Origin of the sequence: Pseudomonas sp. JDS08PS003 (assembly GCF_045013505.1) — a bacterium.
GTDB lineage: Bacteria > Pseudomonadota > Gammaproteobacteria > Pseudomonadales > Pseudomonadaceae > Aquipseudomonas > Aquipseudomonas protegens_B.
In genome coordinates, this window is the sequence record NZ_CP120724.1 from 4,274,561 (window position 1) to 4,389,903 (window position 115,343).

At 64.2% G+C, this 115,343-nt stretch carries 86 protein-coding genes and 2 pseudogenes (2 of these 88 running past the window's edge); 30 read left to right on the top strand and 58 right to left on the bottom strand.

From position 1 onward, the window contains the following. Positions 1-706 carry the 3' portion of a LysR family transcriptional regulator gene (locus P7C00_RS19095; RefSeq protein WP_404937099.1) on the top strand. It extends 191 nt beyond the left edge of the window, so 706 of the gene's 897 nt are visible here — the last part of the coding sequence; its start codon lies beyond the left edge, outside the window; it ends in the stop codon at positions 704-706. Positions 707-739: 33 nt separating this feature from the next. On the opposite strand, the gene P7C00_RS19100 is transcribed toward P7C00_RS19095, so the two are convergent. From P7C00_RS19100 to P7C00_RS19125, 6 genes are all read right to left on the bottom strand, one after another. Continuing rightward, positions 740-2,065 carry an MFS transporter gene (locus tag P7C00_RS19100; RefSeq protein ID WP_404937100.1) on the bottom strand — a complete coding sequence of 442 codons (1,326 nt, stop codon included), beginning with the start codon at positions 2,063-2,065 and terminating at the stop codon, positions 740-742. Between the two features lie 540 nt (positions 2,066-2,605). Then, positions 2,606-4,360 carry an acyl-CoA dehydrogenase family protein gene (locus tag P7C00_RS19105; RefSeq protein ID WP_404937101.1) on the bottom strand — a complete coding sequence of 585 codons (1,755 nt, stop codon included), beginning with the start codon at positions 4,358-4,360 and terminating at the stop codon, positions 2,606-2,608. A 59-nt stretch (positions 4,361-4,419) separates the two neighbouring features. Then, on the bottom strand, positions 4,420-5,661 hold the full coding sequence (locus P7C00_RS19110) for a thiolase family protein (RefSeq protein WP_404937102.1): 1,242 nt from the start codon (positions 5,659-5,661) through the stop codon (positions 4,420-4,422). Further along, entirely contained in the window at positions 5,658-7,541 is a 1,884-nt protein-coding gene (locus tag P7C00_RS19115) for a feruloyl-CoA synthase (RefSeq protein ID WP_404937103.1), read from the bottom strand. The genes P7C00_RS19110 and P7C00_RS19115 overlap by 4 nt, the downstream gene beginning before the upstream one ends. Positions 7,542-7,688: 147 nt before the next feature. Further along, positions 7,689-9,137 carry an aldehyde dehydrogenase gene (locus tag P7C00_RS19120; protein WP_404937104.1) on the bottom strand — a complete coding sequence of 483 codons (1,449 nt, stop codon included), beginning with the start codon at positions 9,135-9,137 and terminating at the stop codon, positions 7,689-7,691. 105 nt (positions 9,138-9,242) lie between these two features. Continuing rightward, positions 9,243-10,073: a p-hydroxycinnamoyl CoA hydratase/lyase gene (locus P7C00_RS19125; protein ID WP_346635536.1), complete on the bottom strand. Its 831-nt coding sequence runs from the start codon at positions 10,071-10,073 to the stop codon at positions 9,243-9,245. Between the two features lie 207 nt (positions 10,074-10,280). Between P7C00_RS19125 and P7C00_RS19130 the strand changes: the two genes are divergently transcribed. Beyond that, positions 10,281-10,769: a MarR family winged helix-turn-helix transcriptional regulator gene (locus tag P7C00_RS19130; protein ID WP_015635949.1), complete on the top strand. Its 489-nt coding sequence runs from the start codon at positions 10,281-10,283 to the stop codon at positions 10,767-10,769. Positions 10,770-10,823: 54 nt separating this feature from the next. Here the strand turns inward: P7C00_RS19130 and P7C00_RS19135 are convergent, their stop codons facing one another. Next, positions 10,824-12,146: an OprD family porin gene (locus tag P7C00_RS19135; protein WP_404937105.1), complete on the bottom strand. Its 1,323-nt coding sequence runs from the start codon at positions 12,144-12,146 to the stop codon at positions 10,824-10,826. Positions 12,147-12,478: 332 nt separating this feature from the next. On the opposite strand from P7C00_RS19135, the gene mhpT reads away from it, so the two are divergent. Continuing rightward, complete coding sequence (mhpT, locus tag P7C00_RS19140) at positions 12,479-13,690, top strand: 3-(3-hydroxy-phenyl)propionate transporter MhpT (protein WP_404937106.1); 1,212 nt, start codon at positions 12,479-12,481, stop codon at positions 13,688-13,690. An 82-nt stretch (positions 13,691-13,772) separates the two neighbouring features. Here mhpT and P7C00_RS19145 read toward each other — a convergent pair whose 3' ends face one another. The 6 genes and pseudogenes from P7C00_RS19145 to P7C00_RS19170 all read right to left on the bottom strand — a co-directional run bounded on the left by P7C00_RS19145 (position 13,773) and on the right by P7C00_RS19170 (position 20,114). Beyond that, positions 13,773-16,172: a TonB-dependent siderophore receptor gene (locus tag P7C00_RS19145; protein WP_404937107.1), complete on the bottom strand. Its 2,400-nt coding sequence runs from the start codon at positions 16,170-16,172 to the stop codon at positions 13,773-13,775. Positions 16,173-16,238: 66 nt separating this feature from the next. Beyond that, on the bottom strand, positions 16,239-17,186 hold the full coding sequence (locus P7C00_RS19150; RefSeq protein ID WP_404937108.1) for a FecR family protein: 948 nt from the start codon (positions 17,184-17,186) through the stop codon (positions 16,239-16,241). Then, entirely contained in the window at positions 17,183-17,692 is a 510-nt protein-coding gene (locus P7C00_RS19155) for a sigma-70 family RNA polymerase sigma factor (RefSeq protein WP_346635540.1), read from the bottom strand. Before P7C00_RS19155 ends, P7C00_RS19150 begins: the two co-directional genes overlap by 4 nt. A gap of 184 nt (positions 17,693-17,876) precedes the next feature. Further along, positions 17,877-17,984 (bottom strand): annotated as a pseudogene (locus P7C00_RS19160) (hypothetical protein); the annotation flags it as partial. A 16-nt stretch (positions 17,985-18,000) separates the two neighbouring features. Continuing rightward, positions 18,001-19,008 (bottom strand): NAD(P)-dependent alcohol dehydrogenase, encoded by a 1,008-nt coding sequence (locus P7C00_RS19165; protein WP_404937109.1) that lies wholly within the window; start codon positions 19,006-19,008, stop codon positions 18,001-18,003. Between the two features lie 152 nt (positions 19,009-19,160). Further along, positions 19,161-20,114 (bottom strand): bifunctional helix-turn-helix transcriptional regulator/GNAT family N-acetyltransferase, encoded by a 954-nt coding sequence (locus P7C00_RS19170; RefSeq protein WP_346635542.1) that lies wholly within the window; start codon positions 20,112-20,114, stop codon positions 19,161-19,163. Between the two features lie 168 nt (positions 20,115-20,282). Here P7C00_RS19170 and P7C00_RS19175 point away from each other — a divergent pair, with 168 nt between their 5' ends. The 4 genes from P7C00_RS19175 (at position 20,283) to P7C00_RS19190 (ending at position 25,403) form a co-directional block, all read left to right on the top strand. Next, positions 20,283-20,792, top strand: coding sequence for a sigma-70 family RNA polymerase sigma factor (locus tag P7C00_RS19175; RefSeq protein WP_337152850.1), 510 nt, complete (start codon positions 20,283-20,285; stop codon positions 20,790-20,792). After that, entirely contained in the window at positions 20,789-21,769 is a 981-nt protein-coding gene (locus tag P7C00_RS19180; protein ID WP_404937110.1) for a DUF4880 domain-containing protein, read from the top strand. Before P7C00_RS19175 ends, P7C00_RS19180 begins: the two co-directional genes overlap by 4 nt. Positions 21,770-21,874: 105 nt before the next feature. Continuing rightward, a complete protein-coding gene (locus tag P7C00_RS19185; RefSeq protein WP_404937111.1) occupies positions 21,875-24,295 on the top strand; it encodes a TonB-dependent siderophore receptor in 2,421 nt (806 codons plus the stop codon). A gap of 166 nt (positions 24,296-24,461) precedes the next feature. Next, positions 24,462-25,403 carry an alpha/beta hydrolase gene (locus tag P7C00_RS19190; protein ID WP_404937112.1) on the top strand — a complete coding sequence of 314 codons (942 nt, stop codon included), beginning with the start codon at positions 24,462-24,464 and terminating at the stop codon, positions 25,401-25,403. A gap of 367 nt (positions 25,404-25,770) precedes the next feature. Here the strand turns inward: P7C00_RS19190 and P7C00_RS19195 are convergent, their stop codons facing one another. The 9 genes from P7C00_RS19195 to P7C00_RS19235 are packed head-to-tail and all read right to left on the bottom strand — an operon-like array spanning position 25,771 to position 43,471. Next, positions 25,771-27,195, bottom strand: a complete 1,425-nt coding sequence (locus tag P7C00_RS19195) for an isochorismate synthase (protein WP_346635545.1) — start codon at positions 27,193-27,195, stop codon at positions 25,771-25,773. After that, positions 27,188-27,511, bottom strand: coding sequence for an isochorismate lyase (locus P7C00_RS19200; protein ID WP_185073334.1), 324 nt, complete (start codon positions 27,509-27,511; stop codon positions 27,188-27,190). Before P7C00_RS19200 ends, P7C00_RS19195 begins: the two co-directional genes overlap by 8 nt. A gap of 23 nt (positions 27,512-27,534) precedes the next feature. Next, complete coding sequence (locus P7C00_RS19205; RefSeq protein WP_404937113.1) at positions 27,535-28,314, bottom strand: thioesterase II family protein; 780 nt, start codon at positions 28,312-28,314, stop codon at positions 27,535-27,537. Further along, positions 28,311-29,426, bottom strand: a complete 1,116-nt coding sequence (locus tag P7C00_RS19210; RefSeq protein ID WP_404937114.1) for a saccharopine dehydrogenase NADP-binding domain-containing protein — start codon at positions 29,424-29,426, stop codon at positions 28,311-28,313. The genes P7C00_RS19205 and P7C00_RS19210 overlap by 4 nt, the downstream gene beginning before the upstream one ends. Then, positions 29,423-34,846 (bottom strand): amino acid adenylation domain-containing protein, encoded by a 5,424-nt coding sequence (locus tag P7C00_RS19215; protein ID WP_404937115.1) that lies wholly within the window; start codon positions 34,844-34,846, stop codon positions 29,423-29,425. Before P7C00_RS19215 ends, P7C00_RS19210 begins: the two co-directional genes overlap by 4 nt. Continuing rightward, positions 34,843-38,313, bottom strand: coding sequence for an amino acid adenylation domain-containing protein (locus P7C00_RS19220; RefSeq protein ID WP_404937116.1), 3,471 nt, complete (start codon positions 38,311-38,313; stop codon positions 34,843-34,845). The genes P7C00_RS19215 and P7C00_RS19220 overlap by 4 nt, the downstream gene beginning before the upstream one ends. After that, positions 38,306-40,069 carry an ABC transporter ATP-binding protein gene (locus P7C00_RS19225; protein ID WP_404937117.1) on the bottom strand — a complete coding sequence of 588 codons (1,764 nt, stop codon included), beginning with the start codon at positions 40,067-40,069 and terminating at the stop codon, positions 38,306-38,308. Before P7C00_RS19225 ends, P7C00_RS19220 begins: the two co-directional genes overlap by 8 nt. Continuing rightward, on the bottom strand, positions 40,066-41,817 hold the full coding sequence (locus tag P7C00_RS19230; RefSeq protein WP_404937118.1) for an ABC transporter ATP-binding protein: 1,752 nt from the start codon (positions 41,815-41,817) through the stop codon (positions 40,066-40,068). Before P7C00_RS19230 ends, P7C00_RS19225 begins: the two co-directional genes overlap by 4 nt. Further along, the gene (locus P7C00_RS19235; RefSeq protein WP_404937119.1) at positions 41,804-43,471 is read right to left on the bottom strand and encodes a (2,3-dihydroxybenzoyl)adenylate synthase; all 1,668 of its coding nucleotides are present in this window, start codon (positions 43,469-43,471) and stop codon (positions 41,804-41,806) included. The genes P7C00_RS19230 and P7C00_RS19235 overlap by 14 nt, the downstream gene beginning before the upstream one ends. Positions 43,472-43,846: 375 nt before the next feature. On the opposite strand from P7C00_RS19235, the gene P7C00_RS19240 reads away from it, so the two are divergent. The 7 genes from P7C00_RS19240 to P7C00_RS19270 all read left to right on the top strand — a co-directional run bounded on the left by P7C00_RS19240 (position 43,847) and on the right by P7C00_RS19270 (position 52,251). After that, positions 43,847-44,749: an AraC family transcriptional regulator gene (locus P7C00_RS19240; RefSeq protein WP_346635553.1), complete on the top strand. Its 903-nt coding sequence runs from the start codon at positions 43,847-43,849 to the stop codon at positions 44,747-44,749. 143 nt (positions 44,750-44,892) lie between these two features. Continuing rightward, on the top strand, positions 44,893-47,124 hold the full coding sequence (locus P7C00_RS19245) for a TonB-dependent siderophore receptor (protein ID WP_404937120.1): 2,232 nt from the start codon (positions 44,893-44,895) through the stop codon (positions 47,122-47,124). A 16-nt stretch (positions 47,125-47,140) separates the two neighbouring features. Then, positions 47,141-48,013, top strand: a complete 873-nt coding sequence (locus P7C00_RS19250) for a PepSY domain-containing protein (protein WP_404937121.1) — start codon at positions 47,141-47,143, stop codon at positions 48,011-48,013. Beyond that, positions 48,000-49,133: an ABC transporter substrate-binding protein gene (locus tag P7C00_RS19255; protein ID WP_404937122.1), complete on the top strand. Its 1,134-nt coding sequence runs from the start codon at positions 48,000-48,002 to the stop codon at positions 49,131-49,133. The genes P7C00_RS19250 and P7C00_RS19255 overlap by 14 nt, the downstream gene beginning before the upstream one ends. Then, complete coding sequence (locus tag P7C00_RS19260) at positions 49,130-50,197, top strand: iron ABC transporter permease (RefSeq protein WP_346635557.1); 1,068 nt, start codon at positions 49,130-49,132, stop codon at positions 50,195-50,197. The genes P7C00_RS19255 and P7C00_RS19260 overlap by 4 nt, the downstream gene beginning before the upstream one ends. Continuing rightward, entirely contained in the window at positions 50,194-51,024 is an 831-nt protein-coding gene (locus P7C00_RS19265) for an ABC transporter ATP-binding protein (RefSeq protein WP_404937123.1), read from the top strand. The genes P7C00_RS19260 and P7C00_RS19265 overlap by 4 nt, the downstream gene beginning before the upstream one ends. Before the next feature lie 3 nt (positions 51,025-51,027). Further along, complete coding sequence (locus P7C00_RS19270) at positions 51,028-52,251, top strand: MFS transporter (protein WP_346635558.1); 1,224 nt, start codon at positions 51,028-51,030, stop codon at positions 52,249-52,251. A 55-nt stretch (positions 52,252-52,306) separates the two neighbouring features. Here the strand turns inward: P7C00_RS19270 and P7C00_RS19275 are convergent, their stop codons facing one another. From P7C00_RS19275 to P7C00_RS19295, 5 genes and pseudogenes are all read right to left on the bottom strand, one after another. Continuing rightward, positions 52,307-53,491 (bottom strand): sugar transporter, encoded by a 1,185-nt coding sequence (locus P7C00_RS19275; RefSeq protein ID WP_346635559.1) that lies wholly within the window; start codon positions 53,489-53,491, stop codon positions 52,307-52,309. Between the two features lie 141 nt (positions 53,492-53,632). After that, complete coding sequence (locus P7C00_RS19280) at positions 53,633-54,229, bottom strand: TetR/AcrR family transcriptional regulator (RefSeq protein ID WP_404937124.1); 597 nt, start codon at positions 54,227-54,229, stop codon at positions 53,633-53,635. A gap of 142 nt (positions 54,230-54,371) precedes the next feature. Continuing rightward, positions 54,372-55,259 (bottom strand): alpha/beta hydrolase, encoded by an 888-nt coding sequence (locus P7C00_RS19285; RefSeq protein ID WP_346635561.1) that lies wholly within the window; start codon positions 55,257-55,259, stop codon positions 54,372-54,374. Positions 55,260-55,281: 22 nt separating this feature from the next. Then, positions 55,282-56,337 (bottom strand): sugar phosphate isomerase/epimerase family protein, encoded by a 1,056-nt coding sequence (locus P7C00_RS19290; RefSeq protein ID WP_346635562.1) that lies wholly within the window; start codon positions 56,335-56,337, stop codon positions 55,282-55,284. Between the two features lie 185 nt (positions 56,338-56,522). Then, positions 56,523-58,263, bottom strand: a pseudogene (locus tag P7C00_RS19295) (amidohydrolase). A gap of 106 nt (positions 58,264-58,369) precedes the next feature. Here P7C00_RS19295 and P7C00_RS19300 point away from each other — a divergent pair. From P7C00_RS19300 to P7C00_RS19315, 4 genes are all read left to right on the top strand, one after another. Beyond that, on the top strand, positions 58,370-59,284 hold the full coding sequence (locus P7C00_RS19300; RefSeq protein ID WP_346635564.1) for a LysR family transcriptional regulator: 915 nt from the start codon (positions 58,370-58,372) through the stop codon (positions 59,282-59,284). Between the two features lie 445 nt (positions 59,285-59,729). Beyond that, entirely contained in the window at positions 59,730-60,713 is a 984-nt protein-coding gene (locus P7C00_RS19305; RefSeq protein WP_346635565.1) for a DUF1852 domain-containing protein, read from the top strand. Positions 60,714-60,740: 27 nt separating this feature from the next. Continuing rightward, a complete protein-coding gene (locus P7C00_RS19310) occupies positions 60,741-61,775 on the top strand; it encodes a methionine synthase (RefSeq protein ID WP_346635566.1) in 1,035 nt (344 codons plus the stop codon). 113 nt (positions 61,776-61,888) lie between these two features. Beyond that, the gene (locus tag P7C00_RS19315) at positions 61,889-62,398 is read left to right on the top strand and encodes a flavin reductase family protein (protein ID WP_346635567.1); all 510 of its coding nucleotides are present in this window, start codon (positions 61,889-61,891) and stop codon (positions 62,396-62,398) included. A gap of 145 nt (positions 62,399-62,543) precedes the next feature. Here P7C00_RS19315 and P7C00_RS19320 read toward each other — a convergent pair whose 3' ends face one another. Beyond that, positions 62,544-63,014 carry an Lrp/AsnC family transcriptional regulator gene (locus tag P7C00_RS19320; protein ID WP_346635568.1) on the bottom strand — a complete coding sequence of 157 codons (471 nt, stop codon included), beginning with the start codon at positions 63,012-63,014 and terminating at the stop codon, positions 62,544-62,546. Between the two features lie 318 nt (positions 63,015-63,332). On the opposite strand from P7C00_RS19320, the gene P7C00_RS19325 reads away from it, so the two are divergent. From P7C00_RS19325 to P7C00_RS19355, 7 genes are all read left to right on the top strand, one after another. Then, positions 63,333-64,592 carry a methionine gamma-lyase gene (locus tag P7C00_RS19325; protein ID WP_346635569.1) on the top strand — a complete coding sequence of 420 codons (1,260 nt, stop codon included), beginning with the start codon at positions 63,333-63,335 and terminating at the stop codon, positions 64,590-64,592. 135 nt (positions 64,593-64,727) lie between these two features. Next, a complete protein-coding gene (locus P7C00_RS19330) occupies positions 64,728-65,861 on the top strand; it encodes a branched-chain amino acid ABC transporter substrate-binding protein (RefSeq protein WP_346635570.1) in 1,134 nt (377 codons plus the stop codon). 600 nt (positions 65,862-66,461) lie between these two features. After that, entirely contained in the window at positions 66,462-67,007 is a 546-nt protein-coding gene (locus P7C00_RS19335; RefSeq protein ID WP_346635571.1) for a tail fiber protein, read from the top strand. 35 nt (positions 67,008-67,042) lie between these two features. After that, positions 67,043-67,618, top strand: coding sequence for a tail fiber protein (locus tag P7C00_RS19340; protein WP_346635572.1), 576 nt, complete (start codon positions 67,043-67,045; stop codon positions 67,616-67,618). Positions 67,619-67,647: 29 nt separating this feature from the next. Further along, positions 67,648-68,187, top strand: coding sequence for a phage tail protein (locus P7C00_RS19345; RefSeq protein ID WP_404937125.1), 540 nt, complete (start codon positions 67,648-67,650; stop codon positions 68,185-68,187). Continuing rightward, positions 68,184-68,720: a GNAT family N-acetyltransferase gene (locus P7C00_RS19350; RefSeq protein ID WP_404937126.1), complete on the top strand. Its 537-nt coding sequence runs from the start codon at positions 68,184-68,186 to the stop codon at positions 68,718-68,720. The genes P7C00_RS19345 and P7C00_RS19350 overlap by 4 nt, the downstream gene beginning before the upstream one ends. A gap of 116 nt (positions 68,721-68,836) precedes the next feature. Further along, complete coding sequence (locus P7C00_RS19355; RefSeq protein ID WP_404937127.1) at positions 68,837-73,018, top strand: putative Ig domain-containing protein; 4,182 nt, start codon at positions 68,837-68,839, stop codon at positions 73,016-73,018. 155 nt (positions 73,019-73,173) lie between these two features. Here P7C00_RS19355 and P7C00_RS19360 read toward each other — a convergent pair whose 3' ends face one another. The 7 genes from P7C00_RS19360 to P7C00_RS19390 form a co-directional block, all read right to left on the bottom strand. Then, positions 73,174-74,586 (bottom strand): aspartate aminotransferase family protein, encoded by a 1,413-nt coding sequence (locus P7C00_RS19360; protein WP_346636433.1) that lies wholly within the window; start codon positions 74,584-74,586, stop codon positions 73,174-73,176. Between the two features lie 2 nt (positions 74,587-74,588). Next, positions 74,589-76,037 (bottom strand): APC family permease, encoded by a 1,449-nt coding sequence (locus P7C00_RS19365; RefSeq protein WP_404937128.1) that lies wholly within the window; start codon positions 76,035-76,037, stop codon positions 74,589-74,591. A 108-nt stretch (positions 76,038-76,145) separates the two neighbouring features. Further along, positions 76,146-77,636, bottom strand: a complete 1,491-nt coding sequence (locus P7C00_RS19370) for an aldehyde dehydrogenase (RefSeq protein WP_346636435.1) — start codon at positions 77,634-77,636, stop codon at positions 76,146-76,148. 221 nt (positions 77,637-77,857) lie between these two features. Further along, positions 77,858-79,021: an acetylornithine deacetylase gene (gene argE / locus P7C00_RS19375; RefSeq protein ID WP_404937129.1), complete on the bottom strand. Its 1,164-nt coding sequence runs from the start codon at positions 79,019-79,021 to the stop codon at positions 77,858-77,860. After that, the gene (locus tag P7C00_RS19380; protein WP_404937130.1) at positions 79,014-79,691 is read right to left on the bottom strand and encodes a DUF1028 domain-containing protein; all 678 of its coding nucleotides are present in this window, start codon (positions 79,689-79,691) and stop codon (positions 79,014-79,016) included. Before P7C00_RS19380 ends, argE begins: the two co-directional genes overlap by 8 nt. A gap of 70 nt (positions 79,692-79,761) precedes the next feature. Continuing rightward, positions 79,762-80,172, bottom strand: coding sequence for a RidA family protein (locus P7C00_RS19385; protein WP_011061806.1), 411 nt, complete (start codon positions 80,170-80,172; stop codon positions 79,762-79,764). After that, a complete protein-coding gene (locus tag P7C00_RS19390) occupies positions 80,172-81,497 on the bottom strand; it encodes an NAD(P)/FAD-dependent oxidoreductase (RefSeq protein WP_346636438.1) in 1,326 nt (441 codons plus the stop codon). Before P7C00_RS19390 ends, P7C00_RS19385 begins: the two co-directional genes overlap by 1 nt. A 353-nt stretch (positions 81,498-81,850) precedes the next feature. Here P7C00_RS19390 and P7C00_RS19395 point away from each other — a divergent pair, with 353 nt between their 5' ends. The 3 genes from P7C00_RS19395 to P7C00_RS19405 all read left to right on the top strand — a co-directional run bounded on the left by P7C00_RS19395 (position 81,851) and on the right by P7C00_RS19405 (position 86,173). Continuing rightward, positions 81,851-82,948: a carboxynorspermidine decarboxylase gene (locus tag P7C00_RS19395; protein ID WP_346636439.1), complete on the top strand. Its 1,098-nt coding sequence runs from the start codon at positions 81,851-81,853 to the stop codon at positions 82,946-82,948. A gap of 29 nt (positions 82,949-82,977) precedes the next feature. Next, a complete protein-coding gene (locus P7C00_RS19400) occupies positions 82,978-84,222 on the top strand; it encodes a saccharopine dehydrogenase family protein (protein ID WP_346636440.1) in 1,245 nt (414 codons plus the stop codon). Positions 84,223-84,433: 211 nt separating this feature from the next. After that, a complete protein-coding gene (locus P7C00_RS19405) occupies positions 84,434-86,173 on the top strand; it encodes a dipeptidase (protein WP_404937131.1) in 1,740 nt (579 codons plus the stop codon). A gap of 132 nt (positions 86,174-86,305) precedes the next feature. Here the strand turns inward: P7C00_RS19405 and P7C00_RS19410 are convergent, their stop codons facing one another. Genes P7C00_RS19410 through P7C00_RS19435 form a run of 6 tightly spaced genes read right to left on the bottom strand, consistent with a single transcriptional unit; the run spans position 86,306 to position 91,904 of the window. Further along, positions 86,306-87,271 carry a fatty acid desaturase family protein gene (locus tag P7C00_RS19410; RefSeq protein ID WP_346636442.1) on the bottom strand — a complete coding sequence of 322 codons (966 nt, stop codon included), beginning with the start codon at positions 87,269-87,271 and terminating at the stop codon, positions 86,306-86,308. Then, on the bottom strand, positions 87,258-87,881 hold the full coding sequence (locus tag P7C00_RS19415; protein ID WP_404937132.1) for a phosphatase PAP2 family protein: 624 nt from the start codon (positions 87,879-87,881) through the stop codon (positions 87,258-87,260). The genes P7C00_RS19410 and P7C00_RS19415 overlap by 14 nt, the downstream gene beginning before the upstream one ends. Before the next feature lie 51 nt (positions 87,882-87,932). Next, positions 87,933-89,027, bottom strand: a complete 1,095-nt coding sequence (locus P7C00_RS19420; RefSeq protein WP_346636444.1) for a hypothetical protein — start codon at positions 89,025-89,027, stop codon at positions 87,933-87,935. Beyond that, positions 89,024-89,758 carry a hypothetical protein gene (locus tag P7C00_RS19425; RefSeq protein WP_404937133.1) on the bottom strand — a complete coding sequence of 245 codons (735 nt, stop codon included), beginning with the start codon at positions 89,756-89,758 and terminating at the stop codon, positions 89,024-89,026. The genes P7C00_RS19420 and P7C00_RS19425 overlap by 4 nt, the downstream gene beginning before the upstream one ends. Beyond that, complete coding sequence (locus P7C00_RS19430; RefSeq protein ID WP_346636446.1) at positions 89,755-90,777, bottom strand: hypothetical protein; 1,023 nt, start codon at positions 90,775-90,777, stop codon at positions 89,755-89,757. The genes P7C00_RS19425 and P7C00_RS19430 overlap by 4 nt, the downstream gene beginning before the upstream one ends. Before the next feature lie 53 nt (positions 90,778-90,830). Continuing rightward, positions 90,831-91,904 carry a glycosyltransferase gene (locus P7C00_RS19435; RefSeq protein ID WP_404937134.1) on the bottom strand — a complete coding sequence of 358 codons (1,074 nt, stop codon included), beginning with the start codon at positions 91,902-91,904 and terminating at the stop codon, positions 90,831-90,833. Positions 91,905-92,198: 294 nt separating this feature from the next. On the opposite strand from P7C00_RS19435, the gene P7C00_RS19440 reads away from it, so the two are divergent. Together P7C00_RS19440 and P7C00_RS19445 are read left to right on the top strand one after the other, a co-directional pair. Continuing rightward, complete coding sequence (locus P7C00_RS19440; protein ID WP_404937135.1) at positions 92,199-92,723, top strand: DUF4265 domain-containing protein; 525 nt, start codon at positions 92,199-92,201, stop codon at positions 92,721-92,723. Positions 92,724-92,864: 141 nt separating this feature from the next. Next, positions 92,865-93,614, top strand: coding sequence for a hypothetical protein (locus P7C00_RS19445; RefSeq protein ID WP_404937136.1), 750 nt, complete (start codon positions 92,865-92,867; stop codon positions 93,612-93,614). A gap of 73 nt (positions 93,615-93,687) precedes the next feature. On the opposite strand, the gene P7C00_RS19450 is transcribed toward P7C00_RS19445, so the two are convergent. From P7C00_RS19450 to tssH, 17 genes are all read right to left on the bottom strand, one after another. Continuing rightward, on the bottom strand, positions 93,688-93,948 hold the full coding sequence (locus P7C00_RS19450) for a PAAR domain-containing protein (protein ID WP_346636450.1): 261 nt from the start codon (positions 93,946-93,948) through the stop codon (positions 93,688-93,690). An 18-nt stretch (positions 93,949-93,966) separates the two neighbouring features. After that, complete coding sequence (locus tag P7C00_RS19455; protein ID WP_404937137.1) at positions 93,967-95,547, bottom strand: DUF2875 family protein; 1,581 nt, start codon at positions 95,545-95,547, stop codon at positions 93,967-93,969. Positions 95,548-95,602: 55 nt separating this feature from the next. Further along, positions 95,603-97,198 (bottom strand): DUF2875 family protein, encoded by a 1,596-nt coding sequence (locus P7C00_RS19460; RefSeq protein ID WP_404937138.1) that lies wholly within the window; start codon positions 97,196-97,198, stop codon positions 95,603-95,605. Beyond that, on the bottom strand, positions 97,198-99,363 hold the full coding sequence (locus tag P7C00_RS19465) for a DUF3274 domain-containing protein (RefSeq protein ID WP_404937139.1): 2,166 nt from the start codon (positions 99,361-99,363) through the stop codon (positions 97,198-97,200). The genes P7C00_RS19460 and P7C00_RS19465 overlap by 1 nt, the downstream gene beginning before the upstream one ends. Continuing rightward, the gene (locus P7C00_RS19470; protein ID WP_404937140.1) at positions 99,360-99,860 is read right to left on the bottom strand and encodes a hypothetical protein; all 501 of its coding nucleotides are present in this window, start codon (positions 99,858-99,860) and stop codon (positions 99,360-99,362) included. The genes P7C00_RS19465 and P7C00_RS19470 overlap by 4 nt, the downstream gene beginning before the upstream one ends. 171 nt (positions 99,861-100,031) lie before the next feature. Next, the gene (locus P7C00_RS19475) at positions 100,032-100,526 is read right to left on the bottom strand and encodes a hypothetical protein (RefSeq protein WP_404937141.1); all 495 of its coding nucleotides are present in this window, start codon (positions 100,524-100,526) and stop codon (positions 100,032-100,034) included. Positions 100,527-100,529: 3 nt separating this feature from the next. Beyond that, positions 100,530-103,577 (bottom strand): type VI secretion system Vgr family protein, encoded by a 3,048-nt coding sequence (locus P7C00_RS19480; RefSeq protein ID WP_404937142.1) that lies wholly within the window; start codon positions 103,575-103,577, stop codon positions 100,530-100,532. Positions 103,578-103,653: 76 nt separating this feature from the next. Beyond that, positions 103,654-104,715 (bottom strand): serine/threonine-protein kinase, encoded by a 1,062-nt coding sequence (locus tag P7C00_RS19485; protein WP_404937143.1) that lies wholly within the window; start codon positions 104,713-104,715, stop codon positions 103,654-103,656. Then, positions 104,712-105,440: a PP2C family serine/threonine-protein phosphatase gene (locus P7C00_RS19490; protein ID WP_210671710.1), complete on the bottom strand. Its 729-nt coding sequence runs from the start codon at positions 105,438-105,440 to the stop codon at positions 104,712-104,714. Before P7C00_RS19490 ends, P7C00_RS19485 begins: the two co-directional genes overlap by 4 nt. Next, complete coding sequence (gene tssM, locus P7C00_RS19495; protein ID WP_404937144.1) at positions 105,440-108,976, bottom strand: type VI secretion system membrane subunit TssM; 3,537 nt, start codon at positions 108,974-108,976, stop codon at positions 105,440-105,442. The genes P7C00_RS19490 and tssM overlap by 1 nt, the downstream gene beginning before the upstream one ends. Positions 108,977-108,990: 14 nt before the next feature. Beyond that, positions 108,991-109,860 carry a type IVB secretion system protein IcmH/DotU gene (gene icmH, locus P7C00_RS19500; protein ID WP_265577188.1) on the bottom strand — a complete coding sequence of 290 codons (870 nt, stop codon included), beginning with the start codon at positions 109,858-109,860 and terminating at the stop codon, positions 108,991-108,993. Positions 109,861-109,865: 5 nt separating this feature from the next. Then, positions 109,866-111,197 (bottom strand): type VI secretion system baseplate subunit TssK, encoded by a 1,332-nt coding sequence (gene tssK, locus P7C00_RS19505; protein WP_404937145.1) that lies wholly within the window; start codon positions 111,195-111,197, stop codon positions 109,866-109,868. Then, entirely contained in the window at positions 111,194-111,700 is a 507-nt protein-coding gene (gene tssJ / locus P7C00_RS19510; RefSeq protein WP_346636249.1) for a type VI secretion system lipoprotein TssJ, read from the bottom strand. The genes tssK and tssJ overlap by 4 nt, the downstream gene beginning before the upstream one ends. A gap of 5 nt (positions 111,701-111,705) precedes the next feature. Continuing rightward, the gene (gene tagH / locus P7C00_RS19515) at positions 111,706-112,902 is read right to left on the bottom strand and encodes a type VI secretion system-associated FHA domain protein TagH (RefSeq protein WP_404937146.1); all 1,197 of its coding nucleotides are present in this window, start codon (positions 112,900-112,902) and stop codon (positions 111,706-111,708) included. A 17-nt stretch (positions 112,903-112,919) separates the two neighbouring features. Continuing rightward, positions 112,920-113,060 (bottom strand): hypothetical protein, encoded by a 141-nt coding sequence (locus P7C00_RS19520; RefSeq protein WP_053152375.1) that lies wholly within the window; start codon positions 113,058-113,060, stop codon positions 112,920-112,922. A gap of 92 nt (positions 113,061-113,152) precedes the next feature. Then, positions 113,153-114,670: a sigma 54-interacting transcriptional regulator gene (locus P7C00_RS19525; RefSeq protein ID WP_404940045.1), complete on the bottom strand. Its 1,518-nt coding sequence runs from the start codon at positions 114,668-114,670 to the stop codon at positions 113,153-113,155. 10 nt (positions 114,671-114,680) lie between these two features. Beyond that, a protein-coding gene (tssH, locus tag P7C00_RS19530) for a type VI secretion system ATPase TssH (RefSeq protein WP_404937147.1) crosses the window boundary here: on the bottom strand, positions 114,681-115,343 show its final stretch. It continues 1,980 nt past the right edge of the window; the window shows 663 of its 2,643 coding nt (coding positions 1,981-2,643); its start codon lies beyond the right edge, outside the window — the gene reads right to left on this strand; it ends in the stop codon at positions 114,681-114,683.

Sequence of the window (115,343 nt, forward strand, 5' to 3'; positions counted from 1 at the left end):
CGATGAGCTGTACCCGCCCCTACGCCAATCTCTGACGCGGATCGAAAACACCGTGCACAGCACCCGGCGCTTCGACCCGGCGACCACCGAGCGACGCTTTCGCATCGCTCTCTCCGACCTCGGCGAAATGGGCTTTCTGCCGCTGATCCTGGCGCGTCTTAACCAGCAGGCCCCGGAAGCCGAAGTCGAGGTCCTGCCGCTGCAGGTGGACCAGGCCGGCGAATGGCTCAGCAGCGCCAAGGTCGACGCGCTGATCTGCCGCAAGCCCCTGACCGGCACCCGCAGCCAGGTACTGATCCGCGAGCGCTACGTGTGCCTGCTCAGCGACCGCCACCCACGCATCGGCCAGCACCTGAGCCTGGAGCAGTTCCTCGCCGAGCGGCACATCGCCGTGACCCGCACCACCGGCCACGGCAGCATCGAGGACGTGCTCAAGCAGATGAACGCCAAGCGCCGCATCAGCCTGCAGGTGCCGCACTTCTCGGTGCTGCCCAAGATCCTGCCCGGCACCGACCTGCTGGCGGTGCTGCCGGCGCAGATCGCCCGCCTGTTCATTCTCGAAGGCGGCCTGCAGCAACTGGAGCTGCCGTTCCCGGTGGGGGAATTCGACGTGTCCCTGCACTGGCACCCCAACAGCGACAGCTCCGCCGCACTGACCTGGTTCCGCCAGACCGTGACTGCGGCGATCATCGACGGCCAGTCTTGAAGCGGCGCCCGCTGCCGCATCCAGTTGCGCGAGCTAGGCCAGGGCCGCTTGCGCCTGCGGCGCTGCCGGGCGCAGCAGTAACAGGCAACCCGCCGCCAGCACGAAGACCACGGCAAACACCCCATACAGGTGCAGCGGCTGCCAGCCGGCATCCAGCAGCATCCCGGCCACCGTCGGCGAGACAATCGCGCCAATGCGCCCGATGCCGATCCCCCAGCCCACCCCGGTAGCCCGCACCGAAGCGTCGTAGACCACCGGCGACAAGGCATACAGACCGGCCACGCAGCCGTTGGCGAACAGCCCGATCAGCAGCCCCAGGCCCAGGGCCGCGGCAATCGACGAGGCACTGCCGACAAACAACACCAAGAGCCCGGCGGTCACCAGCATGAACAGCGACAGCACCCGGGTCAGCGGCCAGCGCGAAGACAAGCCGCCGATCAGTGCCGCGCCGAAGATCCCGCCAACACTCAGCAGCACCCCGCCGGTGATCCCCTGCTGCGCCGAAAGCCCAGCGGCCACCAGCAGTTTCGGGGTCCAGCTCATGACGAAGTAGAAACCGAACATCACCAGGAAAAACAGCAGCCAGATCAGCAGCGTGGTGCGCCGCATCGGCCCGGCGAACAACTGGCCGAAGCCGCTGACGGCGCCCTCCTCGCGCAGCGCCGCAACGGGCAGCCGCGCCAGCGTCGGGTGCCCCAGGCGATGGGCCAGGCGATTGACCCGCAGCAGAGCATCGGCCGGGCGCCGGGCCAGGAGAAAGTCCAGGGATTCAGGGAGCCAGAGCAGCACCAGAGGGATCACCAGCAAGGTGGCGATGCCGCCAAACACAAACACCGAACGCCAGCCCCAATGGCTCAGCAGCCACACCGCCAGCAAGCCGCCCAGGGTCGCCCCCAGGGCATAGCCGGTGGATTGCAGGCTCACCGCCAGACCACGCCAGCGGCGGCTGGCGTACTCGGCGGCGATCACATTGCTGCTGGCCAGGATGCCGCCAATGCCCAACCCGGTCAGGCCGCGCAACAACGCCAGTTGCAACGGGCTCTGGCTGGTGGCCGAAAGCAACATGCCGACACCGGACAGCAACAGGCACCCCAGAATCAGCGGCCGGCGGCCGAAGCGATCGGCCCAGGGCGCGATAAACAGCGAACCGCCGGCCATGCCGAACAACCCGGCACTGAGCAGCAGGCCGATCTGCGCACCGTTGAGTTGCCACTCGGCGGACACCGAGGCGGCGGTGAAGGCCATCACCAGCACATCGAAGCCGTCGATCATGTTGAGGACGATGCAGATACCGATCGCCAGACACTGGAACGCACCCATCGGCCCCTGATCGAGCCGTTGCTTGAGATCGCGGTTCATGGGTGCACCTGCCATTCGGCCATGAGCCGAAGCGCAACACCCAGCGAACCTGTGCACACAGACAGCCAGCGCGCGCCAGCCAGGTGGCCGCACGCCGTCGAAAAGACATTCATGACGAAACCCTTTTTGTTGTTTTTATTGCGGACGGTCAGGAGGGCTCCTGCCATCGCCAGGTCGCCAATAAAGCGCCTAATGGATCCACTAGCAAGAGAGAAACGGACTGAAAAAGTCGGTAAAAACACTCGAAATCGACCTGAAACGAGCGAAATGACCATAAGGATCAAAGACTTATGTACCGGACAAGCCCCCCGGATTAGCGGGCGATTATCGCCCACCCGCGTTCACCCAAGGGACTAAAACCGCTAAAGACAGTGCACTTAAGGGCGCTTGAGCTTCACAACGGCCTGACACCGGCCCTTTCAGGACGCCGAGCGCCCCGCAAGGGCCAGCGCCCTCCCGGCACCCACCTTCACCGCTGATCCATCAGCGCCTGATCGTCGCCGCTGACACCCACCAATGGATCCAATAAAACGAGCCGCATCAAATAAACGCCAACTCCGCCCGGGCGTTGCGTACTGCCGTCATCCGCTGTTCGACCTGGGGCAACAGGTAGCTGAAAAAGAACCCCGCCGTCTCAAGCTTGGCCCCACGCAGCGGATCGCCCTCGGGCAGCCTGCGCGACACCCGTGCCGCCCGCGCCCAGGCCAGTGCCAGTAGGCTCAGGCCACACAACGCCAGAAAATCCCCGGCCGCGCGATACGGGTACTCGGCATCCTCCAGCGCCCACTGTTGCACCTCGCCCACCCGTTCCTGCAACGCCTCGGCCAGATCCCCTAACGACCGGGCAAACCCTGCGCACTCGGGCACCTTTGCGCCGCGCCCAGCCTCGGCGCACAGTTGCTCAAGCAACAGCGCGAAGCCCTGTCCCCCATCCCCCAGCACCTTGCGCAACAACAGGTCGTTGGCCTGAATCTCGTTGCTGCCTTCGTAGATCATGGCGATGCGGCTGTCGCGCAGGGTCTGCTCGATGGCGAACTCGGCGACGTAGCCGTAGCCGCCGAAGACCTGCAAGGCGTTGCTGGCCTGACGAAAGCCCTGCTCGGTAAAGAAGGCCTTGATGATCGGCGTCAGCAGTTGCGCCAGTTGATCGGCCTGGCGCCGGACCTGGGGCTCAGGGTGATGTTCGGCCTCATCCAGCAGGTGCGCAGCCCAATAACCGATGGCCCGCAAGCCCTCGCTGGTGGCGCGCAATTCCAACAGCACGCGGCGCATGGCCGGGTGGTAGCGAATCGGGTCGGCGGCCTGGGCGGCGACACCGGCGGGGCGCAATGGCGCACGCATCTGTTGGCGTTCGCCAGCGTAGTCGCGGGCGTTCTGCCACGCCGCTTCGACATGCCCCAGGCCCTGCAGGCCCACGTGCAGGCGCGCCGAATTCATCATCACGAACATCGCCGCCAGGCCGCGATGGGCCTCGCCCACCAACCAGCCCTGGGCCGCCTCGAACACCAGGGAACAGGTGGCGCTGCCCTTGATCCCCATCTTGTGTTCGATGCCGTCGCAGCGCACGCCGTTGCCCTGGCCCCGCTCCAGGCGCTTGGGCACCAGGAACAGCGAGATTCCCCGGCTGCCCTCCGGCGCGCCCGGCAGCCGGGCCAGCACCAGATGCAGAATGTTGTCGGTGAGGTCATGCTCGCCGCCGGAAATGAACAGCTTGCTGCCGCTGAGGCGATAGCTGCCGTCGGCCTGGGGCTCGGCACGACAGCGCAACAGGCCGACATCACTGCCGGCCTGGGGCTCGGTCAGGCACATGGTGGGCAGGCTCGCGCCACTGATGATCTCGGGCAGGTAGCGCTCCTGGAGCCAGGGCGCGCCGTGGGTCTTGAGGCACAGGTAAGCGCCATGGGCGATGCCGGTGTACATGGCCCAGGCGTGGTTGCTGGCGTAGAGCATCTCTTGCAGCACCGCGTCCAGCAGCTGCGGCAGGCCCTGGCCACCCAAAGCTTCGGCGCAGACCAGGGCCGGCCAGCCGCCCTCGACATAGGCCCGATAGGCCTCGGCAAAACCCTCCGGGGTGCTGACCTGCCCGTCCGCCCACTGGCAGCCCTGGCGATCGCCTCTGGCGTTCAGCGGGGCCAGTACGTCCTGGCTGAAACGCGCGGCCTGCTCCAGCACCTGCAGCGCCAGGGGCAGGTCCAGCACTTCGAACGCCGGGCTCCGACGCCACGCTTCGGGGGCCTCCAGCCAGTGCTCAAGGACAAATTGCATATCGCGCAGCGGCGCCTGGTAGCTCCACATGGGGACACCTCATCGAGTAGAAATAGAGTGGCCCGCCAGGGGCGGCGGGCCGGTCGGACTCAGCCGCGCCAGGCCGGGTTTTCGATCAACAGCGCCATGCCCTGGCCACCTCCCACGCAGGCGGCGGCGATCCCGTAGCGCAGGTTGTGCTCGCGCAGTTGCCGGGCCAGGGTCAGCACCAGGCGCAGGCCGCTGGCGGCCAGGGGATGACCCAGGGCCAGGGAGCCGCCCTGGGCATTCAGGCGATCACTGTCCAGCTCCAGCTCCCGGGCCACGGCCAGCACCTGGGCGGCCTGAGCCTCGTTGATTTCAAGGCGACCGATCTGCTTGAGGCTCAGGCCACTGCGCTGCAGGAGCAGGCGGATCGCCGGGGCCGGGCCGATGCCCATGCACTCCGGCGCCACCCCGACCACCGCACTGGCCAGCAACAGCGCCAGGGGTGGCGTGCTGCAGGCCGACGCCCGCCCGACCAGGGCCGCCGCCGCGCCATCGACCACCGCGCAACTGTTGCCGGCTGTCTGCACCCCGCCCTCGTGGATCGTCCGCAGTCGCGCCAGGGCAGAAAGCTCACTGGGGCGCGGATGACTGTCCTGGCTGACTGCCTCGACACCCCGTGGCAGGCGAATGCCGCGCGCTTGATAGCCGTCGAGCTCGAAGGCCTGCTGGCTCACGGCGACGATTTCCGGCGCGAACCAGCCCGCCTGCTGGGCCGCCAGGGCCCGCTGATGGCTGGCGCAGGCATAGCCGTCCACGGCTTCGCGGGTCAGCCCATAACGCCGCGCCAGGTTGTCGGCGGTGGCGATCATGTCCAGCCCCGGCGCCGGGTCGTACAGTGCCTCCCATAAAAAGTCCTTGAACTGCACCGCCGCCCCCAGGCGGAAGCCGCCGCGATGGGTGTAGGCGGCAATCGGGTTGCGCGACATCGATTCACTGGCCACGCACAACGCCAGTTGCACCTCGCCCCGCACCTGCTCGGCTGCCTGGCGCAGCAGCTCGAAACCGGTGGCGCAGATGCGCTGCACCCCCAGGGCCGGCACCGCTTGCCCGACACCGCTGTACAGGCCGATGTGCCGAGGCAGCAGGTAGGCGTCGAAACTGGCCTGGGCCATGGAACCGGCCAGCACGCTGTCCACCGCCCGGGCATCGATGCCGGCGCGCAACAGTACCTCGCGCCCGACCTTGATCCCCAGATCGATCGGCGAGATCTCCGCCAGGTCCCCGCCAAGGTCGACCCAGGGCGTGCGCAACGCCTCAAGGATCGCCACATCGGCAAACCCGCTGTACTGCCCGGCGCCGTTCATGGCTTGGGCTCGGCGCGCAGGATCGACGGCTCGCGGCCGCGATACAGATCCTCGACCTGTTCGGCACGCCACTGCAACACCGCGCGCTGGTTGATCGAGCCCTTGTCGGTGATTTCCCCGCGGTCGATGGACGCCGGCTCTACCTGCAGGGCGATCCACTCCAGGCGGCTGGCATTGCCGCTGGCCTCGCGATTCAGGCGCTGCAACCAGTCGCTGAACCACTGGCGCACCGGCGCGCTGGCCAGCACCTGGGCATCGCTGGCCTCGGCGCCCAGCGCCGCCAGCCGCCGGCATTCATACAGGCGCGGGAACACCAGGGCCCCCAGGCACTCGCGATCGGGTGCCGCCACCACCAGGTCCTGGACATAGGGCGAGCCTTCGAGCACCGCGCGATTGCGCAGCGGGCCGACGCTGACAAAGACCCCGGACGACAACTTGAAATCCTCGGCGATGCGCCCGTCGAACATCAGCCCCAACTGCGGGTCGTGGGGGTCGGCGAGCTTGAGCGCATCCCCCGAGCAGTAGAAGCCCTGGGCGTCGAACACCTCGGCGGTCTGCTGCGCCGCGCGCCAGTAGCCGGGCATGATGTGCGGCCCGCGAAAACGCCCTTCGAGCTTGCCGTCCACCGGCACCAGGCGCACTTCGCAACCCGGCGCCGGCAGGCCGATGTAACCGGCCATCGACAGCGGCCCGGTGGTGAAGGTGCAAGACGGCGCGGCCTCGGTCATGCCGAGCCCGGCCATCATGCGGATACGTTCGCCGCAATGCTGCTCGGCAACCCGGTCGAGACGGTCCCAGACACTTTGCGAAAGCCCGGCGGCGGCGAAGAAGAACAGGCTCATGCGCTTGAAAAAACACTCGCGCAGCTCGGCATCCTGCTCCAGGGCATTGACCAGCTCCTCCCAGCCCTTGGGCACGGTCAGGTAGGCGGTGGGCGAAATCTCCTTGAGGTTGCGCAAGGTTTCGGCAAAGCCCTGGGCCGTGGGCTTGCCATCGTCCAGATAAAAACTGCCGCCGTTGTAGAGCACGATGCCGACGTTATGGCTGCCACCGAAGGTGTGGTTCCAGGGCAGCCAGTCCACCAGCACCGGCGGCTCTTCACCGAACACCGGAAAAGTCTGCAACAGCATCTGCTGGTTGGCGCAGAGCATGCGCTGGGTGGTGATCACCGCCTTGGGCAGCTTGGTCGAGCCCGAAGTGAAGAGAAACTTGGCGATGCTGTCGGGGCCGGTGGCGGCAAAGGCCGCATCGGCCTCGGCACCACCGGGCTCGGCCAGCAGGCTGGCGAAGCTCGCCAGGCGCCGCCCCGGCACCTGGCCACGCACGCAGATCAGCGGCGTCTCGGGCGGCAGCACCGCGTCGATGGCCCGCTGGTAAGCGCCAGCATCGCTGACAAACACCAGCCCCGGCTGCAACAGGTCGCAGACATGGCGCAGCTTGGCAAAGTCCTGGGACAGCAGCGAATAGGCCGGCGACACCGGACAATAGGGAATCCCGGCGTACATCGCGCCCAGGGCCAGTTGCAGGTGTTCGATGTCATTGCCCGAGAGCAGCGCCAGCGGCTTGTCGGCCGACAACCCGTAGCCGAGCAGGCCCTGGGCGATGGCGCGCACGCTGTCGAGCATCTGCCCATAGCTGACCCGGCGCCAGTCGCCGCCGGCCTCGCGGGCGGCAATGAAGGTCTGCTCGGGACGCACCCGGGCCCAGTGCAACAGACGATCGAGCAAGCGCTGCGGCAAGGGCGCCAGGGGTTCCAGGGAACGCATATGCAACACGCCCTGCTCTTCACTGACGGCAACCGCCGGCCGGCCAATGGACACCTGACGGTAACGCGGCGGCTCGGCCACGGGTGGGGATGGCGCTCTGAATTGGCAACTCACGTACATGTCCTCCATCAAGGCACGCCTGCGCCGCGCACGCAGGGCGACAGCTGGCAAGCATGGCAGCCGGTGGCTGCGGCCTTGTTATTGTTATGCCTGGCCGGCACACGGGCCGCGTGCTCAAGGCACCGCGCCCGTGGCGACGGATCAGATCGGGTAGTGCCGCGGGCCGTTCTGCAAGGTGACCCAGCGCAATTGGGTGAAGTGCTCGATCGAGGCCTTGCCGCCAAAACTGCCGTAGCCGCTGGACTTGACGCCGCCAAACGGCATCTGCGCCTCGTCATGCACGGTGGGCCCGTTGATATGGCAGATGCCCGACTCGACCCGTTGCGCCAGGGCCAGGGCACGCCCGGTGTCGCGGCTGAAAATCGCCGCCGACAGGCCGAACTCGGAATCGTTGGCCAGGCGCAACAGTTCTTCATCACCGCTGCCGCGCAGTACTACCGCCACCGGGCCGAAGGACTCTTCGCGGTACAGGCGCATGGCGTCGGTGACGCCGTCGAGCAGGGTCGGCTGCAGAATGCTGCCGTCCAGTTGCCCGCCGACCACCCGCCGCGCGCCCTGCTCCAGGGCGTCGTCGATCAGCGCCTTGATGCGTGTCCCGGCGCTGGCATCCACCAGCGAGCCGAGCACCGAATCTGCGGCCGCCGGATCGCCGGCGCGCAGGCTCTCGACCTTGGCCGCCAGCTTGGCGACGAAGGCATCGGCCACCTTGGCATCGACGATCAGGCGCTCGGTGGACATGCAGATCTGCCCCTGGTTGAAGTAGGCGCCAAACGCCGCGGCCGCGACAGCCGCATCCAGGTCGGCATCGTCCAGCACCAGCAGCGGCGCCTTGCCCCCCAGCTCCAGCAGGGCCGGCTTGAGGTGGCGCGCCGCAAGCTCGCCGACAATCCGCCCAACATGGGTCGAACCGGTGAAGTTGACCCGGCGCACCGCCGGGTTGGCGATCAGCCGCTCGACAATCGCCGCGGCATCGGCCGGGGCATTGCTGATGACGTTGACCACGCCATCGCCCAGGCCGGCGTCCTGCAGCACCTGGCCGATCAGGCGATGAGCCGCCGGGCTCAGTTCGGAAGCCTTGAGCACCACGCTGTTGCCACAGGCCAGGGGCATGGCAATGGCCCGGGTGGCGAGAATCACCGGGGCGTTCCACGGGGCAATGCTCAGCACCACGCCGCAGGGTTGGCGCAGGGCCATGGCGAAGCTGCCGGGGACATCCGAGGGAATGACTTCGCCGTTGATCTGGGTGGTCATCGACGCTGCTTCACGCAGCATGTTGGCCGCCAGGCGGACGTTGAAGCCGTACCAGTTGGCCATGGCCCCGGTCTCGCCAGCGGCGGCAATGAATTCGCCGCTGCGGGCCTGCAATTGCTCGGCGGCCCTGAGCAGACGGCTGCGGCGTTCGTTGGGGGCCAGAGCCGCCCAGGCGGGGAATGCGGCCTGGGCCGCGGCCACGGCGGCGTCGGCATCGTCCAGGGTCGCGGCGGCCACGCGCGATACCACAGCGCCGGTCACCGGGTTGCGGCGTTCGAAGGTTCGACCGTCGCCGGCGGGGCGCGACTGGCCACCGATCAGCAGGGGCACGTCCAGCATGGTGATTCCTCTTGTTGTCTTTGTCGGGAATGCAGCGCAGCGGTGTAACAGTAATGCCAGGGGCATGGCGAACAGCGGGATGCGCCCGCCGTTCGCCGGCCGGGCTCAGCGTTTATACGCCTGCAGGCCGGGCTTGATGCTCTTGTCGTCGAGGAACTGCTTCATGCCCTGCTCACGTCCGCCTTCGGTATCCAGCAGGCGCGACTGATCGAGCTTGGCGTACAGGTAGTCTTCGTTCTGCTCCCAGGTCAGCTCGCGGCAACGCTTGAAGCCATGCTTGGCGGCACGCAGCACCACCGGGTTTTTCTCCAACAGATTGCGCGCCAGCTCGATCGTGACTTCACGCAGTTGCGCCAGGGGCACGCTGTCGTTGACCAGGCCCATTTCTGCGGCTTTCTGCCCGCCAAAGGTCTTGCCGGTCATGATGTAGTACAGCGACTGGCGATGACCGACGGTGTCGGCCATGGCCTTGCTCACCAGGTTGCCCGGCGGGATGCCCCAGTTGATTTCCGAGAGGCCGAAGGTCGCCTCATCGGCGCAGATCGCCAGGTCGCAGGCAACCAGCGGGCTGAAGCCGCCACCAAAGCACCAGCCGTTGACCATGGCAATGGTCGGCTTGGCGTACATGCGCAGCAGTTTCCACTGCCACTGGGAGGCTTCGCGGCGGATTTTTTCCTGAAGGATCTCCGGGCCGGCATCCACCTCGCGAAAGTACTCCTTGAGGTCCATGCCGGCAGTCCAGGCTTCACCGGCGCCAGTCAGCACCAACACGCCGGCGGCCGGGTCCTGCTCCAGGGTTTCCAGCACGTCGATCATTTCCCGGTTCAGGGTCGGGCTCATGGCGTTGCGTTTTTCCGGGCGATTGAGGATGACCCAGGCAATGCCGTCTTCGATTTCGACCTTGACCGTTGTCCAGCGACCTTCGTAGTTGCTCATGGCGATGCTCTCTTGTTCTGGCTTGAAGATGGATCGAAATTAAACCGCAAATATAGTTATGTCAATTAACTATTAATCAGATTAACCATTTTCCTTAGCCCTGGAAAAATCCTTCTGCAACGCCTGCCAACATAGGCAAACGTAGCTATCAGCGGCCGACCCCGGCAAACTGGATAGCCTTGTTAACCGACCCAGGATGTTTTTGTCATGGCCAAGCCTGCTCCCCTCGCCGACCCGCGCGAGGCCCCACCCGCCAACGCCGAGGTCCAGGCGCCGCTGGATTCGGCATTGGACGAACTGATTGGCTACGCCATGCGGCGCGCCCAGCTCAAGCTGTTCCAGAACCTGATCGGCCGGCTCTCGGCCCACGACCTGCGGCCCGCACAGTTCTCGGCCCTGGCGATCATCGACAGCAACCCGGGGCTGATGCAGGCCGACCTGGCTCGCGCCCTCGCCATCGAGCCGCCGCAAGTGGTGCCCCTGCTCAACAAACTGGAAAGCCGCGCTCTGGCGGTGCGGGTGCGCTGCAAGCCGGACAAGCGCTCTTACGGGATTTTTCTGAGCAAGACCGGCGAAACCCTGCTCAAGGAGCTCAAGCAGATCGCCGCGCAAAGCGACGTCGACGCCACCTCGGCCTTGAGCGCCGGGGAGCGCGAAGAGCTGCTGCGCCTGCTGAAGAAGGTTTACCAGGACTGAACCCAAGGTGCCGGCACAGGGCCGGCACGCTGACGCAGCAAGGCGCTTGCGGGCCTACCAGATCGGCAAGGTGTAGAGCACCAGGAAGCGGGTCTGGTTTTCATCGCGGAACGCCGCGCCCGCCGGGAAATCATTGCGATAGATCGACTTGCGCGCCACCAGCCCGAGGTTCTTCAACGGGCCGCTCTGCAGCACGTACCCCAACTCCATTTGAAACTCGCGCTCCTTGCGCTCACTGGCATTGAAGGCCGCCAGCTCGATATTGTCGCCGCGCACGTAACGCAGCCGACTCTTGAGCCCGGGCAGGCCGGAGGCGGCAAAGTCATAGTCATAGATGGCTTGCCAGGTGCGCTCCTTGGCATTGAGAAAGTCCGAACTCATGGTCAGCTCGCTCATGCCCATCAACTCGGTGCCGGAGATGTAGGGCGTGGCCGTGTCGCCGCTGGAATACATGTAGCCCAGGCTCACCCGGTGCCCGCCGAACTTGTAGCCAAACAGCGCCGAGAGGTTGCGGTTGTCGATCCGGCCGGCCTTGGCACTGCCGTCTTCCCGGCTGAAAAAACTGCGCAGGTCGCTGCTCAGCACGCCATCGCCCAGGGGCAGGTTGTGCAGCAGGGCCAGAGTGTCCTGCTGGTAGAGGTCGGTCACCTGCGCGTGATAGGCGCGCAGGCTGAGGTCCTTGTTGACCTGGTAGTCGCCCCCCAGGTACGCCAGGTGCGAGGTGCTGGCCGTGGCATTGAAACGCCGGTTGGGCGAGGCAATGGTCATGGCCTGGTAGTCGGTGGAGTCGCGCTTGTTGATGCGGTCGATGTAGCCGGTGTTGAGGGTCAGGCCGTCGATGTCCCTGGAACTCAGGGTGGTGCCGCGAAAGGTCTGCGGCAGCAGGCGCGACGGGCTGGCAAAGGCGAACGGCAGGAAGATCGAGACATCGCCGGTCTTCACCGTGGTCTGGGCAAAGCGCAGTTTGGCGGTGGGCGCCAGCCGCGAGTATTCATCGGCGGCACGCTTGTCGCTGGCCGACACCGGCAGCAGTTCGGTGCCGCTGCGGTCCGGCGAGGAATCGAGCTTGACCCCCAGCAGCCCGCGCACATCCAGGCCGAAACCGACGCTGCCCTCGGTGAACCCCGACTCCATGTTCATGATGAAACCCTGCGCCCATTCCCGCGCGGCGGTCTTCGCCCCATCGTCCTTGTAGTCGCGATCCAGGTAGTAATTGCGCAGGGTCAGGGTGCCGTGGCTGTCATCGATAAAACCCGCCGCCCAGAGTGGGCCAGGCAACAGGCTCAAGCCCAGCAAGGCCAGAGCCAGCCGCGTGGGGCGACTGGGCACACAGGAAGCTGACGCCGCAGCAACGGCGTTGGTGGGGATATTTGGCATGTCCGATGTCCATTTTTTGTTGTTGTTTTAGGTGTCGAGCGAGGGCCTGGCAGCCGACGTCGCGGACAGAGAATGGAAACAGCCCAAGCCTTACGTCAACCACAAATGACCGATAATCGAACATTAATAATATTATCTATTTTTTAAACAAATCATTATTGTCAGTTTATATATCTGATTTAAATCACTTTATTTGCATTTATTGGCTGAAATTAAGGCGCTATTCATTTTTTAGTTATCTTTGTTATCTTAATCACCAGCCACCAGCACCGGCGCATTCAGGCCCGGCGTCCGGTTGGCCACCACAACAAAAACAACAATGAGGTTTGCCCATGGACAGTCCATCGCGTCGTTCGACGCTGACCATCGCTTTGTGCTTTATCGTTGCGCTGATCGAGGGGTTCGATCTGCAAGCGGCCGGCACCGCCGCTGCCGGATTGCGCCAGAGCTTCGCCCTGGACCCGAAGATGATGGGCTGGGTGTTCAGCGCCGGGATCATCGGCCTGCTGCCCGGGGCGTTCTTCGGCGGCTGGGTCGCCGACCGTATCGGGCGCAAGAAGATCCTGGTCGGCGCGGTGCTGCTGTTCGGCCTGTTCTCGCTGTGCACGGCCTACGTCGAGAGTTATTCGAGCCTGCTGCTGGTGCGTTTCATGACCGGCCTCGGCCTCGGCGCGGCGCTGCCCAACCTGATCGCCCTGTGCGCCGAAGCGGTGAGTGAACGCCGCCGGGGCACGGCCATCAGCATCATGTACTGCGGCGTGCCCCTGGGTGGCGCGCTGGCGGCAGTGGTGGCGATGTTCTCCAGCGAACATTGGCAGACCACCTTCATCATCGGCGGCCTGGCGCCGCTGCTGGTGGTGCCGCTGATGGCCGGGTTGCTGCCCGAATCCAGTGCCTTTCGCCAACACACCGCCAGCGCCGGCACCCAGCGTTCCTCCACCGCCCAGGCGCTGTTCGGCGAAGGTCGCGCGCGCACCACGCTGGCCCTGTGGCTCAGCTACTTCTTCACCCTGACCGTGATGTACATGCTGCTCAACTGGCTGCCCTCGCTGCTGCTCGAACAGGGCTTCAGCAAACCCCAGGCGGGCCTGGTGCAGATGCTGTTCAACATCGGCGGCGCCCTCGGTTCGTTGCTCGGCGGCCTGCTGCTGGACCGTTGCAACGGGCTCAAAGTGGTGCTGTTCGTGTACGCCGGGTTGCTGGCGGCGCTGGCCGGGGTCGGGCTGTCGCAGGGCATTGTGCCAATGGCCATGGCCGGGTTTGCCGCAGGGCTGTTCGTGATGGCCGCACAATTGGTGCTCTACGCGCTGGCACCGCCCTCCTACCCGACCGCAGTGCGTGCCACCGGCGTGGGCGCTGCCGTGGCCATCGGCCGCCTGGGCTCGGTGGCCGGGCCCCTGGCCGCCGGGCAGATCCTCGCCGCCGGCGCCGGCACCGCCGGGGTCCTGCTGGCCACCTCGCCAGGGCTGGTCATCGCTGCGCTGTCGATCCTCACTGTCATCGCCCGGGCCAACGCCACGCCCGAGCTCAAGCCAGCGCATTGAACCTTGCATAGGGCGGTTACCGGGTTCCCGGTAGCCGCTGCAAGAAGGTTCGACAGCGGCTGCGCAATGTTCGAGGACGGCCCTAGAACCCCACCGTGGCCGACACCAGCCAGGTGCGCGGCGTCGACAAGGTCAACCCCGCCGCGCTGTCGGACGAGGTAGCGGCCGAGGCCCAGTAGGTGGTGTTGAGCACGTTCTCGACACTGGCGCGCAGGGTGATCGGTTTTTCGCCCAGCTCGAAGGCGTAGCGCGCCCCCAGGTCATAGCGTTCCCAACCAGGGATTTTCTGCTGGTTGGCTGGGTCCAGGTATTGCGAGCTGGAGTGAATCGCCCGAGCAGTCAGGGTCAGGCCGCGCAAGCTGTCGATGTCCCATTCAGCGCCAAGGTTGGCGTTGACCACCGGCGAACCGGTGCCGCGATTGCCGTCATACAGGCCCTTACCGGTTTCGGTCTGCACACTGTCGAGCAGCATCAGCCCGCCCAGCAGGCGCACACCGTCATGGGGTTCGCCGAAGACATTCAGCTCCAGGCCCTGGTTGCGCAACTGGCCATCGGGCTTGAAGTTGTTGTTCTCGTCGTAGACATACGACGGCTGCTGGATGCGAAACAGGCTGGCGCTCATACCGAAGCTGCCCAGGTCGTACTTGGCGCCGACTTCCACCTGTTTGCTGCGGTACGGCGCGAACACTTGATTGGCATTGGTCGCCGTGGTCGGCGCGGTTTCGCCCTGGCTCAGGCCTTCCATGTAATTGCTGTACAGCGACAGGCGATCGCTGACCTTGACCACCAGGCCCAGCGCCGGGGACAGGGCCTTTTCATCATTCACCGGCTCGTCACGCACGCCGTTGCTCCAGGTGCTGACCTGGACCCGCTGCAAGCGTGCGCCCAGGGTCAGCAGCACCTGGTCCTCGGCAAAGCTCAGGGTGTCGGCCAGGGCCAGGCTGGTGAAACGGTTTTCCGTGTGGGTGCTGGTGTCGATGCGGTTGGGGCGCCCGGGCAACGGCAGCTCCACCGGCCGGTAGAGGTTGCTGACACGGCGCAGGTAGCGCTCGCCGGCGTTGTCGAAATCCATGTTGAAGCGGTTCAGACTCAGGTTCACCGTGTGCCCGATCGGCCCGGTCTGAAACCCGCTGCGCAGGCCGATGACGGCGGTCTTGACGTCTTCATCGCGACGGAAGGTACGCGGGGTCACGGTGAAGTCGCCCGCGCTGTTGGTCACCTGCACCGCATGACGCAGAAAGTCGTAGTTGCCTTTGCGCGCCCCCAGAGCGGCATACACCATCAGTGAATCGCTGAGGTCGTACTCGCCGCGCAGCGCGCCGAAGCTGTCCTTGGAATGGGCGTAGGTCCAGGACTGGGCGATGTTGTGTCGGATGTCTTCGGCCTTGGGCATTTTCGCCGTGGCCGCCACTTCGACCCGCTCGATCGGCGCGTCAGCGTGGCGCTCCTGGTGCCCCAGGTCCAGGGACAGGCGCAGCCGCTCATCACGCAGATCGAGGCCGATGACTCCGGTTTCACGCTGGAGCTGCTGGTGGTCCCACTCGGTGTCGCCGGACTGGCGCACACCATTGAAGCGCAGGCCAAAGCGGTTGCCCTCGCCAAAACGCCGGCCGATGTCCACCGCGCCACCGGTCTGCCCGGCGGACGCGTAGTTGGCGGTGAACTCAGTCAAGGGCGTGTCCTGGGCGCGCTTGGGCTCGATGTTGATGCCGCCCCCCACACTGCCCCGGGGCGCAATGCCGCCCAGCAGCATGCCCGGCCCCTTGAGCACATCCAGGCGGCCGACCATTTCCATGTCGATGGCGTAGGTCGGCAGGATCCCGTACAGGCCGCCGTAGGACACGTCACTGTTGAACAGGCTGAAGCCGCGCACCGAGAACTGCTCGAAACGCCCGCTGGCCGGGTTGGTGGTACGGACCGAGGGGTCGCTGGCCACGGCGTCGCCGAGGGTTCGCGCCTGTTGGTTCTTCAGCGCCTCGGCGGTGTAGGACGTGAGGTTGAACGGGGTGTCCATGAAATCGCGGTCGCCGAGCAGGCCCTGGCCGCCCTTGCGATCCACCTGGCCACCGGCATAGGGCTCGCCGCTGCCTGGGAGATCGCTGCCGAGAATCGAGGTGGCGGGCAGCGCCAGGCCGCCTGCCTCGGGGACCGGCGCCAAGGTGTAGGCCTGTTCGCCCACGGCGTGCAACTGCAGACCCGAACCCTGCAGCAGTCGGGCAAAGCCCTCCTGCACCGCGAACTCACCGGAAAGCCCGGGGCTGCTGCGCCCTTCGACCAGCCCCGGGTCCACCGCCAGATCGACGCCGGACAGCCCGGCAAACCGGGTCAGGGCAGCGCCCAGGCTGCCGGCCGGCACCTGGTAGCTGCGGCGGCCACCCTCCTCGGCCCAGCTCAAGGGAACCAGCAACGGGCTGGCGCTCAGGCTCAGCAGCAGACTCAGACGCAACAAGGGACGCACAGCAGCAGGCATGACGCGGGGCATTGAAGAGGCTCTCTTTTTCGTTCACTTACCTGCAATGACAGGCACCTGGAAAAAAGGGGACAGCCCTCAAGCCAGTTTTTTACGCGAGCGCAGCGTGACCCAGAACCGCGTCCGCGCCTGCACCTCCAGCGGCAGGCTGGCGGCCAGCAAGGCCAGCACCCGGTCGGTGTCATCGACGCGGAAACTGCCGGTGACCCGCAGCGCCTCCAACTCCGGATCCCAACGCAACACACCGCTGCGGTAACGACTCAACTCGCGCAAAAAATCCCCCAGCGGCTGGTCCTGGGCCATCAATACCCCTTCGCGCCAACCGGGTATCGCACTGTCGAAGACTTGCAGCAACCCGGCGCCGGAAGCCTGCAGACTGACCTGCTGCCCGCCGTGCAAGGTCAGGGCAGGCCCCTGCAAAGGCTGCACCTGCACTACGCCACTGAGCACCGACACCCGACAGCCGATGCGCTCCTGACGCACGCAGACTTCGCTCTGGCTGACCCGCACCCGGCCGAAGTCGGTGTACAGGGTCAGGGCCGAGCGGCCCGGCACTTTGAGCGCCATCTCGCCCTGCACCAGGGTCAGGCGGCGCGCCGCCAGGTCCAGGTCCACCGCCGTGGCGGTATTGAGTTGCAGGAAACTGCCGTCGGCCAGGGGCACCTGTTTGCGCTCGCCAGTGGCGGTGTGCAGGTCGGCGCGCCACACCTCCAGGGGCAATTGCCGGCTCAGCCACCAGGCACTCGGCACCAGCAGTGCCACCCCCAGGCCGCGCTTGAGCAGCGCCCGACGTCCCGGTTGCGGGCGATCGAGGCTGGCCAGGGCCAGGGCCGTGGGCAGCGCGGCGAAGCGTTGGCGCAGCAGTTGGGCTTTCTGCCAGGCCTGTTCGTGGCTGGCGCAGCGCTCGCGCCATTGTTGCAGGCCCTGCTGGTCGCTCTCGCTGGCGCTGCCCGACTCCAGCAAGGCCAGCCAGCGCGCGGCGGCGCGGGCGACCTGACGCGGATCGCTGCCGGTGGACGTGGTCACAGCTCCACCAGCAGGCAGTGTTCGTAGGCTTGGGCCATGTAGCGCTTGACCGTGCGCTCACTCACCCGCAGGCGCTCGGCAATCTCGCGGTAACCCAGGCCTTCCAGCTGGCTCCAGAGAAACGCCCGGCGCACCCGATGCGGCAGGCCATCGAGCAGCTCGTCCAGCGCCTGCAGGGCTTGCAGAACGATCCAGCGCTGTTCAGGCGAGGGCACGCAGGCCTCGGGCAGGGTCGCCAAGGCGTTGAGGTAAGCCTGTTCGAGACTGCGCCGCTGATGGAAGTTGATCAGCAAGCGCTTGCCCACGGTCAGCAGATAGGCCCGTGGCTCCTGCAACTGGGCCAGGGGCTGGGTGCTGCCGAGCACACGCAGGAAGGTGTCCTGGCTCAGGTCGGCGGCATCCCAGGCGTTGCCCAGGCGTCGCCGCAGCCAGCTTTCGAGCCAACTGCGGTGATCACGGTACAGGTTGTCGAAGGTGTGCTCCGTTGGCAGTACGGCGTCATTCATGGCAAGGGCACCCGGCGTGGCACGTTAAATCAAATGAGACTCATTCTATTTAATATCGCTCGCCGACACATCTTCTTTCATTGCCTTTGCCGTAGCTGCCCCGCCCCGCTCATGCCTCATCTGCGGACTTGCCATGTTCAGACGAACGCCGCGCTGCCCCTGACAGCACGAACGCCACAACCGGCTACCACAGCGCAATATGGGAATCTGCCTGGGGTTCAGTGCCGCCACAGATCACGCCGCTGACCGGGTCGCGCAGGATGATCTGGCCGCGTCCGTAGTGGGCCCGGTCGTGGGCGATCAACGCCTCAGAATGTCAGGCAGATTTTCCCCAGGTGCGCGCCCGAGGCTTCATGGGCGAAGGCCTTGGCGATCTCGGCCAGGGGGAAGGTGCTGTCGATCACTGGCCTGATGCCGGTGGCTTCCAGGCCACGGACCATCTCGATCTGCTGCTGGCGACTGCCGACGATCAAGCCCTGCAGGCGCTGCTGCTTGGCCATCAGCGCCGCCGTCGGCACCGGCCCGGCCCAACCGGTGAGCACGCCGATCAGGGCGATATGACCGCCGATACGGCAAGCGGTGATGGACTGCGGCAAGGTGCCCGGCCCGCCCACTTCCACCACATGGTCGACGCCCCGGCCGCCAGTCAGTTTGAGTACTTCGTCACCCCATTCAGGCTGGGTGCGGTAGTTGATGGTGTGGTCGGCGCCCAGCTCACGAACCTTGGCCAGCTTGGCGTCCGACGAAGAGGTGGCAATCACCGTAGCACCCATGGCCTTGGCCAGTTGCAGGGCGAAGATCGACACTCCGCCGGTGCCCAGTACCAGCACGGTTTCCCCAGCCTTGAGCCCGCCGTCCACCACCAGTGCACGCCAGGCAGTGAGACCGGCAGTGGTCAGGGTCGCCGCTTCGGCGTGGCTGTAGCCCTTGGGCGCATGGGTGAACCAATGGCTGGGCTGGATCACCACTTCACGGGCATAACCGTCGACGCCGTCGCCCGGCGTGGTGCTGAAGTCGGCGATGGCCGGGCCACCGTCATGCCAGTGGGGGAAGAAACAGGAGACTACCGAATCCCCAACCTGGAACTCGCTGACACCTGCGCCCACCGCTTCCACCACCCCGGCACCGTCGGCCATGGGAATCCGTCCGTCGGCGGTGGGCAGTGCGCCAGTCACCACCGCGTAGTCGTGAAAGTTCAGGGAACAGGCATGAATGCGCACACGGATCTCACCGGCACCGGGCTGGCCGGGATCCGGCTGCGCCACGGTTTTCAGGTTGTCCAGGGATGCCGGCAGGCTGAGCTTGATGGCTTGCATGGGGTGCTTCTCCACAGATCGGTAATGTCTTCAAGACCGACGCTCAAGGCGTCGGCACAACCAGGGGGCTCACCCTAACACCGATGCCGACTCTCTGTTGCCACCGGGGCGCCAACCAGCGAGCTCAAGCCAGCACCCGGCAGCCGCCTCGATCAAGCTGCGCCGGCCCGCACGAAACACTGTTCAGTCACCGCTGCACCCCACTGCTCGCCCAATTGCTCCTGCACCAGTTCAAAGCCGTGTTGCTCATAGAGCGTGCGCGCCGCATCCAGGCCCTTGAAGGTCCACAAGCGGGTGGCTGTAAAACCCCACTGGTCACAGAACCCCAGGGCCTCGACCAGTAGCCGTCGGCCCAAGCCCTGGCCACGCACCGAATCATCGAGGATGAAGCAACGCAGGATCGCCTCGCCGTCCGCGCCCTCCCCGTCAATGGCGATGGAACCGACAATCCGCTCACCCTGCAGCGCCACCCAGACCTGATTGCGCGGGTTGTGCAAACGTCCCATCAGCTCAGCCATGTCCGCTGCCACCAGGCTTTCAAAGGCCTGGCCGAAACCGGCGCGGGCGGCGTAGTAGCAGGCATGCATTTCGGTAATGCGGCCAATCACCCCCGGCCTATAGCCACGAGCGATGGACCAGCACGCGGGCGGCTCGGGCGCCTCGCCCAGGCGCACCGCACGCAGTGCCCGGGCGTAGTCGGCGATGCCCGTCGAGGCGCAAAGCTGCTGGTCCGCGCTCAGGTGCACCAGGGCTGCGGCCACCTGGGCCTGGGCAAAACGGTCGATACCGTTCAGGGTCTGGCGTCCCTGGGCGGTGAGGTGCAGGCGCTTCGAGCGGGCATCCTGTGCATCGGCCTGTTCGCTGATCTCGCCGGCCTCCACCAGCTTGCGCACCAGACGACTGACGCTGGATTTTTCCAGCCCCAGCAGCGTCACCAGATCGCCAGCGGTCAAGGCATTGCCCTGGCCGATCTCCAGCAACGCATGCACTGCCGAGGGCGAGTAGTCGGTGGCGGCCAGGGTGCTGTGCATGAAGCCCAGCTCACGGACCATCTGCCGGGAAGCCTGGCGCAATTGCGGGATGAAACCTGCGGATGGGCTCGACATAAAGGTGACCTCGCTCGTGGAATATTTAGTTGTAACCTACAACTATATGAGCGACAAGCCCGGCGTACTCAGACCCTGGCCGGCAGCGATAAAAACTTGAGCGCTCACTAATGAGAAGCATTACCATAAACACCCTTTTCGCCCGCCTCGGTCCCGGAACCCCTATCGATGGTGCCCAACTCTTCGCTACAGCACGCCGTGGGCGAGCTCTACGTCCAGCATCACAACTGGGTGGTGCAACTGCTGCGACGCAAGCTCGGTAACCAGGACCAGGCCATGGACCTGGCACAGGACACCTTCCTGCGGATTCTGCGCAGCGAACAGCTGCCGGTACTGCGTGAACCCCGGGCCTATCTGAACACCGTGGCCAGCCGGCTGTGCGGCCAGTATTTCCGCCGCCAGGCCCTGGAGCGGGCCTACCTGGAATCCCTGGCGCAGTTGGAGCCGCAACACCAGCCTTCACCAGAAACCCGCCTGCTGGTGCTCGAAGCCCTGGACGCCGTGGGTCAGGTGCTGGACGGACTGGGCCATCGGGTGCGGGAAGTGTTTCTGCTGTCCCAGCTCGAAGGCCTGACCTACCCGCAGATTGCCGAGCGCCTGCAGCTCTCGGTCAACGTGGTACAGAAAGCCATGCTCAAGGCCTACCGCCACTGCTACGCGGCGGTGTACCCGGCATGAGCGCCTTTGAGCCCATGGACGATCAGGGCGCGCTGGATCACCGGGTACTGGATCAGGCCCTGGAATGGCTGGTGCTCCTGCAGTCGGGCACCAGCAGCGTCGAGCAACAGGCCGGGTGCCTGGCCTGGCGCCGGGCCGACCCGCAACATGAACTGGCCTGGCAACGCCTGGCCGGGCTCGGCCAGGACCTGCGCGACAGCACCCGCAGCCTGCCCGCCGCTCGCACCCGGCAGTTGCTCCAGGCCCGCAGCCACCCTTCGCGACGGACCTTGCTCAAGGGCGTCGTCGGCCTTGGAGTGGTGGCCGCCAGCAGTTGGAGCGTGCGTGAGCGGCTGCTGTTGCCGCAGCTGTTCAGCGACTACCACACCGCCACCGGCGAACGCCGTCAACTGCAACTGGCCCTCGGCACGGCGCTGCAGTTGGACACCCGCACCACGGTGGATCTTCAGGACCGCGTGCAAGGACCGCAACTACGGCTCAACAGCGGGCGCCTGCTGCTGACCCTGGGCAACGCCGCGCCGGTGCGGATCGTCACCGCCGACGCCAGGATCAACCTGGCACCGCTGTCGCAGTTGATGGTCAGCGTCGGCTTGCCGGGACACCACGGCACCCGGGTGCAACTGCTGAGCGGCAGCGCCTCGGTCAGTCTGGCTCAGGGGCCCGGACAGGTCCTGGGCCCGCGCCAGCAGGTGGACATCGAGCAACGCATGAGCCCCATAACGCCAGTGGCCCCCGCGGCCAGCGCCTGGACCCAGGGCCTGCTGATCGCCGAACGCATGCCGTTGGGCGAGGTGATCGCCGAACTCGACCGCTATCGTCCGGGCCTGCTGCGCTGCGCCGCCGAGGTCGCCGGGCTGCGGGTATCCGGTTCGTTCTCCCTCGACCAGCCGGACGCCAGCCTCGACTTGCTGGCCCGAACCCTGCCCATTCGCATTCAGCGGGTCATGGGCTATTGGGCCTCCGTGACGGCAGCCTGATTTTTTTCCAGGACGGCGGCAGTTTTTCCAATCTCACGCATCAAGACCAGGGAAGAAGCTGGAAAACAGCTCGGCGCCAACCCTTCCCAACCCATGGACTTTCTTATGCACATCCGCCTCACGCCCCTTGCCGCGGCCCTGCGCCCGTTCCTCATCGGCCTGTCGATCGCCAGCACCAGCCTGCCGCTGCTGGCCGCCGAGGCCAACGCCGAAGTGGCCGACAGCCAGCGCCACGACTACGCAATCGCCCCAGGCAACCTGGATCAGGTACTGGGGGCTTTCGGCCAGCAATCCGGGGCCATGATCGCCGTCGATGCCAGCCTCAGCGCCGGCAAGCACAGCCCAGGCCTGAGCGGCCGCTTCGCCATCGGCGAAGGCCTGCAACGCCTGCTGGCGCCCCAGGGCCTGCAAGCGGTGGCCGAAGGTGCGGGTTATCGAGTGCTCAGGGCCGGCGGCGGCGAACGCGTGGAACTCGGAGCCACCACCGTCAGCACCAACCAGCTGGGGACCATCACCGAAGGCTCCGGCTCCTACACCCCCGGCACCATCGCCACCGCCACCCGGCTGGTGCTGACACCCCGGGAAACCCCGCAGTCGATCTCGGTGGTAACCCGCCAGGCCATGGACGATTTCGGCCTCAACTCCATCGACGACGTGATGCGCCATACCCCGGGCATCACCGTGGCCACCTACGACAGTGACCGCACCAGCTACTTCTCTCGCGGCTTTGCCATTCAGAACTTCCAGTACGACGGGATTCCGATCCTGCAGGACGCGCAGTACTCCTCGGGCCATACCCTCACCGACACGGTGATCTATGACCGCGTGGAAATCCTCAAGGGCGCCACCGGCCTGCTCACCGGTGCCGGGGGCCCCGGCGGCACCATCAACATGGTGCGCAAGAAACCCACCGCCGAATTCGCCGGACACATCGACCTGGGGGCCGGCTCCTGGGACAACTACCGCTCGCAGGTCGATGTCAGTGGCCCCCTGACCGACAGCGGCAATGTCCGCGGCCGGATGGTCGCCGCCTATCAGGACAAGAAATCCTTCCTTGACCACTACCAGCGCCAGACCAGCGTCTACTACGGCATCCTCGAGTTCGACCTGTCGCCGGACACCCTGCTGACCGTCGGCGCCGACTATCAGGACAACGACCCCAAGGGTTCCAGCTGGTCGGGCAGCAGCTCGCTGTACGACTCCAAGGGCAACGCCATCAGCACCTCGCGCTCCTACAACAACGGCGCGAGCTGGAGCCGCTGGTCGCAATACACCCGCACCGTGTTCAGCACCCTGGAGCACAGCTTCGCCAACGGCTGGGTGGCCAAGGCCCAGTACAACCACCAGATCAATGGCTACAACGCCCCCCTGGGTTCGTTGATGTCGCCCAATGCCGAGACCGGCATCGCCTCGCTGCTGACCCGCAAGTACACCGGCGAAACCGTCAGCGACAGCGGCGACCTCTACGCCACGGGCCCCTTCGACCTGCTGGGGCGCGAGCATCAGTTGGTGGTCGGGGCATCGATTTCCAACTCGCACTGGAAAGGCCGGGACTTCACCAACGCCACCAATCACAACAATTTCTACGACTACTTCAACTGGGACGGGCACAGCCCCAAGCCCGACTGGGGCAGCATGACCAAGAAGAACGACGAGACCACCCGCCAGAGTGCCGGCTACATGACCGCGCGCTTTAGCCTCAACGATGATCTTTCGTTGCTGCTGGGCAGCCGGGTCAACAACTACGAGGTCAGCGGCACCAGCCAGACCAAGGACACCGGCAAGGTCATTCCCTACGCCGGGGTGGTCTACGACCTCGATCAGAACTTCTCCGTCTATGCCAGCTACACCGAGATCTACCTGCCCCAGGACGACTACCGCGACCGCAACGACAAGGTGCTCAAGCCCGACGAAGGCACCAACTACGAGGTCGGCCTCAAGGGCGAGTTCTTCGACGGTCGCCTGAACTCCAGCCTGGCCTACTTCGAGGTGCATGAAGAAAACCGCCCGGTGGATGACCTGGCCTATAACGCCAACCCCACTACCCCCGGGCTGGACTATGCCTCCAAGGGCATCAAGTCCAAGGCCAAGGGTTATGAAGCGGAAATCTCCGGAGAGCTCGCCCCCGGCTGGCAGCTGCAGGCCGGTTACACCCACAAGATCATTCGCGACCAGAGCGGGGCCAAGGTCTCCACCTGGGAACCGGAAGATCAGGTCAACCTCTACACCAGCTACAAATTGACCGGCAGCCTCGACAAACTGACCCTGGGCAGCGGCGTCCGCTGGCAGGGCACCGGCTGGAAGATACTCAGCAACTACGGCAAGGGCACCGAGGAAAAATTCGCCCAGGACCCTTACTGGCTGGTGGACCTGATGGCCCGCTACCAGATCACCGAGAACGTCTCGGCCACCCTCAACGTCAACAACCTGTTCGACAAGAAGTACTTCACCAACATCGGCTTCTACAACTCGTCGTACTACGGCGACCCGCGTAATGTGATGCTCAGCACTCGCTGGAACTTCTAAAACCTCAGCCGCGTCGTGGCCCACTGCGTTAGCGGCTGGCCACGGCGCTGCCCCCCTCCCGTAGCATTTGCTAACCCTTGCCACTGACCACTGCGCCGAAATCCCTGCAGCCATCCCGGCACATCTGTTAAAACGCGTTTTCGACTGTTCTGTGGTGAAGCCTTCCATGTCCCCAACCCTGTCCCAGCGCCTGCGCCGTCGCTGGTTTCCCCTGCTGTGCATGGCCGCGCTGCTGGTCGGCCTGCCGGTGAGCTGCGCGGTGCTCGAACACAAGGAACGCCAACTGGTGTTTCGCATCGAGCCTGGCACGGCCGGCTGGTACCGCGGCCTGCCGAGCACGGTGCAGGAGCTCGAGCTCAAGCCGAAAAACTTCAAGCCCGGGCAGAACATCCACGCCTGGTGGTGGCCGGCGCAACGCGCCGATGCCCCGGCGATCCTCTACCTGCACGGAGTGCGCTGGAACCTTACCGGCCAGTTGTTTCGCATCGAGCAACTGCACGCCCTGGGCTACTCGGTGCTGGCCATCGACTACCGGGGTTTTGGCCAGAGCCACGGCGACCTGCCCTCGGAAACCAGCGTCTATGAAGATGCCAGAGTGGCCTGGGAGCGGCTCAAGGCGCTGCAGCCCGATGCCAGCAAACGCCTGATCTACGGTCACTCCCTGGGAGGCGCGGTGGCCATCGACCTGGCTGCCGAACTGGGGCGCAATGCCACCGCCGACAAGTCCCCGATTGCCGCTCGCGGGCTGATTGTCGAATCCACCTTCACCACCCTGGCCGATGCCGCAGCAGCGGCGACCAAGACCTCCCTGCCGGTGCGCTGGCTGATGTCGCAGAAGTTCGACTCCATCGACAAGATCCGCGAGATCGGCATGCCCTTGCTGGTGGTCCACGGCCTCAAAGACGACTACGTGCCGCCGCGCCTGAGCCAGCAACTGTTCAAGGCCGCCCTGGAGCCGAAGAAACTGCTGCTGGTGCCCGGCGGCACCCACAACAACAGCATGAGCCTGGCGGGCAAGGACTATGGCCAGGCCATCAACGCCCTGCTGCGGGCCAAGCCCAACCACAAAGTCGCCGGCCCGCCCCCCAGCGCCGTCCCCACCAGCTGAAGCTGGCTTGTGTAGGAGCTGGCTTGCCAGCGAAGGGGCCCGCAAGAGCGCCACATTCCCTCGCCACAAACCGCGCCAACCGGCCGCTGCGCGGTTCGCCGGCAAGCCGGGTCCTACAAGGGTGCGCAGCTGCTCATCCGTAGGAGCTGGCTTGCCAGCGAAGAGGCCTGCAAGAGCGCCACATTCCCTCGCCACAAACCGCGCCAACTGGCCGCTGCGCGGTTCGCCGGCAAGCCGGCTCCTACAGGTGCACACCTGCTCATCCGTAGGAGCTGGCTTGCCAGCGAAGAGGCCCGCAAGAGCGCCACATTCCCTCGCCACAAACCGCGCCCACTGGCCGCTGCGCGGTTCGCCGGCAAGCCGGCTCCTACAGGGAGAGGCCGCGTTTTTCGTAGGTGCTGGCCGGTTGCGGACGCAGGGCTTCGCCGATGGTGCGCAACTTCAGGCAGGTTTCCTGATATTCGCTCAGAGGGTCCGACTCGCCGACGATGCCGCAGCCGGCAAACAGGTGCGCCTGGTTGCCGCGAATCAGCGCCGAGCGCAGGGCCACGGCAAACTCACCATCGCCCTCGGCGTTCAGCCAGCCCACCGGCGCGGCGTACCAGCCACGGTCCAGTTGTTCATGCTCGCGGATATAGCCCAGGGCCTTGGCCCGGGGCAGGCCGCCCACCGCCGGGGTCGGGTGCAGCGCGTCGACTATTTGCAGCAGGTCCACCTGGGGCCGCAGCCGCCCCAGCACCGGGGTCAGCAGGTGCTGGACGTGGGCCAGGCGGTGCAGTTGCGGCTGCGCAGGAATTTCCAGCATGGCGCAATAGGGCTGCAGCGCTTCGCGCAGGGTCTGCACCACCAGGGCGTGTTCGTGGCGATCCTTGGCGCTGTCCATCAGGCCCTGGCCCAGTTCGGCGTCCTGTTGATCGTGCTGGCCGCGGGCGCAGGTGCCGGCCAGGGCCACGGTGCTCAAGGTGCCCCGGGCCACGCGCACCAGACGTTCTGGGGTGGCGCCGAGGAAGCAGCTGTCGCCTCGGCTGAAGGCAAACAGGAAGGCCTGGGGATAGGCCGCCCTGAGGTTCTCCAGCAAGGGCCCGCAGGGAATGCTGCGCTGGGCCCGCAGGCAGACTTCCCGGGCCAGCACCACCTTGCTCAGTTCACCGGCGTTGATCCGGTCGATGGCGCCGGCGACCGTGGCCTGCCACTGCTCGGCGCCCAGGGCATCGTCGTCCTGCCGGGTGCCCGCCGGCACCTGCAGTGACGGTGCATGGGCATAGCGGGCCTGCAACAGGTTCCATTCCGCCGCAAGGCCGGCAGCGCAATGGGCCACATCGGCACCAGGCTCGATCCACAGGCTGAACAGCCAGTGTTGCTGTTCGCCTTCGCGCAACAACAGAATCCGCGGCAGCACCAGGGAGGTGGCGGCAAACGACTGCCACTGGGCGCTGCGCGGCCCCTGGGGGTCAAAGGCGAACCCGCCGCACAGATAGGCCTTGCGCGGGCCGACCTGATGGGCCTGCTCCAGTAGCTGGTGCCAGGCCTGGGTAGTGGCGGCAAAGCGCTCGGCGGCCGGCGGGCTGATTTCCTCGGTGCAGCCGAATCCCGCCAGGGCCAGAGCGCCCTGGTCGCTGGACCAGAACAGGCTCTGGCCGAACACCTGGCGGTTGGCGGCAAACAACCGCAATGGCTCCAGGCGCTCGGCGGCGAGGCTGAACACCACCAGTACCGCGCGACTATTGCGCCGAGCCTGGGCCTCGCCTTCGCGCAGGGCCTGGGTCAGCCCGGACAGGCACGACTCATTCATCGCCGACTCCTTGTTCAAGCCCGCGCTGGACGCGCCAATGGCGCACTTGCTGGGCGATGTTCCAGTGGATGATCTGGGCAAACAGCGGCACCACGAACATCGGGTCCAGGCCTGCCTGCTCGGCCCATTGCTGACGCTGCGGGAGCATCGCCGCGACCCGCTCCGGCGCGGCGATGCTGTCCTGGGTCGGTTTGAATTGCGCGGCCGCCTTGACGTAGGCCAGGCGTTGGCCGAGGGCCTGGATGATCTGCTGGTCCAGGGTGTCGATCGCCCAGCGGATGTCATCCAGGGCGCTGCATTGCTCGGGGGTTTTCATGTCGATTACTACCAAAGGAAAATTCACGGGGTCGAGGGCCAGCACTGCCACGGCTGCTCGCCGTGGCCCGCCAGCAGCCGGGTCAGGTGCCGCAGCACTTCGGCCTGCTGCTCGCGCAAATAGAAGTGCCCACCGGGGAAACTCTGGAAGTCGGTGACCTGGGCGCTGACCTCGGCCCAGGCATAGGCTTCGTCCGCATCGACTTCAGTGTCCTGGCCGCCCAGGCACACGCTCAGGGGCAGGTCCAGGGCACGGCCGATGTCGCCGCGATAGGACTCGATCAGCCGATAGTCATTACGCAGTGCCGGCAGGTACAGGTCCCGCAGCGTCGGGTCGTCCAACAGTGACGGCGCGCCATCGGACAGGCGCTGTACATCCGCCAGCAACGCCTCGTCCGACCCCAGGTGCAGCTCGCTGTGGCGCTGGCGATGGGGCGCCGGGTGTGCGGACACAATCAGCCGCTGAGGGGCCGAGCCTTGCTGCTGCATGCGCCCTGCCACTTCATAGGCCAGGGCCGCGCCCATGCTGTGGCCGAACAGCACCAGCGGCCGGTCCACCAGGTCCGACAGGGCCCGGGTGATAGTGCCCGCCATCCACTCCAGGCTGCCGGGCCAGGTTTCGCTCAGGCGCTCCTCGCGCCCCGGGTACTGCACGCTAATCAGCTCGACATCCGCCGGCAGTTGACGGCGCCAGTCATTGAAAAAACTCGCACTGCCGCCGGCATGGGGCAGGCACACCAGCCGGCAGCGTGGCGGTTGCGGCTGCGGGTAACGGCGCAGCCAGGCACTGGGAGCCTTTCTCACAGCACACCCTCCTCTAGCTCGACCAGTGGGGTACCGGCGCTGTGGCCCAGGCTGACCCGGGTGTCCGGCAACCACTGACAGACCTGTTCCAGGCAGGCCTCGGCATCCAGCACCTGGGCCGCGTAGTGCAGGCCTTGCGGCAATAGCTGCCAATGCAGCGCGCAGAACGCCGCAACGCTGCCGGTCAGCCGCGAACCGTCGCCGGCCCGCAGCCAGGCGCTGGCCTGCTGCTGGCGGCCGTCACGCAGGCCGTCGACCTCCACCGCCAGCAGCTGGTACGGGTGCCGTCCAGCGACATCCAAGGCGCTGGCCTGAACCAGCGCGGCCACATTCTGCGGACAGTGGCGCGCTTCTGGCGCCGAGCCCTGGATACGCTGCAGGGCGGCCGCCAACTGCCCGCCCTCGAACAGGTTGAAGCCCTGGCCGTGAGGCACTTGCAGTTCGCTGAACAAGCGCTGCTGCTCGGTGCTCAAGTAGGGATAGGCCTGCACCCCGGCCACCGGCAGCCAGTCCCGTTCCAGGTGCTGCTCGGCACTCGCCGTGCTGCGCACCACCTGTCCCTCGCACCAGCCGCACTGGGCCTGGCCAAAGCCGTTGCCCAGGCTCAACAGGAAGTCCTCGGCGGCCGTGGCGGACAGACGCCCCAGGCCACCGGCATAGCAGCGCATCTCATCCACGCGTTGGAAGGACTGCGCCAGCAACCGCGGGAACAACCCCGACAGCCCCGGCAGCATGCCCGCCGACAACAGCACCCGGCGCCCTTCGGGCACCTGCCCGGCCAGACGCTCGTGCAGCGGATCGTCGCCGCCCACATCCAGGTAGTCGGCGCCCGCCGCCAGCGCGACCCGGGCCACCCGATCGAGAATCCGGTAGCTGGGCCCGGCGCAATTGATCACCAGGGCGCAGCCGGCGCAGAAATCGGCCAGGCTCGACTCATCCCACAGGTCCAGGGCGCGCACTTCGGCGCACGCCCCCAACTGCTGGTTCAACTGCTCGGCCTGCTGCGGGTCACGCCCGCCCAGGCGCAGCGCTACGTGGCCGGCCAACAGCTGCGCCACCTGACGGCCGACGTTGCCATAGGCCCCAACCAGTCCAATGACCGCCCCACTCATGCCGCCACCTCGGTGACGGCATCGAAGGCCTGGGCCACGGCTTGCACCTGGGGCTGCTGCATGCAACTGAAGTGATCCCCGGGCACATCCACCACCCGCAGCTCACCCAGGCACAGGGCCTGCCAGTAGGCGCTCATGTCGCGGTGCATGCCGGGCAGCACCTGAACCTCGCCGCTCTGGCGAATGAACAGCATGTCCCCCTGATACGGCGTGGCTTCATGCAGAGCCACCGCCGCCAGGCTGTGGCGCAGCACCCGTAGTTGCTCCTGCAGCCAGTCCAGGTCACTCAGTTGCGAACCGGCATGGCGCATGGCCTCGGCAATTGCCTGCAGGCGCTGCTCCGGGGTCTTCTCTGCCAGGCGCTGCAGACAGGCCAGGGCCGAGGTGCATTGGCCATCGTCGCTCAAGGCCAGCAGCGAACCCTGGGGCACCCGCCCCGGGGTCTGGGCCAGAACCCGGGCGATGCTGCGTTCCATGGCCTGTTCGTCCTCGGGGTAACCCAGGGCCAGCGGATCGGCCTGCATCACCCGGGCGAACACGTACTCGGCCAGCAGGTCATCCTCGATCATGAACGGCACCCGGTAACTGCTGATCACGCTCAGTTGCAGCACCTCGATGGAGCGCGCCGCCAGGCACGCCGCCAGTTCGGTGGCCAGCAACCCGCCCAGGCAGTAGCCGACGATGCTCACCTGGCGCCGGCCTTCGGCCTGCAGGGTGTCGGCATAACGTTCGGCCAGCTGACGAATCGCCGTGGCCGGCTCCAGCGCCAGGTAACCCGGCACATCGTTGAGCACCAGCCCTTCCAGGGGCGCTTCCTCCCCCAGGGCAGCGAACAGCGCACGGTACGGCGCCAGGGTGCCGCTGCCGTCGTGGACGAAGATCCGCGTCGGGCCCTGGGCCTTGTCGCTGATGCGCACCAGAGGCGAATCGCTTTGTACCCCTTGCCCGCGCAGGTAGTCGGCCAGGGCCGCTACCGTGGGCTGGTTGATCAACTGCCGCAGCAAGTCGCTCCAGGGCAACTGCCGGGCCTGGGGCAAGGCTTCGCGCAGGCGGCCCACCACTTGGGCCACCAGCAGCGAGTCGCCGCCGAGCTCGAAGAAGCCCTGCTCACGGCCTACCGCCGGCACCCGCAACAGGGTCTGCCAGACCTCGGCGATGCTGCGTTCCAGATCGTCCAGGGGCGCCGCGCCGCTGTTGACCTGTTGCTCGGGCCCGGCCACACCGATCCGGGCCAGGGCCTGACGGTCGACCTTGCCGTTGGCGGTCAGGGGCATTTCATCGAGGATCTGCCAGTCCGCCGGGATCATGTAGTCCGGCAGACGCTGGGCCAGATGGGCACGCAGTTGCTCGGGCTCCAGGGTCTGGCGCTCGCTCTTGAAGCGGGTGATGAACAGGTGCTGACCGATCTGCGACATGGCGTCATCGGCCTGGGGCAGGCACAGCGGGGTTTCGCCCCCGGCCTCCAGCAGCAACTGCTGCCACTGCTCGCGACGGATGAAAGTGGTGTCCAGTTCCGCGCGGAAATCTTCGAAAGCGCTCAGGCCTTCCTTGAACTCCATGGAGGCCATGATCTGGTAAGTGTCGCGAGTGGCCTCGATGAAGATCAGCCAGCCACCCGGGGCCAGCATCTCCCGCAGCCGCGCCAGCACCCGGCTGGCATGCCGCGAGTTGTGCAGCACGTTGGCGCAGAGAATCACGTCCAGGGAGTTGGCAGCCACGCCCTGGGCCCAGTGATCCTGGTTGAGGTCGAACAGCCCGTAGCTGACCCAGGGATAGGCAGCGAAATGCTCCCGGGCCTCATTGAGGAAGAACTGCGACAGGTCGGTGAACTGGTAGTCCACCGGCAGGCCGTCCAGGGCCGGGATCAAATCGGCGCTGGTGCCGCCGACCCCGGCGCCGATCTCCAGCAGGCGCAGGCGCTGGCCGGCGGGACGCTGGCGGATGATCTCCTGCACCGCGGCGCACACTGCCTGGTTCAGGTACTGGCTGATCAGGTTCTTGCGGTAGGCGCCCTCGGCGGTGTCGGTGCGGCCCTCGGGAAACAGCAGATGCAGCGGGTCCAGCTGGTCGCTCATCAGCGCCGGCAGTTGCTCCTGGCTCTCGCGCAAATAACGCAGGACCTCGGCGCCCCAGCCCACGGAAGGCTCCAGGGCTTCGATGCGCTGCCACAGCTGACGGTATTCCTCGCGCTGCACCCGCAGGTCCGAGTAGCCACCGGACTGCCGGTCATGCTGCACCAGCCCTTCTTTGGCCAGGGCCTGCAACCAGCGCCGGATCAAGCGCTGGTTGCGCGGCGCGACTTCGCTCAAGGCCAACACCTCTTCCAGGGAGTGACTCTGTCCCACCTGCTGGAACAGCCCGGGACGCTGCAGGGCCAGGCCCATGGACAGCAGCGCGGCGCGCTCGACACAGGCCGACATCTCGCTGACCAGGGCATCGCTCAGATCGCCGCGCACGGCCTGGGCCGCTGCCTGGGTGCGCGCCTCCAAGTGCTCCGGCCACGCCAGCGGCATGTCCCGCAGACTGGCCCGCAGGCAGGCCTGCAGACGCCGATCGAAGGCCCCTTCGCCCGCGGCCACCACCACCGCGGACTCCACATGGGGATGGCTGAGCAAGGCGCTCTCCACCTCCGCCAGTTCGATGCGATGGCCGCGGACCTTGACCTGGAAATCCTCGCGACCGAGGAACTCGATCAGGCCATCTTCCAGGTAGCGGCCCAGGTCGCCGGTGCGGTACAGGCGCTCGCCACTGCGTGGATGATCGACAAAACGCTCGGCGGTTTTCTCGGCATCCCCCAGATAACCCAGGGCCAGGCCGCTACCTGCGATGTACAGCTCGCCGGCCACGCCTTGGGGACGGTCGCGGCCCTGCTCGTCGAGGACCATGAACCGCTGGTTGGCCAGAGGCGCGCCGTAGGGAATGCTGCGCCATTGCGGATCGACCTGGGTGATCGGGTAGTAGATCGACCAGATCGCCGCTTCCGTGGCCCCACCGAGGCTGATCAGCCGCAACTGCGGCAACAGTTGCGCAGCCTCCGCCGGCAGGTTCAGGGGAATCCAGTCCCCCGACAGCAGCGCCAGACGCAGGGCCGCAGGAGCCATGGACGGCACCGCCTGCAGGTAGTGGGTGAGCATCTGCAATTGCGCCGGCACCGAGTTCCACAGGGTCACCCCATGCTCCCGGGCGCACTCGGCCCAGTGCGACGGATCGGCGCGGCGTTGCGGGTCCGGCAGCACCAGTGCGCCGCCTACTGCCAGCAGGCCGAAGAGGTCGTACACCGACAGGTCGAAGCCCAGGCTGGCCAGGGCCAGGACCCGATCCTCGGCGTTGATGGCAAAGCGCTGGTTGATGTCGACGATGGTATTGAGCGCCGCCTGATGGCTGATCATCACGCCCTTGGGCACCCCGGTGGAGCCGGAGGTGTAGATCACATAGGCCAGTTGCTGCGGATCGATGTCCTGCACCGGCAACGGAGCTTGCGCCGCCAGCGGGCTCTGATCGACCTGGATCACCTGAGTCACCCGCGCCGGCCAGCACAGTTCATCGCTCAACCAGGACTGACTGAGCACCCGGCCGACCTCGGCGTTGTCCAGGATCAACTGGCGCCGGGCTTCGGGCTGATTGGTGTCCAGGGGCAGGTAGGCCGCCCCCGCCCGCAGAATGCCCAGCACCGCGATCACCTGCTCCAGGCCCTTGTCCATGCACACCGCGACCCGCTCGCCCGGCTGGCAGCCGGCCTTCAGCAGGGCCTCGGCCACGGCCTCGGCGCGTCCGGCCAGTTCGCCGTAGCTCAGTTGCCCGGCGCCCTGGATCAAGGCCACACGCTGGGGCGTGGCGGCCGCCTGACGCCAGAACGGCTCATGCAGCCCTCCGGCGGGCAACGGCGCCGCTGTCTGGTTCACCAGCTCGCGCTGCAGGCGCTGGGCCGCCGGCAATTCCAGGCAATCGTCCAGGGTCCAGGCCGAGGGTTCCCGGGCCAGGCGCTTGAGCAACCGTTCGAAGGTATCGAACAGGTCGTCGAGCAGCGCCTCACTGAATACCCCTTCGCGAATGTCCCAGTTGATCGCCAGACCGTTGTCCCGTTCGCTGACCTGGCAATCGATCAGCACCTGGGGAGTCTGGCTGATGCCGAACACCAGCTCGGCTCCCGGCATGAAGGCCCCGCCGCCGCTTTCGCCACCCGCGCCCAGGGTGCTGGTGAAGGCGTACGGCATCAGCGCCGCATCCTGACCCTTGCGCCGCGCCAGCTCGCGCAGCACTTCGATGCCCGAGCACAGGCGATGGTCCATGTCCTGCCACAGGCGCTCCTGCAACTGCTGGCTGCGCTGGCCGAAACTGCCCCCTTGCAGGGTCTGCACTTCCAGCAGTTCCACCGAGCTGAAATCCCCCACCAGGCGATCCACCTGGGGGTGCAGCGACAAGCGATTGAGCAGGGTCAGGCTCAGGCAGAAGTGCCCGCGACGGCTCCAGCGGCCCAGGGTTTCGGCATAGGCCGACAGGATCGCCGCCGACACGCCGACCCCGGCGGCGGCCGCATTCAGGCGCAGCGCGTTGCAGTCCCGCGCTTCCAGGCTCATGGCCCGGCGCTGGAAGCGTGGCCCGGTGGGTGCTCCCAGCAGCGGCAGCTCCGGCGCCCCCGGCAGGCTGTCGACCCGCGCCCACCAATAGTCACGGTCGCGCTGGTAGCGCGGTTGCTCGCGCAGGCGCCGCTCGCCCAGCACGTAGTCGCGGAAGCTGATCTGCGCCGGTGCCGGCAGGGCCTCGCCACGGTACAGCTGTTGCAACTCGGCCAGCAGCATGCGCACGCTCTGGTAGTCGCACACCAGCAGATCCACCGACAGGTGCAGCCGCGAGGTGTCGCGGCCCTGGCTCACGCACAGTTCGATCAAAGGCCATTGCTGGGGCGTGGCCCGGCGCAGTTCCATGCGCTCGCGCAAGGCATGCAAGGCACTGCCGTCGTCCTGGCTCAGGTCGTGGCTCGCGATGGTGTAATGCGGCACCTGGGGCAGGATGCGCTGGTAGCCCTCCTCCAGCACCACCGCGCGGAGCATCTCGTGGCGGGCGATCAGCTGGTTCCAGGCCTGTTCCAGGCGCAGCGGGTCGAGGTCCTGCTGGGCGAACTCCAGATAACCGTGACAGGCCACGCCGCCAAAGCTGAACGCCGTGGTGCGGCCCAGCAGATAGGCCGCCTGCACATCGGTCAGCGGGAAGGGTTCTTCCCGGGCCGGCAGATCGGCCTCCAGGGTCGGCATCTGCGCCGCCTGCAGCTGTTGCAGCAGCGCGTCCTTGTGTTGCCGAAGCTGCTGCAGGCGCGCTTCGTCCATGACCCCGGCCGGAGCCCGATAGCGCAGGCGGCCCTGTTCTTCCCAGAGCTCCACGCCCAGTTGTTGCAGATCCTGTTGCAGTTGCTGCAGCGTCATAACACGCCCTCCACCATTGCGTTCTGATTGACGGGCCGCTGTTCCCGGCGCGAGGCGAGCAACTGCCCCTGCAGGGCCACGGTGGCCGCGTTGAAAAAGTCCTTGAGCGACAGTTCCAGCTGGAACTGCCGAGCGATGCGTTCGATCAAGCGGGCTGCCAGCAGGCTGTTGCCGCCCAGGGCGAAAAAGCCCTGGTGCCGGCCCACCTGTGGCACCTCCAGCAACTCCTGCCAGAGGGCGGCTACGGCCTCTTCCCACGGCCCTTGCGGGGCCTCGCAGCTCTGTGGCTGGATGCCGCGCCGCTGCTCCTGCAACAGCCACAGCAAGGCGGCGCGATCGACCTTGCCGTTGCTGCTCAGCGGCAGTTCGGCCAGGGTCAGCCAGCTGTCCGGGAGCATGTGTTCGGGCAGCCATTGACCCAGCCACTGCCGCAGGGCCTGGGGCTGTGGCAGCGCCTCGTTGGCCACCAGCACCGCCGCCAGCTGCGGCTCGCTGCCGGGCAGCACCAGGCTCAGGGCACGGCTGATGGCCGGGTGGCGTTCCAGGGCCGCGTCGATTTCCGCCAGCTCGATGCGAAAGCCGCGGACCTTGACCTGATGGTCCAGGCGCCCGAGGAACTCCAGGGTGCCGTCGGCCCAGTAGCGCCCCTGGTCGCCGGTGCGGTACCAGCGTCCGCCGTCATGCTCGACAAAGCGCTGGGCACTGAGGCTGGGCAGGCCGCGATAGCCCGCGGCAACGCCGGCGCCGCCAATCCACAGCTCACCGGGCACCCAGTCCGGGCAATCCCGGCCCTGGCTGTCCACTACCCGGAAGCACTGGTTGTCCAGGGGCCGGCCATAGGGGATCGAACGCCAGTGCCCGGGCACCGCGTCCACGTCCTGGTAGTTGGACCAGATCGCCGCCTCGGTGGCGCCACCCAGGGCCACGAACTGCAGGTCACGCCCCGCCGCCTGGCGCAGGCGACGGGGCAGATCGAGGCCGACCCAGTCCCCGGAAACCATGGCCAGGCGCAACGACGCCAGGCCGGCACCGTCCCGTACCTGCAAGGTCAGCATGTCCAGCAGCGCTGGCACCGAATTCCACAGAGTGACCCGCTGTTCGCGGATCAGGCGCAGCCATTCCTGGGGCTCCTTGCGCAAGGCGTCGGCCGGCAGCACCAGGGCGCCACCGACACTCAAGAGGCCGAACAGGTCGTACACCGACAGGTCGAAATCCAGGGCCGAGACGCCCAGCACCCGATCCTCGGCGCTGACCCGATAACGCCGGTTGAGCGCCTCGATGGTGTTCATCGCTGCCTGGTGCGAAAGCTCCACCCCCTTGGGTTCACCGGTGGTGCCAGAGGTGAAGATCACATACGCCAGGGCATCCGCCGCAAGCGGTAACGGCTGCGCCAGGGCAACTGCCGGGCGCACCTGGGCCAGGGTCACCACCCGCAGTGCGGCGAGCCAGATGCCGCCGTCGCGGTGAGCCGTGTCGGTGAGTACCACACGCACCCCGGCACGCTGATAGATCACGTCGCGCCGGGCCGGCGGCTGCTCGATGCCCACCGGCACGTAGACCGCACCAGCCGCCAGAATCCCCAGCACCGCGATCACTTGCTCGCGGCCCTTGGGCAGGCTGACCGCCACCGCCTCGCCGAGCTGCACGCCCCATTCCACCAGGGCGCCCGCCAGTTGCAGGGCTTGCCGGGCCAGCTCGGCATAGCTCAGCTGGCCCTGGTCACAGATCAGCGCCAGCCCCTCGGGATGGGCCTGGGCCTGCTGGAAAAAACCCTGGTGCAGCAGCCGGGCCGGGGTCGCGTGCCGGCAGTCGTTGACCGCGCTGCGCACCCGCTCCTGCTCGGCCGGCAGGGGCAGCGGTGCCACCTGTTGCCAGTCATGCTCGCAAAGCCACAGCAGCAGACCGCGATAAGCCTCGAACATCTGCTCCAACAGGCCCTCAGGGAACAGCCCCTGCACCGCGTCCCAGTTCAGCAGCAGGCCGTCGGCCATGGGGTAGCTCTGGTGATCCAGCCACACCTGGGGCGTCTGCGACAACGCCCAGCCGGGCTCGCCCAGTTGCTGGCGGCAGGTGTCATCGACAAAGGCCGGACCCAGGTTGCAGGCAAAGACCACCGGTGCGCCCTGACCGCCGCCCTGGCGCAGGCGTGCACGCTCACGCAGCACCTCGACCCCGGGCCAGGCGCTGTGGGCGATATCCCGGTGCAACTGAGCCTGCAGCGCCAGGGCCTGCCGGCAGAAATCCAGGGGCTGGCGCTGATCCACTTCCAGCAGCACCAGATTGGAGAAGTCCGCCAGCAGATGGGGCACGCAAGGGTGCAGTTCCTGGCGGTTGAACAGCGGCACGTTGAGCAGGAAATGCTGACTGGCACTCCAGCGCCCCAGCACCTGGGCATAAGCACAGGCCAGCACGCTGGCCAGGGTCAGTCCATGCTGCCGGCCCTTGTGCTCCAGGACCTGCACCTGGTGTTTATCCAGGCGCATGGCCAGACGCCGGAAGCGTGGCGTGCCCAGTTGCTGCGGCTCCTGGGCCAGGGGCAATTGCGGGCCGTCGGGCAGATCCTCCAGGCGCGGTAGCCAGTAGTCCCGGGCCGCCGCCAGTTGCGGCGCCCGAGCCGCCTGTTCGGCCTTCAGGTAGTGGGCAAAGTCCCACTCCAGGGCCGGCAGTTGCTGTTCGAGACCGGCATGGATCAGGGCCAGATCCCGCAGCAGGATGCCAATGCTCAGGACATCCGCCACCAGCAGGTCGATGTTCAGGTGCAGACGGCTACGGCCTTCGGGCAGCAGGCTCAGTTGCACATCGAAGACTTCCCCGCGGCCGACCTCCAGGCAGCGATGGGACAGGCGCTGACGAATCTGCTCCAGGGTCTGGGCCACGACCACGCTGCCAGCCTGGCGCAGGTCGTGAACGCTGAGCCCGGGCCAGGGGCTCTGCGGCAGGATGCGCTGGCAGGTGTCATTGACAAAGCAGGCCCGCAGCATCGGATGACGCTGGCACAGGCGGCGCAAAGCCTGTTCCAGACGCTCAGGCTCCAGGCCCTGGCCATCGAGTTCCTGATACAGGTGGCAACCCACGCCCCCCAGGGGCATGCCCGGATCGCGACCGAACCAGTAGGCCTGTTGCAGGGAGGTCAGTGGAAAATCAGGGTTGTCGCCGGCGCCGGCTACCGCCTGCAGGCGCGGCGCCGCGAGACCGCGACGGGCCTCGATCAGCGCCCACCAGGCGTCCAGGGTCGGGTGCTGGATGAGTTCGGCAAAGCTCAGGGTCACGCCCTCGGCGGCCAGCAACGCCGGCAGGCGCATGATGCTCACCGAATCGAGGCCCTGCTCGATCAGCGAAGCATCCGCCTCCAGGTCCTCGGGCTCGTAGTTGAGCAGCCGCGCAATGCCTGCGCAGAGTCCTTGGGGTGAATGACTCAGGCTGGCGTGCGCTGGATGAGCGCGTGCCAGTGCTGGGTTATCAGTCATGGTGGACGGTCCTATGGGGTACGGAAGGGGTGGGTCGCAAGCGCCAGCGATTGATCGCCTCGCGCTCGTGGAACAGTTCGCGATAACGGCCCGCAGCCGCCATCAGTTGGGCATGGGTGCCGCGCTGGGCCAGGCGGCCCTGGTCCAGCAGGAAGATCTGCCCGGCATCGGGGGCCAGGGTCGGCTTGTGGGTCACCAGCAGCACCGTGTGCTTACGCGCCAGTTGCAGCAGGCTGCGGTTGACCCGTGCTTCGCTGATGGCGTCCAGGGCGGCGGTGGGTTCATCCAGCAGGATCAGGGTGGCGTCCTTGAGCATGACCCGGGCCAGGGCCAGGCACTGGCGTTCGCCGCCGGAGAGGCTGACGCCGCCCTCGCCCACCCGGGTCTGCCAGCCCTGGGGCAGGCGCTGGGCCAGGCGGTCGAGGCCGGTGGCGTGGGCGGCGGCCATCAGTTGCGCCTCACTGGCCTCGGGGCGTCCCAGGCGCAGGTTGTCCAGCAGGCTGGCGGCCAGCGGCGGACAGTCCTGGAACATCAGGGCAATGTCCTGGTCGCGCTGCCGGGCCGAGAGCTGGCGCAGGTCCACGCCCCCCAGCAGGATGGCGCCGCTGCTGACATCGCAAAAACGCGCCAGCAAGCGCAACAGGCTCGACTTGCCGGAGCCCGAGGCCCCCACCAGCAGGTTCAGGGAGCCCGGTTCCAGCTCGAAGCTGATGTCCTGCAGGACCGCACGATCCTGGCGAACCAGCCCCAGCTCTCGCACCTCGACCCGTTGCCCCTGCGGCGTCTGGGGCTCGGCCGGCTCCGGCAGGGGCGCCAGGCTCAGCAACTGGCACAGGCTGTCCACGCCGTGGCGAGTCTGGCGCAAGGTGGTGCCCAGGTTGACCAGGGCCCCCATGGGCTCCACCAGGCAGCTGGCAAGCACCGCCAGGGCCAGGTATTGCACGGCCCCGAGGCTGCCGCCGAGCACCGCATAAAGCCCGCACAGCAACACGGCGGTGTAGCCGGCCTGGAGCACCACCACCAGCCCCAGGGCCGCCGGAAAGGTGCGCCAGTGGGCCCGGCGCTGAGCCTGACGCTGTTGCTGCAAGGCTTCGCCCAGCAGGCTGAAGCCTTCAGCGTTGCGCCCGCAGGAGCGCAGCAGCGGCTGCTGACGCAGAAACTCCAGGACCCGCGCCGCCGCTTCGCCGGCCGCCGCTTCGCTGAGGCGCTCGGCCTGCCCGCCCCAACGCACGCCCCAGTGATAGAACAACAGCAGCAGGGGCACACTGGCCAGGGCGGCCAGGGCCATTGAACGGTCGTAGAAAAACAGCGCCAGCAGCAACGCCAGGGGCGTCAGCAGGGCATTGGCCATGGGCTGCAACAGGTGCGCCGGGGCACTCATGATCTGCGCCACGGTATGGGTCACCAAACGGTTGAGCTCGGCACCGCGACGCTCGACGAACCACTCCAGGGGCAGGCGCGCCAACTGCTGGCCGATGCGCAGGTTCAGCGACTGCGCTGCCGCAGCCCCGGCCCTGTAGCCGGCAAGCTGGGCATAACGACGCAACCACAGGCACAGCCCGGCGAACCCGGCAAAGGCCCCGGCCCAGAGCCAGGGCGCCTTGCCCGACGCGGCGTCGAAGACACAGGCAAACGCCATGGGCAGCAAGGCCAGCGCCAGGCCCTGGGCCAAGGCACTGGCCGCCATGGCCAGCAGCGCCCGGCGCAGCAGGCCGGCTTCCTTGGGCTGCAAGCTGCGTAACAGGGCAGCGATCATGGCAGGGCCCTCGCCAACGCGGCAGCGCCAAGCTGCTCCGCCGCCCACAGTTCGGCATACACCCCCTGCTGATCCAGCAAGGCCTGGTGCCGACCGCACTCCAGCAATTGCCCGCCCTGGAGCACGGCAATCTGATCGGCGTCCTGAATGCTGCTCAAGCGATGGGCGATCACCAGCACCGTGCGCCCTGCCGCCAACCGCGACAGGGCCTGCTGGATCGCCGCTTCGGATTGCGGATCGCTGGCCGCAGTGGCCTCGTCGAGTACCAGGATCGGTGCCTGGCTGAGCATGGCCCGGGCAATGCCCAGACGCTGGACCTCGCCGCCGGACAACTGCACGCCGGTCCCCAACAGGGTGTGATAACCCTCGGGCAAGGCGCTGATGCGCTCATGGATCTGCGCGGCCCGGGCCGCCTCCTCGACCTGTGCGAGGCTGGCCTCGGGGCGCCCCAGGCGCAGGTTATCGAAGACGCTGGCGCGCAGCAGACGCACCTCTTGAAAGACAAAGGCCACCTGGCGATACAGGGTCGCGCTGTCCATGTCCCGCAGGTCGACACCGCCGATGCGGATCGCCCCGGCGCTGACATCGGCAAAGCGCGCAAGCAAGGTGGCCAGGGTGGATTTGCCGGCCCCGGAATCCCCCACCAGGGCGGTCAGGGTGCCGGGCTGCAGACGCAGATCGATGCCCCGCAGCACCTGGGTGCCGTCGGGGTAGCTGAAGTCCACGGCATCGAAGGTCACCAGGGCCCCTTCAGGTTCCCGGGAGAACGCCGGCTGCGCCAGCACCGGGGTGCTCAGCACCGCGCTGATGCGCTGCGCCGCCGTCCGGCCCTGGACCAGGGAATCGGCGCCATGCCCCAGAGCCGCCACCGGCGCCGCCAGGGCCGGGCCCAGCAAGGCAAACGCCAGCAACTGCACGGGCTGCAACCAGCCGCCGGCAATCAGCGGCACCCCGCCCACCAGCACCAGGGCCAGCACCAGCAGAGGCGAGAGCAGCACCTCGACACTGGCCCCCAGGCCGGCCCAGCGCTCGACCCACTGGGAGAAGAAACCGGCAAAATCCTCTACTGCCTTGAAGAAGTCGTCCTGTACCCGCTCCACCCGGCCAAAGGATTTGACCATGGCAATGCTCTGCACAAAGTTCAGGGTCGCCGTCGACAGTGCGCCCATGGCCCCGCCCAAGCGCTGGCGCTCGGCGTGGTAAGCCGGGGTACGCATCACCCGCAGGCGCCACAGCGCAACCAGCGGTGGCGCCAGCACCACCAGGGTCATGGGCAGGCTCACGGTCAGCAGGTAGATCAGGCTGGCCAAAGGCACCACCAACGCCGCCACCAGATTGTTGGGCAGGTGTGCCACCAACTGATGCAGGGCACCGACATCCTCCAGCAGCACCCGCTCGGCGGTTTCCCGCTGACCACCCAACCAGGCCAGGGGCACCCGCGCCAGATGGGCTGCAATGCGCTGGCGCAGATGGCGCTGCAGGTCACTATCGGCCAAATGGGTAATCTGCAACCCCGCCGCCAACCCCAACAAGCGCAAGAGCAAGGCCCCGCCCCCGGCCAGCAGCCAGAAGCCCGCGCGGTCCACGTCCAGCTCGCCCGCCAGCAACAGCGGCGCCAGTTCGGCCACGGCAATCAGCGGCAGCAGGCCCACCAGCGCCGCCAGCACCTGCAGCAGCATCGCCGCCAGCAGACGCCCGCGCACCGGTTGCAACAGTTCAGTCAATCCTGGTTGTTCAGCCACGGGCATCACTTCCCACCTGAGCTTCGGCCTCGGCGCCGAAGTACAAGGCCTGGATCGCCTCACGCAGGTGTTTGCGGCTGACCTTGCCGACCCCGGTCTGGGGAAAGGCCGGGATGAATTCGAAGCGATCCGGCAGCTTGAACGCCGCCAGGCCCTGAGCCCGCAGATGGCGCAGCAGTTCCGGAGCCCGGGGCGCCGGGCCACGGGGAATGACGAAGGCGCAGGTGCGCTCGCCGAGGAAGGCATCGGGCATCGCCACCAGGGCGATGTCGGCCACCGCCGGATGGCTCAGCAGCAGGTTCTCCACTTCTTCGGCGGCGATCTTTTCGCCGCCGCGGTTGATCAGGTCCTTGTCCCGCCCTTCCACCATCAGGTAGCCGTCGGCGGTGAGCTGCACCCGGTCACCGGTACGATAGAAACCGTCGGCGGTGAAGGCTTGGGCGTTGTGCTCGGGATAGCGGTAATAGCCGCGAATGGTGTAGGGACCACGGGTCAGCAACTGGCCCACCTGCCCCACCGGGACGGGCTGGTCCTGCTCGTCCACCACGCGGATTTCGTCAGCCGGCGACAGGGGCCGGCCCTGGGTGTGCAGCACCCGCTCGGGCGGGTCTTGCGGGTCGGTGTAGCAGATCAGTCCTTCGGCCATGCCGAACACTTGTTGCAGGCGGCAACCGAGTACCGGCTCGATGCGCCGCGCCGCCTCGAAGCTGAGCTTGGCCCCGCCCACCTGCAACAGCTGCAACGACGGCAATCCGCGTCCGCGTGCCTGGGCCGCCTCCATCCAGACCAGGGCCAGGGGCGGCACCAGGGCGGTGTGGGTCACGGCTTCGCGCTCGATCAGTGCAAAACAGACTTCCGGGCTCGGTGAGTGGCCGAGCACCACCCGCCCGCCGACCGACAAGGTGCCCATGAACCCCGGGCAGCACATGGGAAAGTTGTGGGCCATGGGCAGCACCGCCAAGTACACGCTGGCACTGGACAAGCCGCAGCGCTCGACGCTGGCCCGCAGGTTGTAGAGGTATTCGTTGTGCCGCCGCGGGATCAGCTTGGGAATCCCGGTGGAGCCACCGGACAACTGGAAGCAGGCGACGGCATCGGCACTCGGCACCGGGAAAGCCGGCGACGGGGCCGGGTCATACAGGCCATCGAGGGCGGTGAATTCCTCGGCCTCGCCGGCCACTATCACCCACTCCAGGTGCGGATTGCCGGCCTTGAGATCCCGGGCCATGGCCCGGAAATCGAAGCTGGCGTCACGGTCGGCACACAGGTAGGCGCGGGCCTGGGCGAATTCGCAGAAGCGACCGATCTCCAGATGCCGGTGCGCGGGCAAGGCGAAGATCGGCCGCACGCCGAGGCGGTACAGGGCAAAGCAGGTTTCGACGAAGGCGCTGCAATTGGGCAGTTGCAGGACCACGTTGTCCCCGGCCCGTAACCCCAGGCGGTACAGGCCGGCGGCCAGTTGGTCGACCCGCAGGTCCAACTGCCGATAGCTCAGGCGCTGTTCGCCATCGGTCAGCGCCTCGCGCTCGGCGAAGGCCTGGGCAGCCACCCGCAGCAGGTCGCCAAAGGTTTCATCGCGCCAGTACCCGGCCTGGCGATAGTGCTGGACAAACGCCTCGGGCCAAGAGGGGCAATCCTGCAGATCATCGAAAGTGGACATGCTGTCTCCTGAGTTTTTTGACGCAAAAAGCGGCCCCGGACCTGAGGTGCCAGGCCCTTGGAATGAACGGGAAAACGCCGTCAGCGCGGAAGGAAATGAAGGTCCACAGGCGCTCCTGCGGTGCTGTTGCGTGGGGTGTCATCCATGAAGGGCTGCCGTGCCTGCAAATGAGAGTGATTATTAACCGGCAATTTCCAGGGCCCGGCAATCGGCAGGACATTCGTTTGCGCGGCTTTTTCTTTTGATTGCGCGGCGAGGCCCCGGCCGGCCCTGACAGGACGGGGTCAGAAAGCTAAAGGATAATCATTCTTAATTACAGGGGAGGATTTTCCTGCTAGCTTATGGCCTCTTTTTCGGGTTCACAGGGAGTTCGCCATGCTCAGCCCCCACGCTGCGCCGCAGCCTGTCCAAAGGGATTTCACCCTGCAGTTTCCCAATCCGCAGCACGCCGGCACGGCGGCTGTGGTGCCGGAAATCACCTTGTCCACCGGGACTGTGCTGATGGACAGCCAGATGTGGATGCAAGAGCCGCTCTGGCAAGGTTTGAAAATCATCCTGGTGCTCAGCGGCCAGCTCAATTGCCGGGTCGAGGGCCAACCGGAAGTGGAAATTCGCGGCCCGACCCTGTGCGCCGTGGCCAACCAGGGCGAGCACTGCGGCGACCACCTGTTCGCCAGTGGCGTACCGGTGCGCTACACCACGGTGCAGCTGGACTTCCCGTCGATCCGCAATGCCGGCCTGGAACCCGAGCGCCTGCTGGACCCGCTCGGCGGCGGGCCGATGCTGTTCTGCCAGCCGGCCAGCAAGCCACTGCTGGCCCTGGCCCAGCAGATCTTCACCTGCCCGCTGCAGGGCCCGACCCGCTCCTTCTACCTGGGAGGCAAGGCCCTGGAGCTCACCGCCCTGGGAGTCGAGGGCATCCTCGCCCATGCCGAGTCCCGACCACTGCAGGACAGCCTGTGCAGCTCGGCGGACATCGAACGCATCCATGCCGCAAGGGACCTGCTGCTCAACTCATTGCAGGACTCGCCGTCGCTGTCCGAGCTGTCGCGTCAGGTGGGTCTGAATCCGCGCAAGCTCACCGCCGGCTTTCGCCAGGTGTTCGGCACCAGCGTCTATGCCTACCTGCAGGAACAGCGCCTGGGCGAGGCTTACCGCTTGCTGGCCAGCGGCGAAACCAATGTCTCCAGCGCGGCCTATCGGGTCGGCTACAGCCCGGCGCATTTCTCCACCGCCTTTCGCAAGCGCTTCGGGGTTTCGCCCAAGTCCCTGCGCTGAGTCGGGCGCGCTTGCCCTTGACCTTGCCCCGCCGTACCGCAAACGAAAGAAATGATCGCTCAAGCCAAAGTTTTAGGCCCTAACCCATGCTCACAAATGAGATACGTTTGCATTCTCATTTAATCCCCATCACGGAGTGAAGCATGGGCACCAGCGTTGCGCACCGAAACACCTCAGGTTGGCCTGTCGATTCTGCGGTTCCTCGCCCGACCCTGCGCCGCAGTCCGCTGGCGTGCCTGATCCACGGCGTGGCCCTGGGCCTGACGTTGACCCAGGCAGGTAGCGCGCTGGCCGCGGACGCCGAGCGCGAACCGCAACAGCCGCTGACCCTGGACACCAGCGTGATCAGCGCCACCCAGGTCGACTCCCCCACCGGCCAGCAAAGCGGCTATGTGGCCAAGCGCAGCCTCAGCGGCACCAAGACCGATGCCTCGCTGAGTGAAATTCCCCAGTCGATTTCCGTGATCACCCGCGACCAGATGGATGCCCAGCAGGTGCAGTCGGTGAACGAGGCGCTGCGCTACACCGCCGGGGTCCAGGCCAATACCACCGCCGCCAGCCAGCGCTTCGACACCCTCTCGATCCGCGGTTTCGACGTCACCACCGGCATGCTCCGCGATGGCCTCAAGGGCAATACCGCCCAGGCCTGGCCCAAGGTCGAAGCCTATGGCCTGGAGCGCATCGATGTGCTCAAGGGCCCGGCCTCGGTACTGTTCGGTCAGAACTCCCCGGGGGGCGTGGTCAACCAGATCAGCAAGCGCCCGCTGGACAAACCCTTCCATGAAGTGCAGATCCAGGGTGGCAGCTTCGACCGGGCCCAGGGCCAGTTCGACTTCAGCGGCCCCCTGGACGATGAAGGGCAGTTCCTCTACCGCCTGGTGGGCCTGGAGCGCGACAGCGGCACCCAGTTCGATCACATCAAGGACGACAAACAGTACTTCGCGCCCTCCTTCACCTGGAAACCCAACGACGACACCAGCCTGACCCTGCTGGCCGACTACACCCAGGACACGTTCGGCGCGCCGCGGGTGTTCCTGCCGGCCCGGGGCACCCTGCTTGGCAACCCCAATGGCAAGGTCAAGCACAACGTCTTCCTCGATGAACCGGGGCTGGACAACGACCGCACCCAATACTCCCTGGGCTACCTGCTGGAGCACCGCCTGAATGACGTCTGGAGTCTCAATTCCAGCGCCCGCTACGGCCACGTCAACCTGCTGACCAACACCGCCAGCGGCATGTCCCTGGCCCCGGACCTGCGCACCTTGAACCGCGCCGCCTATCGCTTTCGCATCGTCGGCGACACCTACTCCCTGGACAACAATGCCCAGGCCCGCTGGAACCTGGGCAGCACGCAAATGGTGTCGCTGCTGGGAGTGGACTACCGACGCACCCGCGAGGACTACTACCTGCGCGGCGGCACCGCTTCGCCCATCGACATCTACAACCCGGTGCATGGCGGCGTGTTCAACCCCACCACCCCCTTCACCAATACCGTGCAGCGCGCCGATCAGGTTGGGGTCTACGCCCAGCAGCAGTTCACCTTCGATGAGCATTGGGTGCTCACCGTCGGCGGACGTCAGGACCGCTCCAGCGCCCGTACCGACAATCGCCTGGAGCATACCGGGAGCAAGCAGGACGACGAGAAGTTCACTTACCGCACCGGGCTGGTGTACCTGGCGGACAACGGCCTGGCGCCCTACATCAGCTACTCCACGTCCTTCGACCCGGTGCTGGGCACCAACTTCTACGGCACGCCGTACAAGCCCACCAGCGCCAAGCAGTCGGAAGTGGGGATCAAGTACCAGCCGCCGGGCATCGACAGCTACATCACCCTGTCGCTGTTCGACCTGACCCAGGAAAACGTCCTGACCACCGACCCGGCCGAACGCCTGAACAAGATCCAGACCGGCGAGATCAACGTGCGCGGCATCGAGCTCGAAGGCAAGGCCAGCCTGGCCCGGGGCCTGGACCTGCTGGCGGCGCTGACCTACAACGACGCCGAGGTGAGCAAGAGCAACAACCCGCTGGAGAAGGGCAAACGCCCCACCGACACCCCGGAAAAAATGGCCTCGCTGTGGGCCGACTACACCCTGCCCGAAGGCCCCCTGAGCGGCCTGGGCTTTGGCGCCGGGGTGCGTTACATCGGCTCCACCGAGGCCGATGCCGCCAACACCCAGCGCGTGCCCTCCTACACCCTGCTGGACGCGGCGGTGCACTACGACTTCGACAAGCTGATCCCGGCGGCCAAGGGCCTGCGCCTGGCGGTGAACGCCACCAACCTCACCGACAAGCGCTACTACGAAGGCTGCTCGCTGACCAATTGCAGCGCCGGTTATGACCGCAGCGTCATCGCCAGCCTGCGCTACCGCTGGTAAGTCGCCGATGCTGCCCATGCGTGAAATCTGGCTCCGGCTGCATCGCTGGCTGGCCCTGAGCCTGGGGTTGCTCCTGGCGTTGTTGGGCCTCAGTGGTTCGCTGCTGGAACTCAAGGGACCGATCCTGCGCTGGGAGGTCGGTGCGCCGATGCTGCAACTGGCCCCCGGCGAGCACCGCACGCTGCTGGAACAGGAGGCCTGGATCAGGGCCGCCTCCGACGCCTACCCGCAGTTGCACAAAGTCTTCGGCGCGGCGCCGCCGCGCCAGGGCTTTCTCGAATCGGACAATGTGATCGTCTTCGGTGCCCTCAAGGAGCGCCCCGGAACCGGCATCGCCATGATCGATCCCTACACCGGCGAGCCCCGGGGCTTCTTTGTCTTCGAAGACCTGTGGCTGGCCAAGCTGGTGGCGCTGCACCGCAGCCTGCTGTTGCCGCAGGCCTGGGGTTCGACCCTGGTGCTGGTGTGCGGCCTGGTGTTGCTGGGCTCGCTGGGCAGCGGCTTGTACCTCTGGTGGCCGGGGCGCCGCAGCTGGTGGAAAGCCGCCAGCCTGCGTCGCGGCAGCCAGGGCACCCGGCGCCTGCGCGAATGGCACAACCTCGCCGCCGCGTGGCTGTGCCTACCGCTGCTGCTGATCGCCGCAAGCGGTGCCTGGCTCGCGCGCCCGGAACTGTTCACCTGGCTGGCGGCCCGGCCCATGGCCGTCAAGCCGCTGTTTTCCGCTGCCCACGGGCATTTGCTGCTGGGCACACCCGGCGCCTGGCTGGCTTTTCTCTGCGGTATTTCGTTACCCCTGCTGTACATCACCGGCCTGCTGTTGTGGTGGCGCAAGCGCGTCACTCGCCGGGCCGTTCAATCGTTCAAGGAAACCTCCCATGACACACCGTGATTTCTTGCGCCGCGCCCAGCGCGGGCTCTTGCTCGGCCTGCTGCCCCTGGGCCTGCTATGGGCCGCCACGGCCAGCGCCGCGACCCTCACCGATCTGGCCGGACGCCAGGTCCAGGTGCCGGAGAAGGTCGAGCACATCCTCCTGGGTGAAGGCCGGATGATCTATTCCCTGTCGCTGCTCGAAGGCCAGAATCCCTTCGCCCGTCTCGCCGGTTGGCAAGGGGACTTTCGCGGCCTCGACGTACAGGGCTACGAGGCCTATCACAAGGCCTTCCCGGAGGCGGAAAAGGTGCCGCTGGTAGGAGGAACTTCCGCCGAAACCTTCAGCGTCGAAAAGGCCCTGGCAGTGCACCCGGACCTGGCGATCATGGCCCTGAGCGGCGGCCACGGGCCGAGCCCCGACAGCGAGGCAGTGAAGCAGCTGGAAGCCGCTGGGGTGGCAGTGATCTTCGTCGACTTCAGCGACCATCCCCTGAGCCATACCGTGCCCAGCATGCGCCTGCTGGGGCAGGCCCTGGGCCGTGAACAGCAGGCCGAGGCGTTCATCGCCTTCTACCAGCAGTCCCTGGCCCGGGTCAGCGAAACCCTGGCCAAGGCCGGCAACGTCAAACAGCCGAAGATCTTCGTCGACATGCTCGCCGGCTTGCAGGATTGCTGCGGCTCGCCGGGCACCGGCAACTTCGGCGAAATGATCAAGCTGGCCGGCGGGCGCAACATCGCCGACGGGCGCATTCCCGGGCCCATTGGTGTGCTCAATGTGGAGTACATCCTCTCCAGCGATCCGGATGTGTACGTGGCCACCGGGGTGTTCGCTGCCGGTCAGGGCGGCGTGACCCTGGGGTACTCCGCCACCCTGCAACAGGCTCGGGACAGCCTGCGCCAGGCCGCCCAGCGCCCACCGCTGAACGAGCTGCGGGCGGTGCGCGAGGGCAATGTGCATGGCCTGTGGCACATCTTCTATGACTCGCCGGAGCACCTGATCGCGGTCCAGGCCCTGGCCGAGTGGCTGCACCCTGAACTGTTCAAGGACCTGGACCCGGACCAGACCCGCCGGGAGCTGTACCAGCGTTTCATGCCGATTCCCGCCAGCGGCGTATTCACCACGAGCCTGGTGCCATGACCCAGGCTGCCACCGACGTGCAGGAGCGCGTTGCCTCAGGGCACTACCAAAGACGCCATGGCCGCCGGGTGCTGCTGTTGTCCGGGCTGGCCCTGGCCTTGCTGCTGTCCCTGGCCCTGGACATCACCACCGGGCCTTCGGGCATGAGCCTCTCGCGCCTGCTGCAGGTGCTCTGGGACCCGGGCTCGATGCCCCGGGTCGAAGCGGTGATCGTGTGGAACGTGCGCCTGCCCTACGCCCTGATGGCGGTGCTGGTGGGTGCCGCCCTGGCCCTGGCCGGGGCGGAGATGCAGACCGTGCTCGACAACCCCCTGGCCAGCCCCTTCACCCTCGGCGTATCCGCGGCCGCAGCCTTTGGCGCGGCCCTGGCCATTGTCCTGGGCCTGGGCATTCCCGGAGTGCCGGCGCAGTACCTGATTTCGGCCAACGCCTTCCTCTTCGCCCTGGCCTCGGTGGCCTTGTTGTACCTGCTGGCACGCTGGCGCGGCTTCGGCGTGGAAAGCCTGGTGCTGTTCGGCATCGCCCTGGTGTTCGCCTTCAACGCCCTGGTGGCCCTGCTGCAGTTTGTCGCCACCCAGGACAGCCTGCAGCAACTGGTGTTCTGGACCCTGGGCAGCCTGGCCCGGGCCTCCTGGGAAAAGCTCGGGGTGCTGGCCCTGGCGCTGTTGCTGTGCCTGCCGTTTTCCCTGCGCCAGAGCTGGGCCCTGACCGCCCTGACCCTGGGCGAGGAACGGGCCCGCAGCTTCGGCATCGACGTCGGTCGCCTGCGCCTGCTGTCGCTGCTGCGCATCAGCCTGCTGTCGGCCCTGGCGGTGTCCTTTGTCGGCACCATCGGATTTATCGGCCTGATTGCCCCGCACATCGCCCGGCTGCTGGTGGGCGAGGACCATCGGCTGTTCCTGCCGGCCAGCGTGCTCAGTGGCGGGCTGATCCTGTCCATGGCCTCCATCGCCAGCAAGGCCCTGATCCCCGGGGTACTGGTGCCGGTGGGCATCGTCACGGCCCTGGTGGGCATTCCATTTTTCATGGCCATCGTCATGCGCAACCGTCGAGGTGTCCTGTGAGCCTTATCGCCTCCTCCACGCCCGGGCTGTGCACTGCCGGCCTGAACATGCACTACGGCAGCCGCCAGGTACTGCGCGACGTGAGCCTGCCACCCCTGGCCGCCGGCACCCTGACCGCGCTGATCGGCCCCAACGCGGCGGGCAAATCGACCCTGCTGCGGGGCATCGCCGGGTTGCAGAAAACCACCGGGCAGGTGCTGCTCGATGGCGTCGACCTCAACCGCCTGCCCCAGGTCGAACGTGCTCAACATATCGTCTACTTGCCCCAGAGCCTGCCGGAACGCACACGCCTGTGCGCCTTCGAAGCCGTGCTCAGCGCCGCCATGGCCGGGCATCGCAGCGCCGGTTTCGCCCCCGGCCGCCCCAGCGCCGCGGTGCTGCACGGGGTCGAACAGGTGCTCCGGGACCTGGACCTGACGGCCCTGGCCGACCGCCCCATCGATGCCCTCTCCGGCGGCCAGCGCCAGCTGGTGGGGCTGGCCCAGGCCCTGGTGCGTCAGCCCCGGGTGCTGCTGCTGGACGAACCCACCAGCGCCCTGGACCTGTACCACCAGTGCCAGGTGGTGGACGCCATTACCCGGGCCACCCGCGAGCGCCAACTGATCACCCTGGTGGTGGTCCACGACATCAACCTGGCCCTGGGTTTCAGCCAGCAGGTGGTGGTCCTGCACAACGGCCGCCTGGCCGCCGCCGGACCGGCCCTGGAAGTGGTCAACCAACAACTGCTGCGCGACGTCTATGGCGTCGACGGCAGCCTGGAACAGGTGCGCGGTCGACCGCTGGTGATGGTCGACGGCCGCCTGCCCTTTCACTCAGCCCTGGGATAACTCATGAGCGACATGCAACAGCTGCCCCTCGACACCCTGGAAACGCCCCAGGACGCACCGGCCTTCGACCTGCGTCCGCTGCTGGTGGCCAACCTGGCCTGCACCATGGCGATGATGGCGTTTGTCTCGCTGATCGGTCCCATTGCGCGGATTCTGGGCCTGGCCACCTGGCAAGCGGGAATGGCGGTGACCGTCTCCGGCGTGATCTGGATGCTCCTGGCCCGCCCCTGGGGCCGGGCCAGTGACCGCCTGGGTCGGCGGCAGATCCTGCTGCTGGGCACCGGCGGCTTCACCCTGGCCTTTCTCGCCCTCAGCGTATTCATCGACCTGTCGCTGCACGCCCTGCCTTCGGCACTGCTGGCGTTTGCCGGGCTGCTGCTGGGCCGCGGCCTGATCGGGGTGTTCTATGCAGCGATTCCGGTGGGCGGTTATGCGCTGATCGCCGATAACATCGAGCCCGAGCACCGGGCTCGGGCCATGGCTTCCCTGGGGGCGGCCAACGCTTGCGGCCTGGTCCTGGGCCCGGCGATTGCCGCGCTGCTGGCACGCCATAGCCTGAGTCTGCCGTTCTATGTGCTGGCGCTGCTGCCGCTGCTGGGCTTCGCCTTCCTCAAGGCACGACTGCCGCGCCAGGAACTGCACCTCAAGCAACCGCCAAAGTCGGTGAGCCTGACAGACCCGCGCCTGCGCCGGCCGCTGCTGGTGGCCTTTATCTCCATGCTGTGCGTGGCCATGGCACAGATCACCGTGGGTTTCTTCGCCCTCGACCGCCTGGGCATGGGCCCGGCGGACGCGGCGCAGACCGCCGGTGTCGCCCTGACCCTGGTGGGGGTGGCGTTGATCGCTGCGCAACTGGTGGTGCGCAAGTTGGAGTGGCCGCCACTGCGAATGATCCGCGTCGGCGCCCTGGTGGCCGCAGTGGGCTTTGCCGCGAGCATCCTCGCCGCCCACGCCTGGGTGCTATGGCTGGGGTTCTTTGTCTCGGCCGCCGGCATGGGCTGGATCTTCCCTTCCTTCGCCGCCCTGGCCAGCAACGCAGTGGACGCTGCCGAGCAAGGCGCCACCGCCGGTTCCGTCGGTGCAGCCCAGGGCCTGGGGGTGGTGGTCGGGCCCTTGGCAGGCACCCTGATCTACGCCGTGGAGCCGCGCCTGCCCTACCTGCTGGCGGCGCTGCTGTTGTTGCTGGTGGCCTGCTGGCCGGATCGCCGCAAGCCGGTGCACGCCTGAAGCCTGGCGCTGCCGAGGAACACCAAAGCGCCAGCGGCGTCGGGCAATGCCTGCCTCAATTGCCCGGCGCGGCGGCGGCCATGCGCCGGATCGCCAGGCCATAGAACAGCAAGGCCACGGTGGCCAGTGCACCGCCCGCCAGGCCGACATAGGCGAACCCCAACTGGCCGCCCACCCAACTGCCCAGCAACGCGCCACCGCCGATGCCGATGTTGTAGATCCCGGAGAACATCGCCATCGCCACGTCGGTGGCGTCCGGCGCCAGCACCAGCACTTTCGATTGCAGGGCCAGGCCGAAGCCCATGATCGCCATGCCCCAGACCACGCTCAGCGCCACCAGGGACCAGACGTGGCCGTTGAGAGGCAACAGCAGACTCAAGCACAGCGCCAGCAGGGTCACCGCCGTCAGCAGGAAACCCTGGGGACTGTGACGGTGCAGCCAGCTGAACAGCAGCGAGCCGATGATTCCGGCACCGCCGAACACCAGCAGGATCAGAGTCACTACATCGCCCCCCAGGCCCGCCGCCACCTTGATGAACGGTTCGATGTAGCTGTAGGCGGTGAACTGCGCGGTGACCACCAGGGCCGTCAGCACATAGATCGCCACCAGCGCCGGGCGCTTGAACAGCAGCGGCAGGCTGCGCAGGGAGCCGGAGTTCTGGCTGGGCAGCAGCGGCAAGGTACGGATCAACCACAACACCAGCAGACCGGCCATGGCCGCAATCACGCTGAAGGTGGTGCGCCAGCCCAGGGCCTCGCCCAGCAGGCGCCCCAGGGGAATGCCCAGGACCATGGCCAGGGAGGTGCCGGTGGCCAGCAGGCCCAGGGCCTGCACTTGCTTGCCCGGCGGTGCCAGGCGCACCGCCAGTGACGCGGTGATGGACCAGAACAGGGCATGGGCCAGGGCCACGCCGATGCGGCTGAGCATTAACAGGCCGAAACTGTTGGCCAGGCTGGAAAGGACATGGCTGACGATGAACAGCCCGAACAGCACCGTGAGCAGCTTGCGCCGCTCGACGTTGCGGGTCAGCAGCATCACCGGCAGCGAGGTCAGGGACACCACCCAGGCATAGAGGGTCAGCATCAGCCCGACCCGCGCAGTAGGCAGGTCGAAGCTGGCGCCGATGGCGCTGAGCAGCCCCACCGGCACGAATTCCGTCGTGTTGAAGACAAAGGCCGCCAGCGCCAACGCGATGACCGGCTGCCAGTTACCTTGAGGTGTAGCCGCGGAGTTACTCATGTGCGGGTCGTAATACTCTATCGATGATCGAACAGGTCCAGGACCCGATAAAAATGCACAAGCCGGGCCAGGAACAATGACTCGGGCTGCCCGCTTGCGCACCTGGTGCGCGCTGCGCGGCAGACGCTGGCAGGCGCCTGGTCAGTTGCCCCGCGCCGCCTCGAAGACCGTCATGGCCAGCGCCACCCCATTGAGCAGGCGCGCCTGGGTGACCCCGTCCCGGGCCTGTACCGACAGTCCGTGCAGCACCGTAGAGTAATAATCCCCCAGGGAAGTTGCATCGGTGTGTGCCGGCAGTTCCCCCGACTGCACCGCTGTTTCCAGGCGCTGGATGATGCTGGCGGTACGTGCCCGGCGATGCTCGGCCAGCCACTCACGCACGCTGTCGTTGTCGCTGGAGCAGTTCACCGCCGAGGACACCACCATGCAGCCCTGGGGATGACCGACCCGGGTGTAAAGCGCCACCGCCTCCTTGAGCATGCGCTCGATGGCGACGTAAGCGCTGGCTTCGCCCAGGGCCTGATCGGCAAAGCCGCCCTCATGGCTTTCATAGAGTTCGATGGCCTCGCGAAACAGCGCCTCCTTGGAACCGAAGGCGGCGTAGATCCGCGCCGAAGCGATCCCCAGGGCCGCCACCAGATCGGCCATGGAGGTGGTTTCAAATCCACGGGCCCAGAACAGCTCGAGCGCTTGGCGCAACGCCTGGTTGCGATCGAATTCGCGGGGTCTTCCAGCCATGGGGGTCGGGTATCTCGTCAAGACAAGGAAACTGACCGGCAGGGGCCGGTCAGTGAGTGGGCGCAGGCGCCGCGACGAAATGATATTAGATTTGCACCGGCCCCGGCCATTTTCCATGCCCCGGGGCCGTCTGCACCGAACTTCAGTCGGCGCCTTCCTGAAGAAAGGGCAGCAGGTGAGCGAGGAACTCCTCGGGCGCCTCTTCCATGATGAAGTGCCCGCAGTCGGGCACGATGGCGCCGCGCAGATCCGTGGCGTGGCCCTGCAGGGTCAGCAAGGGCGCATCGTTGGTGGCGTGCTCGGCACCGATGGCCAGCACCGGCATCGCCAGCGGCCGCTGCGCGCGCAGCTGATTCTGGCGCACCGTCTCGGGAATCGCCCGGTAGTAGGCAAAGCCCGCGCGCAGGCCGCCCGGCACAGCATAGGCCTCGATATAGACCTCGGCGGCCACCGCCTCGCGACGATGGGACCAGTGATCGAAGATGTAATTCAGGTAGGCCCGCTCGCGCCCGGCGATCAAGGCTTCCGGCAAATCCCGCAACTGGTTGAACATGAAATGCCAGAGAAAGATGTTCTGCTCTGGCGCGACAAAGATCGGCGGCGCCTCCGCCAGCCCCGGGATCACCGCTTCGGTCAACGCCAGGCGCTCCACCGCCTGCGGATGATCGCTGGCCAGGGCGTAGGCGATCCACATGCCGACGTCGTGGCCGACCACGCTGTAGCGCTCGAAGCCCAACTGCCCCATCACCTGGTGCAGCACCCCGGCCACATGGCCGGTGTCGTAGCCCTGCTCCGGGCGGTCGGACTGACCGCTGCCCGGCGGGTCCACGGCGATGGCCTGGAAGCCCCGGGCAGCCAGGGCCCGGATCACTTCGCGCCAGGCGTACCAGGTCTGCGGCCAGCCGGGAATCAGCAGCACCGGTCGGCCCGTGCCGGCGCTGACGCAGTGGATGCGCTGGCCATCGACGCGCACGTAACGGTGAACCAGGTCGACGCTGTCGGCCTGGAGGTTGTCAGTCAAAGCATTCATGGTTTTTTCTCGATGAAGGGTTTCAGGCAATGCCGAGCATGGCGTTGATCTGTTGGCGGTCGATCCCGGCCCCGGCGAAGTCGTCGAAGATCCGCTCGGTGACCTGGATCATGTGGCGCTTGATGAACTCGACACCCTCCCGGGCGCCATCCTCCTGATCCTTGAGGCAGCACTCCCACTCCAGGGTCGCCCAGCCCGAGTAGTCGTATTGCGCCAGTTTGGAAAAGATCCCCTTGAAATCCACCTGGCCATCGCCCAGGGAGCGGAAGCGCCCGGCCCGCTCGACCCAGGAGCTATAGCCGCCGTAGATGCCCTGGCGGCCGCTGGGATTGAACTCGGCATCCTTGACGTGAAACATGCGGATGCGCTCGTGGTAGATGTCCAGGTAACTCAGGTAGTCCAGCTGCTGCAGCACGAAGTGGCTGGGGTCGAAGAGGATGTTGCAGCGCGGGTGGCGATCCACCAATTCATAGAAACGCTCGAAGCTGGTGCCGTCGTGCAGGTCCTCGCTGGGATGGATCTCGTAGCACAGGTTGACCCCCTGCTCGTCGCACACATCGAGGATCGGCCGCCAGCGCCGCGCCAGCTCCTCGAAAGCGGCTTCGATCAAGCCTTCTGGGCGTTGCGGAAAGGGAAACAGATAGGGCCAGGCCAGGGACCCGGAAAAGGTGCCCATGTCGCTCAGCCCCAGGCGGCGCGAAGCCTTGGCCGCCAGCTTCATCTGCTCTATGGCCCAGGCCGTTCTGGCTTGAGGATGGCCCCGCAGCGCCTGAGGGGCGAAGTTGTCGCACATCGCGTCGTAGGCTGGATGCACCGCCACCAGCTGGCCGAAGATATGGCTGGTCAGCTCACTGATCACCAAACCCTTTTGTGCCAGCTGGCCCTTGAGGTCATCGCAGTAGTCCTGGCTGTCCGCCGCGGTGGCGACATCGAACAACCGCGCATCCCAGGCGGGAATCTGCAGCGCCTTGAAACCCAGGTCGGCGGCCCATTGGGCAATGCTCGGCAGATTGTTGAAAGGTGCAGTATCGGCACTGAATTGTGCCAGGTGCAGGCTGGGACCCTTGAGGGTTTTCATCGAATTGCTCCCTATTCTTTGTCGGTCGACAAAGAATAGGGAGGCGCTGTTGCCGCGTCAATCATCGGTGTGCAGAAAAGTGCTTTTGAGGCGAGCTGATCACCTGTAGGAGCTGGCTTGCCAGCGAGGGCGTCGACAAAAAAACCGCGATCAAGATCGCGGGCCCGCTTCGCGTTACCGCCGAATCACGGCCGGCGGTACACCTCGCGTCCGGCAAAATAGGTCGTCAGTACCTGGGTATCCGCCAACTGCTCCTGAGGCACCTGAAACACATCGCGGTCCAGCACAATCAGGTCGGCCTGCTTGCCCGGGGCCAGGCTGCCGATCTGTTGCTCCAGGCCAATGGCTCGCGCGGCATTGCGGGTGTAGGCGTAGAACAGGGCTTCCCGGTCGATGCCTTCGTCCTTGTTCAATACGCCCTTGGGGCCCTTGCGACTGATGGCCTGGGCGATGGCCTTCCAGGGCTCGGGGGTGCTCACCGGCCAGTCGCTGGCGCCGGCAATGGTGGCGCCGTTCTTCAAGAGCGAGCGCGCCGGGTACATGAACTGGAACTGCATGGCGCTGATGTAGGGCTGGAGCAGGTCGATGCTCAACTCGTCGGCGGACGCCCAGTACAGCTGCATGGAGGCAATCACGTCCAGAGGCTTGAAGCGGGCGAACTCCTTGGGGTTGACCATCTGCAGATGAGTGATGGAGTGCACCACGCCACTCTGACGGTCGCGCCGCGCCTGCTCGATGCCGTTGAGGGATTCGCGCACCGCGCGATCGCCAATGGCGTGCACGTGCACCAACCAGCCCCGGGCATCGGCGGCGCTGACCAACTCGCCGAAATGCGCCGGGTCGATCAGCAGTTCGCCGTCCTTCTTCGAGTTCTTGTAAGGGGTGAGCAAAGAGGCGGTCTGCGCCGGGAACTCGGCCACGCCGTCGGCGAAGATCTTGATCCCTGGCAGGCTCAGGTTCTCGACGCCGAGGAACTGCCTGCGTACCCTGGTCCAGCACCTCGAGGTCCGCCGGGCGGCTCTTGGGATTGGCCACCATCAGCGCCGCGACCCGCAGGTTCAACTCGCCTTGCTGTGACAGCGCCTTGTACACCGGCAGCACGCCAACCGTCTTGGCAGTGGGGTGCATGGCGAACAGCGCGTCGCCGGGGGTGGCGTTGGCCGCCGGGTCCATCAGCGCGGTAATCCCCAGGCTGAGGTTGAGATCACGGGCCGCGCGCCCGGCATCCAGCAACTGCTCGAAGCTCGGCGGCGGCAGTTGCGAAGTCAGCGCCGAGAGCCCGGCGTCGGCGACAAAGCCGTTGGGGCTGTGGTCGGGGTGGTGGCCGATGGTGGCCTGCGCTTCGCCCTGCAGCGCCTTGACCCGCGCGGCATCGATCCCGGCGCGTTTGAGCATGGCGCGGTTGGCCCAGCCGGTGTGGTAGTCCCAGCCGACGAACAGCACCGGCGTGGTGGCCCATTCGCCCTGGTTGAAACGTTGCTCCAGGGCATCCACCTGGCTCCAGTAGGTCGAAGGAAAACCGCTGACGCTGAGGATGTCGCCATGCCGCGCCCTACCGTCATCGCGCCAGCCGCGCAGGCGCTGCTCCAGCTCATCCAGGGGCAGTTGCTGGCTGTCCAGATCGGCGGCCTTGAGCTTCAGGCCCCCGAAGATGGCGTGGCTGTGGCTGTCGATGAACCCCGGCATCAGCACCTTGCCCTGCAGGTCGATGATCCGGGTCCCGGCAGCCTTGAGCGCCAGGACCTCGGTATCGCTGCCGACCTTGACGATCCGTCCCTGCTCCACCGCCACAGCCTGTTGCAGGGGCTGGCCCTGTTCGGCGGTGAACACCTTGCCGTTGTGCAGTAGCAGGTCCACCGCTGCCTGGCTGTGCATCGAGGCCAATACCAGCGCCGAGGCCAGCGTGATCTTCAGAGCGTTTTTCATTGTTGTTGGCACCCTTGGGTCAGAATGGGCGAGAGACTAGCCAACTCATCGGCGCTTAAGAATACTGCTTCGCGCAAGACATCCTTTCCAAAGAGGCAAGACTGAAATGGACCAGCTGGGCGCCATCACCATGTTCGTGACCACCGCGGACCAGGGCAGCTTCACTCGCGCCGCCGCGTGCCTGGGCAAGACCACCTCGGCCCTGACCAAGGCGGTCAGCCACCTGGAAAGTCAGCTGGGCACCCGGCTGTTCGAGCGTTCGACCCGACGCATCGCCCTCACCGAAGCCGGGCATATCTACCTGGCCAGCGCCCGGCAAGTGCTGCGCCAACTGCAGCAGGCCCAGGAAGACATCGAGCGCCTGCAGCAGGAAATGTGCGGCACCCTGCGCCTGGTGGCGCCGCCCTCCTTTGCCCCGGCCTTTCTCAATGGCGCCTGCTATGACTTTCTTGAGCAATACCCGCAGATGCGGCTGGAAGTGGAACTCACTGACGAGTTCGTCGACCTGCACAGTGGCGGCTATGACCTGGCGGTGCGCGACGGCCCGGTGGAGCTGCCGGACCTGATCGCCCGCCCGCTGACGGCCAACCGCATCCTGCTCTGCGCCAGCCCGCGCTACCTGGAACGCCAGACCCTGCCGGTGACCCCGGCGCATTTTGCCGCGCATGACTGGCTGATCTTCCGTCATCCGGCGCTGAACCCGCATTTCTGGCGCTTCACCTTGAATGGCGAGCAGCAGCGTGTGCCCCAGCCGGTGCCGCGACTGGCCAGTGACAATTACGACTTTCTGTTCGGCGGGCTATTGGCCGGGCTAGGCCTGCAACTGTGCCCGCAGTGGAGCGCGGCGCCCTACCTGCGTCGCGGCGAGCTGGTGCAACTGCTGCCCGAGGCGCAGCTCGACCCGGAGCAATTCGGCCCGCGAATCCATGTGATCTACCCGGCTCACCGGCGCCAGACCCGCAAGCACCAGGCCTTTATCGAATGCCTGAACCGCTACCTGGACGAACAGCAATTGCATTGATGGGACAGGTCCCCGGTCGCTGCGTGCCCAGGCCCCCTCTGGCAGTGATCTGAAGCCCATCGAGTTTTGCCAAAACTGCCACGGGTCGGATTGCGCCAGGGCCCGAGCGCTGCGGCTCTTCAAGCCTTGAAGATGTTCTGTCATGCGATGGCCAACTCCCCACGCACTCGCCAACTCGCACACCTTCAGTTGCTTGTTTCGCCGATCAGTAAATCCTGTGGGAAATAGACTTCTACAACTGAATGAACATCACATCATGAATGTGACTAAAGGCTCAGTGAAATCAATTCATTTTCACTCAATTAATAGCTCAGCATAAAATGCGCCTAAATTATAGATAACATAAAGACTACTGAGCAAAAGAAACCAGAAATAAAATTGGGAAGCACTAAGAACCCACAAATGAATTCAGGTTCTATCTCGGAAACCAGGATGCCAGATTACCATGAGCAAAGAATTTACATTTACCATTAAAAGCATTTGCTTCGACGAGCACTATCACCCTTCCGAAAACACACGCATCACTACCAATTTCGCCAACTTGGCCCGTGGAAAGAGCCGCCAAGAGAACTTGCGCAACACCTTGAGAATGATTGACAACCGTTTCAATGCATTGGCGCATTGGGACAACCCCAAAGGCGATCGTTATACCGTCGAACTTGAAATCATTTCCGTTGAAATGGGTATCGATACTGAAAGCAGTGACAATGCCATCCCTCTGATTGAAATATTGAAAACGAATATTTTTGATCGAAAGACCAATGAACGCCTCGAAGGCATTGTCGGAAACAACTTCTCCTCTTACGTACGAGATTATGACTTTAGCGTGCTGTTATTGGGGCACAACAAGGATCAACCAACATTCAGCGCTCCTGACAATTTCGGAGAGCTGCATGGAAAGCTATTCCAGCACTTCATCAACTCAAGCGCTTACAAGGAAAACTTTAACAAGCCACCGGTCATTTGCCTCAGTGTTTCGAGCAGCAAGACCTATCACCGGACTGAAAACCAGCATCCTGTATTGGGCATCGAGTACCAGCAGGATGAATACTCCTTAACTGATGATTACTTCAAGAAAATGGGCTTGAAAGTTCGCTACTTCATGCCTTCAAATAGCGTTGCGCCTTTGGCTTTCTATTTCGTCGGCGATTTGCTCAGTGACTACACTAATCTTGAGCTTATCAGCACCATCAGCACAATGGACACTTTCCAGAAAATTTACCGCCCTGAAATTTACAACGCCAACTCTGCTGCAGGTAAATCCTACCAGCCAAGTTTGCAACACCAGGACTATTCATTAACTCGAATTGTCTATGACCGAGAAGAACGTAGCCGCCTGGCTGTTGAGCAGGGGCAGTTTGTTGAAAACAACTTCATCAAGCCGTACCAGGCCATTCTTGAGCAGTGGTCCGCCAATTACGCTCTTTGACTGATTAAAAATACAAGGCCATTCATGATGAAAAAACTGTTACCCACTTCAACTGCCGGCAGCTTGCCTAAACCCTCCTGGCTGGCACAACCTGAAACACTGTGGTCGCCCTGGAAGTTGCAAGACGAGGAATTGGTTGAGGGCAAACACGATGCGTTACGTTTGTCACTGCAGGAACAACAACAGGCCGGTATTGATATCGTCAGTGATGGCGAACAAACGCGCCAACACTTTGTCACTACTTTTATTGAGCACCTCAGCGGCGTTGATTTCGCGAAACGTGAAACCGTTAGAATTCGTGATCGCTATGATGCGAGCGTGCCAACGGTGGTGGGTGCTGTTACTCGGCAAAAGCCGGTGTTTGTTGAAGATGCCAAGTTTTTACGTCAGCAAACCAAGCAACCCATAAAATGGGCGCTGCCAGGCCCGATGACAATGATCGACACGCTGTATGACAGCCACTATAAAAGCCGCGAAAAACTGGCGTGGGAATTCGCCAAGATCCTCAATCAGGAAGCCCTGGAGTTAGAGGCTGCCGGTGTGGATATCATCCAGTTTGATGAGCCCGCCTTTAACGTTTTCTTTGATGAGGTGAATGATTGGGGAGTGGCCACCCTGGAAAGGGCAATTGAAGGTCTTAAGTGTGAAACGGCGGTCCATATTTGCTATGGCTATGGCATCAAGGCCAATACAGACTGGAAGAAGACCCTGGGATCAGAGTGGCGACAATATGAAGAGGCTTTCCCCAAGCTGCAAAAGTCCAGTATCGATATAGTCTCACTGGAATGTCACAACTCTCATGTCCCAATGGATCTCATTGAACTCATCAGAGGCAAGAAAGTGATGGTCGGGGCCATTGATGTGGCATCCAATACCATTGAAACACCAGAGGAAGTGGCCAATACCCTACGCAAAGCACTGCAGTTCGTGGATGCCGACAAACTCTATCCTTGCACTAACTGTGGCATGGCGCCCTTATCTCGTGGAGTGGCAAGAGGCAAGCTAAAGGCTTTGAGCGCCGGTGCAGAAATTATCCGAAGAGAACTCTCGAACCCGTGCTGAACTAAAGCCGGAAGTGCTGTGCGGGGGGATTGAAGCGGCGGATTGAAAAGTTACGGGACTGTTTCAGGCCCTCCTCAACATTTTCGAGCAGCACCCAATATTTAGGACCCACTATGTCACTTCCCAGTACTGCTATCGAGCCATTGAACTTTCGCGAAGCGCTCGGGCACTACGCATCCGGTATCACGGTGATTACCTCACAGGTTGATGGCGAGCCGATTGGCTTTACCTGTCAGTCGTTTTATAGCGTGTCGATGAGCCCGCCGCTGGTGTCATTCAGCGTCATGTCCAGCTCGGCCAGCTATCCCAAGATTCGCCAGGCGGGTCGATTCGTGGTCAATATCCTGTCAGGTGAACAGGTCAAGATTTCCAACCAGTTCGCTCGCAAAGGCACAGACAAATGGCATGGCGTTCAATGGCAGGAATCGCCGTTGGGTAATCCGATCATCACCGGCAGCCTGCACTGGCTGGATTGTGAAATTCATGCCGAACACGCCGCAGGTGATCACCTGATCGTGGTTGGTGAAGTGAAAGCGTTAAACCTGCAACAAGCGGCTGCTACGCGGCCATTGCTGTATTTCAAAGGGCAGTATTGCAACCTCGCGGCCCATGGCGCGGTTTGAGCCTTGACCTGCACTGCGCTCTTTCGCTGCGGGCCTGTTTCAGGCAGCTCGATGGCTTGTGAAGCAGCGGGACGCCATCGCCGCGGCCTCTGGGCGATCGCGCTGAACAACAACGGCGCCGATCGCCGCCAAACGGCCGCCGCTCTTACTCTTGTACCGGAATCTGCCGCAACGGCTTCACCGATTTGAAGGAAAAGCTCGAATAGATCTCCTTCACCGCCGGCAGGGCCTGCAACACCTCCCGGGCAAATTCACCGAAGGACTCCAGGTCCCTGGCCAGCACTTCGAGAAGAAAGTCATAGCGTCCGGAGACGTTGTGGCAGGCAATGATTTCCGGGATCTCCAGCAGCCGCTGCTCGAAAGCCCGGGCGGTCTCCTGGGAGTGTGACTCCATCATCACGCTGACAAAGGCAGTGACCCCATAACCCAGAGCCTTGGGCGAGAGGATCGCCTGGTAGCCGGTGATCACCCCGCTCTCTTCAAGGATTTTCACCCGTCGCCAGCACGGCGACGTGGTCAGGGCAACGTTGTCGGCCAGTTCGGCGTTGGTGAGCCGGGCATTGTCTTGCAGGGCGATCAGCAGGGCTTTGTCCGTGCGATCCAGACCTTGGGGCATGTTTTGCCTCTTTATCTTGTTTTTATGAGGATTTATTCCAATCACTCAACTTTTAAGGGGTCAGATTAGAATTTATTGCGCCGAATTTGAGCATAGCATTAAGGCCTGTACCAAAACTCACCGAGCAAAGATCAGGCAAGGCAAAAACAGGCGAGGAAGGGCCGGAGTCGCGGTCGACTGTAGGGCCTACATGAGCATTCCGATCGGACTCGCGCACGAGCCTGTTTCTACGTAGCGCCGAAGGCGCGAAGTGCACAGCATGGTCGAAGCGCAGGCAGTTTTCGTATAGAGCCTAGAGCAAATCCGGGAGTGTTCACCATGCACACCAAAAGCGGCGACCTTGGTTTTTCCACCCGAGCCATCCACCACGGCTATAACCCTCAGGAGCACCAGGGCGCGCTGATTCCACCGATCTACCTGACCTCCACCTTTACCTTCGCCACCGCCGAATATGGCGCCGGCTGCTTTGCCGGCGAAGAACCCGGCTACTTCTACACCCGCATCGGCAACCCGACCCTGGCGTTGCTCGAAGCGCGCATGGCGGCCCTGGAAAATGGCGAAGCCGCAGTGGCCTTCGGTTCCGGCATGGGCGCCATTGCCGCCACCCTGTGGACCCTGCTGCGCCCCACCGACGAAATCATCGTCTGCCGGACCTTGTATGGCTGTACCTTCGCCCTCTTGCACCACGGTCTGGCCGAGTTCGGGGTCAAGGTGCGCCATGTGGACATGAGCGACCTGGGCAACCTGCGGGCCGCCATCAGCCCTGCCACACGCATGATCTATTGCGAGTCCCCGGCCAACCCCAACATGCAACTGGTGGACATTGCCGCCGTGGCCGAAATCGCCCGCCAGCACCCGCGCATCACCTTTGCCGTGGACAACACCTTTTGCACCCCCTATCTGCAGCGTCCGCTGGAGCTGGGGGCCGATCTGGTCGTGCACTCAGCCACCAAATACCTCAACGGCCACGGCGACATCACCGCCGGTATCGTGGTCACCCGCCAAGGTCTGGCAGAGCGGATTCGCCTGCAGGGCCTGAAGGACCTCACCGGCGCGGTGCTCTCGCCCCAGGACGCCTTTCTCCTGATGCGCGGCCTCAAGACCCTGGCCCTGCGCATGGACCGCCACTGCAGCAACGCCCAGACCCTCGCCGAGTACCTGGAGGAACATCCGCTGGTGCAGTGGGTCGCCTACCCCGGCCTGCCGTCCTTCGCGCAATACAGCCTGGCGCAACAGCAGATGAAATTGCCCGGCGGCATGATCGCCTTCGAACTCAAGGGCGGTCTGGCCAGCGGCAGCCGCTTCATGAACGCCCTGCAACTGTTCAGCCGCGCCGTGAGCCTGGGGGACGCCGAGTCCCTGGCCCAGCATCCGGCGAGCATGACCCATTCCACCTACACCCCGGAAGAACGGGCCGAACATGGCATTGCCGAAGGCCTGGTGCGCCTGTCGGTGGGTCTGGAAGACATCGCCGACCTGCTGGCCGATATCGCCCAGGCCCTGGATGCCTGTGTCGAACCCGCGGCGCCGCTGCCGGCCTTCGAGGCGGTGGCCAGGATCGGCAAGGCCCTTCCTTGAGCGGGGTCAAAACCGTCCCGGGCTGGCCGGTCTACAACCCCGAGTTGCCGATGCGCCGCTGTCTGCGACGCATCATGCATTCACGCAACACCCGCAACACCCCTTGAACCGTTACCCACAGGAGTGGAACAACATATGAGTCGTATCAATAACAAAGCCACCCAACTGCTCAGCGCCATGATTCTTGCCGGCCTCGCCTGCCATTCCCTGGCAGCCGACAGCATCAGGATCGGCATCGCCGGGGCCAAGACCGGCCCGGTGGCGCAATACGGAGACATGCAGTTCAGCGGCGCGCGCATGGCCATCGAGCAGATCAACGCCAAGGGTGGCGTCGACGGCAAGCAACTGGTGGCCGTGGAATACGACGATGCCTGCGACCCCAAGCAAGCGGTGGCCGTGGCCAACAAAGTGGTGAATGACGGCGTCAAGTTCGTGGTCGGGCACCTGTGCTCCAGCTCCACTCAGCCAGCGTCCGACATCTACGAAGATGAAGGCATCGTGATGATCACCCCGGCCGCCACCAGCCCGGAGCTGACCGCCCGGGGCTACAAGATGGTGTTCCGCACCATCGGCCTGGACAACGCCCAGGGCCCGGCGGCGGCACGCTACATCGCCCAGCTGAAACCGACCAATGTGGCGGTGCTGCACGACAAGCAGCAGTACGGTGAAGGTATCGCCAGCTCGGTCAAGGACATCCTCGGCAAGGAAGGCATCAAGGTCGCGATGTTCGAAGGCATCAACGTCGGCGAGCGCGACTATTCGTCGATCCTGGCCAAGCTCAAGCAGGCCAATGTCGACTTCGTGTACTTCGGCGGCTACCACCCGGAAATGGGCCTGCTGCTGCGCCAGGCCAAGGAAAAGGGCCTGACCGCACGCTTCATGGGGCCTGAAGGCGTAGGCAACGACTCGATCTCGCAGATCGCCAAGGATGCCTCCGAAGGCATGCTGGTGACGCTGCCCAAGTCCTTCGACCAGGACCCGGCCAACAAGGCCCTGGTGGAAGCCTTCGAAGCCAAGAAGGAAAACCCCAGCGGCCCGTTCGTGCTGCCGTCCTACTCGGCAGTGGAAGTGATTGCCGGGGCCATCGCCGCGGCCAAGAGCGAAGACCCGGAGAAAGTCGCCGAGGCGATCCACGCCGGCACTTTCAAGACCCCCACCGGCGACCTGAGCTTCGACGAGAAAGGCGACCTCAAGGACTTCAAGTTCGTGGTCTATGAGTGGCACTACGGCAAGCCGAAGAGCGTGGCGGCAGAAAGCGCCGGGCTGTAAGTCAGTGACAAGGTGCCGCCCCGTCCTGGGCGGCATTCTACTGGCGCCAGGAAACAATCAATAAACTCAATTAAAACCAATACTTAGATTCTGCTATCGAGTTAGCGCTGTTCTTTCTCGAACAATACCCGACGCTTTTACTCTGAAATCCCGCCTCTAGCAGACGCAACTAAAACAGGCGCAAACGGCATTCAACAACCGCTTGAAACGCATAAGACCTTAGACTAAGCATCCAGTACTTTCGTACAGAATCGTTAGCCTGCTTAGTTTCCTGACACTCAACTTAAAATCCCAAGCCCAGCGCATCACTAAAAGTGAAGCCCAGCCTGTAGCGCCTGCAGACCGTGGCTTATCTCCTATAAAGATCGATCTCCCCGGTAACAGACAAAGCGCATCAAGCGCTCTTACGGCCAATACAAAAGTTGAGCAGCAACGTCAACCTTTGGCGTTACAACGAACGCTTAATCAAGCGCCACCGAACAACTAAAAAATAAAATTTGCGAACTAAATTCAATTCTGTTTATTGTGCATTCGCGCACTCGCTAGCTTTAGCGAAAGATGGATTACCGACGCCAATATTTTGTTCAAGGAGAAAAGAACGTGGATCCCTTTATCGGAGAAATTCGCTTGTTCCCTTGGGGTTGGGCACCTCAGGGTTGGCTGCCTTGCGAGGGCCAGGTTCTGCAAATCAACTCCAATGTGGCGCTGGCTTCCCTCCTGGGCAAAACCTATGGCGGTAACGGCACCACCACATTCGGCCTGCCGGACCTGCGTGGCCGGGTCGCCCTGGGGCAGAACTACAGAGCCTCCACCGTCGATCCGATCATGGATGTGCACGCGCTGGGCAGCATCGGCGGTAGCGAGACCGTTACGATGCCGCAAAACTCGGTGGCCCTGCACAACCATGCCACACATGTCTCGACCGACCCGGGCAACGATGACCCGGCAGGCAACATTCCCGCCGTCAGCTCGAACTCCAAGGGGGCCGCGGCAAAACCGACCTACGCCGTGGCCACCGGCGCCCTGATCAGCCTCAATCCCGCCACTATCACCCAAACCCAAGGCGCGGCCATGCCGAACATGCAGCCCTCCATCGTCGGCTGTTTCTGCATCGCTACGACGGGCATCTACCCGCCGCGCCAGTAACGGCTGTCTACAGACCCTCAAGCAAGGAAACTGACATGTCTGAAGCCTTCGTCGGAGAGATCCGCATGTTTGCCGGTAACTATGCGCCGGAAAATTGGGCGTTTTGTGACGGTACGTTGCTGCCGATCAGCAACTTCCAGGTCCTGTATTCATTACTGGGCACCCTGTACGGCGGCAATGGCAGCACCAACTTCGGCCTGCCGGACTACCGGGGTCGCCTGCCCGTGGGCCAGGGCACCGGAACGGGTCTGACCCCAAGAACGCTGACCCAAACCTTTGGCGTGGCAGCCGTGACCATGAGGCCGGAAAACACCGCGCCCCATACCCATGGCTTCATGGTGAGCAGCCAGGATGCCACGTCGGCGAGCCCGTCCCCCGCCGCCACGCCCAACAACATGACCTTTGCCACATTCCCGGGCGTGGGGATCATCACCGGGCTGTACAGCGCAGGCACCGGAACCTCCGCCAGCGTCCCGCTGAACCCACAGTTTCTCGACTCGGCACTGACCCCGGCCGGTGGCGCCACGACCCCCCATAGCAACCTGATGGGTTCATTGGCGATCAACTACATCATTTGCCTGCTCGGCCTCTATCCGACCCGACAGCAGTGACCCCCTCACTCAATCTGGAATGACCGATCATGGATGCGTTTACCGGTGAAATCAGACTGTTTCCCTACAACTTCGTCCCGCAAAACTGGGCGTATTGCGATGGCTCGACCATCACGGTCCAGCAAAATCCAGCCCTCTATTCGGTGATTGGCAACCTGTATGGCGGCACCCCCGGCCAGAACTTCAAGCTGCCCGATCTCAACGGGCGCGTGGCCATGGGCGCCGGGCTGAGCGATATCCCAGTTGGCAAGGCCCTCGGCGCCGACCGGATAACCATGGTGGCCAGCAATTTCGCCCCGCACACCCATCAGGTGGTGGCCAAGGACGGCAACGAATCAGCGGCCGCCCTCGATATCCCCAACAGCACCGCCTACCTGGCGCAGCCCCGCAATATACGCCTGTACAACAACACTGCACCGACCGCGACAGGCCCGAGACTGGCGGCCATCACGGTGGGCAACGCCGGCAGCGGTGCAACGTCGACGGCCTTGCGCAACACCATGCAACCCTTCCAGACGCTGTCCTACTGCATCTGCCTGGATGGCGAGTACCCGATCAGAGCCTCATGACTCACATCACCCCTCTCCAGTTGCCGGCAGGCAGCGTGGCCGTACTGCGCAAGCAGAACGGCCACGACCTGGGATTTCTCCAGGCGCTGTACGCCTCGCGCCGTTGGGCCGAAGTCAGTGCAGTGCCTGGCTGGAACGACGCCCAGCGCCGGGCTTTCCTGCACACCCAGGCCGAACTGCAACGCCAGCACTATGAAAAGCACTTCCCTGCTGCGGACTTTCTGATCGTCGAGCAGGCCGGTAGCCCGATCGGGCGCCTGTGCGTGCAGTACGCAGCCGACGATGTGCGAATTGTCGATATCGCCCTGCTGCCGGACTGGCATGGCCGGGGCATCGGCACCGAGTTGCTGCGCACAGTACTGGCCAAGGCCGACGCCCAGCATCAGACCTGCAGCCTGAGTGTCGAGCACGGCAGCCGGGCCCGCGGATTGTATGAGCGACTGGGCTTCCGCGCCGGCGCCGATACCGGCCTGTACACCCAGATGCAGCGTCCCGCGCGGATTGCCGCACGAGAAGAAATCGACAGTCCCTGAGCATCAAGTAATACCTGCCCCCAAGGGGCCGGCTGTAGCCGTGCTGTAACCGCTGGACCTTTATCAACACTGACGCTGGACACGACCCTGAACCGGTCGCAAGGCAGGAAGCCCTCATGAGAACACCGCTGATCGCGCCAGGTACCTGGCTGACACGCCCGCTGATTTCACTGTTTCTGCTGCTGGTCATGCTGACCCTGGCCAGCCAGGCCATGGCGGCCGCCCCCGTGATCACCAGCCCGGCCTCCGGCAGCACCTTGCCCACCATTGCGGTGGGCCAGAGCATGAGCATCACCATCACGTCCGTCGGCGGCACCATGCCCCTGGACCGTTGGGTGGAGTGCGATGCCAACGACCCGGACTACGATGGTGTGACCCCCTGCCTGCCGCCGGGCCTGATCCTCAACGCGTCACCCGGCAGCGCCACCACGTTGTTGCACGGCACCCCGACCACCGCCGGCAACTACACCTTCAGCATCACCCTCAATGACGGCCACAACGATGGCGGGGTCGCCACCTACAACCTGCTGGTCACCAGCTCCGCGACTCCGACCCTGACTTCAGTCAACCCAAGCAGCGGCAGCACCGCAGGCGCCACCTCCGTCACCCTCACCGGCACCAACTTTACCGGTGCCACAGCGGTGACCTTTGGCGGAACAGCAGCCAGCAGTTTCACCGTCAACAACGCCACCACCATCACCGCCACCACCCCGGCCCACGCCGCAGGCACGGTGAATGTGGCGGTCACCACGCCGGGCGGTAGCGCGACCCTGACCAATGGTTATACCTATACAGCGGCAGCGCCCACGGTCGGCCCGGTCAGCGCCACGGTGGCGGCCAACAGCAGCGCCAACCCGATCACCCTGAGCCTGAGCGGCGGCGCGGCCACCAGCGTCGCCGTGGCCAGCGCGGCCAGCCACGGCACCGCCACCGCCAGCGGCACCAGCATCACCTACACCCCGACCGCCGGCTTCTCCGGCGCCGACAGTTTTACCTATACCGCCACCAACGCCGGCGGCACCTCCAGCCCAGCCACGGTGACCATTACCGTCAGCGCGCCGACGCTGGCGATAACGCCAACCACTCTGCCCAACGGCACTCAGGGCACGGCCTATAGCCAGACCCTAACCGCCTCCGGCGGTACCGCGCCCTACAGCTTCGCCATCAGCGCCGGCAGCCTGCCGGCCGGCCTCAGCCTGAACACCGGCACCGGCGTGATCAGTGGCACACCGAGTGCCAGTGGCACCTTCAACCTGACCGTCACCGCCACCGACGCCAACAGCGCTACTGGTTCCCGCGCCTACAGCTTGCTGATCAACGGTCTGGCGCCACCCGTGGCCAACGCCGTCAGCGTCATCGTCGCCGCCAACAGCAGTGCCAACCCGATCACCCTCAACATCACCGGTGGCGCGGCCACCAGCGTTGCCGTGGCCAGCGCGGCCAGCCACGGCACCGCCACCGCCAGCGGCACCAGCATCACCTACACCCCGACCGCCGGCTTCTCCGGCGCCGACAGTTTTACCTATACCGCCACCAACGCCGGCGGCACCTCCAGCCCAGCCACGGTGACCATTACCGTCAGCGCGCCGACGCTGGCGATAACGCCGACCACTCTGCCCAACGGCACTCAGGGCACGGCCTATAGCCAGACCCTAACCGCCTCCGGCGGCACCGCGCCCTACAGCTTCGCCATCAGCGCCGGCAGCCTGTCGGCCGGCCTGAGCCTGAACACCGGCACCGGCGTGATCAGTGGCACACCGAGTGCCAGTGGCACCTTCAACCTGACCGTCACCGCCACCGACGCCAACAGCGCCACCGGCTCTCGCGCCTACAGCATCGTGATCAATGGCCTGGCGCCGGTCGCCGGCGCCGTCAGCGCCACGGTCGCCGCCAACAGCAGCGCCAACCCCATCACCCTGAACATCACCGGTGGCGCCGCCACCAGCGTCGCCGTGGCCAGTGCAGCCAGCCATGGCACCGCCACTGCCAGTGGCACCAGCATCAGCTACACCCCGACCGCCGGCTTCTCCGGCGCCGACAGCTTCACCTACACCGCCACCAACGCCAACGGCACCTCCAGCCCAGCCACGGTGACTATTACCGTCAGTGCACCAAGCATCAGCCTGAGCCCCGGCTCCCTGAGCAACGGCACCGTCGGTACGGCCTACAGCGCCAGCATCAGCGCTTCCGGCGGTACTGCGCCCTACAGCTACACGATCACCACCGGCAGCCTGCCGGCCGGCCTGAGCTTGAACACCAGCAGCGGCGCGCTCAGCGGCACGCCGAGCGCCAGCGGCACCTTCAACCTGACCGTCACCGCCACCGACGCCAACAGCGCCAGCGGTTCCCAGGCCTACTCGATCACCGTCGCCGTCCAGACGCCTGTGGCCAACGCCGTCAGCGCTTCGCTAGCGGCCAACAGCAGCGCCAACCCCATCACCCTGAACATCACCGGTGGCGCGGCCACCAGCGTCGCCGTGGCCAGTGCAGCCAGCCATGGCACCGCCACTGCCAGTGGCACCAGCATCAGCTACACCCCGACCGCCGGCTTCTCCGGCGCCGACAGTTTCACCTACACCGCAACCAACGCCAGCGGCACCTCCAGCCCGGCCACGGTGAGCATCACCGTCAGCGCGCCGGTCCTGACGGTGACACCAGCGTCCCTGGGTGCCGGCACGGCGGGCAGCCCCTACAGCGCGACCCTCAGTGTCTCCGGCGGTACCGCGCCCTACAGCTACAGCATCACCAGCGGCAGCCTGCCCGCAGGCCTCAGCCTGAACACCGCCAGCGGTCTGATCAGCGGCACACCGAGCACCAGCGGCACCAGCAACCTGAGCATCACCGCCACCGACGCCAATGGGGCGACGGGCTCACAGGCCTACTCGATCGTGATCGCGAGCGTGGCGATCACCGTACCCGCCTCCAGCCAGGTCCTCGCCGCAGGCCAATCGGCCACCGTCGACCTGACTCAAGGCGCCACCGGCGGCCCGTTCACCCAGGCCACCCTGGGTTCGGTCACACCTGCATCGGCCGGCAGGGCGATGATGATGGGCCCGTTCTCGATGCGTTTCGTGCCCTCGGCCGCCTTCGCCGGCACCGCCATCGTCAGCTTCAGCCTGCAGAACGGCAGCGGTTCCAGCGCCGCGAGCACCGTCAGCTTCATGATCCAGGAGCGCCCGGACCCGACCAAGGACGCCGAAGTCATCGGCCTGCTCAACGCCCAGACCCGGGCCGCGGAACGCTTTGCCAGCACCCAGATGGACAACTTCAACCGGCGTCTGGAGCAACTGCACCAGATCAGTTGCGACCGCAATTCGTTCAACGCCAGCCTGCGCAAGGAAGGTCGCGAAGTGCCGCTGGGCGAGATCGCCAAGACCGTCCAGGACCAACTGGGGGCCTCGGCCAACCAGACCGAGCAGGAAAAACGCGAAGCCGCTGCCGCCCTCAAAGACAATTGCCAACAGGATGCCCTGGCGTTCTGGAGCGACGGCTTCGTCAACGTCGGCTCGACCCATGCACGGGGCGCGCGGGACAACAGTTTCACCACCCTGGGCCTGAGCGCCGGGGTCGACTATCGCCTGTCGCCGACCGCCATTGCCGGTGTCGGTTTCGGCTACGGCAACGACCGCAGTGACATCGGCAAAAACCACACCCGCAGTGATGCAGACGCCATCGGTATCGCCACCTACCTGAGCCTGAACCTGGCCCCGCAGGTGTATGTCGACGGCCTGCTGGGCTACAACCGCATCAGCTTCGACTCACGCCGCTACATCACTGGCAGTGCCGATGACTATGCCCGTGGCTCGCGGGATGCCGATCAGTTGTTCGCCTCCTTGACCGCCAGCTACGAGTACCGCCAGGGCCCGCTGTCGCTGACCCCTTACAGCCGCCTGAATGCCAGCACCACGCGCATGGACGCCTACCGTGAAAGTGGCGGCGGCATTTACGCTTTGTCCTACGACGAGCAGCGCCAGCAGAACTTCACCTCCTACCTCGGCGTGCGCTCGGGCTACGACCTGATGACCCGCATCGGTGTGGTCACGCCCAAGGTCGGCCTGGCCTGGGGCCACAACTTCAGTAGCAGCAGCGACTACAAGATGCGCTACACCGACCAGGGCGACGAAGGCACGCTGTACCGGCTCAAGCCCGATGCCCTGGACAGCGATTTCGCCAGTCTGGACATGGGCGTCGACTTCAACCTCGGACGCGCCTGGCAACTGGGGCTCTCGTACAAGACCGCCCTGGGCTCGGACGAACGCAACGACACCTTCCGCCTAGGTTTCAACGGCAAGTTCTGAACCCTGGCCACAGATTAGTGGCCCAGGGCTGAACCCCACAGATGGAAGTCGCTCCCCCTGAGCCGTGGCAACAACACAACACCCCGCCAGCGTCGGACGCTGGCGGGGTGTGGTGTTTTAACAGCGCCGACAAGCGCTCGATCCAGCGCCAGCCCTCAGGCCGTTGGCAACTGCCCGGTCTCTATTTCCTGCGCCGTGCGTTCCACGGCGCGGCGGGTCTTGTCGATCAGCTCATCAATGTCGCCACGGCTGGCCACCAGAGCCGGAGCCATGATCATGCGCCCGAAGGTCGAGCGAATGATCACGCCCTCTTCAAAGCCCAGGGTGCGACAGCGCCAGGCGATGTCGTTCTCGTTGGCAAAGCGTTTGCGCGTGGCCTTGTCCTCGGCGAACTGCAGGGCCGCCACCAGTCCGGTGCCCTGGATCTCGCCGATCAACGGATGGTTGCCGAACACTTCACGCAGGCATTGCTGCAGATAGGGACCGGTGTCGCTCTTGACCTGGGTCACCACGCCCTCATCGCGCAGGGCCTTGAGGTTGGCGATGGCCACGGCGGCCGCCACCGGGTGCCCGGAATAGGTCAGGCCGTGGGCGAACACCCCGCCCTGCTCCACCAGCACCTGGGCGATGCGCTTGCTCAGCACCAGGCCGCCCATGGGGATGTAGCCCGAGGTCAGGCCCTTGGCGATGGACAGGGTATCGGGCTCGAAACCGAAGTGCTGGTGAGCGAACCACTCCCCGGTACGGCCGAAACCACCGATCACCTCGTCGGCACACAGCAGCACGTCGTACTGGCGGCAGATGCGCTGGATCTCGGGCCAGTAACTGTCCGGCGGGAAGATCATGCCGCCCGCGCCCTGGAACGGTTCGGCGATGAAACCGGCAACGTTCTCGGCCCCCAGTTCGAGGATCTTCTCCTCCAGCTGGCGGGCGCAGCGCAGGCCGAACTCGGCGGGTGTCAGGTTGCCTTCATGGGCGAACCAGTAAGGCTCGTCGATATGCGCCACGTCCGGGATCAACCCGCCCATGTCGTGCATGAACTTCATCCCGCCCAGGGCGGTGGCCGCCAGGGTCGAGCCGTGGTAGCCGTTCCAGCGGCCGATCATCACCTTCTTCTGCGGCTGGCCGAGGATCTGCCAGTAACGGCGCACGCTGCGGATCAGCACCTCGTTGGCCTCGGAACCGGAGTTGGTGTAGATGGCGTGGCTGTAGTGCCCCGGCAGCAGGCTGAACAGCAACTCCGACAGCTCCACCACCGCCGGGTGGGTGGTGTGGAAGAACATGTTGTAGTACGGCAGCTGTTCCAGCTGGGCGGTGGCGGCGGCCGCCAGGTCCTTGCGGCCGTAGCCCAGGTTGGTGCACCACAGGCCGGACATGCCGTCCAGGTAGCGCTTGCCGTCGTTGTCCCACAGGTGCAGGCCCTGGCCACGGACGATGACCCGCGGGCCTTCGGCATTCAGCGCCTTCTGGTCGAGAAAGGCATGGATATGGTGGGCGGCGTCCAGGGCCTGGTAGTCCTGGGTACTGCGTTGCGGGGCGTTGTCTGGCTGAGGGTTGGAAGCACTCATGGTCATTCTCCTGCACGGCAAGTGGATTCAAGGGAAGGGGTTGCAGCGGGACCCGGGTCAAGGGGCAACAGCGGCTCGGGAACAAACAGTGGCTTGCGCATCACCCATTTGATCCAGACCACGGCGATCACCGAGATCACCCCGAGCACCACCCCGGCGCTGCCGAAGATCCGCGCAGTCATCTGCGGCGACGGCGAAACGTGATAGATCGCAAACAGCATGCCGACGATGCCCAGCACCTGGGGCCAGGGGTAGAACGGCGAGCGGAACGGCCGTGGCGCCTCGGGATAGCGACGCCGCAGGGCGATCACGTCGATGTGCACAATGATGTAGGCCAGCAGCCAGGCCAGGGCCGCGGCCAATAGCAGCAGGCTGATGGAATCCGGGTCCTGGCCCAGCAGCAGGATCGGCAGGCCCGTGAGGGCGGCAATGAACAGCACCGCCACCCAGGGCGTACGGGTGCGCGGACTCAGGCGCTTGAACTGGGGAAAGGCCTGGCCGTTCTGCGCCATGCCGTAAAGCATGCGCGGCAGCGCCGCCAGGGACGAATTGACCGTGCTGCAGGTCGCGGTGATCACCGCGCCCACCAGGAACAGCTTGCCGGCCTCACCGAACACCGAGGTGGCGAAGAGGAAATGCGGCAGCGGGTGGCTCGCCAGTTGCTCCCGGGGAATGCACAGCAGTGCGCCGAGGCAGTACAGAGTGATCACCAGGAAAATAATGCTCAGGCCAATGATCATCGAACGCGGGATATTGCGTTCCGGGTTGCGGGTTTCCTCCACCAGCGGGCAGACGAATTCGGCACCGACAAAGCCCCAGATGGCCATCGCCGCCAACGCCAGCGCCCCCACTTCCATGGGGTTCCAGCCCTGATCCAGCGGCAGTTGCAGATCCGCTTGCGCGCTGCCGATGGCGCCCAGGCCCAGGGTCAGCAGAATCACCACCATCACCACCGCCAGTACCGTCTGCAGCTTGGCGAAGACATCGATGCCCAGCAGGTTGAGCAAGGTGAAGGTGCCCAGTACGCCATAGGCCACCAGCATCGGCGGCAGCGCGCCGGGGTAGACCTTACCGATGATCAGGTCCAGGAGCAGCAGCTCGGCGGACAGGGCGAACATCGCCACCACCATGTAGCCGGAGAAGGTGGCGAGGATCGCCGGGAAGTGCCCGATGGCCACTTCGGTGTAGCTGCTCAAGCTGCCGGCCCGAGGCACCATCAGCGCCAATTCGGAAAAGGACAGCGCGTAGGTCAGGGCCATCAGATACGCCAGCAGCAGAGGCATGAAGAAGCCCAGTCCGGCCATCCCCGCCCCTTGCAGCATCAGCACCATCACCCCCTGGGACACCACCAGGCCGACGGCCACCGAGACCAGCGAACCCAGGCCCAGGACCCGGCGCAAACCGCCGCGTTGCAGGGGGCTTGCAGCCCCGAGGGAGACACTTGCAGTCATGGCACACACTCCGTTTTTTATTGTTGTGGGCCTGCCGCCGGAGCGGCAGGCAAAGACGCGCTCTGACGGCGCGGCACTGGACCCGGCGAGCGGGTCGCAAGGCATGGCTCAGCGCAACTGGAACCAGGTGGTTTTCAGTTGGGTGTACTTGTCGAAGGCATGCAGCGACAGGTCGCGGCCAAACCCCGATTGCCGGCCGCCGCCAAAGGGCACGGTGACGTCCAGGGCGTCCACGGTGTTCACCGACACCGTGCCGGCCCGCAGTTGCCGGGCCACCCGGTGGGCACGGTTGAGGTCATCGCTCCACAGCGACGCAGCCAGGCCATAGACACTGTCGTTGGCCAGCGCAACAGCCTGCTCCTCCTGGTCAAAGGGGGTCACCGCCAGCACCGGGCCAAACAGCTCCTCGCGGAACAGGGTCATCTGGCGATCCACGCCAGTGAAAATGGTCGGCTCGATGTAGTTGTCGCTGCCATCGATGATCAACTGCCGGCCGCCACACGCCAGCTCGGCACCCTGCTCCCGGGCGCCCTTGATGAAGCCCATGACACTGGCGGTCTGGCGGGCGTCGACCATGGCCCCGGCACGGCTGGCCGGATCCAGGGGATTGCCCGGCCGCCAGTCCCGAGCCTTGGCCTGCAAGCGCTCGACGAACTCGTCATGAATGCTGCGTTCCACCAGCAGCCGCGAGTTGGCCGAACACACCTCGCCCTGGTTGAAGAAGATGCCAAAGGCGGCCTTCTCGGCGGCCAGGTCCAGGTCCTGGCAGTCGGCGAACACCAGATTCGGGCTTTTGCCGCCACATTCCAGCCAGACCTGCTTGAGGTTGGATTGGGCCGAATACTGCATGAAGTACTTGCCCACTTCGGTGGAGCCGGTGAACACCAGGCAATCCACGTCCGGGTGCAGGCCCAGGGCGCGGCCGGCCTCGGCACCCAAGCCCGGCACCACGTTGAGCACCCCTTCCGGCAACCCGGCCTCCAGGGCCAGTTCGGCCAGGCGCAGTGCCGAGAACGGCGACTGCTCGGCGGGCTTGAGCACCACTGAGTTGCCCACCGCCAGGGCCGGTGCCAGCTTCCAGGCAGCCATGTCCAGGGGGAAGTTCCAGGGCACCACGGCGCCGATCACCCCCAAGGCTTCACGGCTGATACTGGCGTGGCTGTTACGGGCGCCGGGGGCCACCTGATCGTAGAGCTTGTCGACGCTTTCGGCGTACCAGGCGAAGACATTGGCGGCGCCGGGCACATCCATGTTCCAGGCATCCATCACCGGCTTGCCCATGTTCAGGGATTCCAGCAGGGCCAGTTCCTCGCGATGGGCAAGCATCAGCTCGGCCAGGCGCAGCAGCACCTTCTTGCGTTCCACCGGGGCCATGCGCGCCCAGGGCCCCTGATCGAAGGCCCGGCGCGCGGCAGCCACCGCCAGGTCCACCTCGGCTGCGCCACAGGCGCTGACCCGGGCCAAAAGTTGATTGGTGGCGGGGTTGATGGCGTCGAACGTGGCGCCGGACTGGGCGGACAACCGTTGGCCGCCGATCAGCGCCTGGTCAATGAATGTTTGCCGGGCAGCTCGCTGCTGCCAGTAACCGAGATCGAACACGCTGCACTCCCTCGTCGACCGTTGTAACGGCCTGGTTGTTATGTAGGTAGGGAGGATGGTGCGTCACCGCGAGCGAGAGGAAAAATACTAAAAATATGCTCCGGCACCATGAAAAAGCTCTGTAGCCAAGGCCCTGGCCCGGGCGCGCAAACGCCAACGCCCAGGCCATCCGGGAGGTGGCCTGGGGGCGTAAAACAGCACCCGTCAACCGCCGGACAGGGTCAGGCGGGACGCTCCAGCCAGTCCCCCAGGCGCAGCAGCATGGCGTCACAGGCGTGCAACTGCTCAAGGCTGATGAACTCGTCCGGCTTGTGGCCCTGGTCCATGCTGCCCGGGCCGCAGACCACCGTAGGGATGCCGGCCTGATGAAACAGCCCGCCTTCGGTGCCGAACGCCACAGTGCCGAACGCCCGCGACCCGCTGAGCAGCGCCAGCAGTTCGGCGGCCTCGCTGTCGGCGGCGGTGGCCAGCCCCGGGTAGGCGCTCAAGGGTTGCAGGGCGATCCCGGTGTCGGCCTGTACCGCCTGCATCTGCGGCAGCAATTGGTCTTGGGCATAACGCTGCAGTTCATCCACCACGGCCTGGGCATCGAACTGCGGCAGGGTGCGCACCTCGAAATCGAACTCGCAGTCCGCCGGCACTATGTTCAGTGCCCGGCCGCCCTTGATGGTGCCGGTCTGCACCGTGGAGAACGGCGGATCGAAGCGCGGATCGTGGTGTTCGGGACGGGCCAGTTGGCTGCCGATCTCCCCCAGCTTGCCGATCAGCCGCGCCGCATACTCGATGGCATTGACCCCGTACGGCGCATAGGCGGAATGACAGGCCGCGCCACGCACCTGGCAACGCATGGCCAGCTTGCCCTTGTGGCCCAGCACCGGGCGCAGTTCGGTGGGCTCGCCGATCAGACACAGCAACGGCTTGTGCGGCCGCTGCTGCAATCGTTCGAGCATCGGCCGTACGCCCAGGCAGCCCACCTCCTCGTCATAGGAGAAGGCCAGGTGGATCGGCATGCGCAGCTCTCGCCGGACCAAGCCCGGCACCGCCGCCAGCACCGAGGCGATAAAGCCCTTCATGTCGGCGGTGCCACGGCCATACAGACGCCCTTCCCGCTCGCTCAAGACAAACGGCTCGACGCTCCAGGCCTGGCCATCCACGGGCACCACGTCGGTGTGCCCGGACAACACCACACCGCTACGATCGCTGGGGCCGATGCTGGCAAACAGGTTGGCCTTGGTGCGCTGCGGGTTGTAGATCAGTTCGCTGTCCACCCCATGGCCCGCCAGGTAGTCGCGGATAAAACCGATCAGCTCCAGGTTGGAGTCGCGGCTGACCGTGGCAAAACCCACCAGCCGCGCCAACAGCTCGCGGCTCGAATGCTCACTCATTGCCCGGTACTCCATAACTGGGGGCCGCCGTGGGGTCCAGGGCCCGGGTCAGGTAGTCCTGCATCTGCGGGCGATAGGCCTGCCACAGGCCCGCGAGCTGGCAAATGGGATCTACATCGGCCCAGTCCACCCGCAGGTCGACGATGGGCCAGGTCAGGTCGTCCACCACGCTCAGCGCCGCCGAATGCACCGGCCCCGCCTCGCCCCCCGCCGCCATCGCCGCCTGCATGGCCGCCAGCAGGCGCTCCACCAGCATGCCCGGGGTGTTTTCAAAGGCCTGGACCATGGCCTCGATCACCTCGGGCCGCGCCAGCAGGTTGCCGGCAGCCACGCACTGCTCCCCCGCCACCGCGTTGTGCAGGCCCAGGGCTTGCTGGCCACTGAACAGCGCCGTGCGCCCCTGGCCGTCGATCACCGTGACCTGGCGGTACTGGCTCCAGCCGTTGCGCCCCAGGGCCTGATCGAGGGCGGCGCCGGGCTCAAGTTTCTGATGCTCCAGCAGGTCGAGGATCTGCGGCCCCAGGGCCGGCAGGGTCACGTTCTGGGTCGCCACCGCCCCCACTCCGGCCCGCAGCCAGGGGCAGCGGGCGCCGACGGCAATGCTCGACGAACTGATAGCGATGCCCAACTGGCCGGTTTCGGCGCAACGACCAACGATGGAAAAAGTCATGGGAACTCCTTGGCCCACTGGGCCCGCATGGACGCTCGACGCGGCGCCGCTGGAAACAACCGCACAGGGGTCACTCGGGAATCACCGCGATCACGTCGATCTCCATCAGCCACTGCGGCTGGCCGAGGGCCGAGACCACCAGGCCGGTGGAAATCGGGAACACGCCCTTGAGCCACTTGCCCACCTCCTGATACACCGGCTCGCGGTAACGCGGGTCGGTGAGGTAGGTGGTGGTCTTGACGATATGGGACAGGTCGCTGCCGGCTTCTTCCAGCAGTTGCTTGACGTTTTTCATCGCCTGCTCGGCCTGGGCCCGCGGGTCGCCGAGGCCCACCAGCCGACCGTCGAAATCGGTGCCGACCTGACCGCGCACGTACACCGTGTTGCCGGCGCGCACCGCCTGGCACAGGTCGTTGTCCAGGGACTGGTTGGGGTAAGTGTCCTTGGTATTGAACATGCGAATACGGGTATGAGTAGGCATCAGTGGGCTCCCACGCTGTCGAGGTTGTGGACCGGCGTCTCCGGCTGCGCGCAGGTCTGCGCCGAAGTCTGCCGGGCTTGGCTGTAGGCAAGGTATTTACGCTGGGTGGCGATGTGATCGGCGACGTGCTTGGCGTCGTGCCAGACGCCCCAGATAAAGGAGGAGCCCCGGCGCGACAGCCAGGGCAGGCCAAGGAAATAGATTCCTGGTTCGCGGGACACACCGCGCTGATGCAAGGGCTTGCCCTGTTCGCTGAAGGTATCCACCTGCAGCCAGGAAAAGTCCACGGCATAGCCGGTAGCCCAGATGATCGAGGTAACCCCCGCCGCCAGCAGATCCAGTTCCAGGATCGGCTGCTTTACGCACTGCGGATCCGGGACACGCTGCCGAGCCTCGGGTTCCGGCGGCAGGTCGAGGCCGTTGCGGGCGATATAGGCATCGGCCGCGTCCAGCAGCGCCAGGTAGTTCTCGTCGCCACGGGCCAGGTTGTCCACCAGGTCCGCCTGGAAGGTCACGCGCTCACCGTCGAAGGCCTGGGTCAGACCCACCAGGGTGATGCCTTGATGGGCCAGGGCGCGGAAGTCGATGGTCTGGCCTCCGCGGGCACCACTGACGGCAATGGTCACGTGCTCCCGGCCCGGCTTGGCAATCTCCGCGTCCCATTCCCCCAGCACTCCGAGCCACCAGCAGAAATCCCGGCCGCGATAGGAGCGCGGTGGACGGTCATGGGCACCCACCGACAGGTAGACCTGGCGCCCCGCGCGCTGCAGCTCATCGGCGATCTGCACGCCGGAAGAGCCCGCCCCCACCACCAGCACCGCCCCCGCGGGCAGTTGCTGCGGATTGCGGTACGCGGCGGAATGGATCTGCTCGACCCGTGCATTCTTGGGCGCGATCGGCGGAATCACCGGGCGCTGGAAAGGTCCGGTGGCGGCCACCACGCGATTGGCCTGGATCACCCCCTCGGAAGTCTCGACGGTGAAGCCCGGACGTCCGACATTGCGCTGCACCTTGCGCACGTCCACGCCGGTGCGGATCGGCGCATTGAACTGGCGGGCATAGGCCTCGAAGTAGTCCGCCACCTGATCCTTGGCCGGGAAGGCATCGGCAGGGATATCGAATTCCAGCCCCGGAAAGCGGTCATGCCAGGCCGGCCCATTGGCCACCAGCGAGTCCCAGCGCCCGGTGCGCCAGGCCTCGGCGACCCGGCTGCGCTCCAGCACCAGATGGGGCACCCCCAGCTTGCTCAGATGTTCGCTCATGGCCACGCCGGCCTGGCCTGCGCCGACCACCAGGGTATCGACTTGTATTTGTTCTACGGTCATGTCTGTGTCCTTCTGCGAGACGAGGGGCGCCAGCGCGAGCGCTGGGCGCCTTGTTCAGAACCCGGGTGTGAGTCGGATGCAGCAGATGGTGCGACAGACGTCGGCGAAGGAAAATGACTAAAAATGTGCTCCCTGGATAAGAAAAAACGAGGCAGCGCCAAGGCCTGCAGCCCAGGGTTGCCGAGGGCCGGACTGTAGTCGGAGGACATCCGGGCGCAAGCCAATGGCGATCAGACTGATCGGCAGGGCCTTTCAGATGATTACCCGGCGAAAATGCATTTCCGAGCTTTCGATCTGCAGGCACTGAAGGCACAATGCGTACCTTTTTGGCTGGCCCTGCCGGAGACCCTGAAATGATCAAGACGCCGTACTACCTCATCGACAAGCAGAAGCTTTTGAGCAACATGCAGAAGATCGCCTACGTGCGCGAGCAGTCCGGCGCCAAGGCCCTGCTGGCCCTCAAGTGTTTCGCCACCTGGTCGGTGTTCGATCTGATGCAGCAGTACATGGACGGCACCACCTCCTCGTCGCTGTACGAGCTCAAGCTCGGCCGGCAGAAGTTCGCAGGCGAGACCCATGCCTACAGCGTGGCCTGGGCCGATGACGAGATCGAGGACATGCTCGCCAACTGCGACAAGATCATCTTCAACTCCATCAGCCAGCTGCAGCGCTTTGCCGAAGCCTCCAGTGGCAAGGTCCGCGGTCTGCGGGTCAACCCTCAGGTGAGCAGCTCGGACTACCTGCTGGCCGATCCGGCGCGGCCCTTCAGCCGCCTGGGCGAATGGGACCCGGCCAAGATCGAGCAAGTCATCGAGCAGATCTCGGGCTTCATGTTCCACAACAACTGCGAGAACGGCGACTTCGGCCTGTTCGACCAGATGTTGACCACCATCGAAGAGCGCTTCGGCCACCTGCTGCACAAGGTGGAGTGGGTCAGCCTCGGCGGCGGCATTCACTTCACCGGCGAGGACTACGCCCTGGACGCCTTCTGCGCGCGCCTCAAGGCCTTCTCCCAGAAGTACGGCGTGCAGGTCTACCTGGAGCCGGGCGAAGCCGCCATCACCCAGAGCGCGTCCCTGGAAGTGACCGTGCTCGACACCCTGTACAACGGCAAACACCTGGCGGTGGTGGACAGTTCCATCGAAGCGCACATGCTCGATCTGCTGATCTATCGCCTGAACGCCAAGCTGTCACCAAGCTCGGGTGAACATACCTACATGGTGTGCGGCAAATCCTGCCTGGCCGGGGACATCTTCGGCGAATACCAATTTGATCGTCCGCTGGCCATCGGCGATCGACTGTCGTTCATCGACGCAGCGGGTTACACCATGGTCAAGAAAAACTGGTTCAACGGTCTGAAAATGCCGTCCATTGTCGTGAAGCAGCTCGATGGCAGCATCGAAGTGGTTCGCGAGTTTGGTTTCGAAGACTACCTGTCCAGCCTTTCCTGAGCGGACAGTAACGAGGAGACGTAAATAAATTGAAGAAGAATGTTCTTATCATTGGTGCAGGAGGTGTCGCCAAGGTGGTGGCCCACAAGTGCGCGCAGCACAACGACGAACTCGGTCGTATTGCTATCGCGTCGCGCAACATCTCCAAATGCCAGGCCATCATCGACAGCGTCAAGGCCAAGGGCAGCCTCAAACAGCCCGCTGAAATAAACGCCTTCGCCCTCAACGCGCTGGACATCGAAGCGACCAAGGCGCTGATCCGCGAGACGCAATCGCAGATCGTCATCAACGTCGGTTCCGCCTTCCTCAACATGTCGGTGCTGCGTGCCTGCATCGATACCGGTGTGGCCTACCTGGACACCGCGATTCACGAAGAGCCGGGCAAGATCTGCGAGACCCCACCCTGGTACGGCAACTACGAGTGGAAGCACCTCGAGGAATGCCAGGAGAAGAAGGTCACCGCCATTCTCGGCGTGGGCTTCGATCCGGGCGTGGTCAACGCCTATGCCGCCCTGGCCAAGCAAGAACATTTCGACCGCATTGATTCCATCGACATCCTCGACGTCAATGCCGGTTCCCATGGCAAATATTTCGCCACCAATTTCGACCCGGAAATCAACTTCCGCGAATTCACCGGACAGGTGTGGAGCTGGCAGGACAGCCAGTGGACCAGCAACACCATGTTCGAAGTCAAGCGTACCGATGACCTGCCCGTGGTGGGCTCGCAGAACCTGTACCTGACCGGTCACGACGAAGTGCACTCGCTGTCGAAGAACCTCGACGTGCCCAACGTGCGCTTCTGGATGAGCTTCGGCGAACACTACATCAATGTGTTTACCGTGCTGCGCAACCTCGGCCTGCTCTCCGAGCAACCGGTCAAGACCGCCGAAGGTCTGGAAGTGGTGCCGTTGAAAGTGGTCAAGGCCGTACTGCCTGACCCGGCCTCCCTGGCCCCGGGCTACACCGGCAAGACCTGCATCGGTGACCTGGTCAAGGGCACCAAGGATGGCCAGCCTCGCGAAGTCTTCATCTACAACGTGGCTGACCACGAAGAAGCCTACGCCGAGACCGACAGCCAGGGCATTTCCTACACCGCCGGCGTACCGCCAGTGGCTGCCGCCCTGCTGGTCGCCCGTGGCGAGTGGGACGTGCAGCGCATGGTCAACGTCGAGGAGCTGGCGGCCAAGCCGTTCCTCAAGGCGCTGGACGTGATGGGCCTGCCGACCCGCATCAAGGACGAGCATGGCGACCGTCCTTGGGACGCTGCCATCTGATCCTGCCTCACCCACAGGGGGCGCCCACCCAGGCGCCCCCTGTTCCTCGCTCTGCAACATCTTTCGTTTGTGCGCCGCTTTTGCAGTTCTGTGCGACAGATCCCACATCCGGGACTCCCGCCGCCCTCCTTCGTAGTGTTAGCTTGGGAACGTTTCTGTCTGAACCATCAGACAGTTCCTACTCACCGCCTGCAAAGGAATGCCCTCAACAATGGATTTCTCTCTCAAGCACCTGGCTGCGGCCACCCTGATGCTCGCCAGCCTGTCCGCGTTCTCCAGCGCCGCCCAGGCCAATATCACCCCGCAACAGAGCGCGGCCATCCTCAAGTCCTTCAGTGATGCCTCGGTCAGCGACTTCCGTCAGTTCCTCGGCAGCCTGGCCAAGAGCGAAGCGGGCAAGGACGCCAACCTGGGCCCGGCCATTGGCGCCTTTCTCGACAACAAGAGCCTGTCCGCCGAACAGCAGAACGAGATCCATCGCCTGCTGGGCCTCTACGCCCGGGTGAAGTACGGCAAGGCCGCCACCGAAACCCTGCGTGAACTGGTGGCCATTCCCACCTTCAACATCGACGGTGTGCCGCAGTACAAGAACCCCGAGTTTCTCAAGATCGCCGAGAAGATCCAGGGCCTGGCCAAGGCCTTCAACCTGAATTTTCGCAACATCGACAACCGGGTCTACGAGATTTCCCTGGAAGGCACCGGCGACGAAGTGGTCGGCATCCACGCCCACGCCGACGTGGTGCCGGTAACCCCGGAAAACTGGGTCCTGGAAGACGGCACCCGCCTCGACCCGTTCAAGGTCACCCTGATCGGCGACCGCATGTATGGCCGCGGCACCGAGGACGACAAGAACGGCATCGTGGTAACGCTCTACGCCATGAAGATCATCAAGGAAGAGCAGCTGCCCCTGGCCCGGAACTTCAAACTGCTGGTGGACACCACCGAGGAAACCAGCGGCGACGCCATCCCCTACTACTTCGAACGCAATCCGACGCCCAACTACAACCTGGCGCTGGATGGCGGCTACCCGGTGGTGATCGCCGAGAAAGGCTACGGCACGGTGATGGCGACCTTTGCCCGGCGTGCCGCCGAGGGCAAGGGCGCGGAAATTACCGGGCTGACCGGTGGCCTGGCCACCAACCAGATTCCTTCCACCTCGGTGGCCACCCTCAAGACCGACACACCCGCCGAACTGGTGGCCAGCCTGCAGCAAGCCGGTGCCGCCTATGCCAAGGCCAACGGCGGCAACTTCCAAGTGGCCGCCAAGGTGGTGGGCAAGGAGGTGCAGTTGACCGTCACCGGCGTGTCCGCCCACTCCTCCGAACCCGAGTCCGGGGTCAACCCGGTGGCGCGGATGCTGGACTTCATCCACAGCCTCGACGGCAAGGTCGCCCTCAAGCACAACGCGTTCACCGACGGTGCCCGCTACGCCGCCGACAACTGGGGCCTGGACTACCTGGGGAACAAGCTGGGCATCGGTTTCGCCGACGCTTTCATGGGCCCGCTGACCACCTCCCCGACCTTCGTCGGCGTGGATGACAAGGCCTTCAAGCTGGCGGTCAACCTGCGGGTGCCCAAGGGCAAGACCCCGGACGTGCTGAAGGCTGAAATCACCGACAAGCTGGCGGCCTGGAGCAAGAAGACCCAGGTGGCGGTGAAGCTCGACACCTCCATCGCCGCGCCGATGTACCGCAACCCCGAAGGCGAATGGGTCAAGGCCTTGCTGGCGGTGGCCAGCGAGAACCTGGGCATGGAACACAAGTTCGGCACCTCCGCCGGTGCCACCTCGGTGCATGAACTGCCCAACGGCGTGCAATTCGGCCTGGCGCGGCCCGAAGTCAAGTACACCGGCCACACCGACAACGAGTTCAAGACCGTGGAGCAGTTCCTCCTGGACTTGCAGATCGTCACCGAAATGGTCGGGCGTATCGGGCAACTGCCCAAGCTCTGACGCTACTGTCGGACCCGCCGCAATGGCGGGTCCGATGGCCTTGTTCCGGTTGATTGCCCAGCGCCTTCTACACCTCCCTTCCTATAGCCTCGATCAGTATCCGGAGGATGGGTGCGCAGATGCCATGAGCAGTCAGGCCGTCGGCGGCTTCAACGCCGGGTAGCTGACATCCCGCAATACCCCGATGTAACCGCCATAGAGATTCCCGGCAGGCAGTAACTGCCGCGCTGCCAGTTGCTCATGCAGATGGCGCAAATGGTAGAACGGCACGCGCACATAGAGGTGATGCTCGATGTGGTAGTGGATCCCATGGGGACCGAAGAAGAAGGTCTGCCCGTTCGGACGCACGATGCTGCGGGCGTTCTGGCTCTGGTCAGCATGGGCGGGCAATCCGGCGTGTTCCATGAGCGCCCGGACCCGGCCCATCAAGGGCAGCAAAGTGATGGCTGGCAACAACCACAAGCCCAGGTAGAGCCAGGGATGCCCGAACGCACTCAGCAGACCGAACAGCACGCCATTGCCCAGCAGCATTGAGCAGATCTCCCAGGACACCTGCCCCGCAGACTTGTCGACCTTGGGCATGATGGCGCGGTAGTCGCCCCGGGCAAATCTGTAGGCGCTGATGAAGTAGCCCACCCCGAACAGGTCCGCCAGCAACCGCCTGGCCAGCTTGCCCCGAGGCAGCGGGTAGTCCCCCATGCCGAACACCGCCATCACCGGGTCGTCATGCAGCATCGGTTGCCGGTGGTGCTTCAGGTGGCCGGCGCGGTAGGTCGCCATGGAAAGAAACAGCGGGCCAGCCGCCAACAACTGCCCCACGCAATCATTGAGTGCCTGCCGGCGCAAAAGCACGCCGTGGGCACTCTCATGCATGATCACCGCCAGGGCCAGCTGGCTGCGGGCAATGATCAGCGCCGCCAAAAAGTAAATGACCGGGTGCGGCCAGCGTGCGGCACAGACGAACGCAGCGGCGATCAGGGCCCAGTCGGCCAACAGCGCCAGCATGCCGATCCAGGGCTTGATGACAAACAGCTCGGCGGCCGGGACAAAGGCATTGAGCGCCTGATTGTCGCCGGCACGGGCATTAGGCTGGGACACGGGCATGGCTTCCTTGTCGTTGGGTGGCCAGGGCGCAGGCCAGGGCCAGCAGTAGGCCGCCTGCGACATCCAGCAGCGTGTGTTGCTTGAGGGTCAGGGTCGACAGGCAGATCAACAGGCCGGTAATGCCGATCAGCCATTTTCCGGGGTAAGACCAAAGGGCACGGCAGGCCAGGCACGTCACTGCCACATGCAGGCTGGGGCAGCCGTTGGACGCCAGGTCCAGTTGCCACATGCGGCTCAGGCGCTGATACACAAAGGCATTGTCGAGGCTGCCAAGATCGGGCCTGGGCAGGTGTTCGGGGAACAGCCAGAAACACAGGATGGCGACGACGAAGGCCATGCCCGTGGCGTTCTTGAACGCCCTGAACGCCTCGCCACTGGCGTAGGTTGCCGCCAGCAGCACGAAGGGAAAGAACAGCACATACAACCACCAGGACTGGGCAATGAAAGGAATCCCTTCATCCAGCGGCGTGACCCAGGTGTAGCGCGGCGTGATCAGCCGCTGCAGGCCGATGAAAATGCCCAGGCCCAGCAACAGTCCAAGCAGCGCAACCAGCGCCTGTCGATAGTTGGCTCTTGGGGTCGGGCTGGGCAAGGGATTGCTCATGGCTGCTCGCTTAGCGGGTGCAGGGGTGGATAACGGCCCACAGCGGCGCGCTCACAGGCTGAGCAGGCGGCTGACCCAGGCGTCGATCCGCCCCTGGGCCCGCGCCCGACCTGCAGCCGCTGTCGACTCGGCCCCCGCCGCTGCAGTCAATTGCTGCGCCGCCTCAGCCACCTGGCGACGAAAATCCGCGGCGTCGCCGCGCCAGGTCACCACCCGATGCAGCAGCTGTAGCTGGGCGGCACGCGCCGCATTGCTGGTCTGTTCGGGCTGATCGCTGAGCACCAGGATGATCGGCCGCTGATAGACCCGAGCGATGGACAGTGCCGCCATGCCCGGCGCTGACACTATCAGCCGTGCCTGGGCGGCGCGACTGGCCCAGTGCGGATCGACCCCGAGCCAGCCATGGCGCCCGGCATAGCCCTCGCCCACCCGATGCCCGTCCAGGCCGGCGTCCTCCAGACCCGCGCTCAAGGCATCGGCCAGGCTGGGCTCGCTGAAATGCGGATTGAGGTACACCGCAGCGCCGGGGGCCGATGGTTCCGGCATCACCGCCGCCAGGGCCACCGGAGTCGGCAGGCGATACAGCAACGGCGCCTGGGCGTCGTCCACTTCATAGGCGAAATCATGCTCGATGCGGGCTCGCGCCGCGTTGATCTGGCGCTCGACAATCCAGCCGAACAACCGCCCGAACTGACGCGGCCACATGCCCGCGAAATTGTTCAGCAGCGCCACCTTGAGGCTCGCACCGTACACATGCACGACCTTGCGTCGCCATCCCGGCAGCATGCCCATGTACAGCAGCGCCGGGTGGAAGGAGTCGTTGATCACCCGATCCACACTGCGCAGCCTGCGCCCCAGATGGAGAATGTCCCGCAGCATCCGCCCGGGACGAAACAGGTAATGGGCGACATTGCGATTGGTGGCCTGGCGCAGCATGTTCTGCTCGCTGTCGAACTGCACCGCATAGTGCCTGGACAGCAGCTCGGCCTCGATGCCGAAGCGTTGCAGAAAGTGCTGCCCCTGCTCCGAGGTCGTCAGCACGTCGACCTGGGCCCCTGCCTCGCGCAGGGCATGCACCAGCAACTGCGCACGCATCAGGTGGCCACGGGCATCGGCGGTCGCCAGGTAAAGAATCCGTTGACTCATCGAGCCGCGCTGCCCACACCGCCCAGGACCCAACCGGCGATGTACATGGCCAGGGCACCGGTCACGCCGAAACTGGCATCCACTGCGCGAATATCCTTGAGCAACAGGTCCAGGTGTGCCGACTCATGGGGCGCGACGATGCGGCGCAAGGTGTTCTCGCACAAGCGCACGTGGCCCTGCTCGTCGGCCAGGACCCGGGACAGCAGCGGATACAGCTCATGCCCGGCCCCTATCACCGCACAATGACGGCTCAATACCCGCTGGGCCATCTGCTCGGCACAGAGCCCGGTGGCGTAGGCCGGCACCAGCAGGCCATGCGCGAAATGTGCCGCATAGCGATGGGCCAGGCGCTGCCAACGCCGGATCTTGCGCCGGCTGAGCCAGTCCGGTTCCAGGCGTACCGAGCCGTCGTCGCCCAGGCCGCGCAAGGCGTCGGCAAACAGCGTCACATGGCGACGCTCATCGGCCAGATGCTGTTGCACCTGACGCTCCAGCCAGGGCGGTGACTGGGGGAGCAAGTCTTCCAGCAGCGTGCGCTCGGTGGCGTCTTCGCCGGCCAGGTACATGCGCAACAACAAGCGCTCCCCGCGGGGGCTACGGTGCAGGCGCCGCAGCGCAGCGCGCTTGATGCGATCCACCAGGCGCGCCTGCACCGCCCCCAGGCCCTGGGCCTGAGGCATGCTCAGGCAGCTGAAGTTCGCCTCGGTGGCGACCGCTTCACCCACACTCATTGCGCGGGCTGCGGGGCAGTGGCGGATGCCGTGGCCACCTGCTGGCTGCGGTGCCAGGCCAGGATCAGGCCGATAAAGCTGTCACGCATAAAGGCCGCTCCGGATGCCCCGGCATCGGCAAAGGGTTGTTCATGGCCGTTGTAACGCAGGTAGCCCTTGCCGTTGACCGCCCCCAATTCGAGGATGTCGCGCTTGTTCAGGCCGCGTTGGCGCACCTCCTTGAGCAGAGGACTGTCTTCGAGGCCGAACACGAACAGTTGGCGTTGAACCACCCACAACGGAATCTGGCCACTCAAGGCCTGCAGGTTAAGGTTCCAGGTGCCCGTTGCCAGTAACGCGTCCAGTTCGCCAGTGCCCGGTTGCGTGGCGCTGAAGCTGGCACGCATCACCGACTTGGACAGCCGCCCGACACCCAGGCCGATGGTGATGTCGTCGGCCGCCGGGTTCCGGGCATCGCTGGGGCGCACGACCACGAAGTAGCTGGCCACTCGCGCGGCGATTGACGGCTGCGCCAGGACCTTGCGCGCCTGCTCGGCGGTGAACAGCACACGCTCAGCGGTGCCTTCGCGGACGCTGATCTGATAAGGGTCGAGGACGATGTCGCTGAACTTGCCACGCACGGGCGAGTGCACATAGGTGTCGGACTTCCACTTCGTGCCCGAGCGCCGCAACAGCACCTGCAGGCTCAGCGGCACACGCTGGCCATCGGCGGCGATGCCACTGCCGTGCAGCAGCACGTCGCCGATCACCGTCTTGCTGTCATGGTGGTCGTCAGCGCCAATCACGATGGCGCGGGTTTGCGGGTCGACGCTGGCCTGGGCATCCGCCACATCCAGGGCAATCCGGTTGCAGTCGCGCTCAGCGCTGCGGGTGGCGGTCGCGCAGCCACTGTCCGAGGCGAAGTGATACACCCCGCGACCACTGAACTCGGAAGGCGCGGCAGTGGCCTGACCGCTCAATGCCAGCAGTGCCAGGCACGCCAGGGAGTAGCCGAATGAAGCGAGCGAAGGTGTTTTCATGGGGTCTTCCTGTGGGCACGCAGCCTGCGTGCGACGGTACGGCGCGACGCGGATCAATCCAGGTTGCGGTGATAGGACAAGGCTTCACTGTGACCGGCGCTCCGACGCCCGACACTGATGCCCATGCCACGCACCACAGCACCGGCGGTATCGAGCAACGACATGCCGATGACCACCAGCGTCGCCCCAAGACGTCGGAGCCCGCGCAAGGGCGGCAAGTCCTGATGGTTGAGGGCCCGCAGGCTGTAGCCGAGGCGCCCGAGCATCACGCACAGCGGCCCGATCGGACCGCTGCGTCCAAGCCATTGCAGCCAGCCCGGCATATAGGCGCGGACCAGATAGGGGGTCAGGCCGACGCTGTCGCCGCCCCTGAGCCAGCGCAGCTTGACCACTTCGCCATGGCTGTCGGGCAGTCGATGCTCGGTATGGGCGCCTCGCGCATAGGCCACCGCCACGCCCGCCGCTTGCAGACGCAGGCCCATGACCTGGCAGTGGGCGCGATAGACGCCATCCAGAGGCTCATAGCGGTACTGCTCGAAGGTGTCACAGCGAAAGGCCACGTTGTTGGCGTAGAAGTTACGCGTGGCGCCGTGGCGCAAGGGGCTGGGGAAATACATGAAATCGATGGCGGTCAGGGCACTGCCGGCGACGCTGGCTGCATAACTGGTACGCCCGGCAACCGCCAGCGGCGCATCGTCCTCGGCAAAAGGCACGAGCAACTGCTCCAGCCAATGGCTACAGGGAATGCAATCGGCATCGGCAAAGACCACGTACTGGCAACGCCCCTGATCGACCGCGTCGAAGCCGACATTCTTGGCATCGTAGTAACCGGTAAGAGTATCGATCTCGACGAAGTCCAGTTCCCGTCCGGCCAGTGCACACAATGCCTGGCGTGCCACAGGATCGAGGCCGTCATGGGTGATGACCCACTGGGCAAAACTCTGGGGTGGCAGGCTCTGCAGGGCAAGGCGTGCGATCAGCCGCTTGAGGCTGTTCAAGGCCTCCTCTGCATCCTTGCCGCCACGCAGGTTGTTGGTCTCCAACACCAGTGCGGTATGGGCTGCGATACCCTCCAGGTGCTCGCGCCTATCGCTGCCGTGAGGCAGCTGCGACGTCCTGGTTGTCATTGCTTGGCTATCCATTTCACTGTGTCTCTGAAAAAAGCGCGGCCACCCGGAGGGCGCGACGGGCGCAATCACAGCATTATTCCCGAGATTATTCAAACGCCACGTACGCCCGGTGTGATGGTCCACGCAGTCGGCTCCCCCGTCAGCGCTTCCAGGCTCGGGATTGTTCACAAGCCCAACGAGGCGCACGCCGGGTAGCCGCCGCTTTCTGTGCGGATGAGGCGATGGGATAAGGTATTCTTCGGCGCAAAACGGCTATCACCACTGTCGGACCAGTTCGAGCGGGCAAACACCATGGACATCAAGCAATATCACCAGGACGTCTTTCACAAGATCACCTTCATCCTGCAACAGGATGCTGACGGTTATCCGCCCGTCACCGCCGAGTCCCTGTGGGGCATCAAGCAAGGCGAAACCACCTACCTCGTCGACAACACGCCCTATTACATTTATGGACTCAGCAAAGGCGACCTGATTGATACGCGACAGGAAAACAGCGAGCTGATCGCTACCGGCGTTATTCAACAAGGAGGCCACTCCACCCTCAGAGTCTTCGCTGAAAACCCACAAGACAAAGCCAACATCATCAAGAAACTGCGGCAGCTGGGTGCCCACTGCACAGTGACGCGTAGCCTGTCACTCTTCTCGGTTGACATACCGCCAGCGTGCAGCTTCGAAGCTATAGATTCCTACCTGTCCTCGATAGCTGACGATGACCAGATCGCCTATGAAGACGCCTGCCTGCAACATCACGGGATCGACTTCGCCCGACAGTCGGAATGTTCATCCCTGGCATCGTTACGACGCATGACCCATTGATCATTGAACAGCGCCTGGAGACAGCCGGCGTTGCCAACCAGAGTTCTGGACGGCTCTAGCAAAACCCGATGACACAATGGATCAACTCGATGGCAGAACAGATTGCAACCCAAGGGTTCAGCTCAATAACAGGCAAGCGCCATGGCACTCTATAACTTCCTCGCCGGAGAAGCCGTTACCGGCGCCGACCATGATCTGATTGAGATCAGCTCAAGTTTGCGAGGTGTCTTTGCAAACCTGGAAAGAAACGTCGATCGCTTTGGAAACAGCAGAGGGAAAGTCGTTAAATACTCGGAGAAAAATCTCCATAAAAGCCTTCTGCATCCTGAGAACGGAGGCGTTGAACTCTTCTCACAACCTGTCCTTGCGAAGGATGAATGCGAAGAAGTGTTCAACTGCGAACTGGCCGCCCTGTTCTCTCGGGATCGTGGCTTAGCGATCAGCGCCAGCAGCAACATCTTCTCTATTGAAGACCTGCTCACTGCATCATCGGCATGCTGTGGATTTCTGGATCGCTTTGACTACCTGTACGGCTACCGCGAAACACAAGCCTTCGGAACGGGATTTGCCCGCGGCTACCACCTGGTGGATCAAGAGCACCCGTTGCTCTGGCCCGGAAAAAAGCAGATTGGCAATTGGGCAAGCATTGTCAGGACCTCTCGACACCTCGACTTCATTAGAGACGTCTTCGATGTAAACCTGTTCTCCCCTTCCAGACTCGAGTCCCTGCCCCGAGAAAAAAGAATGGCGTTATCGACGGCCACTGAACACTTCGGAAAATCCGCACACTTTCATTCCTTCATCAGGTGGGACCTGGACAACCAAGAACAGCCCCGTGCCAGATCCTTTCTAATCGAACACAAGGTCCTTGGCGCCTATGCGGATGATTGAACCTGCCACTGAAAAAACGGGACTGCCCGCCAACGTGATGGGCTAAGGGGCGATAGCAAATATCGCTACCTGACTAACACTGCGCACCTGCTTTGGGGCCGCTAGCGATCAGGCTGGCACCACACGCGGTTTTCATACCGTCAAGGGCCACCGCAACACCACCGACATCCAACAGCGCACTGCCTTCTGAAATAGGAAACACCCCTTTGCACAACGGGCACACAACCTTGTGCCCAACGCCCGCCATGGGTTTACCGTTCAAGTCGGTTTGGCTGAATGCCTCAATGACAGTACCGCCATGACTGGTACTGTCCCCCAGTCGAATAATGTCCATGTCCACTCCTTTGCGACCTTAAAGGTCATCCATTCCGTTTTTCTTCGGCTGAAGTTCAGCCAGAAACGCTTCCTGCGTGTAGTCCTCTTCCACAACCGACATCCGCGATACCGCAGGAGCAACCGATGCAGGTTTTACCGAGGCGCCGTCGTCATTGCTGGCAGTTTGGGGCATCAGGTTGATGCCAAATTTGTTGCCAACGGGCTTTTGCCCAGGTGTCGGTGAGGTGATGGTGATGAAGGTCGCTTGATCCTTGCGGCGCAGAGGCATGACCACACTGGTGTCGGCATTCTGGTAGCTGGCCATGGTGGCCAGCGCGATGCCCACGAATGGCGACGCCGCCCCGGTATCGCCCAGGCGCTGGGTCAGGTCGTAGCCTTCGCGGGAATCGAGCAGATCCAGGGAGCTGCGGGCAGCAGTCAGAGCAGGAAGCAGCTCGGCCAGTGGCGTGCTGTTCAGGCCGCCGTCGTAGAACACCCGGGCCGGTGTGGGCGTAACGGCATCAGTGGCTTTTTTCCAGCCAGCGGCCAGTTGTGTGGTCAAGGCTTCGCGTTTGAGGCGCTCGCCGTTGTCCGGACGCTGCAAGGAAACACTGACCGGACGATGGATCCTGGCCAGCACCGGCAAGGCGTCCCATTGTTCAAAGGCGCGCTCGGTCCAGGGTTGCGGGATGAACTCCGAAGGTTGGAATTCGACAGCAGGTTTACGCCAGCCCCAACCTGTGAATTCGGGATCGATCTTGTTCTTGTTGACCTTGGTGAAGGGTGCGTAGTAACGCAGCCATTCGACACGTTCGGGGCGGCCGATGACCAGGGAGACCATGGCGTCGGTGAGTTCATCGGGTTTACGTGGCCCAGGCCCACCAATCAATGGAGCCTTTCTGGCGGAAAGCGCATACGACATGTTGAATCCTTCATTGGCGTAAACCAGTACTGCAGGAAGATCAGGATAAAGCTCGAAGAGTTGAAATATATTTTCGACTAAACCTTCGGGCGAGTCATTGCAGATAACACCGTCCTGAAGATTACGAATTCGGTGCCAATGCAAGCCTGCAGGTATCCGCATGTTATTGACCATTACAGACAAACTGCGCCTAGTTCTTTCAGGCGCATAACGCAGATTCGGTGTTTCAGCGCTCCAGCCGCGAACCACCGTGATAGTAGGAATCGGCCACTTTTCCAAAAAAACCTTCAGTCCCAACTCCAATGCATCAGCTTTTCGTTTGGCATAAGCCATGTCTTTGTCATCGGCAATTACCGGATACTTTTTCGGGTCCATAGGCAGAATGCTACCTACATGTAGTGCTTCCTCTTGTTTTAAGTTTTTTTCCTGTAACTCGTTCCAAATCTGTCCCTGCCTGAACACATCCAGACTCACACCGATGCTGAGCACATCCAGTGTTTCCAATCGCGGCGAAGTAATGGGTGCACGGTAACGAGGTTCAACTGTCATGGTGGTAGCCTTCCTGGCTGAGGTATAGGCCGTCACGGCAGTGGCTGAACTGGCAAAGCAACGACCAGAAGTCAGGGGCAGTTCAGCGGCTTGGACCCAGTGACTGAGTAACGACAGGCAGCCAATAAACAACAGTATGCGATGCACCAGAACAGCCCTCTCCTTTTGACTCGGATCTTCAGCGCGGCTTGATCAGCAAGCGCTAGAGATCATCCATCCAATTGTCCTTGGGCCTCAGCTCAGCCAGAAACTCTTCCAGCGCATAGTCCTCTTCCACAACCGACATCCGCGATGCCGCAGGAGCGGCAGTTACAGGTTCTACAGCAGCACCGTCGTCACTGCTGGCAGTTTGGGGCATCAGGTTGATGCCAAATTTGTTGCCAACGGGCTTTTGCCCAGGTGTCGGTGAGGTGATGGTGATGAAGGTCGCTTGATCCTTACGGCGCAGAGGCATGACCACACTGGTGTCGGCATTCTGGTAGCTGGCCATGGTGGCCAGCGCGATGCCCACGAATGGCGAAGCAGCACCGGTATCGCCCAGGCGCTGGGTCAGGTCGTAGCCTTCGCGGGAATCGAGCAGGTCCAGAGAGCTGCGGGCAGCAGTCAGAGCAGGAAGCAGCTCGGCCAGTGGTGTGCTGTTCAGGCCGCCGTCGTAGAACACCCGGGCCGGTGCTGGTGTAACTGTGTCAGTGGCTTTTTTCCAGCCAGCGGCCAGTTGTGCGGTCAAGGCTTCGCGTTTGAGGCGCTCGCCGTTGTCCGGACGCTGCAAGGAAACACTGACCGGACGATGGATCCTGGCCAGCACCGGCAAGGCGTCCCATTGCTCAAAGGCGCGCTCGGTCCAGGGTTGCGGGATGAACTCCGAAGGTTGGAATTCGACAGCAGGTTTACGCCAACCCCAACCGGTGAATTCGGGATCGATCTTGTTCTTGTTGACCTTGGTGAAGGGGGCGTAATAGCGCAGCCATTCGACACGTTCGGGGCGGCCAACGACCAGGGCTACCATTGCGTCAGTGAGCTTGTCGGGTTGGCGTGGGCCAGCAACGGCGCCGAGCGATCTTAGAGTAACGTCCTTACTTGATAGCGCACCTAACATGCTGATGCCTTCGACGTTATAAATCAGCACCGCGGGTAGATCAGGATTGAGTTCAAACAATTGGAATAGATTTTCTACCAATCCTTCGGGCGTGTCATTGCAAACAATACCGTCATGCACATTACGGATTCGATGCCAATGCAAACCCGCTTCTGTACGGTAACTGTTCACCATGCTGGTCAACATTTCTTGCGTTCTTTCGGGCCTAAAACGTAGATTTGGTACTTGAGGACTCCAACCACGAACTACAGTGATGGTTGGAATGGACCACTTCTCCAAAAAGCTCCGTAACCCCAACTCCAGAGCATCCGCCTTACGCTTGTCATAGGCCATATCCTTGTCATCAGCAGTCTGGGGATACTGCTTCGGGTCCGTAGGCAGAACACTTCCTACGTGCAGTGATTCCGTCTGTTTTGTACTCTGCTCTTGCAATGCCTGCCAAACCTGCCCCTGACGAAAAACATCCAGACTCACACCGATGCTGAGCACATCCAGTGTTTCCAATCGCGGCGAAGTAGTGGGTGCACGGTAACGAGGTTCAACAGTCATGGTGGAAGCCTTCCTGTCTGAGGTATAGGCCGTCACGGGCGTGGCCGGACTGGCAAAACAACGGATAGATGTGAGTGAGGGTTCGGCAGCCTGAGTCAAGTGACTGGTCAGTAGCAGGCTGGAGAGAGACCAGTACGTAAGCATGCGGAGCATCAGACGGTATCTCCAAAACTGACGGGAATTCCCGCTTTGCGTTGCGCTAAAGACTGGGTAGCTACCAAGGAAGGCATTTTGTCCCTCACACTCGTTGGCAGTACGCCATCGGTGCGATACGCCACGGTGGAGTCAATCAGGTCACGATTCCCAGGTTCCTCTTGAAGATAAAGTATCTCTACCGCGTCATCAGGAAGGTCTGAGTCAACACTACCTTGAGCGAATATTCCTCCATCAGTCTTTTTCCAGTTCAACCGCCAATCCGCCACCCGACACAAATACGCATAAAACGTCACATCATCCACGCTCTCACCCGCCCCTATCGCCACGTCATACGCCAGCACTCGCCGGCTATGTTCAGGGTTGTTTGGAATGGCCGAGTGAAAAGACAGCGCTTCCTCGTGCTCCTTGTTCTTGCCTCCACTTTGCAGGCGCATGCGTGCCTCGTAGGGTGTCTCTGAACGCGTCACCAGCACCTTGCCGTTGTCTGTCGCTCGAGCGGCAAACACATGGGTGGTTTCAGATATTTCCTTGCCTTCGTTGAGGGCCTTTTGAACGCTGCCAATATCACGCCCGTGCTTGAAGGCGACGGTTTCGTCGATCGACTCCAGCCGGGTGTGCCGGGTGCTTTCAGGGGTCCAGGCCTTATTGCTGATCGCAATGGCTGCGTCGATGGGCGCCAGTTTGTCCTTGACCTGATAGACACCGCTGTTTGAGTCCTCCCCCGGCATGACCACCGTGCCATCGGCGTCAAAGTTGGTTGCAACGGGCACTGGCAATAACGGTGCGGTCAGCATCACCGACTTCCCTTGCTCAAGGGAGGCGCGGGCCACGGACATCCGCTGCAGGCAAGGCAGACCGGTGTCTTCCCAGGTGTCCTCTCCTCGAAGCAGCAATGGGTAGACATAGGGCGGCGTGTGCAGACCGATCAGTTCCTTTTCTCCGCCGCGCTTGCGCAGGGTAAAGATTCGTTGGTGAAAGCTCATCGGCAAAGTCCGGCGCAGTGGCTTGCCATACAGGTGCTCGTCAACGCCCTGCCAGCCGATCCCCTGGACGTTGGCCAGGCCAACGGTCTGGTCCTGTGGGGTGAAGTACAGGTAGACGCTGCCTCGGTTGTCGCGCTCGTTGAAGGCAATGCGCTTGGCGTCAATCGTGGTTTCACAGGCGCTGCCACCGCTCCAGCCAGGCCCGCCAATAGCGCCATAACCCTGGCAGTTCTTGAGGGCGATACTCGACAAGGCCGGGTACGGATTGGGCGCTGCGGTCATGAACTTCAGGATGGCATCAAGGGTCGCCAGGCGGGCCTCGGCCGTCTGCTGCGCGCCAAAGCCCTGAAGCTTCTCCATGTTGGGTTCGCGCAGGCTGTAGGGCGAGTTGATCATCACCACGCCGTCGGCCGGCCGCACCTTGTCCTCATTGAGAAATGCATGGGCCAGGAGCGTGATGAGCGTGCCTTGGCTGTGGCCGACCACATTCACTGTGTCGTTGGGGTAGCGCTTGCGGATGATCCTGATCAGCATCGCCAGGCGCATCGCCGCCAGCACCATGTAGCGGCGACCAGGCGCGGAGAACAATGGGTGAGTCAGCTCTCCGGCAAGCAGATTCAGGGAAATGAAGCCAAACAGCTTGCCGTTGAAGCCCTTGCCCCACATGTCCGGCAGGTTGGTGGTGGCATTGACGAAATGCCCCCCCTCCAGGGTGCCGGCCTTGTCCAGGCGGTTTTTATTGCGATCCATCCACTCGCCGTGGGGCGCATCCTTGATGATGTGCTGCTCTTCCTCACGAAAGCCCCAATAGAACGGAATGACCACGCTGCGGCTGTCGGCGCCGTTGGCCGAGGCGCCGAACTTGCGCCGGTAGTACACCGCGTCGGGGTTGCTGGCCTTGCCATCATCGTCCTCGGGCAGGCTGTAGCCGGCCGGGCGCAGCAAGCCTGGATTGCTCACGCCATTGGGCAGGGTCGGTGACATGTCCAGGCGTTCGTTGAGCCCCTCGCACAGGCCGCGCTCGATGCGCTCGTAGCAACCGGCCAGGTCGTTGACGCCGTGCACCACGATGGTCACGCAGGGCTTGGGGGGCGGCGCGATCAGGTGCACATCGCCACCGCCTGGCAGGGTGATCGCTTCACCGGTGCAAATGGTCCTCATTCGAACGGCGTCATTCATCGTGCGTGTCCTCCTTGATGTTGCGCTGCGATCCTTCGAGCCCGACAATCTGCGCGGGTCAGGACGCGCAAGGCGTCAGATTTTTCTTCCAGGCAAAACTCGGTAACGGTGTTGTCGACCGTCTGCTGGTGCAGTCGGCTCCGCTCGTTGAAATGAATGAACAGGTTGTAACTGCCTCCTGGTTGTAAAGCCTCATGTCTGAGAACCCTTACGGTTGCTCCCGGGTAGTTGCCAAACAAGGTGAGATCCGGCTGCTGCCAACCAGCGGGGAGCGCAATGTCCCATATCGTTTCATCGCAACGCTGAGCACCAAGGCGGCAGACAAGCACATGCGTAATTTCTAGATTGTTGGTTTCAGCCAACAGGGGACGCAGATCAACGACAGGCTGGTTATCCCTGATCAAGACCGGGGTCGCTGGCGGCATTCTGGAAACGGCCTGGACAGAGGTTGCGATCAGGGCGATCAACAGGAATAAAGGCGATATATCAGACTTCATGACTTGGTACCCTGACGCAGTTTTTTCAATGTGAATTCGATTTTTGCCAAGGACTCAGTTGCCCCTTTGGCCGACGTCGGCAGCCCTCATCTGCAGCTCATCTTTGATCGTGCTAATCCTCATTGAGGCATGAACAGCAAGCATCCAGATTACGGGCTACACCCCATCGATTCAGGGCAGTGATTGCCGCTCTTCGGCATTTCTTCGAGCCAGGCAAAGCGCCGATTCCTGGACTTTTACCCCCTCCCCTTCGTCTATCAGACAAAACTCCAAAAAGGTGCTGGAAACTGTTTGTTTATGCCAACGACCGCGCTCCTTGAAATGAATATTGAGGTTGTAACTACCCCCCGGCTGCAGCGCTTTGCGGTTCTGAGTTCTGACCAAAGCACCGGGGTAGTCGCCCAACAATTCTATTTGCGGCTGAATCCAGCCCTCGGGAAGGTCAATATCCCAGAGCGTTTCGTAACACCTGCTGGCGGTCCGACGGCAGAGAAACACATGGGTGATCTCCAGGTTGTTGGTGTCCGCCAACAGAGGTCGAAGGTCCGCTATTGGACGACCGGAATTGATCGTCACTGGCGTTTCCGGAGGACGTTTGGACACGGCCCATGTTGGCCATGGCATCAGCAAAACCCCACAGAACACAGCAAACATCAGGCCTTTCATCGTTCAATACCCCGCCGGGAAGTTGCCCAATACAGGCTTGAGCTTTGTCAGTACCTGAGTGTTTCCAGATTCCAGGCCTTGGTAGTAATCACGCACAATGTCTCCTTGCTGCTCGATGTTGTAGTCCTTGAGCGTCTTCCCAGGCTCCACCTGATACTGGTACTGGTCTCCTATCAGGAACTGCTTTGCCTGCTGATAGGCGCCCACCAACAGCACATTGACGCCGTGCTGGTGTTGCCATACGTGGGTCATTTCGTGAATGAACAAGCCCCGCTCATCGGCCGGCAGCAGGCTCCAGTCGGCCACACCTCGCAAGTCCTCCCCAAAGTAGATGTGCCCGTTGGGGGCCATTACGTAGTTCTTGCCCTGCCACGGCACATAGTCCTCATCACGCAAGCGCACCTTGTCGTAATCGATAGATTCGCCAAACACACGTTTCGCCAGAGTGATCTCTCCCTCCGTCAGGGCCCGCCCTTTTTCACTATCCGGTTCGGAGAAGGCCTTGGCCACGAGAGCTGCCGCTCCCACTGCTGCAGCGGCCGCAATCAATGGCGTGCTCGAACGCTGCATGCTCACCTTGGCGATACTCATGGCATCTTTCTGCAACAGCTGCGTCGCGCCTTGTGCATCGGTCACGCCTTCGACGATTTCACCATTGGCCAGGGTGATCTTGTAGGGCACGTTGGGCATGGCTGACTGACCATCGATCTGCTTGAGCATGAAGCGCCGCTGGGTATCGCCCACGTTGAAGTTCGGCAACTGCGCCGCAAGACTGGCCCCGCCGACGAGGCTGTGTTTAGCCGCCTTGACCGTGAAATTGCCCGGCATGCCCAGCTCGATATTGCCGCCCTTGAGCGTCAGGTAAGCCCCGCCGCACATCAGGGTGATGTGCTCCTTGGCAGACACCAGGACGTGCTGCTTGCTTGCACTGACTTCCACGCTCTGATCCGCTTCCAGGCGAATGCTGTTCTGTTGCGCCTGCAACAACATCGGCCCCTGGTGGCTGATGTGGCGCATCTCGCCGCTCTGGGCAAACAAGCCAAGGTCGGTGCCGGCATTGACTACAAACTTCTGACCCGAGGTGAGCTGCTGATTCTGCTGGGCGACGCTGTCGATATGCTCGCCCGCCGCCAGGGTGACGCTCTGGGGAGACACCGCGGCGATGCCCGCCTGGCCACTCAGGGCAATGGCCGGGTTGCCGCCGTTGCTCTGCTGCGACTCGTCGTTGGCGCCATGCCCCAGGTCGCGCACCGCCTCGCTGAGGGTTTGCTGTGGCTCGGTGTCATGCCCGATGCCTTGATGGTCTTGCGCATAGTCGCCCAGCCCCTTGGCCAGTTGCAGCGCGGCTTCCAGCACCTGGATGGCCGCGCCACGCTGCAACTGCCCGGCATTGGCCTGCAGTTGCGCTTCGGTACTGAGCAGCAGCCCCCTGGCCGCGCGCAAGGCGCCGCGCTCGTCGGTGCGCAGTTCAAAACCCTCGCCACGCGGTGCGCCACCTTCGGGACGGGGATGGGTCAGGTACCCCAGGTGCAAGGCGCTGCTGCCGTGGTCGCTCATCAAGGCCGCACTGATCTGCTGGGTGGTGTCATCGATGCGCAGTTCGTTGGCCCGGCTGCCCTTGTGCTCCTTGCTCTTGATGGTGCTGAGGATCTTGTGATCCGGCAGGCGGTAGGGCGGCATATGGCTGGCCCGGTAGGTGCGTCCGGTGATGATCGGCTGGTCACAGTCGCCATCCAGGTAGTCGACTATGACTTCCTGGCCAATACGCGGGATCGCCATATGGCCCCAGTCCGCTCCGGCCCAGTTCTGTGAAACCCGGACCCAGCAGGAACTGAACCCGTTGTGCTTGCCCTCGCGGTCCCAGGGGAACTGAATTTTTACCCGGCCATATTCATCGGTGTGGATTTCCTCGCCTTCCGGGCCCACCACCGTTGCAATCTGCGGCCCATCAATGACCGGCTTGGGCAGTGGCATCGGCCGCCATTCGCAGTCCTCGGCAATGATCTGGGCGCGGAAGTCGTAACTCACCCCCATCTCGGCGCCAGCAGCCTCTTCTTGCTGGCTGGCGTGCTGTATCCCTGTGTGGGTGATACGCACCGAGCGCCACCAGCGGTTGAAGTCGCCCCGGGGGTGCCCGGTCAGTTGGAAGGAGAACCCCGGAATCAGCCGCGGATCATCCCCTTCCACCGTCGCGACACGGGCATCGCGACGATGGCCCAGCAGGCGGTTCTGAGTGAAGGGTTGGCCGACGGCGCTGCTCTTGTAGCGGCCTGGGTAATCGTAGCGCTCATAGCGCTGAGCCTGATGCTCAAGGTTATCGCCGAGCAGTCGCTGCTGCTGGTCGAAGGCCGGGCGCTTGAAGCTGTAGTCACGCTGCGTCTGCTCGGCGCTACGCACGTTTTCCGTGTAGCTGAACGCGTACAGCACCGGTTGCGGGGCATCCCCGGCCGGCTGAGTGCTGTACAGCACCGCAGCCCCCTGGATGCGCTCCTGGACGTACAACTTGTCACCCTGGACCAGGGTGTGGGCGTTGGCATCGTGTTTGAAAAAATAGAACAGGCCTTCCTCGGTGGACAGGCGGTCAAACAGGTAGAGGTCGGTGTCTCCGGCCTGGACGCAGTATTCACGCGGCGCATGTTCGGTGTGGATGTAGGGTTGGTAGTCAAGAACGCCGTGCTCGTCCAGCACCGACTTGAGGATATCGGGCACCGTTTTCTGCTGAAAAATGCGCCAGTCGGAACTCAGGGCCAGCCGGGCCAGTTGCGGCTCCACCAGCAGACGGTAACGGGTGCGGCGAAAACCGCTTTTACCCTGGGTGAAGCTGCTGACCAATCCATGGACATGCCGCACCTGCAGGCCGCCTTGCCAGATCGTCAGCAAGGCCGGCTGGTCGAGGATCTGGCCGAAGTCGATAGCACCGTTGTCGCTGGCCAGCTCGAGCGTCAGGCGAAAAGGCTCGGACAAGGCTTCTTCCAGGGTGAACTCGACCACCTCGAACGCCACCTGCGCGGTCAGCACAGAAAAAGTGAACTTCAAATCCTTTTGACGCATGACACACATCTCCACTTAGAGAACCATTGGCCTTCCGAGCCCGACGAAAAAGACCGGAACCCTCCCCGCTCACGGACTATCTTCTGCAGCGCGACATCCAGCGCGACATCCAGGACGGTTGCGTACCCATCGCCTCACGCAGGGCCTGAAGGCCGCCGCGGCGTTCCTCCACATTGAAGGCCAGCGCCGATCGCAGGGCGGGCCAGCAATGCCCGGGAAGATGCTTTGGCGCCTGCAGCGTGCGCTCCAGTCGCTCATCACGCGCCCGGGTCGACGGCAAGCCGCGGAAGGGATGCTTGCCACAGGCCAGTTCAAAGATCACGCAAGCGACGGCGTACAGATCGGCAGCGGCCGACAGAACACCGCCCTCCAGCAATTCCGGGGCAGCGTAGCCCAGCGTCCAGGCATTGAAGCGACTGCGGTTCAAGTGAGGCAGGCCGGGCAAGACACCTGCTGCGGCCTGACCCAGGCCGAAGTCGAACAGGCGCACGCCCTCTTCGCCGAGCATCACGTTGCTCGGCTTCAGATCCCCATGCAGCACGCCGCGTCCGTGGCTGTAGGCCAGGGCATCGAGCAGCGGCACGACTACCTCCTGCAAGGCTGTCCACGGCAGGCCCGTCGGGTGCTCGCAGAGCAGCTTGTCCAGCGTCAGCCCGCGCATCAGCTCCATGGTGATGAACGCACACTGGCATTGGGCATCCACTTCAAAGCTGTGCAAACGCACGATGTTCGGGTGGCGCAATCGTCGCGTCAGAGCGAACTCGCTATAAAGCACCAGGCCCGCATCCGGCGACTCGGAAAACTCCTCGCTCAACACCTTGAGTGCGATGTAGGGATCGGGGTCGCCAAACTGTTCGTGCAGCAGGTCACGCGCGCGATAAACCGTGCCCATGCCTCCAGCACCGAGCAGCCGCTCAAGACGATAGCGACCCGCCAGCAATACCGGCAGCGTGCCTAGCGGCGCCGACTCCGCAGGTTTGGCTTTGCGACGCTTTCTGCCCCGGTGTCGACCCTTGCCTCTGGGGCGCGCCACGGCAGGCGCAGCGGGTTGGGGTTTGACGAAGGCAAAGTAGGTCTGGTTGCCGGCCTCAGCCTCGCTGGCCAGGATGCGCTGCATATCGGGCTTCATATCCGTCATTGGCGGATCACCACGGCCGTCAGGTTGTCTCTGGCTGCGCCGCGCAATGCCCCTTCAAACAGGCGCTCCAGGGCAACCCGGGGCGACGCCAGGCTCAGGGCCCGGCCCAAGGCATCCCCGGTCAGTCCTTGATAAAGACCATCGCTGCACAGCAGGAAAACATCGCCCGCATAGACCTCGAACTCCAGCACATCCAGGGCCAACCGCTCGCTGGCGCCCACCGCGCGAGTCAGGGCATTGGCATCGGGATGGGCACTGGCCTGCTCCGGACTCATCCGCTGTTCGTCCACCAGTTGCTGCATCAGCGAGTGATCCTTGGACAGTTGATACAGGCACTGCCCACGCCATAGATAACAGCGGCTGTCACCGGCCCAGATACAGGCCGCGCGGTTGCCTTGCAGCAGCAGCGCCACCACGGTACTGCCAACAATGCTGTCATGCCGCCCCGCACTGACCGTCAACTCCTGGCCAAGGCGCCGGTTGAGCCAGTGCAGGCATTGGCGCAACTCATTGAGCCGTCCATCGAAACTGTCATGCAGCGACAGCTCCGCCAGACTGGCGACAATCAGCTGGCTGGCAACATCACCGCACTGGTGGCCGCCCATGCCATCGGCGACCACCCAGAGCCCCTGCTCCGGGCAATCGAGAAAGGCATCCTCATTGCGCCGCCGCACCTTACCCGGATCGGTGCGCGCGGCGCTGCGCCAAGTACTGGCAACCGACATCAGAGCTGCGCCGGCATACGGAAGGACCGCAGCACGCCCATGTCGAACGGATTCGGCGTGCGCTGGCTCAGCAGCAGATAGTTGGCACGCAAGCCACCCAGCTCGGCCTTGAGCACCAGCACATCGCGACCGGTCAGGTACTCGGTCTGCATCAGGTCCAGCAGGCGGAACAACGACCAGGGCCCGGTGTTCTTCTCGATACCGATCGGCCGACCGACCATCTTATCCAAGACCAGGCTGGCACGGCCCTCTTCAGCATCGCTAGGCCACTTGAAGGACATCGGCACAATGGGGCCGTGCCGGTATTCCAGTTGCCGGTTGCCAAAACGGAACTCGGCGCGACTCACGGCCGGATCGAGGGTGTAGGGCTCTAGCCTGAACTGCACCTGGGGCTCGACCGGGTTCTCTGCGAAGAATCCCTGGCGAATCACTTGCGCGGCGACCATCTGCTCAAGGTAGGCCTTGTTGATTGGCAGGCTTTGGCCGTCGATGTTGCGCAGGCGGTAGCTACCCGGATCACCACTGACGAAGGGTCGTATGTAGGTGTCGAAGAAGCGGTCGGCGATGCCCTGAGCCTTGAAGAACTCGCGAAAATCGTTGACGGCCACATCGCTGGTGCTGTGAGCGTTGAACGGATAGCGCTTGCTGATCGCCTTACCGTAGAAGCTGTACAGCTCGCTCTGGTATCGCTGGTTGAGGTACTGGTACGAATCGTTGAGCACCAGGCGCCAGGCGTCCTCGGCCAGCGTGTTGAACCACAGGCTCACCGGACGCGGCAGGCGCACCGAGGCATTGCGCAGGCTGCTCAGGGCATCGCGCTGGCCGCTCATGCGCGCCTTGGCCATTTCAAACGCGGCCTGATCAGGCTGGCTGGACCGCGCCAGGCTGGACAACTGCAGCTGCAGGTCGTTGAGTGCCAGCAACGCCGGGGTCAGGTCCGCCGCCGGGCCGTTGTTGTCATCCAGCAACCGGTGCAGGGGTTCGAAGCGACGTTGCAGCGCCTTCTTTGCCGTATCCGGCAGGCTCTTGGCGAGGGCCTGCCGGGCCTTCCCCGCTGCGGCGACCAGTCCCTTGCCCGGCACATCCGGCTGTACATCCCCCTGCTCCGCCTTGCCTGCCTGCACCGCCACCTCGTCGGCAGCCTCGACCATGCTCTGGAAGCGGGTGTTCTCCCGTATCTCCACCAGCAATTGCAAGAGCGGCGAGTTGGCCGCGGTCAGACCGGCCAGTTGTTCGGCCCCATCACCGGCTTCGTGGAACGGCGGCAGGCTGACCCGGCCCAGGGCTTCACTCCAGTGGTTGGCATAGTCGCGAAAGTACAGTTGCTCCAGCTCGACCATCAGCCGACGCAGATCCATGCCACTGATTCCCGAGCCTTCGCCCAGCACCCAGTTGTCACGCAGGATATCGGTGACCAGCGCTGTGCCCTGGATCGAAAAGTACTGCTGATAACCCTGCTGGGTATAAAAACCGGGGATCACATAGTCAGTGCCGACAAACAGACTGCCTTGTGGCCCCAGGTGCTGGCTCAGACGGTATTGCGGCAAGCTGCGAGCCTGTTCGCGCAACACTCGGTAGACCACATTGGCCAACGACTCACTGCGCAACACCTGGCGGGCCTGGCTCACCAGTGCGTCGTTGAGCGGATAACTGAACGGCAATTCAAGCAGGCGTTCGAAGTGCCCATTCAGACCGTTCTGCAAGGCGCTGTTGCCGGCGTAGCGGCTCGACCATTCTCGCGCCACCCAGTCCTTGAGCAAGGAGGGATCACGACGGTCCTGCAGGTTCAGCATCAGATAGGCGCGCAAGCTGTTGAGCAGGCGTTCGCGATCGCGCATGTTGGCGCGAACCTGCCCTTCGAGCATCTGCGCAACCCTGGGCAGCAGTTGCTCCTGCAACTCACGCTCATAGGCACGCACGAGCACCGGACGGCTGGCCTCGCCTTGATACAGTCCGACACGCTCATGCAGCGGCACCTCACCCTGAGGCGCAAAGACCTGGGTGGCCGCAAAGCGGGTGTCGAGGGGTTTGAGCAGGGCCTGCGCGTCATCCCGCGCACTCAGGGCCGCGCGTTGCTCACTCCAGGTCTGTGCCAGTGAACGCAGTTGCTCCAGGCGCCCGTGGTTGGCCGAAAAGCTCCCCGCCCACAGCATGCCAAACACCGCCAAGGCCGCCAGGGCGCCCACGTACAGGGCACGCTGGCCCCAGTGAATGCGTCGGCGCTCCCGCTGGTCCAGGCCGGCCAGGTCGGCCTCGGGAAAAATCACCCGGCTCAACAGGTGGTGAATAAAGCGCGAGCGACCGCTGCGCAGGGTCGGCAGGACGGCGGCCGACATGCCCAGGGTTGCACCGATACTGGCCGTGTCTTGATCGAGCTCTTCAACCAGGTGCGGCGCACTGGTCAGGTAGAAGCCCCGCAGTTGACTGGGGCGCTGATAGCGGTTGCCGGTGAATGCCATGTCGACGAACAGGCACAGGCGCTCACCGATCTGTCCCAGTTGGTGCGGGAAGTCGAGAATGCGCCCGCGACGCTGGGTGTCTCGCTCCTGGTGCATGCGCATGATCACCTGGCTGTTCAAGCGCCGCAGCAACTCCTCGAACTCCTGGCGAAGTACCGCCACATCGGTGCCGCTTTGTTCCTTGCTAAAACTGGCGCCGAGTACCTGATCGCTTTCCTCGCGGCTCATCTGGTCAAAGAACTCGTCGAACCCCGACAGTTGGTCGGCCTTGCTGAGCACCAGATAGACCGGAACATCGACGTGCAACTTCTGATGAATATCCTGCAGGCGCACGCGTACCTGATGCGCCAGGGTGTCCAGCTCCTGCTCGTCGACGCTCAACAGTGCCTCCACCGGAACGGTCACCAGCACGCCATTGAGCGGGCGGCCGCGACGACGCTTGCGCAACAGACCCAGCAAGGTGTTCCAGGCACTGGCGTCGACGTCGGCAGCGCCTTGGCTCAGGTAGCGGCCGGCTGTGTCGATCAGTACGCCATGTTCGGCGAAGTACCAGTCGCAGTGACGTGTGCCGCTGGTGTCGCGGGTCAGCTTGCGGCCCATTTTGTTGAGTGGAAATTCCAGGCCCGAAAAGTCCAGCAGGCTGGTCTTGCCGCTGCCTTGTGGACCGAGCAACAGGTACCAGGGCAGATCACTGCGCCAACGCTCGCTGCGACCGCGGTACAGGCTTGAGGTCTTGAGGGTGCGCAGCGCCTCCTTGAAGCGCTCAAAGAGCTCTTTGTGCTCCTGGTCGATCAACTCGTCACGCTGCATGCGCTCTTGTCCGGCCTCGCTGTCCTCGACGGCTTTCTTGCGAACGCCGGAGCGCCAACTGACAAAGACCATCGTCAGGCCCCACATCAGAAACAGCGCGCTAATGGTTAGCAGGCGCGAGGTTGCGCTGGCCCAGAACTTATAGTCGTTGACCGCCAGTAGCGGCCCGACGAACCACACCAGCAATGCCACACTCAGCACCAACAGCAACGTCCAGACCCAGGTCTGGCGCAGGAAGGCGCCGGTTTTCTTGAAGAAGTTATTCATCACACGTCCCTGTCTTACTGCTGGGGCTGGACCACCACCGGGTCAAGCGGCTGATACGTCTGCAACAGACTTTCGCGCTGCTGGCCAAGCACCCAGGCGAATCCTGAGTACATCACCAGCAGACACACCACGGTGAACAGCGCGACCATCCACCCCGGTACGATGCGTACCAGGCTGCGACGCTGATCGCGGAGCCCTTCCCAATGTGGCGACAGTTCACGAGGCACATCGCCACGCAGCTGGCGGATCTGCCGGTACAACGCGTCGCGGATACCCTCGAGTTCGAGCACGCCGCGGGGAATGACCCGGTACTTGCCCTCGAAACCCAACGCCAGGCACAGGTACATCAGTTCCAGCATCGGCAAATGCTTGACCGGGTTCTTCGACAGTCGATCCAGCAGTTGGAAGAACTTTTCGCCACCGAAGGTTTCGTTGTGAAAGCTGCTGAGCAGACTCATTTGCGACCATTCGCTTTCATTGCCCCAGGAGGTGCTCACCACCGCTTCGTCGACCACCGTACACAGCACATAACGTGCGGCCATCACCTGGCTGCTCTGCGCACCGTCCTGCTGGGCCCGCGCATCGAACTGCTTGAGGCCGGCACTCAGGCGCGTATTGAGCGCACGCAAGTCTTCGGCAGACTTGCTGTGCTTGAGGCGAACCACTTCCGACAGCAACTCGGACGCCGCCGCCACCAGCGGGTTGAGGCTGACGCTGAAGGATTGCGCAGGGCCCAGGCGCGCGGCATAGATCATCCGTTCCTCAAGTTGCTCGAAACGCGGTGGTTCGGCGAAGTCGGTCAGCGGGTTGCGTGCCGGACCATGCCCATGACGGTCAAGCAAAACGGTTTTATCGTCCTGAGGGTGTTCCAGATCCTTGATCATGTCGGTCAGTTCCTGATGGCCCAGAATTTCAGTTCAAGCTCGGCGAACTCACCGGAGACGTGGAAGGCGAAACCTCCCGAACGTTCCAGTTGCGCCAAGTCCTCGGGACTGAGGTCGAGGATGAAATAGGTCTTGTTGGAGTGGAATGCGATCTGTCGCGGAGCCACCGGCAAGGGCCGGACCTTGATCCCCGGCAGGTGCAGGTTGACCAGTTGCCGAATGCTTTCCACCGGCCCGACCTTGAGGTGCGCCGGCAAGCGATGACGCAATTCTTCGGAGTCGCAGTTGGCACTGGCCGCGAGCACGAACGAGGCCGACTCCAGCAGCTTGTGGTCATGCAGCGGCGACACCAGCACGCCGTATTGGCGGGCTTGCAGCACCAGCTCGATGGCATGCTGCTCGAGCACCATCGACAGCACCTGGCGAATGGCGTCCATCAATTTGCGAAAGCTCGCCCCCTGGTCGCTGTGCTGATAGCGGCTGTCCAGCCGTGGGCGTTTGCTGTCACTGGCGAAAGTCGCCAGTTCCCCGAGCATCACCAGCAGCGAACGATAGAGCTCCTCCGGATGGACATGCTCAAGATCCAGGTAATGCCGCAACAGCAGTTCGGTACGGTTGATCAACTGCAGCATCATGAAGTCGCCCACCTCGGCGCCACCAACCTTGCCGTTGGAGCGAATCCGCTCGGCGATGGTGTCCCCCCGATGGCTGAGCATGCTGATGATTTCTTTCAGGCACGAGAGCAGATAGGCGCTGGCATGGGTGTGCAGGAAGGTCGGCACAAAATCCGGATCGAGGCTGATCACGCCATCGGCGGTGGCATCCATCACTTCGCAGATTTTCAACTTCACATAGGCTTGCTCGCTCTGCTGCTCGCCCAGTAGCAGACGGAAGTCCGGACGGGCACAACTGAGCTGGCTGCTGGAATCATCACCGGCGTTGGAATCGGCGATTTGTGCCTCGTAGGTGGTGTAGCGCGCCAGCACGTCGGACTGCTCCGGGCGCCGTGACTCGATGTGGTTGCCCGTGACCAGCGGCAAGGCCAGGTAAACCGGGGTACTCGCCGTATTGGGCGGCACATCCAGGGCCAGCGGCTCGGTATCGTCCCCCAGCTCGAACAGGCTGCCATCCGGCAAGATACCGGAGGCTCGGCTGATCACCAGCTTGCCCATGTTGAGAAACTGCAGATCGATCTCCAGCGCCAGAAATCCCCAACTGTAACTACTCAGCAACTGGGTACGGGTTTTCATCTGGTAATCGTAGTAACGATCGTTGTGCTGGAAATGTTGAGGCCGCAGCAACATGCCTTCCTGCCAAATGATTTTATGCACGTTCATGAGTTGTCATCCGCGTGGGTGAGCACATCGTTGCTGTTGCGGATGCCGGACTGGTCGAGGATCAGGCCGACCTCGGTCACCTCCTGCGGGGTGAGCTGCACCACATAGCGCCACTGGCTTTCCGGCAAATCGCGATAGGCCGCAAGCACGCCGACGAAACGGCTCCCGTCTTCGACGCGCAACTTGACATCGAGGCTTTCGCCCGGGCGCAACTCCAGCTCTTCACTGGCCACAAGATCCGGCGCCAGGGATTCCCTGGCACGCTCGTAGAGACTGAAAAAATCGGCGTTCTCGAATGCGACCGGATGCTTGAGCTCCATCAATCGCACCACGATCGGCGACGGGCGCCCATTGAGGTCGGGGTTGAGCCGATCGCTGGCGCTCAGCTTCAAGTTCAACTTGGTCAGGGTCGAATACGGCGACATCGATGCGCAGCCAGTCAACAGCGCCAGGGCCATGAGCACCGTCAGGGCCTTGAGTAATGGGTGGGTACGGCGAGACATGCAGGTCATCCTTGATCATCGAGGTGGAGGGTGGAGATCAGGCGGATCTGTTCTTCATAGGCCTGAGCGAAATCCCGCGCCAACAGGCGCTCGTTCCAGTCATCGTCCTGGCACAGCGCCTGGTGATAGCGGCGATACGCTCGCCAACGGCTACCGGAAGTCACCAGCAACGGTTGCTGGCCATCGCGCTCGAAACGCAGGGTCAGCTGTTGCGGCGAAAAGTGTTCGAGGGTGCTACGCACTGCGGCGCGGCTGGCGCTGAGCAACGCCACCTGATGCGCCTGCAGGTCGCGAAAGGCACGGGAGATCGCCTGCTCGGCGGACAGTTGCCCTGGCTTGTGATCCAGCAGCAGGATGCCCAGCACCGCTTCGCAATCCACGGCGAACTTGAGCGGGTTCTGACTGTTGCCCTGGGCCGTGGTGAGGGCCAGGCGCAACTCGTTTTTCAGTTCGCTGCGGGTGCGCAGGCTCTGCTGCAAGCCGCCAATGCTTTGCTTGAACAGGCCCGCGACATTGACCGCCAAGGCTTCACGCTGATCGTTATCGAGCGCCTGCAGATCCACCCCCAGGACCGCACCGAAACGCGCCCAGAAAGCGTCACTCTGACACGCCGGCGCCATGGGCTCGGGGAGCGCCAGCGGCTCGGGGGGCGCCACCAGTTCCGGCACCAACAAGCACTCCCTATCGATGCGGCCATAATCGGCTCGCTGCCCAGGTTCCTGGTGCGGCACCTCGAGCGCGCTCAGCTCGTCAAGCTCTGCCCCACTGTGCTCCTGCTGGTCCAATGCAGTAAGCGGGTCAAGATCAAAGAATGCGTTATCCGGAATGATGCTGCCGGCCGCCTGTGGACGACCGGCTTCAACGGCGAAGGCTTCCGGGGCTTGCACCAGGCGCGCACGGATCTCGAAATCCCCCAGCACGTAGACACTGCCCTGCTCGATACGCTGGGCTTCGCCCTTGCGCAGACGCGCGCCACTGCCACGGTCCTGGATACCGTTGCTGCTGGTATCGGTGAGGAAAAACTGGCCATCACGATAACTGACCAGCGCATGATGGTTGGACAGATGACGGTTGCTATCCGGAATCTTCCACTCGCAATCCTCTCCCCGGCCGATGACACCACCGGCCCGCCTGAAGGTTTTGCTGCTCAAGTCCGCCGGCACGAATTGCTTGGCATTCAGCATTTCAAAAACCAGTTCCATGGTGATGCTCCTTGCGCTCACTTGCCGCGATTGACCGCCTGCGGATCACCCAGCGGGCGATAGGTGTCGTCGTTGAATTTGTAATTGCCGCTGCAGGCGCCGAGGCCAACCAGAACAAAAAGGCTCAAAAGGACGGCTTGCCAGTGACGAACAGACATCAGAAGGTCTCCATAGGTAGACAGTGCACAAAACGCCTTCCCTTGCAGGCACGCCGAGAAGTACGAAAAACCAGCCAAGGCTCCATGTCTCGCTAGGCCTCAAAGTCGCCAAGATTGATATTCAGGCGCCCCAGGCGGTACAGCAGCGTGCGACGGGGCAATCCCAATTCCCGGGCCGCCAGGGTCTGATTGCCGTCGTTCTTGCGCAGGCAATCGAGCAACAGGTGGCGCTCGACGTTCTCCAGTTGCTCGCGCAGGTTCAGGCCCACCGCTTCAGGCATGACCTCGATGTTCAGGGAGAAATGCTCGACCATGAGCTCACCGCCTTCACAGAGCAGCACCGCACGCTCCACCAGCCCCTTGAGCTCGCGCACGTTGCCTGGAAAGGCGTAACCGGACAGATGATTGAGGGCCGCCGGCGACCAGCTCACCGGGTCCCGTTGCAGGAAGGCACAGGCCTTGTCGGCGAAATGCCGGGCCAGGTCGAGGATGTCATCCTCACGCTGGCGCAATGCCGGTAACTCGATCGGGAACTGAGCCAGACGGTAATACAGGTCCTCACGGAACTTGCCTTCGCCAACCAGCGCCGCCAGATCGCGGTGGGTGGCGGCGATGATGCGCACGTCGATGGTATGCGTGTCGTTGGAGCCCAGCGGGCGGATCTCGCCGTCCTGCAGCACCCGGAGCAACTTGGCTTGCAGGGACAGCGGCATGTCACCGATTTCGTCCAGCAACAGCGTGCCGCCATTGGCCGCATCAAACAGCCCGGGGCGATCGCGGTCAGCGCCCGTGAATGCACCCTTGCGATAACCGAACAACTCACTTTCCAGCAGGTTTTCCGGGAACGCCGCGCAGTTTTGCACCACAAATGCCTGGGAACGACGCGGGCCGTAATCATGAATGGCGCGCGCCACCACTTCCTTGCCGGTGCCGGTTTCGCCACGCAGCAACACGGTGTAAGGGCTGTGCAGTACCTTGCTGATCAATTGATAGGTCTGGCGCATCACCGTACTGGTGCCGATCAGGCCATAGCCGCTGGTGATGACCTCGGGATGGAGGAGCGGCGCCTGCTCGCCCGCGGGGAGGTGCAAACGCTGGAGCAACGCCCATTGCCCAAGGACAAACGCCCCCAGCTGGCCCAACGACTGGGCAAAGGCTTGCAGGTCTTCCTGTTCCGCGCTGGCACACAGCAGCAAGCCTTGGACAGCCTTGCGCGAGTTGACCAGCGGTACGCATAACAGTGACTGCCACGCGATGCTGCGCACGGGCAGGAAGCTGGTGTCGTGGAGGCTGTGGTTCAGGCCCACCAGGCTCACCACCCGGTTCTGGCACAGGGCGAACTGCAGCAACTGCTCACCGCTGTAATCGCTCGGCAGGTTGATCACTTCCCGCGGTTGCACAAGGCCGCCGAGGCATTCGGCGCGCAGTTGCAGGCAGCTATGGGTGGCATCGAGCAGGTACAGCTGGCTCAGTTCACAACCACTGAGCTGCGCTGCCCCCCGCACAAAGTCTTCAAGCAACGCAGAGCCTTCCGAGGCCCGCGAGAGGCCGGAAAACTGCGCCAGCAGCGCCTCTGCATAGACCAGCGGTTGCGGCACCCGGGTGAACATGATGCCCACCTCAGGCGAACTCACAGGCCACGCCACCGCTGCTATCGAGCGTTGCGTACACACGTTTGAGGTTCTCGCCGCTGGCCATGGCCGCCAGCAGGCGGTCGGCCACCAACGGCAGGACGTGCAGGTCGAGCAAGTAGTCGATCAGGCGCGCACCGCTTTCGCTCTGAGTGCAGCGTTCGGCCAAGTGATCGACCAGCGCCTGGCAATGGCTGAAATCCAGCTGCCGAGCGTTCAGCCGCTCACCCAGCCGCCCCAGCTTGATTTCGATCAGTTCACGCAGCACCGGGCCACTCACCGGGTAGTAAGGCACCACGCGCATACGTGCCAGCAGCGCCGGTTTGAAATGCGTGTTCAATACCGGACGGATTGTCTGTTCCAGGGTGTCGACGCTTGGGCGCTCGGCGTTCTCGCACAGCGCACTGATCCGCTCGCTGCCCAGGTTCGAAGTCATCAGTATCAGCGTGTTGCGAAAATCGATCTCACGCCCCTCGCCATCGTTGGCCACGCCCTTGTCGAAGATCTGATAGAACAGGTTGAGCACATCCGGATCGGCTTTCTCGACTTCATCGAGCAGCACCACGGAGTACGGTTTTTGCCGCACCGCTTCGGTGAGCATGCCGCCTTCGCCATAGCCGACATAACCCGGCGGAGCGCCGATCAAGCGCGA

Coding starts and splice junctions, on each gene's coding strand:
- P7C00_RS19100 (WP_404937100.1), bottom strand. CDS start 2,065: ATGAACCGCGATCTCAAGCAACGGCTCGATCAGGGGCCGATGGGTGCG.
- P7C00_RS19105 (WP_404937101.1), bottom strand. CDS start 4,360: ATGTGGAGCTACCAGGCGCCGCTGCGCGATATGCAATTTGTCCTTGAG.
- P7C00_RS19110 (WP_404937102.1), bottom strand. CDS start 5,661: ATGAACGGCGCCGGGCAGTACAGCGGGTTTGCCGATGTGGCGATCCTT.
- P7C00_RS19120 (WP_404937104.1), bottom strand. CDS start 9,137: ATGCTGGACGTGCCCCTGCTGATCGGTGGCCAGTCGCGCCCCGCCGGC.
- P7C00_RS19125 (WP_346635536.1), bottom strand. CDS start 10,073: ATGAGCAACTACGAAGGTCGCTGGACAACGGTCAAGGTCGAAATCGAA.
- P7C00_RS19130 (WP_015635949.1), top strand. CDS start 10,281: ATGGCCAAGCCTGCTCCCCTCGCCGACCCGCGCGAGGCCCCACCCGCC.
- P7C00_RS19135 (WP_404937105.1), bottom strand. CDS start 12,146: ATGCCAAATATCCCCACCAACGCCGTTGCTGCGGCGTCAGCTTCCTGT.
- mhpT (WP_404937106.1), top strand. CDS start 12,479: ATGGACAGTCCATCGCGTCGTTCGACGCTGACCATCGCTTTGTGCTTT.
- P7C00_RS19145 (WP_404937107.1), bottom strand. CDS start 16,172: ATGCCCCGCGTCATGCCTGCTGCTGTGCGTCCCTTGTTGCGTCTGAGT.
- P7C00_RS19155 (WP_346635540.1), bottom strand. CDS start 17,692: ATGAATGACGCCGTACTGCCAACGGAGCACACCTTCGACAACCTGTAC.
- P7C00_RS19165 (WP_404937109.1), bottom strand. CDS start 19,008: ATGCAAGCCATCAAGCTCAGCCTGCCGGCATCCCTGGACAACCTGAAA.
- P7C00_RS19170 (WP_346635542.1), bottom strand. CDS start 20,114: ATGTCGAGCCCATCCGCAGGTTTCATCCCGCAATTGCGCCAGGCTTCC.
- P7C00_RS19175 (WP_337152850.1), top strand. CDS start 20,283: ATGGTGCCCAACTCTTCGCTACAGCACGCCGTGGGCGAGCTCTACGTC.
- P7C00_RS19180 (WP_404937110.1), top strand. CDS start 20,789: ATGAGCGCCTTTGAGCCCATGGACGATCAGGGCGCGCTGGATCACCGG.
- P7C00_RS19185 (WP_404937111.1), top strand. CDS start 21,875: ATGCACATCCGCCTCACGCCCCTTGCCGCGGCCCTGCGCCCGTTCCTC.
- P7C00_RS19190 (WP_404937112.1), top strand. CDS start 24,462: ATGTCCCCAACCCTGTCCCAGCGCCTGCGCCGTCGCTGGTTTCCCCTG.
- P7C00_RS19195 (WP_346635545.1), bottom strand. CDS start 27,195: ATGAATGAGTCGTGCCTGTCCGGGCTGACCCAGGCCCTGCGCGAAGGC.
- P7C00_RS19200 (WP_185073334.1), bottom strand. CDS start 27,511: ATGAAAACCCCCGAGCAATGCAGCGCCCTGGATGACATCCGCTGGGCG.
- P7C00_RS19210 (WP_404937114.1), bottom strand. CDS start 29,426: ATGAGTGGGGCGGTCATTGGACTGGTTGGGGCCTATGGCAACGTCGGC.
- P7C00_RS19215 (WP_404937115.1), bottom strand. CDS start 34,846: ATGACGCTGCAGCAACTGCAACAGGATCTGCAACAACTGGGCGTGGAG.
- P7C00_RS19220 (WP_404937116.1), bottom strand. CDS start 38,313: ATGACTGATAACCCAGCACTGGCACGCGCTCATCCAGCGCACGCCAGC.
- P7C00_RS19225 (WP_404937117.1), bottom strand. CDS start 40,069: ATGATCGCTGCCCTGTTACGCAGCTTGCAGCCCAAGGAAGCCGGCCTG.
- P7C00_RS19230 (WP_404937118.1), bottom strand. CDS start 41,817: ATGCCCGTGGCTGAACAACCAGGATTGACTGAACTGTTGCAACCGGTG.
- P7C00_RS19235 (WP_404937119.1), bottom strand. CDS start 43,471: ATGTCCACTTTCGATGATCTGCAGGATTGCCCCTCTTGGCCCGAGGCG.
- P7C00_RS19240 (WP_346635553.1), top strand. CDS start 43,847: ATGCTCAGCCCCCACGCTGCGCCGCAGCCTGTCCAAAGGGATTTCACC.
- P7C00_RS19245 (WP_404937120.1), top strand. CDS start 44,893: ATGGGCACCAGCGTTGCGCACCGAAACACCTCAGGTTGGCCTGTCGAT.
- P7C00_RS19250 (WP_404937121.1), top strand. CDS start 47,141: ATGCGTGAAATCTGGCTCCGGCTGCATCGCTGGCTGGCCCTGAGCCTG.
- P7C00_RS19255 (WP_404937122.1), top strand. CDS start 48,000: ATGACACACCGTGATTTCTTGCGCCGCGCCCAGCGCGGGCTCTTGCTC.
- P7C00_RS19260 (WP_346635557.1), top strand. CDS start 49,130: ATGACCCAGGCTGCCACCGACGTGCAGGAGCGCGTTGCCTCAGGGCAC.
- P7C00_RS19270 (WP_346635558.1), top strand. CDS start 51,028: ATGAGCGACATGCAACAGCTGCCCCTCGACACCCTGGAAACGCCCCAG.
- P7C00_RS19275 (WP_346635559.1), bottom strand. CDS start 53,491: ATGAGTAACTCCGCGGCTACACCTCAAGGTAACTGGCAGCCGGTCATC.
- P7C00_RS19280 (WP_404937124.1), bottom strand. CDS start 54,229: ATGGCTGGAAGACCCCGCGAATTCGATCGCAACCAGGCGTTGCGCCAA.
- P7C00_RS19285 (WP_346635561.1), bottom strand. CDS start 55,259: ATGAATGCTTTGACTGACAACCTCCAGGCCGACAGCGTCGACCTGGTT.
- P7C00_RS19290 (WP_346635562.1), bottom strand. CDS start 56,337: ATGAAAACCCTCAAGGGTCCCAGCCTGCACCTGGCACAATTCAGTGCC.
- P7C00_RS19300 (WP_346635564.1), top strand. CDS start 58,370: ATGGACCAGCTGGGCGCCATCACCATGTTCGTGACCACCGCGGACCAG.
- P7C00_RS19305 (WP_346635565.1), top strand. CDS start 59,730: ATGAGCAAAGAATTTACATTTACCATTAAAAGCATTTGCTTCGACGAG.
- P7C00_RS19310 (WP_346635566.1), top strand. CDS start 60,741: ATGAAAAAACTGTTACCCACTTCAACTGCCGGCAGCTTGCCTAAACCC.
- P7C00_RS19315 (WP_346635567.1), top strand. CDS start 61,889: ATGTCACTTCCCAGTACTGCTATCGAGCCATTGAACTTTCGCGAAGCG.
- P7C00_RS19320 (WP_346635568.1), bottom strand. CDS start 63,014: ATGCCCCAAGGTCTGGATCGCACGGACAAAGCCCTGCTGATCGCCCTG.
- P7C00_RS19325 (WP_346635569.1), top strand. CDS start 63,333: ATGCACACCAAAAGCGGCGACCTTGGTTTTTCCACCCGAGCCATCCAC.
- P7C00_RS19330 (WP_346635570.1), top strand. CDS start 64,728: ATGAGTCGTATCAATAACAAAGCCACCCAACTGCTCAGCGCCATGATT.
- P7C00_RS19340 (WP_346635572.1), top strand. CDS start 67,043: ATGTCTGAAGCCTTCGTCGGAGAGATCCGCATGTTTGCCGGTAACTAT.
- P7C00_RS19345 (WP_404937125.1), top strand. CDS start 67,648: ATGGATGCGTTTACCGGTGAAATCAGACTGTTTCCCTACAACTTCGTC.
- P7C00_RS19350 (WP_404937126.1), top strand. CDS start 68,184: ATGACTCACATCACCCCTCTCCAGTTGCCGGCAGGCAGCGTGGCCGTA.
- P7C00_RS19355 (WP_404937127.1), top strand. CDS start 68,837: ATGAGAACACCGCTGATCGCGCCAGGTACCTGGCTGACACGCCCGCTG.
- P7C00_RS19360 (WP_346636433.1), bottom strand. CDS start 74,586: ATGAGTGCTTCCAACCCTCAGCCAGACAACGCCCCGCAACGCAGTACC.
- P7C00_RS19365 (WP_404937128.1), bottom strand. CDS start 76,037: ATGACTGCAAGTGTCTCCCTCGGGGCTGCAAGCCCCCTGCAACGCGGC.
- argE (WP_404937129.1), bottom strand. CDS start 79,021: ATGAGTGAGCATTCGAGCCGCGAGCTGTTGGCGCGGCTGGTGGGTTTT.
- P7C00_RS19380 (WP_404937130.1), bottom strand. CDS start 79,691: ATGACTTTTTCCATCGTTGGTCGTTGCGCCGAAACCGGCCAGTTGGGC.
- P7C00_RS19385 (WP_011061806.1), bottom strand. CDS start 80,172: ATGCCTACTCATACCCGTATTCGCATGTTCAATACCAAGGACACTTAC.
- P7C00_RS19390 (WP_346636438.1), bottom strand. CDS start 81,497: ATGACCGTAGAACAAATACAAGTCGATACCCTGGTGGTCGGCGCAGGC.
- P7C00_RS19395 (WP_346636439.1), top strand. CDS start 81,851: ATGATCAAGACGCCGTACTACCTCATCGACAAGCAGAAGCTTTTGAGC.
- P7C00_RS19405 (WP_404937131.1), top strand. CDS start 84,434: ATGGATTTCTCTCTCAAGCACCTGGCTGCGGCCACCCTGATGCTCGCC.
- P7C00_RS19415 (WP_404937132.1), bottom strand. CDS start 87,881: ATGAGCAATCCCTTGCCCAGCCCGACCCCAAGAGCCAACTATCGACAG.
- P7C00_RS19420 (WP_346636444.1), bottom strand. CDS start 89,027: ATGAGTCAACGGATTCTTTACCTGGCGACCGCCGATGCCCGTGGCCAC.
- P7C00_RS19425 (WP_404937133.1), bottom strand. CDS start 89,758: ATGAGTGTGGGTGAAGCGGTCGCCACCGAGGCGAACTTCAGCTGCCTG.
- P7C00_RS19430 (WP_346636446.1), bottom strand. CDS start 90,777: ATGAAAACACCTTCGCTCGCTTCATTCGGCTACTCCCTGGCGTGCCTG.
- P7C00_RS19435 (WP_404937134.1), bottom strand. CDS start 91,904: ATGACAACCAGGACGTCGCAGCTGCCTCACGGCAGCGATAGGCGCGAG.
- P7C00_RS19440 (WP_404937135.1), top strand. CDS start 92,199: ATGGACATCAAGCAATATCACCAGGACGTCTTTCACAAGATCACCTTC.
- P7C00_RS19445 (WP_404937136.1), top strand. CDS start 92,865: ATGGCACTCTATAACTTCCTCGCCGGAGAAGCCGTTACCGGCGCCGAC.
- P7C00_RS19450 (WP_346636450.1), bottom strand. CDS start 93,948: ATGGACATTATTCGACTGGGGGACAGTACCAGTCATGGCGGTACTGTC.
- P7C00_RS19460 (WP_404937138.1), bottom strand. CDS start 97,198: ATGCTCCGCATGCTTACGTACTGGTCTCTCTCCAGCCTGCTACTGACC.
- P7C00_RS19465 (WP_404937139.1), bottom strand. CDS start 99,363: ATGAATGACGCCGTTCGAATGAGGACCATTTGCACCGGTGAAGCGATC.
- P7C00_RS19470 (WP_404937140.1), bottom strand. CDS start 99,860: ATGAAGTCTGATATATCGCCTTTATTCCTGTTGATCGCCCTGATCGCA.
- P7C00_RS19475 (WP_404937141.1), bottom strand. CDS start 100,526: ATGAAAGGCCTGATGTTTGCTGTGTTCTGTGGGGTTTTGCTGATGCCA.
- P7C00_RS19480 (WP_404937142.1), bottom strand. CDS start 103,577: ATGCGTCAAAAGGATTTGAAGTTCACTTTTTCTGTGCTGACCGCGCAG.
- P7C00_RS19485 (WP_404937143.1), bottom strand. CDS start 104,715: ATGACGGATATGAAGCCCGATATGCAGCGCATCCTGGCCAGCGAGGCT.
- P7C00_RS19490 (WP_210671710.1), bottom strand. CDS start 105,440: ATGTCGGTTGCCAGTACTTGGCGCAGCGCCGCGCGCACCGATCCGGGT.
- tssM (WP_404937144.1), bottom strand. CDS start 108,976: ATGAATAACTTCTTCAAGAAAACCGGCGCCTTCCTGCGCCAGACCTGG.
- icmH (WP_265577188.1), bottom strand. CDS start 109,860: ATGATCAAGGATCTGGAACACCCTCAGGACGATAAAACCGTTTTGCTT.
- tssK (WP_404937145.1), bottom strand. CDS start 111,197: ATGAACGTGCATAAAATCATTTGGCAGGAAGGCATGTTGCTGCGGCCT.
- tssJ (WP_346636249.1), bottom strand. CDS start 111,700: ATGTCTCGCCGTACCCACCCATTACTCAAGGCCCTGACGGTGCTCATG.
- tagH (WP_404937146.1), bottom strand. CDS start 112,902: ATGGAACTGGTTTTTGAAATGCTGAATGCCAAGCAATTCGTGCCGGCG.
- P7C00_RS19520 (WP_053152375.1), bottom strand. CDS start 113,060: ATGTCTGTTCGTCACTGGCAAGCCGTCCTTTTGAGCCTTTTTGTTCTG.
- P7C00_RS19525 (WP_404940045.1), bottom strand. CDS start 114,670: ATGTTCACCCGGGTGCCGCAACCGCTGGTCTATGCAGAGGCGCTGCTG.